This is a genomic window from Candidatus Flexifilum breve (assembly GCF_016713355.1).
In genome coordinates, this window is sequence record NZ_JADJPI010000023.1 from 1 (window position 1) to 115,343 (window position 115,343).

Sequence of the window (115,343 nt, forward strand, 5' to 3'; positions counted from 1 at the left end):
CTGAACGGCAAGAAGCGCCCTGCTGTGCTGGTAGTCCCCGGTGGGGCGTACCTATGACTGCTCGGATCGTGAGCTGAACCCGTCGCGCTGCGCTTCGCCGCGATAGGCTACCACGCCTTCGTGCTGCGCTATTCCACGTATTTGAGGGTTTTGGGACGTTCCGCCTCCTAAGGGTTATGCCCATCAACCCGAACAGCCTGTATCCCGCGCCCATGCGTGACATCGACAAAGCGTTCTTGACGATCACGCGCGCACGCCGATAGATAGTTGGTGGACGTGGACAAGATCGCTATTGCGGATTTTCGGCGGGTGGTCACAACTGCGCCATGTATTCGGTCTACTGGCACGACCCGATCATCTACGAGCACTTCGGCGCTGCGCCGGAACTGTTCAAGCCTGCCGCCGCGATCTTGGGCTAGCCATTTTGTGACTGATCCATCAGCGTTCCTAGACATCCCAGACCCGTTTGCGCGGGAATTAGGCGACGCGGCGGCATCGCCTACTTCGGCACTAAGACGCCCGCACCAGAGCAGTTGGATGTCACCCAGCCCTGTGCCGCATGTGAAAGCTAAGAACACACCGCCGACGTTCTTGTGGGCGACGGCGGCGGACGCACTCGTACCCGCCGAGAACTCGACGCGCATGGCGACGGCGCTGGCGGCGGCAGGTGTCCAGGCGAAATCCATGTGTTTGAGGGCGGCGGGCACGGCTTGAGGCCTCGCGAATCAAGCGGACAGCAGGATCGCACATGGACATGGATGCGGACGCCGAGGTGATTGATTCTAGCAGAGTCATGGGTTAAAACGGCTCGCGCTGCAAGTTCCGCAAAACCCGCGTGGCTGGAAGCGCTCAAAGCGGCGCAGCAAGGGCATAGCTCTCGATCTGATCCAAAGCCAAACCCTTTTACCTGTCCGATGAGGACTGCGCGTGGGTCGAAACCACCCTCGCTGGCATGACCGAAGACGAGAAGATCGGGAGTTGTTCTGCCTGATCGCCTGTGTCAGCGACGAAGGCTATCCCAAGAATATCGCTGAATGTCAAACCCGGCGGCTTGATGTGCCGGGTCATGCCGTGCGTGAAGTCGTGGATACGGTGCGCGTGCTGCAAGAAAAACGCGAAAAAATCCTGCTGATCGCCGCTAATTTCCAGAAAGGCGGCGACGGATCGCCGTAGAAGGCACGTCGCTCCGGTTCGCCGATGCAGATCGCCGCGACCGATGATGACGAACTGGCGTAATCCCGGCTCCGGCGTGGTGTGCGGGCGCGAAGGCGCCTTGGCGTTAAACGGAAACTGGGCATTGCCGATCATCGACATCGGGACTTCAACTTTCGCAACCCGATCACCAACACGCGCACGTCCGGCTCTAATCCTGATCGCGTGTGCCGCAGGGTGTAGCAGTACGTGCGGCGTGCAGGAAAACGGACTCGCCGCCTCGATGGCTGTTTCCCCGTGATGGCGTCGATGAGCGCGATCAGCATCTCGTCACCAGCTTCTCAGCCTATCGTGCGAAGAGGGATTCGACCTTTGGCGCGGTCTATCAAGCCTGCATCGACGCGGCGCGCGTTCACGGTCATGGCGGGACACATCGTGCAGCCCGCATACCGCGCAAGCTCAAACCGGGGATCGCAGACAGGATATTTTGCCCGCATACCGCTCTGGAACTGATCGGGCTGCTGCGGGAACAACTTGGCTTCAACGGGCTATGATCACCGATGCGACGGCGATGGCGGGCAGGGGATCGCCATGCCGCGCGCGCAAGCGGTGCCGCAAACCATCGCGGCGGGCTGCGATATGTTCCTGTTCACGCGCAACCTCGAAGAAGACTTTGCCTATGAAGCAGGGTGTTGCCAACGTGATCACGCCGGAACGCCGGAACGACGCGCTGACGCGCATCCCCGTTCTGAAGGCGGCGCTCAAACTGTACTGAAGCCCGCTCTCGTCCCGACGCTCGACGACGCGATCACGGTCATCGGCAGTCATCAGGCGTGGGCGGCAGAATGCGCGACAAAGGGATCGCGCTGGTGAAAGACGGCGAATTTGCTCCCATTTCGCTGGAGAAGCACAGCGTGTGCTGCGCTACGAATTGCAGAATGGCGAGTTACTTTGATGGCGGAAAACGCCCGCGTTTGAAGTCTTTACGCGCCTGCTCACGGCGGAAGGCTTCGAGGTCGAACGCTTCGATCCGAGGTCGCGGGATGGAAGGACTGATGCAGCCCTCGACTGCCGTCACCGCGAAGTACGATTGATCATCTATCTGGCAAAGCTGGCACAATAATCAGACGGCGTCCGCATTGAGTGGTCGATGCCGATGGGCGCGGATATGTGCCGATCTGGCGGTGACCGCCGTTCCGACCCTGTTTATCCTCGCTCGAGAATCCATATCACCTGATCGATGATGTTCCGCATGTGCCAGCATACATCAATACCTACAGCTCCAGCGAGACAACGCTCGCGGTGCTGGTGGATAAGCTGGTTGGGCGCTCCTTTCACGGGGATCAGTCCGGTTGACGCCTTTGCGGATTATGGGATGCGCGGTTGCTTAATCATAGGAGAACAGCATGACTGATTTTCCAGTTTCCGAAGATTTCATGTGGGGGCGGCGACCGCTGCTCACCAGGTCGAGGAAATAACATTAATCCCGAAGCTGGGTACTGAAACACCTGCCCGAAACATCCACGCTGAACCTTCCGGCTTACGTGCGTCATTATCACCGCCCATCTGATATTGCACTGCTGGCACAACTCGGCTATGCGTTGTCGCTTCTCGGTGGAGTGGGCGCGGATCGAACCGGAAGAAGGCGAATTCTCTTACGCCGCACTGGAACATTACCGCCGGATGCTGGCAGCCTGCCACGAGCATGGCATTCGCCCGATGCTGACGTTTCATCATTTCGCCGTCACGCGCTGGCTGCATCATTACGGCGGTGGCTGGACGACAAGACCGGAACGCTTCGCGCTTACTGGCGAGCGCGTAACGCAACACTTGGGCGATCTGATCGGCGCCGGGTGTACGCTCAATAGGCCGAATATTTCCAGTAGTGCTGGCGCAGATTCCGGGATCAATCCGCGCAACGATCCGTGGTGGGAAACTGCCGCGCAGCGGTTGCGAACCACGACGGATCGGTTAGGATTGTTCCAGTTTAACGCGACGCCACAGGCGCGGGACATCATCCTGAAAGCGCACCGTCGCGGCTATGAGGCGATCAAATCCGTGCGCGGTGACTTCCCTCTCGGCCTGACCATCGCCCTGCACGATTTTTCCAAGCGCGTGAAGGCAGTGAGCAACGCATGGCGAAATCCGCCGCACATTGGCGGACAATTATCGAAACCACTGCGTGGGGATGATTTCGTCGGCGTGCAAAACTACGCACGGATGGTGATCGGCGCGGATGGACTGATTCCTCCTGCTGAGGATGTGGAACGTAACCAGATGGGCGAAGAAGTGTATCCAGAGGCGCTCGGCGGCGCGGTTCGCTACGCGGCACAGGTTACCGGCATTCCGGTTTACGTCACCGAAAACGGCTTGGCAACGACCGCCGACTTTCGCGTCGCGTTGAATACCTTAAGCGTGCTTTGATCAGCCTTGCAGAATGTATGCAGAGCGGGATACGATGTGCGCGGATATTTCTGCTGGTCGGCTCTGGATAACTTCAGATCGGTGGGCGGGTATCGCCCGAAGTTCGGCATCATTGAGGTGGATCGATAGACACAAGCACGCCTACCCAAACCGAGCGCTCATTGGCTTGGTGATGTTGCGCGCGCGAATCGACTGCGGCTTTAGCAGCTCGTTAAGCGACGAGCATTTCACAGGTGCAATCCGCATCAATCACAACTGAGACTCGGGTTCATCTACGGAAGCGCATCGGCGGGGGCAGTTTCTCGGAGCTGCTGTACATCCCGTATGGGTGGGACACCAAAGACGCTTTTGTACTCCCCGGTTGAAGTGCGATGCATCGTTGTAACCCACGCGGTAGGCTGCACCGGTCGCATCAAGTTTTTCGCTCAACATCAGCCGCCGCGCCACTCCTGCAACCGGAGCTGCTTCTGGGATCGCAGCGGACTCATCCCCGTGACCGACTTAAAGTGGTAGTGAAAACCGGAGATGCTCATGCCCAGTTCGCTGACAAGCTGCTCAATGCGAAGGGTTTGATCGAGTTCTGACGAATGCGCTGAACCGCTTTGGCAATGACGGAAGACGTGCCGCCCAAGAGCGCAAGGTGACGCAGATGCGCTCCCTGATCGCTTATCAGCAGGCGGTAGATGATTTCGCGCGTAATCATCGCGTAGCCCCAAAAAACTCCGGTTACGAGAGAAACGGAGCTACGCGGCGTCGTAATAGTAATCTTTGATGATGCCCAAGACAGTGCGATAGTGAATTGCTCCGGCTTGCTTTCGTTCTGGTTGTGGCACTGGGGTTTGCTGCCCGATGCCCTGATGAGGGCGAGCGTTGTTATAGTAATCGATATAGTCTCGCATGACACGCCGCAGATGAGCTTCATTCAGAATGAGCAGTTTGTCTAAACACTCTTCACGGACGCTTCGTACCCAACGCTCAGCGTAAGCGTTGGCATTGGGAGCCCGAACCGGCGTGCGAATGATCTTGATGTGTTCCGATGCGAAAACTGCATCAAATGAACTGCAGAACTTGGTATCGCGGTCGTGAATGAGGAAGCGCAGCGGTGGCTTGTGTTCATCGATTGCCCAGACGAACTGCCGGGCTTGCTGCGTCACCCACGCGCTCGTGGGATGAGCGGTACAACCGGCGAAGTGGACGCGGCGCGTGCCAAGCTCGAGGAAAAAGAACACGTACAGCGTTTGCAGAAACAGGGTCTCGACGGTGAAGAAGTCACAGGCGATGAGCTGCTGTTTGTAATGGGTCATGAGCTGTCGCCAACTCAGTGAGGGGCGACGTTGGGGCAGGGGTGGTATGCCGTAACATTTGAGGATATTGGCGACGGTTTGATCGCTGATCTCCAATCCCAGTTTGCGCAATTCGCCCTCGATTTTGCCGTTCCCCCAATCGTTGGCACGGGCAAGTCGAAGCACCAAGCGTTCCACGTCGACGTCGGTTCTTGGACGTCCACAGCGCGCTCGATGCCTATGCGTCCATTTTCGGCGAACCAATTCACGATGCCATTGGAGGACAGTTTCGGGCTGGAAGATGCGGAGCACGTCGCGCAATTCCTTGGCGCTTTGCCCCGTGATGCGTTTCAACTGAACGGTGAGAAGCGCGAGGGAGAACTTCTCGGCGTGGGAAACGCGCAACGGCTTGTCCAACTTACGCTGGACGATCTCGAGTTGCCGGCGCAGCAGGAGGATCTGTAGGTCTTTGGCTTGGTCAGATTGGCGACGAAGCAGAACAAACTGGAGCAGCAGCGAGAAACAATGAGCAATGATGAACCAGCGCACAGCACACTCCCAAGGGCAACAAGGCAAGCAGCAATCTTATCAGCGAGATGTTCGTCCATCGCGGGTCAATTCACAGCAATATGGAGTTGTTTGGGGGTACGGGTTCTTGAGCATAGTGCAGCGGGATTATCTGTATCACCATTGGGAGCTAACCCAAACAACTACACATGCCCAGGTAATACGCAAATCGATGAACACAAACAAATTTGGTGTCACTGTCCTGTTGCCGCCCGGCATTCTCTTTGATAACTATCCCACGTTAACGTAGAGCTCTTTATAATGGTGCAAACCGAACCTATTGAAATAGGGATGTCCCGTGACCAACCCAACCGATCAATCCCCTGATCCTTCCCTTTCCCTGTTTGACCGTATTCGTCAGGTCGATAAGGATGACTTGGAATTCTGGTCAGCCCGTGATCTGATGGAAGTATTGGAATACACAAACTGGCGTAATTTCAAAGGGGTGCTACTCAAAGCACAAATTGCCTGCGAGAACAGTGGGCATGATCCGACAGACCATTTCGTCGGAGCCATCAAAATGGTCGCCATTGGCTCAGATGCGAAACGCGAAGTTGAGGATATGCACCTCTCGCGTTACGCCTGTTACCTCGTCGTGCAAAACGCCGATCCGGCGAAAGAAGTGGTTGCGCTCGGTCAAACCTACTTTGCGGTGCAGACACGCCGCCAAGAAGTTTCAGATGCAGCAGCGATGGCGGAGTTAACTGAGGATCAGCGGCGTCTGCTTCTGCGCCAGCGCATTAAGTTGCAGAACACTGACCTCGCCTCAGCAGCAAAAACGGCGGGCGTGATTACCGGACAAGACTTCGCCGTGTTCCAGAATCACGGTTATCGCGGGCTGTACAACGGATTAACCGCAGAAGCCATCCACAAGCGCAAGAAACTGAAGAAAAGTCAGCACATCCTTGATCACATGGGAACGACTGAACTCGCTGCGAACCTGTTTCGCAGCACACAGGCGGAAGAGAAGCTGCGCCGCGACCAGGTGCAGGGCAAGGATGCGGCGAATGCCGTGCATTACGAAGCGGGCGTTGTCGTTCGGCGGGCGATTGCTGAACTCGGCGGGACGATGCCGGAAGACCTGCCGACAGCAGAGAGCATCAAGAAACTGCAGCACGCCGAGAAGAAACGTCTTGCCGCTCCAAAGTCAAAGCCCAAGAAAGATGAAGATGAATAATCACACCATGTGGGCTGCGCTTCGACCACAGCCCACACGAGTACATACATTCCTCTACGCGGGTATCGCCTCCTTCAGCCGCGTGATCTCTTCGACCAGCAGCGCCCGTTCTTCAAGATAGGTCTCGATCTCCGCCCGATGCGCACGGCGCAGCGTTTCAATCTGACTGCGCAGGCGATGCACTTCTTGTTCAAGCAAATCGCCGTTGCGGACGATGCGTAAGTCCGTAGCTGGCGCGACCTTCAGAAACTCGTATGCCTGCTTCGTCAGCGTGTTCGAGCGGGAACGGCGTGATGTGTGCCTCAGATAGCCGAACTCGACCAGCTTGCCGAGGTTGTACGCGACCACTGAGGTCGAAGCGGTGCCGGTCTCCTGGCAGATTTCACGGATCGTCGGGAAAAAGCCGTTGATTTGGCTGTAGTCATAGAGAAAACGCAAGATGACTTGCTGTCGTTTGCTTAACAATTTACCTCTCACCTGATGGACTCCTCATAGTCATCCCATTATTGCGAAATCGAAAATTCGCACAAGCGTTCTGGGGCATGCGTATGACACCTCAAACCAAGTTCGTATCCCCTCCATACCATTCCCATGAACGGTATGTAGGGTATGAACGGTTTTTCAGCGAGTCTCATTCACTGTTGCGACGTCGTAGCGGCGCATCATGTCGATCACATCGAACGAGCGAACAGCGTAGGCGATGCCATCCATGCCACGCTTGCGCCCCGCCTCGTCGATCAGGTGCAGTCGCTTGAGGATGTGCCCGATCCACTGGGCATCCCCCATCTTCTCGACCGGCTGACCGATCAGCCGCGCGACTTTCTCACGCAGCGCGACGGCCTTGATCCAGACCGTACCTTCATCGCCGCGTGTCATCAGTTCCAGTGCTTGCAGCACCGCTTCTTCGCGTTCGCTCAATGCCTTGCCTTCACTGATCTGCTCATCGGTTTCGGCAGCGGTCGCAATCGCTTCGAGCAGTCCGCTGATGCCGCCTTGTTCCTCAAAGAAAGCTGCCAGCGCGACCAGCGGCGACCACAGTTCACCGGAGCGGTTGTGCAGGGTGTGCAATGTGGGACGCTCGGAATAGTTGATATGGACGGTTTGGAAGTGGGTCAGCGCCAGTGTATAGAGCAAATGGCGGAGCGCTGCGCCGTCGAAGTCAGGCGGGAATGAGGGCATGTTCTTGTCGGTGCGGCGCATGGGGATGGCGATACAGCGCGAGGCGAGAATGTCCTCCAGTCCCATAATTGCCGCCAGAATCTTAGGTGAATACACGTCGAACGCCTGCGGTTTCATATCCCCCCCGATCAAGCGAATCGCGGGCATCCCGTGCTTGTAGCCGCTGTTGAGCAGTTGGCGAATTTGCTGCATACCGGGGTCTTTGGGATTGTGATAGCGCTCGGCTTCGTCGATGCCGACTGTGCAGCTTGCGTAGTGGATCAGCCGAAACATCGACGGACCGGTCGGATCAGACGTGCTGACCATGTTGAAGGCGAGCGGCTGCATCACGCGCATCACGGTCGATTTACCGCTGTTCTTCGGTCCGTTCAGTGCGAGATAAGGGTATGCCGGGAACATGGTGTAAAAGTATGTCCCAATCGTCCACAGAGTCAGGATCGCACTCTCCACGGGCGAACGAAAATCGACGTACTGCGTAAACAGATCATGCACGGCGGTGAAGACTTGACCAGGTTCGACCATTTCGCCTTTCAGAAAGCGCTGGATGTCGGCGAAGCGCCAGCGCATCAGGAATTCCGAGCCTTCCGGCATCACCCGCAGCGCGACCTCGCGTCCATCGAGCTTGATGATCTGCTCCTCACTGAGGCGGATCAATTCGCGTGAGGAGGTCACGAGGTACGGCTGCGTGTTCAGCTTCTTGTCCTTCGTTCGTTCCACCACCGAAACGGTGACAATGGCGACATCGCGCTGAAACCCCAGCGCGGGCGAGAGCAGCGGAATATCGTCGCCGAGAATCTGCGGCATGTCGTCGTCTTCCTCCTTCTCTTGCTTCTTCCGAGCGGCGCGGAGCAGGTCGTTGAACGCGCGTCCTTTCACGCCCTGCTTTGCCAGCGCTGCGCGAAACTCGCTCAATTCCATTTCATCCAGATCGACGGCGTAAGTGAACAGCGCCCGGATCGTATCCTTCTTTTCGAGTCCATCCAGAAACGCTGCGCGTTCAATCTCAGTTTGCAGCCACGTCTTTGCCTTGTTGAATGCCGACTGAACATCCTCAACACTGCCACCTTGTGTGAGCCAATCGTTGGCATCTTTCACGCCGTCGGGCAGGCGCGGAATCAGGGCACAGGAACCGAGTGACCGTGCAATGTCTCGATTCTTCTGCATCGCATCCGGCGTGTTGTCGAGCGCGACGAACACGCGGCGGTGTTTCCGCAGCGAAGTCAGCAATTCATCCGAGACATGCATTCCGGCGACTGCCAGCGCCGGAAAGCCCCACTCGCCAAACGTGATCGCGTCCGCTTGTCCCTCGACCAGCACCACCTGGTCAGCATCCGCCGTGTAGAGGTGATTGGCATAGGGACGACGCTCACCGAGCAGGTCACGCGGTGGGTTGTAATGCTGCTTACCTTCAATCGAGCGTCCGCTCAGATACCCCAAACGCCCCCGTTCCAGATGAACGTACACCATCATCCCGGCGGGGAATTTGGCGATCACGCCGCGCCACTTGTCGGGCAGATTCAGGTCAGCCAGCAGTTTCCGTTTATCCTGTGGCATGAAACAAAGCCGTGCATTACGGACGGTTGCCATCTGCCATCCGCGTGTCTTGGTTACGTAGTCCAGCGCAGCGGGAGTGTTCAGCAGTACCTCGTGCAGGCGCTGCACCAGTTGGCGTTCCGCCCACATATACGACTTCTGAAAGTCCGCGTTACTTTCGATGGAAATACCTGCGCGTTCCGCCAGATAGCGCATGGCTTCCCAGAACATCGCCGCGTCGCGGTTGTTCCAGCGGTTATCGTAGCCAAGTTGATGACGACCGGCGAAGTCGAAGACATCACCATGCTCACCACGTGAGTTCCAAAAATAGAGTCCGGTCTGGGATGTCACCACCAGACTGTCATGTTCGACGCCGACGTAGCGTGTGCCCTGACGCTTAAGCGCAAAGCGTTCGCCGACGAGTTGTTCAATCGGGTTCGCGGAGCGAATTTGCTCCAGATCAATGCTCATCAGTCCCTCTGTCTCTATGCAAAGCCGAAGAGAACACGTGTCAAAAAACACGGTTGGAAATGGATCTTCAGTTGCACATGGGGACAGGCTGTGATACATTGTGGGTGTCCAGTCCAAACGTATCACAGCGCGCCGCCCACGCGCCGTCCAGCAGTGGGCATTTCGTTTTCTAGGGCGGTGATCTGGTTTTGGTCGTCATAGGCCTTCTCCAAAATGTAAACGCGTTTACAATTTCTAGTCCTCAGTCAGATAACGTTCTGCTTCAGTCAGCAACTTCCGTAACGCTTGTAGTCTTGCGCGTGCGATGGCAGCATCTCCTTCCTGACGCATGAGTGCTCGTGCGATATCCTGTGGTGTTGTTGAATTACTGGCTTGCACAGCACGCGCCATCTTCATTGCGGCGGGCGGTAGTTTGTCTAGTGGTTCTTCCGTGTCAGTTTCTAACCCATCACCGTCGCAGAGTTCACGCACTTGCTTCGCAGTGAGGTTGAAATCGATGATCTGGCGGACGATTTCCGAATGATACTCAGGTGCGACACTGACTATTGGGCGAAGCCGGTACTCCTCGATCTGGTGACGATCAGCCAGTTCCAAAGCTTCATCCGAAAGTTTCAGAAGAGCTTTATATTGGCTGAATTGCATTCGCCCCATACCTCCCATCGCGCTCAAAATCGCATCCGTGAATTCACGTTTTGAGCGCAGATGTAGATCAAGTGCTTGACGGTAGAAGTTCGTTCTCTGCGTAAGCAGAGATTTCGTAGCCATGTACCGTCAGCAGCAGCAAAGCAGCCTGACGTGCCATCGCAATAGCGGTCAGCCCGGATCGCGCCGTGTTCTCCTTCGCCTGACGGAACACGGACGAACGCTTCTCGGGGATGATGATGCAGGGGATTGTCCCATCACCGGTGTAGTTAGGGATGAAGTCGCGCAGCAGCCACGTTGCCCAGTAGCGGCGCTCGCCCGTCTCAATTCGGAACAACCGGGTTACGCCCTGCGACACATCGACGACAGTCAGGGGATTGACCTGACCATCGTCGCGGATGGTCACGGCAAGATTGACCAGATCGTGCAGCAGTTGTTCTTCTGGTGACAATGTGACGGCAGTTTCCTCTTCGCGCTCTTCGTCAGCATTCGGCAGGAGTTCGATAACACTGTTGAACGGTCGTCCCTGCTGACGTGCGGCGATTTGCACGATCTGCACCAGTTCACGCAGCGCCTGCGTCGGCGTGAACTGGTTGTTGTGAAACCGTAAGTGAATGCTCTCTGGCAGCACACGGCGCGGTTGCACCGGATCGGGACGCACCATCTCCAACAGCAGCCGCTCTACACGGATGCTATTGTCCTGTAGTGCACCTTGACCATCGCCCATCAAATCGGTCGTCACCGATGCCAATAACTCATCAATCCGGTTCGTGTTTCCCCTTTGCCATCACGCACCCACCTTCGTCATGTAGCGGACGAGCGAAGCGACCACCTGAATGTACGCCTTGCTCGCGGATGAGCGCGGATTGTAGGTGAAGAGGCTCTGATGATTGTGATGGGCATAGGACACGGCTTCGTTGACCGGGATCACGCCGAGCACGAGCTTGCCCAGTACTGGATGGGCGTTGATCTCGGAGAGCAAGTGGTTGTGGCCGCGGACGCGGGTATCCATCTTGGTGATGAGCAGTCCACTCACGCGCAGATTGGGATGCCGCCAACCCTCACGAATGTCGTTGATCTTCTGAATGACGCTGGTCAACCCGACCGTCTCCAGGTAGCGCGGTTCGACCGGCACAATCGCATCGGTGGCCGCGAGCAAGCCCATTTCTGTCATCAATGAGAAGGAAGGGCGGGTATCGATCACGACGGCGGCGTACTGTCCGGCAATCTTGCTGAGGGGATCAGCGAGTCGATAGGGCGCGCCTGCCACGCCCATCAATTCGCGCTCCGCGCCTTCAAGCATGGGGGAGGCGGGGAGGACATGCAGATCTTCGTCCCATTGGCTCTGCACAGTACAGTTCATAAGCGTCTGCGGCGCATTTTGCCGATCTGCCATCAACACTGTGTACAGACTATCATCCGCGCCGTAGTCTTTGCGTCCGGTCGTGACCAACGACGCATGTCCCTGCGAGTCCGTGTCGATCAGCAGCACGCGACAGTTGGACGCATGGGCGCGCTTCAGCACCTGAGTAATGCCGAGCGCAATGTTGGTGGCTGACGTGCTTTTACCTACGCCACCCTTATGGTTGGTGAAAACGAATACGCGAGTCATTGCCTTTTCCCTTTAGTAACCCAACAACTGGTCGAATTCGCTGTCGTTGGCAAGGACTGCGCGGAGGTGTGGTACAGTGACATCCGGGAGTCTTGCTGGTACGGGCAGCGAGCTTCAAGATGAGTGGGGGAGGGCGCACCTCTCCCGCTCACCGCAAAAGCCGAATTCAGTTAGAGTCCAGCAGGAAAGCGACTGCGCACGTTGAGGATAAGCAATAGAATGAAGGAATTGAGGGAGAACTTCCTCTGCAAAAGGTTCGGATTGGCAACAAGCTGTGGAGCTAGTGAATTTGGACCCGAACTTTTTCGGGGTAAACGCCGGGAGAAACATCCCCGGCGTTTTTTGTTGTGTACCGCGTGGACTTCATTGTTTTCGAATGTGCGATTTCTCACGGGTGCGGACTTACAGAAACACCAGGCTACATGTCTTTATAGCCGCCCAGACCGGCTTCACGCGCACGAATGGCGGCTTGCGCTCGGTCGGCAACCTGAAGCTTGCTGAAGATATTGGAGACATGGTTGCGGACTGTCTTCAGGCTGACGACCAGTCTTTCGGCGATTTCGGCGTTGGTTTGTCCATCGGCAATGAAGGACAAAATTTCTCGTTCGCGCTCGGTCAGTTCGGGGAACAGTTCCGGGCGCGCGGCTGGTTCTAGATGGGCAAAGAACTGCATTAACCGAGCGGCGATTTCCGGGCTGAACAACGACTCGCCGCTGGCGACCGCGCGCACGGCCCGCAGCAGCACGCCCTGATCCGCACCCTTAAGAACGTAGCCGCGCGCGCCGGCGCGCATCACGGCGAACACGGAGTCGTCATCTTGAAACATCGTCAGGACGACGATCCCGATATGCGGGCTGGTGCGTAAAATCTGACGCGTCGCGTCGATCCCGTTGAGATCGGGCATCTGAATGTCCATGAGAATCACGTCGGGTTGATGCTCGACAGCCAGCCGCAGCGCCTCCTTGCCATTGGCAGCCTCCCCCACGACCTCCAGATCCGGGATTGAAGCCAGCAGCGCCCGCAGTCCATCTCGAAACAACGTGTGATCATCGGCAAGGAGAACGCGGATCGTCTCCATCGCTACAAGCCAACCCCTGAAGGATGGACGAAGGCTAAAGGCAGACGTGCCATAATGCCTGTGCCTCCCTGAGGTAACGCTTCAGCCGTACACCTGCCACCCAACTCCTCGGCGCGTTCGCGCATGGAGATCAACCCGACACCGGCTCGAACTTCCCTAGGGAGTCCTCGTCCATCATCCAGAATTTCCAGGCATAGATCATCTGGCAATGACAAGCGGACACGGCAGTGATGCGCCTCCGCATGGCGGCTCACGTTGTTCAGCGCTTCGAGCGCAATCCGGTAGGCAGCGACTTCGACGGCAGCGGGCAAAGGCGGTGGATTTTCGGGGGCTTCCAGGGTAATTTGCAGTCCTTGGACTTGATTATGGGATGTAATATGCGCTTTCAGTGCGCCAACCAGCCCCAGCTCATCTAAGGCGGGCGGACGCAGATCATAGGCGATCCGCCGGATGTCCGCCAGCGCGTCCTGCATCTGCAGCTTGAGTTCTGCCGCCAAGCGCTGAACCGCACCCGCATCGCGATTCGCCAGATTGTGGATCGCATCCAGCTTGAAGGACATGGCCGCAAGGACAGGGCCAAGCCCGTCATGAAGATCACGCCGAAGCCGCCGCCGCTCTTCTTCACGGGTTGTTACCAGCCGCTCACGGGAACGCTGCAAGTCCTGCGTGAGCCGGACGTTATAAGCGGCAACCCCTGCCTGCCGGGCAATGGTTTCTAGCAGCTTCTGATCGGTAGCGGAAAAGGCTTCACCGGGGGAACGGGGCGCGAGGATCAACTGCCCGATGGTTTCCATCTGATAAATCAGCGGCAGAGATTCCGCCTTACCGATGTTTCTCGGCGTAACTACTGGCGCGCGAAGGTACTCGGCTGCGATCCTGATCTGCTCTCCATCCTGCAAAGCAATCGCGGCATAGGGCAGTTTGAGCGCCTCTGCCACTGTCTCCACGATGGTTGGCAGTACCGACTGCGAAGCGACCACGACTTCAAGCCGTTCTGACAGGCGACCTAATACGGCATATGGGTTGTCGCGTTCACCGTACATCAGTCGATTGACACTGCGCTGTAAGCGGTCGCGCAGCGATTGGAAGGAGATCGCAATGATCCCCGTTCCCAGCAATGAGATAGGTAGACTGCTGCCCGCCTGTAGGAGGTTCCCTAATGTGCCGACGATCACGACATACAGCGCCACAACCAGCGCGGTCAGCGAGCTATAGACCAGCGCACGGTTAACGAGGATGTGAATATCCCACAACCGGTAGCGCAAGATGGCAATTCCGGTAGCAATGACAATGCTGACAAGCGTAATATCAGTGGCAATGATGCTCAGCTCTTGGGACAATGCATTGTCGGGCATGATGAGCCAAAGAAGCCCACCTAGAATATTCCCCACAATGACAATGACTCCCGCGACTGCCAATCCTTTCAACTGCGCCCGTTCGATTCCAGCAGCGCGTCGAAAGCGGACGACGATGGAGGCAATTGAGCCGAAAATGCCCACAAGAAGAAAAGGGGCCGCAAAGGTTATCAGCGCCTTCATCACGCCTTCGCTGCCCTGAATTCCATACGGATTGGATGCAGGGATGCCCAGCGGTTCAAGCGATCCGGGGTAGAAAGCCATGCTGAACGTGTAAGCCGCAATGCCGAATCCCGCTGCCCACGCCATCGGATACCAGCGCCGCGAAATTAGTCTACCGTCAGGGAACATGAGCAGGGTAAATGTGACGGGGAGCAGCGTGTTCGGAATCCATATCCAAATACTAAACCAGCGCGCCAACGCCTCGCCGGGCATGGGACTAACCAGCTCGCTGTACAAAGCATAGCCTGCCGACAGCATGTTTAGCGCACTCAGAAACCCGATGGTGCAGAATATCCAGCCGATCAAGTTTCGCGGGTGACGCGAAGCGATCAGCGCGCCGACGACGCAGTAGGTGATGGTTAGTGGGGGTGTGAAGAACTGATGGCTAAAGGTCACGCCCCGGTCACTGAAGATCAGCGCGAGGAGACTGATGCCTAGACCAGCCAACACCACGAGAACGGAAAGCCCGGCAATAGACCAGGACAGTCGTCGCGCAGTTCGCTCATTCATAAGTAGTTTCATTCTGACTCTACTGGCACTGATGCGTATGCAATATCGTATCACGTAGACTATCAACGCGCTGTGTGACAGCGGTGCTTACTGTTGGATCAGCAGCGCGATGCCGATGAGGAGCGGCGCGACATGGTGCAGCACCGGATAGTAGATGTCGCGTGGACGAACAATCAGCATGACCAGCAGCCACCCTAAGTTCCAAAGGATGGTCGCCCAGCCTGCCCATCCCGCCACCAAGCCGGTTTGCAGCAGGGATGCTCCGAAAGCCGCTTGAGCCAGAAACGCCAGCACGACATAGAGCACGATCTGCGGATACATCCAATCACGCTTGCTGAGATGAGCAGTTTCAGCAACCACGACAACCACTGCACCCAACAGATAAGCTATCATGCCCAACCGTGACAGAAGCGGTTCACCGGCTGCACGCAGCAGATCCTCAAGCAGCGCTAGACCGAAAACGGTCGTCAGAACTGCTGCGATGACTAGACTCCGTTCCCACGTTAAGTGAGAAGAGGTTTCGGCAATCTGCCATTTCAAGAACGCTCGGCCCGTGAAGAGCATACCGCCGACCGTGAACACGACAAAACACAGGATCAGTAGGCTGGCGGTGACGGTGCGCATCGATAAACCCTGCGCGACGATCGCATTCAGGAGCACCAAGCCAGCGCCTATAGCAATGAGGATGGTGAATGCGAGTATTCCATTCCGCGAGGCGATCCGGCTTTTCACGGAGTTTCTCCTCACGGGTATGTTCCGCTATAGCCGAGGAATCGTCCGAACGGTGCAAGCGACATCAGCAACCGCTGCACCAGACGGGGTGGCTTTGTCACGCGGATGACCTGATCGTACTCGTGCAACAAAACGGCTAGATGGAATACATTGGCAGGTATACCCTGCTCGGTAAGTTTGCCTGCTCGGGCGAGCGCGAAATAGGTAGCGAAGAAGTCTTCGATGTTGAGTGCCGGGCGGAACTCCTGAATGGCGTGTGCCTCTTCATCACTCTCATTCCAGAAATAATGTGGTACATTGCGCGGGATCTCTAGGATCTCGCCCGCGCTGACAATTCGCTCGGTGTCCGCGATTCGAAAGTGCAGCCGACCAGAGAGAACTGCGCAATGACTCGTCTGGAATGGGTGGACATGCTCCGGTTCGGCGGGTTGTCCTGGTGGATGAAAGCTCTCCATGCGGAGGTAAGTACCCCCGGTATCGGCGGCAGTTTGGAGAAAAATGGTCCGCTGCCCGGTACGTGAGTTCACGATTTCGCTGCCGGATGTCGCCATAAACTTCGCTCTCCTGTAACTAGTTTATCTCTGCAAGTCATGGGATGGAGAGGCAGAAGCCAGCGCTTGAACTACTGCGTCTGACCTGTTTTCTCCGCGGACTATCTGCCGTGCGCGTAGCGCAAGGAACCCGACAGCGCCGAAGAGCAGAACTGCCAAAACCGGATGCAGTGCGGCGATAATCGGTGCTGACCCCCGTAGGAAGATGACAACATCTGCTAGCAGAACGTAGACGATAAGCGCGAACCATGTGCAGGGCTTCATGGGGTGCGGCAAACGACCGGTGTAAGCCAGCACAACCATGAGCAGAGGCGCGACCGCCAACCCATGCCCCAACCCGACGTGACTTTGCAGGGTGGGGCGTCCACCCAAGTAGGTCAAACCGATGAGATACACTTGCGTCAGAATACCCGCCACAAAGAGCCACGCGGTTACCGCATAGGCATAGCGGGATAACCTTTCTCTCGACGTCATCTTGTCCCCCCAATAGTCAGAGCATAATCATTGCAGTAAAGATGCTCCCTAGGTTGACCGGAAGCTGCTGCCAGTGGTCGCCGTAATCGGCTGTGTGCCACACATCGCCGCTGCTCAATCCGGCATACAGATGTCCCGGCCTTGCCCGGTCGGTGAGAAGCGCGTAGGGCATGTAGCTCAACGGCTGTGGCAGTCCACCGCTCAGTTTTTTCCACGGGCCGCCGCCCATTGAGCGGAAGATATAAGCTTGGGCGTCATCCCTACTGTGGGCTTTCATTGGCCCCGGTGATACTGAGGCGTACATCACGTCTGGACAGGCCGGGTCGGCGGCGGCTGCCCAACCGTAATGGCGATCAAGCCCCTGCCTCATCTGCGTCCATGTATTTCCAGCATCGCGGCTGAACGCAGCACCTGCGCCCGTTCCGCCGCCCTCGTAGACCCAATCGCCGTTGGTGGCGTGGAACTGGATGGAATGACAGTCGCGCAAAGCGCCCTTGCGGTGATCCTGCCAAGTTGTGCCTCTGTCCGTGCTCCGAACCACGGCTCCCGCTTCGATTCCGGCAACAATTACGCTGGGATCGGTTGGCGAAAGCGCAATGCCTTGGACGTAGCCTATGAAAGGCGGCTCGGCTGGAGAGAACCAGAAGCGCCGCGAAAAGATGCGACGGAATGCGCTGACTTCTTCCCAATGCGCGCCCTTATCACGCGAGACGAAGAGTAGTGCAGGTCGCGTCCCGGCATAAATGGTGTCCGGTTGGCCGGGGCTGACGGCAAGCGACTTGACGACATGACCGGCAAGCCCGGCAGATTTCCATGTCCTGCCGCCATCCGCTGAGCGTAAGACACCACTGCCCTGTGTCCCGGCATACACAACGTTGCGGTTGTGAGGGTCAACGGATAGGCAGCTTACCATCGCACCTTCGAGCAGAAACTCGACCGACCATTGTCCGTCCGCGTTACATTCTGCCCGTGCGAGTCTGCTGCCATTGGTTGAAAGCAATATCCGATTCATGTTTACCGCCCGCCTCTCGTAACTCGACCAGAGCCTATAGGTGGACGCACCCTCAGCAGATGCGTCCACACTCTAACCGCGTGTTGAACGGCGATTACTCTGCCAGCTTGAGGACGCCGCCAGTCATGTAATCTGTTCGCGCTCTTCATCGCGGATAGGTATAGTGCCCTTGATACCCAAGCAAACGTCCAACCGGCGCAAGTAAACCGAAAAGGACTCTTTGCGCGGCTGCTGGCGGTTGCGCCAGATAGAGCTCCTTCTCGAATTCTCGCATCACGAGGGCTAGGACGAGCAAATTGGGCAACCCTGTTTTCTTGCTGACTTTGCCAGCTTGGGCAAGGCCAAAAAAGGTTTCAAAGAACTCGTCGAAACGGAGCGCAGGGCGAACATCGACCAGCACATGGGCCGCTTGATCGCCATCGTTCCACCACACATGCGGGGTACCTGGAGGGACAACGGCGATTTCGCCTGCGTGAACTTCTCGCTTGACCCCACGGATACGAAATTTGACACTCCCTGAAAGAACTTCGAAGCGTTCTTCTTGGATCGGATGGATGTGTTCGGCTGCGACGAACCCATGGGGTCTCATGATCACGTCCGCTTGCATGAGTTCACCGCTCGTGTCCTGAGCCGTTTTCCGAAAAATGATCTTCTCACCTGTCACCGGGTGTTCGAGGATGTCGCCTGACTTCGCCATCATGTCTCCCCTTGGTAACTTGCCAACGTCTGCGTAAGCCGAGGCAGCAATAGTCTATGTAGACTGCAATGGAGCGCGATTTGTTTATACCTGCGATGACATCGCGGGTAGCGAGGACCTTGAATTGCACAGCCCTCCGTATGAAACGCTGCCCATTTCTTCTTCTCCTTTGATGTAGCCTACAGGCGCACGTGTCCCTTTGTCATGAGCAGGGCTCACGTTTTGCGCGGGAAGAATGCCCGGATGGGTCGGGAATATATCCTGATTCAGGTCACTGTACTGCCAATTTCGTCTGCGGCTTTTGTTCCGGCACGTTCGAGGCGGTGTACTTTACGTATCTAAGCCAATGACCGTTTGTCAGCCAAAGGACAAGGCAGGCCGGTAAGGGCGGAGAATGCCGTGAAAACGAGTTACCTGTCGGTCTTGGGAGTTTGCGGACGCGATTTACCGCGTCCGCAAACTCCCCCAAAAGACATTATTCTACGTAGCGATCGGCCTGCCTTGGCCTGTTATGTCGTATTTCGGACCCTAGCTTAGTGCTTCATCCCGCAAAGTCAGGTAGGGGTAGCGGGGGGCCCCATTCGGGATTGTTTGAGACCTACTTTAGTGCTTCATCCCGCAAAAGATTCAAGTCGTCGGGCAGACCGATGTGTCTGCCCGCCTGAGGGCGCACACAGGTGCGCCCCTACGGAAAAACATCATCATTTTCGAAGACTTGTCGGACGGAGCACTTAGGAATTAGGAATAATGAAGCGAATTGAGACAGGTCGCACTGTGCCTGCTGGCATCTCGGATAGAACGCTGATTCAGACAAAGACGAATAATCACACCATGTGGGCTGTGTTTCGACACCAGCTCACACGAGTACACTCCTCTATGCGGTTACCGCTTGCTTCAGCCGCGTGATTTCGTTCACCAGCAGCGCCCCCGCGGCGGACAATCGCGCGACTGTTGGCCTCGACGGAAATATTCAGGTCGTTAACGCCATTTCTGTTCAGCTCGGGTCCAACGATCCCCTGCTGCAAACCGTGCAGCCCGGCAGTTTCGTCAGTGTGCAAGGTAATTTCCAGATCAGTAACGCCGGGATTGTCCTCGTCGTCGTTAATATTGCCATCGTTGACAAGGTCAGTGTCGAAAGTAACTGCTGGTATCACGTGGATGCTATGGGGATGGGACACTGGCATTGTGACGGGATGGATATGGGCATGGAGGGTAACCGAGAGTGCGAAAGTGTCTCGCATAACCCCAGAGCTGACGATTACTCACCAGCGAGGACAATAAAGCGGCTGTTTGTTTCCTGTTGGCTAACTACCGCGACACTGTCCGGGTCTCTTCCCTTCATAACCCGAGTGGTCTGGAATTTCGGGATCGGCCTCAGTCGCGCTCAAGCGACCATCTGCGTGTCAGTGTTCAACCGTGGGGCGAGCGTCAAGTCGGCGTGTCCCTTCCTCACCCCTATAATGGAAGCAGATGTGCTGATTCGCTGCGAGAGGACTCCCATGAGAAGCATCATTCCGCTGCTGGCCCTGTTCATCCTGCTGCTGGCGGTTGCCGGAAGCGCTGCCCTCCGCGCCCAGGAACCGCCCATCAATTCCATTTATGCGCTGGTGACGGTCGATCAGGCGGAGGTGCGCGCGGGTCCGGATTTCGCCTATCCTACAATCGGGCGCATCCCGCGCGATACATCGCTGGTGGTCGTCGGACGCGCGGGCGATTTTTTGACGCGCTGGGATGGCCGGCAGTGGCTGCAAGTCGAATACGGCGACGGCTTGGCGTGGATTTACGCCCGCCTGCTGCGCACCAGTGTCGCCTTCAACTCCATCCCGCCGACCGGACGACTGCTCCCGCGCGATGCCAACGGACGTGTGCCGGACAGCTTCGATCTCTCGGAAGATCTGTGTTCGCAGTGGCAGGGACAGTTCACCTTGACGGGGAATTTCATGGCGGGCGATACCGCATTGGCGGTGACGTTCCCCGCGCTGACGGGAGCGAACGTCTACAGCGTGATCGTCATTTCGCCGACGGGTGACCGCCGCGCCTTCGACAGCACCCAGCCCCAGTCACGCATCATCCTGAGCGATTTACCGTGGGAGATGGGCACGTACACGTGGCGCGTCGCGCCGTACTGGACAAATTCGAGCTACCGCTACAACTGGCAGCAGGTGTGTTTGTTGCAGACGGGCGGGACGTTTGAAAAACCCTATACGGGCATCTACACCCCGACCCCGATCCCGACCGCCACCTTCACGCCCACGCCGTCCCCGACCCCGTGGCGCGGCTAGACTCACACAATCATTCGGGCGATCCAACGGATCGCCCGAAGCTGTGTTGACGCCGCGCTACTCGTCAGCGGCGCACCTGCACGACCTCTTCTTCCAGAATTTGCAGCCGTTCGAGTGTCGCATCGAACACTACCCGCGCGTTGATCGCGGCGTTGCGCGCGGCAATCGTCACCTCCGGGCCGACGATGCCACAGTGCAGCAGCGGTTCGCGGGCGCGGTTCAGGTAAGTGACGGCTTGAGCGACCTCCGGTGCGTAACGCCCCAGTTCCGGCAGTTCGCGCACATCGGCTTCACCGTAGGGGTAGTCGACGATTTCTGGCGGCGCCGCACACGGCATAATCTCTCCGCGAAACACGCGCCACCAGAACGTCTCGAGCCCCGCCGCCAGCGCATAGCGCTCGTGGATGAACGCGCGCAGGCGGTCGATTTGCGCCTGCTGCAGCTCAACCGGGATGGTCACGACGGGCGGCGTTTCCAGCGGGGGCAGATTGGGCGGCATGGGGATGCGCAGCCAATTCGGGATCGGTCGCCCCGCAAATGCGATCATCCACCCCTGGTAGCCGAGGTAGTTGACGAACACCCACGAGCCATCCTGATTGCGCCCAAGCACTGGAATCGTGATCAGCGCCGGGAGTTCCATGATCATCCGGGCGCGGCGCAGTGGTTGTTCGCGCAGATACGCGCCTTCGTTGACGTAAATGGCGTCATCCGTGGACTGGGTCAGCGGGTAGGGGCCGACCACGCCCGTTGTGAAGTCGCCCAGCGGAAGCAGTTCGGGCTGGAAATCCCAGTCCATGATGCCTTCGAAGACCCAACCGAGCGTGTTGAAGCGCCCCGGTCGGCGCACCTCAAACCACGAGCCGTCAAGGTTGCGGCTGATGACTTCCAGCCGTTCGTCGTCAAACACCGACGCGAGTGGTTCGGCGTCAAAGGCGGGTAGGGCGCGCGCAAAGGCGCTTTCAACGCGCACCACGCCCACGAAATCGGTTTGCGCGTGGGCGGGAAGCGAGACCAGTGTGAGTAGCACAACCATGAGGCTGAAACGGAGCAGGTTGTTCACGGATGCACCCTCCACGTCGTCACATTCCACAGGGGATTATCGGGATAGGGCGCGAAATTCTCGATGCCCCGCGCGGCGTAGAACTCATGCTGTGCATACAGCCACACCGCGGGCTGATCGGCCTGCAAGAGCGCCGAGACTTCGCGGTACAGCGCCGCCCGCTGCTCGACATCACAACCGGCGAGCGTCCGCGCTTGTTCGAGCAGTGCATCGACGCGCGGATTGGAATACGACCCGGGATTGCCCGCTGAGTCCACCACATCCGCCGCCGTCGACCACAGCGCCGCCTGATCCGGATCGCGGTTGAGCGCGGTTTCTGCCCCAAACGTGAACCAGTAGGCGTCAAATTCCTGCAGGCTGGCGCTGGGCGCCTCCGAGATCTGAGCTGCAATCCCCACACGCCGCAGTTGGCGGCTGACCGACTCCGCGGCGGCATAGCTGCTCGCCTGGCTCAGCTGCGGGTCAAGGCCGATCATAAAATAGAAGTCCATGCCTTCAGTCCCGTAGAGGCAGTGGTAGCAGTTGCGAACGCCATCACCGTCTACATCGACCCACCCCGCCTCATCGAGCAGGCGCTCGGCCTCGGTGGGATCATAACCGAGCGGCGCAAGGTCAGGATCAGACGCCCACGAGGTCGGCGGGTAGTTGGCGGCCATCGGCGTGGCGTTCCCATGAAACGCACTCTCGATTACCTCGTCCACGTTGATCGCCAACTGCACCGCCCGCCGCACGCGCAGATCGCCGAACAGCGGGTGCTGTCCCTGATCGCGCCGCGCCCCATCTTCGTCAAAGGCGTCGCGGGGGCGCGTGGGGTCGGCGAGGTTGAACAGCAGCATATCCCACGAGCCACCGGGCATTTCGGCGATCTGAACGTCACGCGCGGCGCGTACGTCAGTGCGGCGGTCGTACGGTACGTCGAGCAGTAGATTGGTCTGCCCCGTGAGGAAGCGTTCGACCGGGGGTATGCCCACCGGAGCCGGCGAAAAGACGACGGCCAGATCGCCGGAAACTAACCGCAGCCCCTCATCAGACTGCGCCTCCACCAGTTGAAACGGTGTACCCGGTAGGGGCAGCGTGGGCGTAGACCGCGGGACACGGTCAGCGAAATAAGCGCGATACGCGGCGATCCATTCAGGAAGCGTCAGCAGTTCGTCGGGAGTGCCGACCGCGTCCACGAACGCGCGAAAGTCTGGCGCGCGTACGTGAGCCAGTGGCAGCGCTTGATTCACGCGGGCGGGCGCGGCGCACGTTTGATCGAGAAAATCCAGTTCGAGCGTGTACTCGTCGATCAACCGTGCGCCCGCGATGAAATCGTTGAAGACGTGCAGCCCGTCCGCATCGGCGTAGCTGGTGGTCGCGTCGATCACATATTTGTACAACACATCGTAGGCGGTGACGGGCATGCCATCCCCCCACATCAGATCGTCGCGCAGGTGCAGCACCGGCCCCGCTCCCGGGTTGAGCACGAGGCCGAAATTGCCCGCACCTGCTGCCGTGGGCAGTCCGGTCGCCGGGTCGAGCGCATACAGCGTCGGCAGCAGGAGCTGCGCGCTAAAGCGCCATCGTCACGGTAGCTGGTGTGCACCACGCCGCGCCCGTCATCCTGCGCGGAGACGCCCCCCACCAGCACACAGCAGAGCAGCAGCACTACAAGCGGTTTCATGGCGACCTCACTCCCCCGGTGTGACGAGCGTGAGCCAGAACGTGTAATTGCCATTGCGCAGGCTGTCGTCGATGGCGACCAGCACTTCGGGCGGTGTCCCGGCGGGCAAGCGCGCCACCGATCCGCTCACGGCGACAAAACGCTGATAGTTTTCCGCCGCCAATGCCGAATAGACCGCCGCCAGCGTCGCATACGGGTGCGCGACGTCCGGATCCAGCGCGATGGCTGCTTCCAGATCGACAATTGCCTCGGCGTAATTGCCCTCAATGGCGTGGACGATTGCGCGGTTGTTCAGCGCCGACACGCTGGTCGGGTCGAGCTGCGCCGCCAGCGTAAAATCGCCGATCGCCAGCCCGAAATTGCCCAACTGCACATACAGCGCGCCGCGGTTGATGTAGCCTTCCACCAGCGCTTCATCCAGTTCCAGCGCGCGGTTGTAGTCGTTCATGGCCGCGTCGCCGTCGCCCAGGTTAATCTGCGCGTAGCCCCGGCGCGCGTAAGCGGGCGCATAGCCCGGATCGAGCTGGAGCGCGCAGGTATAGTGCACGACAGCGGCGGCATAGGCTTGACGCGCCAACTGCGCATCCCCCAGGCCGACGTAATACGAATACGCCACGCTGATTCCGGCGGGCGGTGGGGCGCATTCCACCTCAGCCTGCGCCCCGACCGCGCCTAAGGGAATGAGCGCGCACAGCAGCACCAGCAGCAGACGTCCCATGATCGCCCTCACGACAGGAAATCGTCGAGGATCAGCCACGATCCATCGTCCAAGCGTAGATCAAACGTGAAGCGCGAGTCGAGCGCCCCGGCCACATCGGCAATGCGCTGATCCGGGAACTGCTGCGATTCGTTGTACAGGTAGAGGTAGGCGTTAAACTGATCGCGCGCCTGCGCCTCGCTGATGATGCCGAGCAGCGCGTACAAGCGCGCCGCCAGCGGGTCGAACGGGATCGGCGTGGCGTTGTCGGGGCGTTCCGGGTCGGCGTACTCCGCGATCACGCCGTCAATGCCCGAGGCGACCACCGCGTCTTCCAGCACTCTGAGCGCGCCGCTGTAATCGCCCTGCGCCGCGCGAATCATCGCCAGATTGCTGATGGCAACCAGATAATTGCCGTCCAGTTCGACGGCGCGCTGAAAATCCGCTTCGGCGCGGGCAAAATCGTACTGCGCCGCGAAGACCACGCCGCGATTGTTGAATGCTTCTTTCAAATTGGGGTCGTAATCCAGCGCGGTGTTGTAGTCGTACTGCGCGCGGACAAACTCGCGCAGATGGAAGTAGGTTTCGGCGCGCCCCATCCATCCGGCGATGTAGCTCGGCTCGATGACTTCGACCACGCAGGCGAACGCGATTTTGGCCTCGATCAACTGACTAGTCGCCAGATAAGCGCTCCCTTGCCCCATGTAGTAGCCGACACGGATGTCCGTTGGTTCGGCTTCGAACGTCGGGCAGTCGGGGATCGGTTCGGGCGGGAGCGGCGTCGGCGTGGCGTCCTGCGCGAAGGCCGGGACGACGAGCAGCAGCACAGTGACGATGATGAACAGCACAGACAGGCGTTTCATGGTTCAAGCGTCTCCTTCGAATGAGGTCGGTTAAGTCCCGCTGTCCAACAGCGGATTACGCGCGCGCAGCGGTTCGAGCAGTGATCCGGCGAGGATCAGGCTGCGCTGGGCGCTGGCGAGTTCGGCAAGCTGGGTATTGACGGTCTCCGGCGTAAGCGTGTAGCCCGGCGTAGTACAGGCGTCTTCGAAGACGCTGATCGTCCGGTTGATGGCGGTCACGGCGTTGTCGAGCGGGACGATGACGGGCGCGAACAGCGGTTCTTTCAGCACATCGCCGTCGGTGAGTGTGCGTTCGACATACGTCGGGAGTGGGTCACAGGCGACGCGGTCGCCGCGCTGTAAGCGCTGCCAGACGCTGAGAATGCGCGTGTAGCTGCTCAGCGAGAACGCGAGGTTTTCCTCAAGCGACTGCACGAGTCGGCCATAGGGGAACAGATAGGCCAGATCGAGCAGGCGGTGATAGTCGCCATCGATCAGCCGGATGTCCCACGAGCCCACCCAGTACAGTTGGCCCTCGTAGCGCACCTGAAAGCGGAAGTAGCCCGTTTCGCCGACGCGTCCGGTCAGTTCCAGCGCCACGCCTTCCGGAATCGTGCCGACCTGATACTGCGGCAGCATGTGCGTGAACGCGGGGTAGATGGGCGTTTCGCGCGTGGTCATGCCCAGCGCCGCGGCGCGGCGGATGAACGGTTCCGGGTCGACGCCGTCGACGGGTAGGTTGATCACATCGCCGCTCCACACGAGCAGAATCGAGGCGATCCACCCACGCTGTCCCTCATACTCGACTTGAATCCACTGCGTGTCGGACGAGCGCCCATAGGCCGGGAGCGTCACCTCCGGCGGCACAACTGTGATCCGCTCGAAGGCGCGTCCCGGTCCATGGCGCAGCGCGACGAAATCCTGCGTGGTCACATAGGCGAGCACGGTCTCCTGCGCTGAGGCGAACGGCACAACGCCCAGCAGGAGCACGACAATCAGCAGAGCTGTGAATTGCCGTCCGTGGTGAAAGCGCATCTGCATTCGCGTGATCATTCTCCGCCCTCCGTCCACAGCAGCAGATCGCTGATTCCGGTCTGCACGACGACCGCTTGCCCCGTCTGTGTATCCATGATGATGGTGCGGGGCGCGCTGAACTGGTACTGCTGCTCCAACGGGACGGGCGTGGCGGTGGGTGGCGGTTCACCCGGTGTGCCCGTCGGATTCGGCGCGTCGCCCTGCGGTGGCAGATATACGACGAAGGCCAAATAGCGGCCATCCGGCGACCACGTGAAATCCAGCGGCGCATTGCTGGACAAGCCGCTTTCCGGCACGCAGAAGCGTCGCATGACCCCAGTGTGACTATCCCAGATTTGGAACTGCGGCGGCAGATCACCCGCCGCGACCTGTGCCCGCACTTCATCGGTCGGCAGATAGGTGGCCTCGACGCGATAGCGACCGTCCGGCGACCACGTCCCACCCGGCAGCGCTTCCCCGAGGACAGCATGTTCCCCGGTACGCACGTCAAAGACATTCCACTGCGCGCCTGTTCCGCTCACATGGTAGTAGAGCGCGCCGCCATCGGGACGCCACTCATACCACAGCGAACTATCGTCGCTGCGGGCGAAATAGGCCGCCGTCCCGCTCACCGCGTCATACAGATAGTATTTCGCCCCGCCGATCCCGTAAGGTGTGCTGACCAGCGCCAGCGTGCCGCCGGGCTGCCACGCGAGTTCGGTCGTCGGCAGTCCGGCGATCTCCACAGGGGGATCGAGGCGATAGGGCGCGGAGACCAGCCCGGTCGTCGGGTCAAAGTCGCGCAGTACCATGACCGGATCGCGTTCATCCGGCTGCCATTCCCGGCGGCGCAGGATCAGCGTCGAACCTGCCCACGCATAGGCCTCCGGAAAGTAGTTCGCGGCTTCCAACGGGAACAGCGTGCGCGCCGCCGAGCCGTCCGGCTGCGCGACCAGCACGCCATCCGCCTGATACACCATCCACGCGCCATTCGGCGACAGATAGCATGACCCATCCAGGTGGCAGCGCGGGATGGTGTTATCGGGATGGAAGTCACCCGTGCTCGGGTTGAGCACCCACACCGCATCGAACGTTTCGGGTGGTGGCGCGGCAAAGATGCGTCCCGGCGGGGCGAAACCGGGCGGGAGCGCGTCTAGCGTGCTCAATGTCCGCGCCGGACACACATCCTCGACGGTGCCCACCTGCGACCCGACAGCGGTCGCGGATGGCAGTGGCGGCGGAGTCGGCGTGATAGTCGGCGTGAGCGTGGGGCGAATCTCCCCAATCGGATCGAAGGGCAGCGTCGCCGTCGGGAGGAGACCGATGGACGGGCCGCCGCCCGCGGCGCGCGTGGCCATGGCATTCAACTCATCTGCGATGAAGTCGTTGTACGAGCGCGTGAGGCGGTAGATTTGCACGAAGCCGTTCGGATCGCGTACCGCCAGCAGAGTCCCATCCGCGCTGACCGCGCGCTCGCCCAGATACGTACCGAATTGGTTGAGCCACAGTTCGCTGAGGAGGTCGCGGTCCAAACCGGGCGTGGAACTGCTGTGCGGTGGTAAATAATCACCGCGTGTGCGATTGCTGGTCAGAATGTCGATGGCGATCACGTCCGGGCGATACCGGTCAGCCCCTTCCACCGATTCGGGCGCAGCATCGACCGGAGTCGCCGTGGGGGGTACCAGCATATTCGGGTTGACGGTCGCTGTTGGCTCAATGCCGCTCAACGACGTGATCAGCCCTTCGCACAGCATCGTTTCCAGAGTGGCGATTGCTTCTGCCGTCAGATCGACGGTCATCTCGCGCCACAGCGCTGCGTAATCCACCGATTGGCCGGGGAAGGCGCGGGTCAGGCACGTCGGCACGCCGGGGATCACGTAAGCGGCGGGCGTCGCCAGCGACGCATAGGTTGCGCGCGGCGTCGGCGTCAGCGCGGCGATCACTTCACTCGCCGCGGCGGGCAGCGCCGCGCACATGCGCGCCGCCAGCCGATTCAAACTGTCCGCGCGCAGCGTCAGTGTGAGGTTTTCCCATACGGGCTGCCAGCGCATCCAATCATCAGGGAACGCCGCGACCAAGCAGGCGGGCAAGCCGGATGTATGGTACTCAATCCCGTGAATGCGCTCCGGCTGTGACCGATACTCTGTATTGAAGCTGCTGATATAGACGGTGCGCGCATCCAACCACCCGTAAGCGCGGTCTTCGGGCTGCGGCAGATCATCCCCCGCCGCATAGATCAGCTGACCGCGATCAAAGTTGTACACGGCAATCGCGTTGCCGGGGTAATGCTGGCTCGTCGGGTTCAGACCATAGACCACCAGCGCATTTTCCCAGTCGTCCGACGGGATGATCTGCTCGATGCTGCCGTCGGTCGGGTAGGGGATCGTGAGCGGGCGGCGCTGGTCAGCGCGAATGTCGACAATTTCCAGCGTGATCCCGTCCGCCGCATCGGCGCGCGTCAGGTAGCGGCTCTGATCCGGCGTGACCGCCAGCACCTCGCCGTGCAGCGCAATCGACTTGCGCTCGGCGATGCGGCCGGTTTCGATATCCCAGCGCAGCCATTCGCCGCCGCGCAGGGTGATCAGGCTGCGGTTGTCGGCGCTGAACACGTAGTAATCGAAGGGCGTGGTATAGGTCGGCACGCCCGCCAAGCGTTCGCCCGTCGCCGCGTCAAAGCGCTCGAAGTCGGCGAGGATGACATTGCCCGTCGCGTTATAGGCCAGCAAGCCGCCACCGGGATCGGGTTCGGTCGGATAGATGATCTGTTCCAGCGCGCACGAGTCGAGGCCATACACCTCGACGGGTTGGGTGCCGGACGCCCGCCGCACCAGCAGATGCGCGCGATCCGGGCTGAGCGCCAGTGCCGAAATATCCACTGGACGCAGCAGTTCGATCACGCCGCGTCCGCGCGTTTCGTTAAAGGTCGATACGAGCAGCGCGCCGCGATCTGCCTCCATGGTCATGGGCTGCAGCACGTCGAGCAGCGTCACCGTGAGCGGATCGCCACCCTGATATGACCCATAGTTATCCCCGAAAATCAGCCGCAGCAGCGACGTCTCGTGCTGTAACCCGATCCCGCACAGGGTACGCGCATTGTCGCTCAGGGTGAAGTCCGCTAAATCGGCGAGGTTGGCCTGACTCAGATCGCGTCCGAGCGGCACATTGAACACTGTTCCGGTGCGCGTGTTCACCTGCGCGAGCACGTTGTCGAGCACCGGATCGACATACATCAACTCATCCGTTGCGCTCTCCCACACCGTGATTGGGTCGCGTTCGAAGCGGGAGGACAGGATTTCGGCGGTGACCGGGAAGTCATTATCGCGCCCGTCTAACACCTGCAAGCGCCCCGGCAGCCCCGCGATCAGAAAGGAGTTCGCGCCAACGACCAGCCCATTGCGGAAGTTGAAAAATGGCTGCGCGATTTCGCCATTGGCCACGCGCGAAGGCGCGCGCTCCAGCGCCGCGTTGACATCCCACAGCCACGGGATGATGCTGGTGTCATTTTCGCTGCGCCGGGTTTCCGGCGGCGCGGGCACCACGGTGTCCAGCAGCAGCCACGAATCATCGCTCGTGAAGTGCAGGCGACCCTGCACCAGATTCGCTCCGCTCGGCTCAAAGACCGCCCGGCGTTCGCCGCCTGCCGTGTCCCACAGTTCGACGCGGCGGTCAATGGCCAGCGCCAGCAGCGTCCCGTCATGACTGAAGCGGTAGGCGTTAAACGCGCCCGATGCATACAGGACATGCTGCACGGTGTAAGTGGCGGCATCGACGAGCACCAATCGCCCATCGCGGTCGACCCACACGAACCGATCAAAGTGGGGATCATACTGCACACCGAAGGGTCGCAGCTCGCCGATCTGCCGGTAGGGGACAAACACCTCCGGCGGCGGGCCGGATTGGGCCCAGGTGATGCCAACAGCGGATAATAAGAGGAGGAACAGAACCAGCAGCCACTTTTGCTTCATGGGCTACTCCCGTGTGCGCCGACTACCCTCATTATGCGGGAAATCGATGCGGCGCTTACCATACGATTTCCGCCGCCGACCATGACGCTTGACCTACGCTGGGGAAATTTGCGGTAGTCTAGCAGTAGCTGCGGTCATCGGATCAAGGGGGATATGATGAAGCTAAACCCATTCCTGCTCAGTGTGCTAGTGCTCCTCCTGCTTGTATCCCCGGCTTTCGGACAAGACGTACCCACGTGCCCGCCCGCGGTGCTGATCGATTTGGCGCGGGCGTCCTCGACCTGTTACGGACTGCAAGGCGAAAGCGTGTGCGTCGGCAATGGCAGCGCGCAGGTGGGCACGTTCGCCGCGGAGATAGCCCCGGCACTCCCCGGCGACCGCGCGCCCGCCGACACGATCCACGAGCTGCGCGTCACTTCCACTGGGGATGAACTCGGCATCGCCCACTTGACCATCCGCGCCGATTTGCCCACGCTGCAGGAGCGCGCTGGGTGGCTGATGCTGTTCGGGAACGCCGAACTGACCAACCTGATTCCGCCGCTGGTCACGCTGAACGCGCTCTCGCTCGGTACGCTCAACCTTCGCCAAACGCCGGAAGCCTCCGGGGAGATTCTCGCCCGCCTGGGCGTTAACGAAGGGTGGTCGTCAGCGGGCGCACCGCTGAGGGCGCGTGGCTGCGCACACAAATTCCCAATACAGATGAATATGGCTGGATCGCAGCCGAACTGGTGACTGTGAGTGGCTCGGTCAGCGCACTGGCGGTCGCCGATGGCGCCTCGATCATTGAGCGGCCGTTCGCGCGGTTCACGCTCCACAGCGACGCGACGGCGTTTTGCGGCGGGGCGCTCACCTCCGGCCTACTCCTGCAAACGCCGAATGTCGAACAACCCGTCCGACTGCGTGTCAACGGCGTCAACCTAACCCTCGCCGGAACCTTCTTTCTCACGGCGGATGGGGCGCTTACCGTCTATGCGCTGAACGGGCTGGGGCTGGTCAGCGCAGGCGAGGTGGAGGGATTTTTGCCCGCCGGAACCTACAGCACCGCCATCGGGGAAACTATCAGCGCCGCTGCGCCGTATGCCCCAGCCATCGTGAATGGGTTGCCCGTCGCTAACCTGCCAACGCGCGTCACAGTCGCCGAGCCGCTCTCCACCGAGGGGATCGCCGCGGCCCGCGCAGCCTATATTCAGTCACAGGTGGAAGCGGTGGTCACGCCGGAAGTCCGCGCGACCGAGGACACGACCTGCCGCCGCACCGTGCAGCGCTTCGCGGATCTGTATGGCGGCCCCGGCGATTTCTACGAGGTGGTCGCCAGCCTCCAAACCGGGGAGCGGGTCGATCCGCTGCTGCAAACGACCGATCCCGATGGTTACGTGTGGTGGCAGTTACGCAGCGGCAGTTGGCTGCGTGCCGACCGGGTCGCGGTCAGCGGATTGTGCGCCGAACTCCCCTTCGTCGATAATGTGCGTCCGCCGGGAACCAATACGCTCTCGTTAGAGACGTGTGAACCGATCAACGGGCCGCTGCGGGCCGGGCAGCGGGTTACCATCCAATTCACACCCCCGGCCTTCGACAACTTTGGCGAAGCGCGCGACGCCGCCCAGATCGATCCGGGGCGCATTCGCATCGGCTCCCGCACGTACCGGGCACAAGCCAGCGAACCGCTTCGCCTCGGCACCACCGATGACCGCTACGTGCGGCGTTTCTACATCATCTGGGAGGCGGCTCCCGGGACGTATCGCATTGAAGGGGATCGCCTGCACTATTCGCCGGTGTGTACGGTCACCGTACCCGTCGGCTGAAAGGAAGCAAAGGTTGACGGCCCCAAGCGCGAACCAAAGACGGACACATAAAAATTATTCTACATACCGTTCATATCTCCTCTCTCAAATATGAACGCTATGTCCGGTTTTTCTAGCGTTCCTGATGAAGAATGGCGATGTCAGAGCGGCGCATCAAATCGGTCACGTCGAATGAGCGTACGGCATGCCACCTCCTTCGTTTGCGCGCAGCATCGTCCAGCAAACGCAGGCGTTTGCGGATATGCCCGATCCACTGTCCATCACCCAGTTTTTCGGTTGGTTGCCCTGATCCAGACAATGCTGTCATGGTCACGGGGCAGCAGTTCGAGGGCTTGTAAGACTGCCTACTCACCTTCGTTAAGCGCTTTGCCTGCACTGATCTGTTCGTCGGTTTCTGCCGCGGTGGCAATTGCTTCAAGTAAGCCGTTTACTCCGCCCTGCTCCTCGAAGAACGCCGCTCATCATGACCGGCGTTTTTTGCTGCCGGTTGCCGTGCTGACCGTTGTGTGAAGGCCGCTTCGATAGGTCATAGCGTTTGTTTACCACTTCATCAGGTTCTCCGATAGGTATTGACGCACGACACGGTTAGCGTGCCACCTGAATGCTTGCAGCGAGCTGTTTCGACATGATGCAGGGTCGTGGCCTAGTTTTCGCGCCTCTCCGGTACCGTAACATCACGATCGCCAACTTGCCCTTGTGATTATAAATGAGACATGGTATCAATATTATCCATAAATGAGATTTCGTATCATTTATGTGATTGGAATTTCGTCCGCAGTCGTTCAGCGGTTCAGTTACGCTGACGATTCTGTCAGACACGAGAAACGAAAGCAGCCAAATGGCAGGAAAACACAAAATCACCCAGACCAAACCCATGTTCGGCAATGATCGCTCGTTTTCGATGCGAGCGACCCGGCGCAAGTTCAACCCGAATCTGCAATCCAAAGCGATCTATGTAGAAGCGACAGGGCAGTTCGTCAAAGTGCGCGTGACGGCGCGCGAACTGCGCACGATTGACAAGATTGGGCTTCCGGCGTTCTTGCGGCGTCATGGCTTGAGTTTGAAGGCGTTGACCACATGACGACGAGACTCCCGGTCACGGTTCTATCTGGTTTTTTGGGCGCGGGCAAGACGACGCTGCTCAATCACATCCTGCACAACCGCGCAGGCCTGCGCGTCGCGGTGATCGTCAACGACATGAGCGAAGTCAACATCGATGCGCAGTTGGTGCGCGACGGCGGCGCGGCGCTCAGCCGCACTGATGAGAAGTTGGTGCAGATGAGCAATGGCTGCATCTGCTGCACCCTGCGCGACGATCTCCTTGTGGAAGTTGCCCGGTTGGCACGCGAAGGACGCTTCGACTACCTGCTGATCGAATCGTCTGGCATCTCTGAGCCGCTGCCCGTCGCCGAGACCTTCACCTTTCCCCTGAGCGAGACCGACGGTGGTTTGTCCGCGCTCACCCGGCTGGATACGATGGTCACGGTGGTGGATGCGCATAACATCCTGCGCGAATTCGCGTCGCTCGATACGATGGCGGAACGCGGCATCGGCGTGACCATTGACGACGAACGCACGATTGTCGATCTGCTGGTCGATCAAATTGAGTTCGCGGATGTGTTGATCCTCAACAAGATCGATCTGGTACAGCCGGAAGAGCGGCACCGCCTTGAGGCACTGCTGCGCAAGCTGAACCCGCAAGCGCAACTGATCTGTGCCGATCACGGACAGGTCGCGCTGACGGAGATTCTGAATACAGGGCGGTTCGACTTTGACCGCGCCGCAACTTTTTCCGAGTGGCTCTCTGGCGCGCCGCACACGCCGGAGACTGAAGAGTATGGAGTGAGCAGCTTTGTGTACCGGGCGCGCCGACCGTTTCATCCGCAGCGCTTGCTGGATGTGCTCGAAAGCGCGGCGCTCGACCGTGTGCTGCGCTCTAAAGGCTTCGTGTGGCTGGCGACCCGGCACAACCTGGTTGGCGTGTGGTCACAAGCGGGCGATGTCATCACGCTCGATTACGGCGGTGAGTGGTGGGCCAACACGCCCGACGATGAATACCCGGACGATCCGGCGCTCGTGGCCGAGATCAAGCGCTATTTTGAGGGCGAATATGGCGACCGCCGGCAGGAACTCGTCGTGATTGGGATCGAGATGGATCAGGCCGCGATCCGCGCTGCGCTCGATGCGTGCCTACTCACTGACGACGAAATGGCGCAGGGCGCAAAGCAGTGGCGGCGCTATCGCGATCCGTTTGTGGAATGGCTCGTGGATGCGGACACTCTCCCGTCTGAGTGACGCGCGTTTCCCAGCATGCCCCCGCTCAGCGGTGTGGCGGGGATTGAGATATCAGAACTATTCTGAACCCTAGACAAACTGATTGACCCTGTGCCATACTGAGAGCCTACCCAATTCCCAGTGATTTAGGACAGCGCTCATGATGTCGTCTTCGGTCGAAAAGCGGAAGATTTCGCCCATGCTGCCGGTCGTCGCCTTACTGACCGGAACGCGCACGATCACTGACACGGGCGTGCGCATGATCTACCCGCTGCTGCCCGTGTTCGCGCGCGGCGTGAACGTCGAAGTCGGCGCCATTGTGAGTGTGCTCACGCTGATGCAGCTCCTCGGGCTGGTTTCGCCGTTCATGGGGCGTGTCTCCGAACAGCGCGGGCGCAAATTCACCATGCTCCTCGGGCTGCTGCTGTACGTGGCGGGCATGGTCAGCGTGTTCATCCTGCCCGATTTCACCGGGCTGGCGCTGGCGCTGCTGTTCGGCGCCTTGGGACGAACGGCACTCGGCCCGGCGATGCAGGCGTACATCGGCGACAAAGTGCCGTATCAGCGGCGCGGCCTGTACCTGGGTATGGTCGAACTGGCGTGGTCCGGCGCGTTCCTGTTCGGCGTCCCGGCCATGACGTGGCTGCTCGCGACGTACAACTGGCAGACGCCGTTTCTGGCGCTGGCGCTGCTCGCCGGGCTGAGTTTTCTCCTGGTATGGTTCCGGGTTGAGCGCGATGCACCTGTTGCGCAGCATGGCGCGCTGCTGCCCGCGCTGCGCGCCGCCGTCAGCGGCCCGATGGCGCTGGCCGGGCTATGCCTCGGCTTCAGCATCAGCGCGGCGAATCAACTGGTGAGTGTGGTTTTCGGCACGTGGATTGAAGCATCGTTCGGCATTCAACTGGCCGCGCTGGCCGTGGCCGCCGCCGTCATCGGGTTGTCGGAACTGGGCGGCGAGGGCATCGTGACCTTTTTTGCCGACAAGTTTGGCAAGCGGCGCCTGGTGCTGCTTGGTGTGAGCGGCAATATTCTGGCGTGCCTCATCCTGCCGTTGACCGGGGTGAATCTGAATCTGGCGCTGGTCGGGCTGTTCTTCTTCTATCTGACGTTTGAACTGAGCGTCGTCGCCAGCATTCCGCTCGCCACCGAGCTGAGCCCGAATGCCCGCGCGATGTATATGACGGTGCTGATGACCGCGGTCACGCTGGGGCGCGCGCTGCTGACCCCCGTTGCTCCGCTGCTGTTCGCTTCCGGGCTGCTGGCGAATTGTCTGGTGGCGATTGGCTTGAATCTGGTCGCGATCTTTGTGGTTCGGCGCTATATCACGGTGAAGTGAGCGTCGTCACCCGTCGCCCTGACCAGACACGGGGGTGGGTAATCATTCAGGCGTGGCGGTGTGGAACAGCGCTAACTCATCCGGGGTATTCACGTTGACCAGCGAGCGTAAATCGGGATCCAGCAAGCACAGCTCGTCGGCGCTCACCCAGCGGGTGTTGACTTGCGGAAATACCCGGCGAATAGTCAGATCGCCGCTCAGAATCTGTTCCCGCATGACTGCGTGACACGTGCGGCGGTAGACCGCGTGCAGGGCATGGGCGGTTCCGTGGACGAACGGCACCACGGCATCGACACCAGTCGCTTGATCGAGCAGGTGGCGGAGGAGCGCCGGGTTGAGGAAGGGCATGTCACAGGCGACGCACAGCGTGTATTCGGCGTCCCCGTGCTGCACCGCCGTGTAGATCCCGCCTAACGATCCAGCGTTGGGAAGCACATCGGTGATCACCGGCAGGCCAAAATCAGCGTATTTCGCGGGGTCATTGGCGATCAACACGAGCGGCAGTTGCAAGGCTGAGACGCGCTCGATCACGTGTTGGAGCAGCGGCTTTTCGTTCAGCCGGACAAAGCTCTTGTCCGTGCCCATGCGCCGGGACTGCCCCCCCGCGAGTATCGCGATTTGCGCCGCCATCGGTTCAACCACCGATCTGGCTCAGGATCCGCTCGTCAGGGCTGATCACTGCGGGGTCGGCCAACCACGCTGAATCACACTTCACCTGAAAATAGGCTTCACCCGCGCAGTTACGACAGAGCGGCTGACCGCCGCTGATGACCTCGCGCTCGTTGATAATCTCTTCGCCACAGACTGCACAGGTCACGCGGATGCCCGGTCGGCTGACGAGATCGTGCACGGAGAGGTTCAAGATCACTTCCTGAGCCACGAACAAATCCATGTTCGCCAACACCTGATAGGCTTCCAACTGCGCGTGCCAGCGGCTCTTCGCGTCCGGCAGGGAAGAGGCCGCGAGTTGACGCGCTTCGGGCGCAGGGTGAATCCGAATCGCCAGCTCGGTCTTGGTATCTACAAACACCGCCGCCGATTTGCCGTGATCGATATGGCGCAAGGTGCGATGTCCGAGCGTGCAGCCAGTCGCGGCGGCGATGCCGTCCGCGAAGCAGCCATCCGTCTCGACAAAGGTCAGCACGCGCTTATCCGACTGGGGGAGATCCAGCCCAAGCAGTTCCGCCGCGTACAACCCCATGCGCACACCAAGGACCTGACGCGGACACAGATGTTTATGCTGTGCCTCGGTGATGGCCAAAATTTCGTGTAGGTCTGCCATTGGTTCTATCTACCTTTGCTTTAGGCTTCGGGCGCCGAAGCGCGGTTGGCGTTCACAGCCAGTAAGCGTTCACGGGTGGCGGCGGGCAATTGCGCCAGCACCGCCTCGGGCAGATGCACACCGCTGGGATGTTCACGGCGGAAAGTGCATGTTGGGCACAAGGTTTGCTCTGGTGAGCCAGCGAACCGCGTCTGGCAGCGCGTGCACTCCTTCATGTGCCCGGTATGCAGGAGCAGACGCGCCTCGTCCAGTACATGGCGCAGCGACGGCGCACCATACACCGTCAGGGCGCGCGGTTCGCAGTAGTCGACGCACAAGTGGCAATCCAGACAGCGCTGCGCTGCAAAGATGACCATAAACTGATCATCCGTTTTGGTCACATGCAGCGCAGCGGTCGGGCAGACGCGCTCACATAAACCGCAGGCGTTACAGGCATCGGAAACCACCAACTGCACGAAACCAGCGCCGTCTAGGCGCGCCGCTTCGGGCAGATCGGGCATCTGCTCCGTGAGCAGGCGCAAGACCTTGAGTAAGCGCCGCCGCTCACGGGAGAGTTGGTCAGAGCCATCGCCTTCATCGATGAGGTTGATGGCCTGCTGCTGTGCGGCGGCCTCGGGACTCACCAGTGACGCGAACAGGCCGCGCCGTGACAGGCGCGCGGGCGTGTTATGGTGTAACGGGCGTTCGACCCAATCGGCGTCGGCGGCATAGACGGGGACGACCGCATCCGCCCGGTCCAGCTCGGCGAGCAGCTGGCGGGTCGCGGCGATGCCCTGCTCAATGCTGGGGTATAAAACGCGCAGCGGACACTCCGCGCAGGCATCGAGGCGCACGCGCACCTGCTCAACCCCCACCGCGAGCAGCCCCACCCAGGCGGACACGCCGAGTTCGGCGAGACAATTCTTGGTTTGAACAACTCCAGCGACCGCAGACGCGGTGGTTTGGGGCGCGGGGTGACGCACACAGGCAATATCGACCACCTGATGCTCGCGTAGGCTGTGGGCATTAGAGAGCAGCCGTTGAAAACCGTCGGGACGTTCGAAGACGCCCAGCGGGCAGGTATGTAAACACACACCGCATTTGATGCATTGCTCGGGAGTCAGCTCGGGTAAATCACTGTCCAGCCGAATGGCTCCGGTCGGGCACAGGGCCGCGCACCGGTCACAGGCCGCGTGCACATTTTTCGTGCGCACGCACTGCACCGTCGTCTGTTGAATAACCAGGTTGCTGTTGGACGAAGGCCTCGGCGGCCAGCGCCAGCTCGATCAGGTTCATGTCGAAGCCACTGAGTCGCTCTCGATGTGCCAGGCTTCCAGCGTGTGCTGGATGCTTCCGGACGCCAGCCAGCTCAAGCCGCGATAATAGGGTGTCTGCGCCGCTTCCTTGACATCGGCGAGGAAGGCAGGCGCCCACTGGCCGATATGCTCGCTAAAGAAGCTGTCAAGCGCGGCGAGAGCGATGTCCGTGTGATACGGTTGGTCAGTGCGGATGCCCTCGAGCGCCACCTGACACAGATGCGCGACGAACAGCATTTCCAGCCCAAAGTGATCCTCCGGCTCATGGCGCACCGTTGGGACGACCATCCCAAACTGGCGAAACAGGAGCCGCACCTGCAGCGTCTGCTTGTCGAAGATCAGCCGTTCTTCATTGCGGTACACCGATTCCCACGGCGGGGTGGGTAAGTGACCGGGGCCGATGAACAAGCGGGCAAAGTCGCGCCGAACCGCGTCGAAGTCTTCGGCCTGCCAGCCGTGGAAAAAGGCCTGCAAGGTCTCCAGCCCGGTCTTCAAGGCGTCATTCGTGCCTTCCAGCGGCCAATCGGCAAAGAGATCATCCTGCTGCAATTGTTTGAGCAGGTCGACGGTGGGGGCTTCAAAAAACGCCGTGCCCAGAAAGCGATAGGCCAGGTAGGTCGCGATGAGCTTGTCTGAGAGTGCGACTGTGTCCTTATTTTCCATGATGGATTACTCCAATAGTTGATCGATAGAGATAAGCGTGAGTGGGGAGTAAAGCCGCTCGCGCTTATCTCTCTCTATTCACAGGTCAGGCTGCGCCTAGATTTACAGCCCGATGCGCACCATGCTCTGATAGAACAGGAAGCGCGCGACGATTTCGGAAACCAGCACGCAGATAAACGCGCTGTAGGCCAGATAAGCGGTCACCCGGGTTTTGGCCTGGTTGGACGCGCTGCGATACATGAAGATCGAGAAGATGCCCGCGCCGACAAACAGCAGGATCAAGCGCAGAGCCAGCAGAGCGCCGCCTTCGTTTAGGATTAACGAGATGCTGCTGATCGCCGCCGCCGATCCCTGTTGGGCAAGGCTGGCAAAATACAGCGGGATGACCACGAACTGAACCCCGAGCAGCACCAGCGAAATCAGGACGATCCAGCGGAAGGTGGTGGAGAGGATGTCGAACTGGATGTCGGTATCTGTCAGCTTGCCGCGACCGCGCAGATACTGATAGGTTATGACAAAGGCCGAACCGACCGCCAGTGACCCTAGCAACAAGGTGGTGATGAAGAACGTCACGACAGTCGCGGGCGAGTTCCATGCGGGGACGGTTGGCAGCAGATAGACCTGCGCCATCGACCAGACCAGCACCAGACCGACCGCCGCCAGCAGCAAGCCGAGCGCATTGCGCACCGCGGCGGAACCGATTTTGCGCCACTGCAGCAGCGCAAAGACCGCGCCACCGACCGCAAACACCAGCGCCAATGTGATTTCACGACTCAACCACGACGTGCCGAGATTGGTGACGGCGCGCGGCGCGTTGAGCGGGTTCCCCAGGTGGAGGAAGGTGACCAGCAAGGCCAGCACGACTACGGGGCCAATCGCCAGTAAGGCGCGGTCGCTCAGGGCGTCCGCCGCTTTGGTATCATAGCGCCGCGTCGCAAAAAAGTGGATGCCACCCAGAATGACGAATGAGCCAACGGCCATTTGCATGACCGTCGTGAAGATAATCAGTGACCATTCATTCCCTTGCATCGCTCTAGACCTCCTCGGGATTAATCAGTTTGCCAGCCGTGGAACCGACTGCGCGGGCATGGTGATGCGGTTGGATGACGAGATTCGGATTGGTGATGTCAGCCGGGGGCAGCGGAGCAATTTCCGCCAGCGTCCCGTGTTCGGCACGGAGCGTGTCGATCTCACCGAAGAACAGGGCGCGCGACGGACAGGCCGCCACACAGGCCGGCGACTTGCCTTCCGCGAGGTAGTCCTGACAGAAGTTGCACTTCGTCATGACGCCCGCTTCCTCGTTGAACTGCGGCGCGCCATACGGACACGCCCATTCGCAGTACCGGCAGCCGATGCATTTGCTCTCGTCGATCATGACGACGCCGTCTTCGCGCTTGAACATCGCCTGCGTGGGGCAGACTTCGGCGCAGATCGGGTTTTCGCAGTGGTTGCAGGCCATCGACGTGTAGTAGGCGAAGACGTTCTGCACAACCGAGCCATCGGGGTTGGTGACCCATTCGCCGCCCGTATATTCGGCGACGCGCCGCCAGTTGACGCCAATGGGCAAATCCGACTTATCTTTACAGGCAATCTGGCAGGCCTTGCAACCCGTGCACGCGCCGCCATTGAAGTAGAATCCCAATTTGTTAGCCATTTGAGTATTCCCCTTTACGCTTTCTCAACTTCAACCAGAACCGTGTGCATGGGGTCGCCTTTTGCCAGCGGGGAGGGGCGATAACGTGTCAACACATTGACACAACCTGCCTGATCGGTGCCATCCGCATCCGGGGTATACCACGCGCCCTCGGACAGATGGACCACACCGGGGATGATGCGCGGGGTGACGCGAGCCGGCACGTGCGTCTTACCACGACCGTTGTAAACGAAGACCCGATCCCCGTTGCGGATACCGCGGGCTTCGGCGTCGATGGGGTTAATCCACACTTCCTGCGGGGCGACTTCCTTCATCCACGGCACGTTCCCGTAGGTCGAGTGCGTGCGCTGCTTGAAGTGCGCGCTGATCAACTGCAGCGGGTAGGTTTCGCGCAGCGGGTCGGCGACGCCTTCCCACGTCGGCACATAGATGGGCAGGCCGGAAATCACATCGCCTTCCTGCAGTTCCCACGTCTGGCCGATCTCATGCAGGCGCGCCGAGAAAATCTCCAGCTTGCCCGAGGGGGTCAACAGTGGATTAGCGGCGGGGTCTTCGCGGAAACCCTGATAAGCGACGTACGGATCACCCTGATTGGTGACTTTGTAGATGCCCATCTCACGGAAGGTTTCAAAGTCCGGCCAATCCGGGTTGGTGGCGCGGGTTTCGTCGATGCAGAAGCGCAGCCAGTCTTCGACCGTGCGGCCTTCGGTGTACTGGTCTTCGACACCCAGGCGCTTGGCAATTTCCGCGCACATGTCGTAGACGTGCATCGTCTCGAACATCGGCTCAATCGCCTGTTCGCAGAAGATGGCGTAACCCATGCTGCTGGTATCGCCATTCAGGGCGATATCCATCTTTTCGTAGTTGGTGGTGTCGGGCAGCAGAATGTCTGACCAGCGGGCGCTGGGCGTCATGTGCACGTCCACGGTCACGATCATTTCGCACTTGGTGTCATCGCCCAAAACTTCGCGGGTGTGGTTGACATCGGCGTGCTGGTTGATCAGCGCGTTGCCCGCATAGCTCCAGATGAACTTAATCGGCACATCCAGCTTGTCTTTGCCGATCACGCCGTCTTTGGTCGCGGTCATTTCCGGGCCATGCAGAATGGCATCCGGCCAGTTGAACACGGAGATGTAGGTCTGAACCGGGTTTTGCAGGGTCGGGAAGCCCGCCATGCCAATGCCGTACCCCGATTCGCGCGCGCCGGTGCCGCCGCCATGGATACCGATGTTGCCGGTCAGGATGGCCAGCATGGGGATGGCGCGGCTGGTCTGCTCGCCGTTCGCTTGGCGCTGCGGACCCCAACCCTGCGTGATGAAGCATGGCTTGGTCAGCGCGATTTCGCGCGCCAGTTGGACGATCTTCTGCGCGGGAATGCCCGTAATCGCCGCGGCCCAGACCGGGGTCTTGGCGACGCCGTCTGCGCCCGTGCCGAGGATATAGTCGGAGTAGCTGTCCTGATCTTCGTAACCTTCGGGCATGTGCGCGCGGTCAAAGCCGACGCAGTAGGTGTCGAGGAACGCCTGATCGTGCAGATTTTCGGTGATCATGACGTAGGCCAGCGCACTGATCAGCGCGGCGTCGGTGCCGGGGCGAATGGGGATCCACTCGTCAGCCGCGGTGACCGCCGTATCGGTATAGCGCGGGTCGATGACGATCATCTTCGCGCCGCTGACCTGCTTGTAGTGCTGGAGGCTGTAGATCATCCCGCCGCCGCTCATGCGCGTTTCGCCGGGGTTGTTGCCAAAGTAGACGAGCAGTTTACTGTTGACGATGTCTTCGATGCTGTTGTTGGTCACCCATGTATCCGCCCACGTGTTGCCAAACGTATACGGCAGGCCGGACTCAATCTGGGCGGCGCTGTAATCGCCATAGTGATTCAGGTAGCCACCGAAGCAGTTCATCAGGCGGGCAATCGGGGTGGCGCTGGGCGGCCACGACTTCGCCACGGTCGCGCCGAGCGTGCCGGTGCCGTAGTTCAGATAAATCGATTCGTTGCCATAATTCTCAACCAGCTCTTTAATCTTGTTGGCGATCAGATCAAAGGCTTCTTCCCAGCTAATCTGCTCAAATTCGCCGGAGCCACGGGGGCCAACCCGCTTCATCGGGTACTTGAGGCGGTCGGGATTGTAAATGCGCTGGCGAACCGAGCGGCCACGCACGCAGGCGCGCACCTGATGATTGCCGAATTCGTCGTCGCCGAGGTTGTCGGTTTCGACGCGGACGACCACGCCATCTTTGACATGGAGGCGCAGCGGGCAGCGGCTGCCGCAGTTCACCACGCAGGACGTCCAGACCACGTTTTCTTCGGCCTGTTCCTGCGCCGCGACACTTCCGACCCCTTGTTGGCCGGGAAGGCTGGTCAAATTGCTCGCAACCGCCGCGGTGCCACCGAAGATGGCGCTCCATTTAAGGAAGCTGCGGCGGGACATGATACTACTTGTGATTAGGTCATTAATAAATTCTCTGGCAGCCATAGAATTCCTCCCATGCTGGAATCACTAAGGAGAGACGAGCCGTGTCAATGTTGATACACGATGGCTGATTATGCTTTTTTTCACAAGTGGGGACATCAACAGGGTGGAGCATTTTTGATCTCACCCGATTGGGTGATAAGCGCCGGTAATGGGTGGGGTCGAGGGTAGGGGATTCGTTGTAAGGACGAGGCCTGAGGCGATTTCAAAATCGGCACGTTGCCTAACCTCACCTCGTTTCGCTGCGCTCAACCGCCCCTCTCCAGAGGGCGAGGGGCAAGGGCACGGCAGGTGGTGTCCCTCTCCCCACGGAGAGGGACGGCTTGCGGAGCAAGCAGGGTGAGGTTGAGTATTTTCACCAAATCTGAAATGACTGCATGCCTCGTCCCTACAATCAACGTCAGTCAGGGATAAGCCTCATTCGTGCGGTCCCCCCACCCCCAACCCCTCTCCCACGCAAGCGGGGAGAGGGGAGACGAACCCAGTTTTTGCTGTCGCCCGTCCCTGAATTCGGTTGAGGACAGGACACTTTTTACAATTAAGCCATTGTAGGGACGCGCTTCTGCGCGTCCGTGGTCAGCGGACGGCGACCACGCAAAGCGCCTTTGCTTTCGCGCGGCACAAGCCTTTTTTCCCACCCGAGAAAAACAGGAAGGCCGTCCCTACACGGTGTCGTTTACGAGAGACAGTCTCGGAATGTTAAAACTGCCCTGCCGTGAACTGAATTCGGGGAGGGGCTGGGGGTGGGGTCGGACTGATGCGGCTTGTGCCGCAGGTTGTAGAGGAGAGGCTGACCGTCCGCTAATCGGGCGAGGATTTGATCCCGTGCTCGACGGCATAGGCGGCGACCTGCGCGCGGTTATCGAGCTGCAGCTTCTTGAGAATATTGCTGAGGTGCGTCTTGACCGTATTGGTCGAGATGGAGAGTTTCTCGGCGATCTGCGGGTTGCTTTCGCCCTGCGCGACCAGATGGAGCACCATGATCTCGCGTTCGGTCAGCGTTTCGATCTCGTCGGGGCCGCCGATTTGCTGACGGGCGATCCCCTTCAGCACCTTGGAGGCCATCGCGCGCGTCATCGCCGCTTCGCCCTTCGCCACACCTTCCAGCATATTGAAGAGTTCGTCGGCATCCAGATTTTTCAGCAGATAGCCCGCCGCATCGGCGCGCACAGCCTCGAATAAATGGCTGTCCTTCTCGGAAGACGTGAGGATCACCACGGCGATCTCCGGATACAGTTTTTTGATAGCGCGCGTGGCTTCCAGCCCATCGACTTCGGGCATGTAGATATCCATCAGGACGACATCAGGCCGGAGCTGCCCCGCCAGTTTGATGGCTTCGGCGGCGGTGGCCGCTTCACCCACCACCTCGACGATGTCATCGCGGGTACTCATCAAGCTGCGCAGACCCTGCCGGAAGAGCTTATGATCGTCGACAATCAGCACTTTAATGGTCATGGTAGACTCTTTCGTCGCACTAGATACCCGTCCGCACATGGACTGCATAGAAGAGAAACCGTCCCAAGACTTCGCTGATCAAAACCATCAGGAACGTCAGATAGATCGATGCCAGAAAGCGCACGACCGGTTTGGATCGTCTTTGCTGCCAGAGTGTAACCAGTGACAGGGCAAGCACGCCAGCGATCAGCAGTGCGACGCGGATGACAAACAGAGCGCGATACAAGCCGAGCAGCAGATACAGGCTGGCGTGAGCGGTTGACCCCTGGTTGTACAAATCCACAATCTGGAAGCCATAATTTGCCAGCTCAATCAGCGCCACGAGGATCGCCACCCCGCAGGCGAGGGTTAACACGCGACGGGTCACAGCCCGAATGAGCACCAGATCGCTATCTTTGTTCAAGGTGAAGAGATACAGATTGATCAACAGGACGACCGCCATGCCGATGACGCCCAACAGCACCATCGCACAGAAAAACGCGATCGGCGTGGCGACCGAATTCCACGCGATCTGAGTGGGCAGCAAATACACCCGTGACATCGCATAGACCGTGACCACGCCCATCGTCACCGCGCCCCAACCGAGCGCCAGTTGGCCTTTGACCGCGTTCGGTCGGTACAACAGCACGAGCAGCAATAAGCCCGCCAAGCCCGCAAAGACCACCGTAAAGCCGACTTCTCGGCTCAGCCACGACGACTGAAAATTGAGCACCGCGAACAGCGAGAAGGCGGGGCGGCTGAGATGATAATGCGAGCCAATCATCGCCGTTATCACCGTCACGACGATGACGATGAGCGGGTTCTTGGTGAGTTTAGTGGCGATCTCCGGCCCATAGCGGCGCAAAGCCACCGTATACAGTACCCACAAAGCCAGCATGCTGCCCGCTGACATCTGCATCATGATGGTGTAGACGGGCAGCGCCCATTCGCGTAAGTTAACCATGCGCAGTCATCCTCGTTCCGGCAGCGCCGCGGGCGACAAATGCATGAGATTCGCCTGATCGACTTCGGGCAGCTCACAGATCACCGTGGTGCCCTGACCCACCCGTGAGGAGATTGAGAGTTTACCGCCGACTTGCTGCGCGCGTTCCCGCATGGTGTGCAGGCCAAACCGCTGACTATCCGCCTGTTCGACGAAGCCGACGCCGTTATCCGTGATTTCCAGATGCGCGCACCCAACCCGCCGCGTCAGTTTGACCGAGACTTCGGTGGCGCGGGCATGCTTGCGGACGTTCGCCAGCGCTTCCTGCAAGACACACACCAACTGGACTTCCGCGAGAGGCGACAAGCCCAGGTAACCGTCGAGCTGGTTCTCGAGCTTGATGTCGATGCCGGTTTGTAAGCTGAAGCCGTCGAGATATTCGAGCATGGCCGACGCGACCCCGGCCTCGGTCGACAGGGTGGTTCGCAGGCTCAGGATGTTTTCGCGGACGTCGGCATGCGCGGTCTGGATGGCTTCGCGCATCCGTTTAATCTCCGCGAACAGAGCATCGTGCTTGTTCTGCTTGAGGAGCGCTTCGAGCGTCTGCGCCTGCAAATTCATATAGCCCAAAATCTGCGCCAGACTGTCATGCATTTCGCGGGCGATGCGGGCGCGCTCCCCGACGACCGCCAGCGATTGAATCTGCGCGGCCATCAGGCTGTGCTGAATGGCGATCACCGACTGGTTGGCGAGACGTTCCAACCCGAGCAGATCATCTGCCGTATACGGATCGGACTTGGTGCGCGCGCTCCATAGGACACCCACAGCCACATTGTTGAGGAGCAGGGGAACAAATGCCGCTTCGCTGACCGTCGCCTCGACACACAGGCAGACATCCGCTTGCCAGCCAGCCGCTTCTGTCCCTACGGTGCGATAGGCTTGCGCCGCTTGCAGCACTTCAAGAATCAAGCCGGATTTGACCTGCACACTGGTGCCGACCCGGGGAGCGGCCTGCACCGAGTCGCTGATCGCAAAACAGCGCAGCATGAGCCGCTGCTTTTCATCCAGCAGGGCGATGGCCGCAAAATCGGAGTTCAGCAGCTGACGGGCACAGCACACAATCTCAAACAGGATGTCATCGAGTTCGTTGAGTTCCGCGATCTGGCGGTTGATCTTCATCAGGGCTTCCGCCCAACTTTCGGCCAGATAGCGCGCGTTGGACTGGGCGAGATCGCGTTCCTCCTGCAAGCGTTGAATGCGGCGGCGCTCAATCGCATCGAACACGTCGAGGCTGCGCACGACGAACACCAGGAGCGCGAGCGCCGAGAGCATGCGCCAGAATTGGATCGGGAGGCCGGTGGCTTGCAGCACATGCGCGTAGTCGAGCCAATCGACGATGGTGAAGGGGTCGGTCGGCGCGTCCAGATCCGCCACAATCGAGTCGAAATGCACGCGATCATAGTCGTAATACGATACGGGACCATAGGGCGCCGCCGGGACGATCAACCCGACGACCAGCGCCTCGGTCAGAAAGGCGATCCCCGCGCCCATCATCAGGTAGCTGGCATCGGGGAAGCCGCGCTGTTTGTGCTGGTTGCTCTGGCGGATGAAGCCGATTCCGGCCATGATGCTGCCCGGCAGATACAGCAGGTAGCGCGACCAGATGTCAATTGGGATGTGGATCGGTGAAGGCGTCACAAAGGTGGTGGCCGCGTAGGTGATCACGAAGGCCAGCGGGACGGTCAGGATGCTCGGAATGATGCGCGTCCACGAGGGCAGTGGTGTCATCTGCGTGAGCATACCCCAGCCAAAGCGCAGCAGCAGCAGCCCGGAGATCGGCTGTAAGACCATGCGCAGGAAATGCAGAACCCCCTGAATTTCCGGCTGTGTCCCGCTGATGAGAAACATATCGGTCCAGCCGACGCCCGCATAGGCTAAGCCAAATGCGGCCAACGAGGGGAGTTGGCGGTGCAGCGGCAGAACGCCGCCCCGGCGGTACTGAAGCAGGGCGGCCAGTCCCAGTCCGCTGAAGGACAATCCGTAGAGGAAGTACATCATCAACATGAGTCGTTCTCGATCATCCGGAACGAGGCAGAGGGCTTCATCCGGAGTCGTAGTGAGTATACTGCATTCGAACTCGTTGGTTGATAAAGTGGTCTACAGGATCGTGTTCGGATGAGGTCAAATGCGACCTCACTTCCAGCCCCTCTCGGAAATCAGGTGGAGGCGGATGTGGCGGACGCCCAACGGGGCGTCCCTACAATTCGCTCGATTGTTAAAAGCTGCTGTCCTCCACAGCCGCAAAAAGCAGAGCGGTCAGCCCGTGCCCCCGTCCGTGGTGATGAAATCCGCGAGGAAGCGCAGCCCTTCGTCGAGACCGCGCCCCCACACGCCCCAGTCGTGCCCGCCATCATACACGCGGAACTCGGAGCGGATGTTGGCCACCCGCGCCACCTGATTGAAGAACAGGTGCGCTTCCATGTCGAGGTCGTGCAGATAGTCTTCCGGATTGGGGTTCTTCCACTCGTCGTCGCCCACGGCGATGAACAAGGACAGCGACAGGCCGCTCGCCGCGACGGAATCCAGCAGGGCGGGATAGTTCAGACTCTGATAGATTGCCTCATCGAACAGCGCGTCGCCATTCCCGAACGCGCCAAATTCGCGCGTGCTCGAATCGGCGGGCGGGAGCGGAATATACACCGCCGGGCTGAGCACGATCGCGCCGCCGAACACTTCCGGGTAGGCCAGCGAGTAGCGGATCGCACCGTAGCCGCCCATCGAATAACCGCCGACGAGCCGCGCCTCGCGGTTGGGCGCCGTGCGGTAGGTGGCGTCGATGTGCGGGATGAGATCGTGCATGAAGGCCGTTTCGACCGCTTCACCGCGGTAGAGCGACCCGGTGTACTGCGAATCGATGTAGTAGCCCGCCCGGTCGCTGGACGGCATATCCGGCAGCACGGCGATCAGCGGCGGGATGTCGCCATTCGCGATCAACTGGTCGAGCACATCGCGCGCTTCCAGCCACGAGTCCATCACGTCGCCGCGCCCGTGCAGCAGGTAGATTACCGGATAGCGGGCGTCGCTCTCGTCGTAGCCTGCGGGCAGGATGGCAGTGTACTGATACGTCCGCCCGAGCGTCACCGACTGGAAATCTTCGCGGATGAGCACGCTGCCCTCACTTTGCGCCACGGCGCGCCCCCCGAACAACCATAGACACAGAACGGCGATCCACAGAAATTTTGCCAGCATGGTCACTGTCCATCGTACTCATGATCGGTCGGGTGAATGCGGCGCATGGGGCGCTCGCGTGTCTGCTCTTCGTAAACGTGCGCGACTAAGCCCGGTACGCGCGCCATCATGAAGAAGGTGTTGCCCAGTTCAATGGGGATGCGTAAATCCAGCAGCACCGCCGCCATCGCGCCGTCCACATTGATCGGCAGCGGCTTGCCGGACTGCCGCGCCCACGCATCGCGCAGCGCGGCGACCATCGTCACGGCCTCCCCGGCGACGCCCGCTTCGGCGGCAAGATCGAGCAGGCGAGCGGTGCGCGGATCAGCGGTGTGGATGCGATGACCGAAACCGGGCAGGCGAACTTTCGCCGCGCGCTTGGCTTCGACCAGTTTATCCGCGGCAGCTTCCGGCGTCAGATTGTCCGCGCGGGCGAGATCGAGCGCGGACTGAATCAGGCGCATGCAGTCTTCGACCGCGCCGCCGTGGTGCTTGTTGATGCTCAACAGCCCGACTGCGACCGCCGCATTGATCGGCGCGCCCGTGCTGGCCGACGTCCGCGCCGCCAGCGCCGACGGCGGACTCGCGCCGTGATCCAGCGAGGAGACGAGCAGCGCATCGAGCAGCCGCCCGACCGGTTCGGACGGGAGATCGCCTGTCAGCGCGAGATAGATCGCCTGACTGAAGGAGACGCGCCCCATCAGCTCGTCGATACGCTGCCCGCGCAGGCGAATCTCATTGGGCTTGATGTCGGTGATCGCCGTCTTCCAGTGCAGACTCGCCTCATCGGGTTCCGGTTTGCTCACGGGGACGACCTTTCTCGGCTTAACGATGCTTGCCGTCACCCGCGGAATATCCGCGAACGACTCGACGATGTGCGCGCCGACCTCGCGCAGGCGCGCGACTTTGCTGGCGTGCGTGCCGCGGTCGCCTTCGATGATCGCGCCCGCATGGCTGAAGCGCGTCCCATTTTTCGCCGCCTTCCCGCCGATATAAGCGATCAGCGGCTTGGTGAACGCCCCCGACTCGATCAGCGCGGCGGCGGCTTCTTCCTGCGACGTGCCGATCTCACCGAACATGACGACCGCTTCGGTTTGCGGATCGGCCTGAAACAGCTTGAGGACTTCGGCGTGCGGCAGGCCGACGATGGCATCGCCGCCGACGTGCACGAGCGTCGATGCGCCGATGCCCGCTTGGGCGAGATAGTAGGCGGTGCTGGTCGTCATGCCGCCGCTGCGGCTGGTCACACCGACCGGTCCGGGGAAGAACCAGTCTTTCGCGCTGGCCGCTTGCCCGCCCATCATGCCGAGCACGCCTTTGTCCGGGCTGAGCACGCCGAGCGTGTTCGGGCCGATAAACTGCGCGCCCGCCGCCCGCGCCGCGCTGTCGATTTCCAGCACATCGTAGATGGGCACGCGATCCGGCACGATCACGAGGAGCTTGACGCCCGCGTCGATGGCTTCGAGCGCCGCATTTTTGACGAGCGCCGCGGGCACAAACAGCACGCTGATGTCGATGCTGCCGACCGCTTCCCACGCGCCGCGCACTGAGTCGAACACGGGGACGCCTTCGGCATCTGCGCCGCCTTTGCCGGGGGTCACGCCCGCGACCACCTGCGTATGGTAGCCGCGCATCAGCCGCGCGCGGGTTAGACCTTCGCGCCCCGTGATGCCCTGAATGAGGACGCGCTTGTCGGGATCAATCAGAATGGACATCGTTGCCCCCTACATCCGGCAGTCCGGCGATGGGCAGGAAAATGCGCCCGCCCCGGTTGCCCAGGAAATGGCATTCAACCTCACACGCCAGACATTCGGTGCAGCCGCCTTTTTTCGCTTGTTCCGGCGCAATGTTGAGCACGGGAACATCGTTGACGAGCGAGAGGATGTGCGGGACGCAGGTTGTCACGCAGGCTTTGCTGACACAGGTGCGGCACACGGCATGATCATAGGTCACCGTGCCGCCCGTGACGGTCGCGAAGCTGTACGGCTCCTGCGGCGCGAAGGGCGGGCGCGGCGGCGGATTTTCGGCAGGGGTATAGCTGTCTACTAGGGTTTGCAGTCGCTCCACGCAAAAATCGGGCGAGTCGTCGCGGCCATACGCCTCGATGGGTGCGGGGAAGGCCCCGTTCGCACGCAGCAGAATGGCTTTCGCCTGATCTTCGGCGTTGCCGCCCACGCGTAGCACCGCCGGGACGTTCAACTGCTCGTCCATGAACGCCTTGACCAGCCCGCGCGCCGAATGGAACTGTTCCTGACTGGCGACGCCGCTCCCGCCCGCGTAATAGCCGTCAATATCGCGCTGGCTGAGGATGATGCGCGCCGCGCGGTAGACTTTGCTGGCGGGCGGGTTGCCGCTGGTATCGACAAAGTTGGCGATCTTGAAGTCATGGGCGAGCAGCGCATCCATGTTCATCATGCTGCCGCCGCCGCCCGCGCCGTGAAAGCCGATCACGCGCTCGCCCTTGCGGAAGTCGGTCTGCATCTGAATGAAGTAGAACGTCCCGCGATAGTCGTGCTTCTCGACGTTCCACGCGATCTTTTCGAGATCGGTCGGCGGGCGGTCGAACTCACGGGCGATCTCAATGCCGAGATCCGGGTGGCGGTAGACGGCGTAATCGTCAATCGTGAAGCGGGCATCCAGCGCGACCAGTTCGCCGCTCGCGGTGAGCGCCAGCGGGTTGATCTCCGCGGTGCGCGCTTCGTACGTCCGCGCCGCCGTGTAGAACTTTGGCAGGAACGCGGCAAGCTGGGTCTGCAAATCGCCGTCAATGCCCGTGCGCCGCACGAGATCGCGCGCCTCAAATTCGCGCAGGCCGAGGCGAATATCGACCACCTGCCGCGCGACCTGGTCGGGGTGCTCCGCCGCGATCACTTCGATGCCTGTGCCGCCTCGACTGCTGAAGATCACGACCGGGGCGCGCGCCGCATCGTCGACGATCACGCCGACGTAGAATTCGCGCGTCAGCTTCAGCCGCTCCTCGACCAGAATCCGGTCGACGCGGAAGTTGCCCACCTGTCGCCCCAGAAGATCGGCAGCGATGGCGGCGGTTTCGTCGGGCGAGTCGGCGAAGTGAATCAGGTTTTGCCCGGCGCGCCCGGTCACCCACGCCTGCGCCTTGATGACGACCGGGCCGCCGATGCCAATCGCCAGCAGGCGCGCCTCATTCGGCGTGGCGACCGCCGCGCCTTTGGGCACAGGAATGCCGAACTGCCGCAGAATTTCTTTGCCTTGGTATTCGTGTAAACGTGTCATGTTGGTGTCAACCGAACTGATTCGAAGCGGGTGTGGCCGCCGTGCCACGTCGATAAGCCGATTTGCCCGTGCTGGTAATCGCGCAGATCATCCGCCCACGTGAGCGTCTGCGCGGCGCCATCCGGCGCAGTGACCGTCGCCGTCAGCGTGTTGTTTTTCACAGTCAAACGCAAGGTATAGCGGGTGTTGGACTGCCATGCGAACGGCGCAGTCGCGACTGGCTGATAGGTTTTGTCCTTCTTGTACAAGGCGACGCAGCCATTCGGCGCAAGCCCGAAGGCATAGCTCCGCAGCGCGCCCTGCACGCGCACATGGATGTTATGATGGTCACCGATTAGCGGCACGAGCGCCACTTCGAGCGCGTAATTTGACCACTCGATATCCCCAGAATACGACTCGCATTCCCCGACGCCGCTGCCGTGATACGCGCCGTCTTCCAGCCGCCAGTAACCGCGCAGGCGCGTCCATTGGCTGATGCCGCCGGATTCAGGACGTTCCTTGGCGAACGTGGTGGTGTAGCTCGGCGGGCCACCCCAATCGAGCCAGCGGAGCTGAACCGATCCGGTCTCCCACACTTCGCCTAAGTTGTGCAGCACGATGCCCACTTCTGAGAAGCACGCATCGCTCAGCGTCGGAGTCGAGAAGTTCAGCGACTGCCATTCTCCCGGCGTAAGCGGAACGGCCTGTGCCTGATGATTCGCGCCTGAATGGTCGTCGTGGACATAGATCGCTGCATGGATTGTATCGGGTGCCTTTTTATTGATCCGCACCCGGGCTTCGATCACTTGACCGGGCGCGATCAGCGGCGTGAAACAGGCTTCGTAGAAGTTGCCGCTCAACTCGGAGGGGCGGTAATACGTGCACGTGAAGACGCGAATCTCGCCTTTTTTGTTGAGCTTGCGGATGCTTGTGCGCAGCGCGCCCGCGTGATTCCGCCAGATGGATCGCGCGTCCGCGTTCGCCGCGCGCTGAGAAATTGTTGGTCGAGCCGGGGTAGCGGAAGTGGTAGCGGGGCGCCGCCCCTGGGAGAACCTTTCGCCGTCTGCGTCTTTCGCTAAACTGACGAACAAGTCGACGCACTGGGGAATCGTCAGCAGGTTGCGCGTGCCGATTAGGCTCGACGCGATCAGCAGGTCGTTGATCGGGATGCGCCACGACTCGTCGATGCCCTCGACGCCGAGCGCCGTCCCCATGATCGCGCCGACGTTGCCGACATTGCAGTCGGTATCCCACCCGCACATGTTGGTGATTTGCAGCGTGCGCGAAAAATCGCCGCCGCCGTAGAGCAAGCCGAGCGCGATCACGCCGGCGTTCGGGATGATGTGCACCACGCCACCGTAACGGTCATAGCCGAAATGCGCTTTGAGGTGGGCAAAGGCCGCGCGCCAATCATCCGGGTGCTCACGGTGCCAAGCGATCATGGCGTGGATGACGCGGGCATAGTCGCTGTCCGCCGGAATGAGCGACAAACCCGTTTGCAGCAGCTTGAGCGGGTCGCGTTCGGTGAAGGCGGCGCTCACCAGCCCGGCGATGAAGCGCCCGCCGTAAATGCCGTTCCCGTCGTGGGTGACGCTCGCCGCTTTGGCCGCCAGATCCGCCGCGCGAGCGGGATTGTTCGGCGCGACCCAGCCCCAGCTGTCGCTGAAAATCTGCCCGCCGATCTGCTCGGCGACCGTCGCGCCGTTCTGCGCGATGGAACCGGAGCGTGGCGCGGGGATGCTATTGGCGAGGTTCAGGTAGGCGGTGTGCTCGGTCGAGACGCCGTAGCCGCCCCACCAGAAGGTGCCGTGCTGGTCCCCGAGGTAGTTGAGCAGCGTGTCGCCGAACTGCTGCGGTGTGGGGTCGGGACCGTAATCCTGCAGCGCGCGGATCAGCACCATCGGCACGGCGGTATCATCGTCCGGCTTGAAGATTTTGCCCTGATCCTCGCGGACGTAGGTGGTCAATTCGCCGAGGTTGTCGCGGATGTCCTCATACGTCCAGTTCTCGATGGGCGCACCGAAGCGCACGCCGATGCACTTGCCGAGCCAGCCAGCATACACGCGATTTTCGTAATCCGGGGGAAGGGTCATAGGGTCACATTCATACAGAAAACACCATTATTGGTGGCGTTGAAGGGGGAGAACATCTCTTCGTTCCCTCACCCCAAACCCCTCTCCCTAGGGAGAGGGGAGCAAGTCCCTCGCCTTTAGGAGAGGGATATAGGGTGAGGTTTGTATCTAGACTTACGAGCCTTCAGGCAGCGCCGAATAGCTGTCGTCGAGGCAGGCTTGCGCCGTCGCGGTTGCTTCGGTCATCATGGCTTCGAGATCACGTTCGCCGCCTTCAATCCAGCGGGTGCGCACGTCGCCGAGCGCCGGGTACACGCAGTCAAAGAAGAACTGGCTGCGCAGGTAGTTGGGCGTGAGCGTCGAGTTGACGAGTTGATCATAGGACACGCTCTTGATCGGGTCGGTGTTCCAGCCGAGTTCTTCCCAGATCGCTGGGCCATTGGGCGTCCACACGCCAGCTTCCGCCGCCATACGCTGGGCTTCGGGGCCGGTCAGGTATTCGATCAGCTTCCACGCGGCGTCCTTGTTGTCGCTGCCGCTCCACATGTAGTACATGTAGGAATCTGCCCACGGGACGACCGCGCTGTCGGCGGTGAAGCTCGGCGGCGCGACCACGCCAAAGTTGATGCCCGATTCCAGCAGCGCGGGGATTTCCCAGTCGGAGACCGTCTGCAGCGCCACGTCGCCCGACATGAACGTCTGCTCGCCGAACTGCTCGCCCATTGAGGCGGGAGTCGCCACCTGATCTTCGGTCACGAGACCGAGGCACCAGCCCATTGCCGCGATGGCTTCCGGCGTGTCCATGTAACCCGTGACCGTGCGGCCATCTTCGCTGGTGAGTTCCGCGCCGAGATTGAACGAGAACGGCGACCACATCAGGCAGCCTTCGCCGCCTTCAATGCCACCCACGCCATAGATGCCGTTGTCGACATCGGTCAGCGCGATGGCGGTCTGCCGGAAGTCCTCGACCGTCCAGCCCGCCTCGGGGTAGGCCATGCCCGCCGCGTCAAAGATGTCCTTGTTGTAGGCGATGAACCCGGCGACGGCATCGCGCGGCGCGCCGTACGTGCGACCCTGATACACACCGCGGCGAGCGGCGCTCTCAAACCAGCCCGCGTCCACATCCGATGCTTCGAGGTAGGGGGTCAGGTCTTCGAGGAAACCCTGCGCGGCGATATCCGGCGCGTAGTAGTGATACCAAACGTCCGGGCCTTCGCCCGCTGCAATCGCGGTCAGCACGCGCGTGGCAAAGCCACGGCTCGGATACAGTGAAATGGCGACCTGCGTGCCGGGGTTGGCGGCTTCAAAGGCGCGCGCCATCTGGAAATGCAGTTCGCGTGTGGCGGCGGTATCACGGCCACGTTCCGTCGCCCACCAGTTGATGATGGTGACGGGCTGGTCCTGCGCAGTAATGCCCAGAGCCGGAATGAGGAGCACCAATAGCAGTACGAACACAAAAGTCTTCTTCATCTTGTTTCCTCCAGAATAGCCTTTCTTGAGTGACGAAAAATTGCCCATTAGCCTTTCAACCCTTCAATAGCGATGCCTCCAATCAACTGGCGTTGCGCGAAAAAGAACAGGAGCAGCGGCGGGATCGAGGCCATCAGTGAGCCCGCCATGAGCAAGTTCCAGTTGGTGTCGCGCACATCCTGGAAAAAGCTCAGCCCCAGCGAGATGGTGAAGAGATTCGGGTCGTTCAGGTAGATCAGCGGCTGGAGGAAGTCGTTCCACACGCCGACGAACGTGAAGACCACCACCAGCACGAGCGCCGGACGCGAGAGCGGCAGAATCACGTGCCAGAAGACCTGCAGGCGGCTCGCGCCGTCGATGTAGGCGGCTTCGTCGAGGTCGAACGGGATGCTCATCATGTACTGCCGCACCATGAAGATCAGGAACGAACTGCCCGTGAACGCCGGAACGAACAGCGGCAGGTAGGTGTTCACCCAGCCGAGCCGCGAGAACAGGATGAAGCGCGGCACGAGTGTGACATGATACGGGATCATGAGCGTGGAGAGCATGAGCAGGAACAGGATGCTGCGCCCGGGAAAGCGCAGCCGCGCGAAGCCATAGGCGACCAGCGTCACGGCGAAGAGTTCGCCGACGATGTTGAGCGCGACGAGGATCACCGTGTTGAGGATGAAGCGCCCGAACGGCACTTCCTCGAACACGCGGACGAAGTTATCCCACGCCATCGGGTTGGGCACCCATTCCGGCGGCAGCGCGAAGGTTTGCTCCGGCGTTTTGAGCGCGGTCGCCAGCATCCAGTAGAGCGGCAGCACCAGCAGGCAGGCGACGGCGATCAGCGTGGCGTAGCCGAGCACTTTTTCGATGGTCTCGACCTGCTTCGGCGTCAGGCGCATGGGCTGGGCGGGCGCGCGCCCGCGGTCGTACGATTGAGTTGCAGCCATAGTCATGTCACCTGTTCGTACTGCGGTCGGTTTCGTAGTGCACCCAGTAGCGGGAACTGCGCAGAACCGCTACGGTCACCACGAGGATGAAGATCGTCAGAATCCACGCCAGCGCCGAGGCGTAACCCATGCGCAGCGTGACGAAACCCCGGTTGTAGACGTAGAGCATGTAGAACAAGCCGGATTGCAGCGGCCCACCGTTCGCGCCCGCCGCGATGAACGCGGGCGTGAAGGTCTGGAACACGCCGATCAAGCCGAGCACGAGCTGAAAGAAGATCGTCGGCGAGAGCAGGGGCAGGGTGATGCGGAAGAAGCTCTGCCAGCGGTTCGCGCCGTCGACGGTTGCGGCCTCGTACATGACTTCAGGGATGTTTTGCAGCCCCGCGAGATAAATGATCGAGGTGCCGCCCACGCCCCACAGCGCGATCATGATCAGACTCGGCAGGATGGTGGCCGGGTTTTCCAGCCAGTTGGGGCCTTGCGCGCCAAACCAGTTGAGCACCGTATTGATCACGCCGTAGCGCCCGTTGAGCATCCACACCCACACGAGCGACGCCGCCACCGAGGGTACGACGTAGGGCATGTAGTAGAGCGTGCGAAACACGCCGATGCCGCGCAGCTTCTGATTCATGAGCAGCGCCAGCCCGATCCCGCAGATCACTTCCAGCGGCAGGTAAAACAGCGCATACGTCAGCGTGACCTGCACCGCTTTCAGAAAGCGCGCATCGCTGGTGAAGATGTCGACGTAGTTGTCCAGCCCGACCCACGTCGGCGCGCCGACGATGTTCCACTGCGTGAAGCTGAGGATGAACGAGGCGATGATCGGCCCGACGAAGAAGACGATGAAGCCGATCAGCCACGGTGAGATGAACAGATAGCCGGAGATCGCCTCTTTGCGGCGTTCGCGGCCCAGGCTCGCCCACGCGGCGAACAGCGGAATCCGGCTAACCATGCGGCACCCGTCCCATCTGCGCCGCGAGTTCGGCTTGCCGCCGCTGCGCGCGCTGATATTCCGCGGCGTATTCGCGGATGAACAATTCGTAGAGGGCATGGGCGTTGGCGTCGAAGTCGATGCGGTTGCGCAGCGCGATCTCGCGCGCCCAGTAGTCGGGCAGTGCCCGTTTGCCGCGCAGCGCGCCGATGATCGCGCCGACCATCCCAGCAATGCTGTCTGAGTCCCGCCCATAGTTGACCGCGCCCAAGACCGCTGTGCGGAAATCGCCCCGCGCCACCACGAGGAAGGCCAGCGCGATCGGCACTTCTTCAATCGCGTGGTATTGGCTCGGATACCCGCCCACACGGTCGATCTCGTCGACGCCGCCGCGGACAGTGTCGAACGGCTCCATGGCCGAGCGCAGGGTGTGCTGAATGAGCAGGTCGTCAGTGGTGTCGAGGGTGCGGGCGGCGGCGATCACCGCCTCAAGCGCGCTCCGGGTGCCGTCTTTGGCGAGCCGCAGCGCCGTCGCGACGATGCTGTCCACCGAGGCGGGCGGGCGCACGGCTTCGGCGACGCACGCCGCCATGATCGCCGCCGCTTCCAGCCCATACGAGTACTGGTGCGCGCTGAAGATGTTGAGCGCCCGCTGATAGGCGAGGTCAGGATCACACGCGTTCATGAGGCCGACGGGCGCAGCATACATCGCCGCCCCGCAGTTGACCATGTTGCCCATGCCCCCTTCGCGCGGGTTCACCCCGGCGAGACGCAGGCGCAGCAGCAGGTATTTTTCCGGGTAAAACAGCCGCTCGATGAGGAGCATGTCGCGCTGATATTCGGGCACCCAGATCGGCTTATCGAAGATTTCCGGCACCAGATAGGTCGCCATGTCGTGCGCGTCGAGGTGGCCTCCTTTCGCCAGATAGGCGCGACAGAGCGCCTGCACCATGAGCGAATCGTCGGAGACGCGTCCGTCGCCCTTGTGCCGCCCGTCGGGCTTGGGCGCGAAGGGCGGCGCAAAATCTTCGACGCGCCCGCCGAAGCGTTCACGGATGGCGGCGGGCGTGCGCCATTCGGTCGACGTACCTAAGCCATCGCCAATCGCCCCGCCGACGAGACAGCCCGCAAACTTATCCTCCAAGTCAGAAATGAGACCGATTTCATTTTGTTGCATGCAAGAATACCTTCCCGAACAACTGCGTTTAATTGGGTGGTGCGGTGGAGCTGCGCAGCACCAGCGTACAGGGCAGCAGGGTGTGGCGCGGCGCTGAGATCGGCGTGCCGTTCATGCGTTCTAATAAATACTGCGCCGCGACCAAGCCGATGTCATATTTGGGCTTGGCGATGGTCGTCAGCGGTGGAAAGGCGGTCGCGGCGGCGAAGATGTCGTCCATGCCGATAATCGAGAGCTGCTCCGGCACGGCGAGCTGCGCGGCCTGCGCGGCTTGCAGCGCCCCGAGGGCCAGAATGTCGTTGACGGCAAAGACGGCGGTCGGCGGCTGCGGCTGGGCGAGAATTTGTTTGAGCGCCTGATACCCGCTCTCCTGCGAGAAATCCGTCTCGATCATCAGCTGCGGGTCGACGGTCAGGCCGTGCGCTTCCATGAGCCGCGTGTAGGTGTTGAGGTGCGTGTGCGACTTGCGGCGGCGCAGCTGCCCGGCGATGATGCCGATGCGGCGGTGGCCGAGTTCCAGCAGGTGTTCCAGCGCTCGGCGTCCCGCCGCCGCCGAATCGCTGCTCACAGTGTCGAAGTCGGGGAACGAATCGCCCGCGGCCAGCGCTACGACCGGCAGGCGCAGCTTGATCAGGTCGGAGTTCAGCGTCCCCGTCGGGTTGATGATCAAGCCGTCGAACTGCTTCTGACCCATGCGCCGCAGGTGCGTTTGTTCGCGTTCGACATTCCAGTCGTTGTTCAACAGCACGACCGTGTAACCCGCTTCTTCCAGCTTGTCCTGAATCCCCCGCGCCACTTCTGGCCAGAAGGGGTTGGTGATATCCGGTATCGACAGCGCGATCATGTAGGTGCGCGCCGACCGCAGACTGCCGGCAATCGCGTGTCGCTCATAGCCCAACCGCTCGACGGCCTCGTAGACGCGCTGGCGGGTCTCTTCACGAATCGGATCACTGCTGCCACTGACCACGCGCGCAGCCGTCGCCTTGGAAACTCCGGCAAGCTGGGCGACTTCGCGTAGGGTGGGGCGTTTCTTCATCGTCAGCCTAATGAGACCGATATCATTACAATCAAAGTAATCCAGCAGTTCGTTCCTGTCAAGTCATCTCTAGTGGTTTTGCACAAATTTCGCCCCGTGAGTCGTCGCACCGACAGGTTGAGCTGTCGATTCGGAGACCCGCGCCGCCGCGCGTGCCACTCACTGGACAGCACGCCGCGCCTGCCCTATACTGACTGTGTCCGAACGAATTGACGAAGGGTGCCTGTGTTCTCTGTGTTGGTGAATTAGAACAACCTCAGGCGATGTCACTGCCTGATGCCCCTGCATGAGCGCCACGCTGATGCAGATTGTTTGGTTTACGCAATTACAGGAAAGGAACACGCCATGTTTACGGCGCTTTTCACCAGTCAACGCCTGCGTTTGGCCGCTCCCCAACCCGAAGATCAAGCCACGTTTGCCGCGTGGACGCAGGATGACGAGTATATGCGTCTGCTCGACGACGACCCGGTGCGCCCGCAGTCGGCGGCGACTTTCAGCTCGTTTGGCGATGCGACCCGCTCCGACGACTACTATTTTCATCTGCGCACGCTCGATGGCGATCACTTGATCGGCTTTGTCGTGCTGTTCAACCTCAAGTGGCGCAACCAGACAGCGCAGCTCGCCATCGGGATTGGCGACCGCGAGTACCGCGGGCAAGGTTACGGGCAGGAAGCCCTCCATCTCATTTTGCAGTATGCCTTTGTCGAACTGGGGCTGCGGCGGGTGAGCCTGACTGTCTTGGATTACAACACCCGCGCCATCCACGCTTATGAGCGCGTTGGCTTTCAGCGCGAAGGGATAGAACGGCGCGCGATCTGGCGGAACGGACGCACGTTTGATCTGCTGCACTACGGCATTCTCCGCGAGGAATGGCACCCCCCAACTGAGTAGTAGACTGGGGCTGGCAGCGGTTGATCCGTCTGCCAGCCCCGGCAAGTTACGATCAGATCCACCACTCTAGAGCACTGATGTGTGCAGTGTGCCTAAGCTATGAGTCGTTTGTGCAACTTGTTATATTTAATCGCGCGTGGTCTCGCGTAAGTGGGCACGTGGATCACATCTGACTTTTTGCAAAGTGCCTAAGCAAGTCCTTCGTGCATTTCACCAAACGCCAGCCTGCAAACGTTGTCACATCCATCTATATGTTCGCGGGATCGCTCAACGGTAGCATAAGCGTCGAGACCTGCAACTGCATCCACCAAGGACAAGATCATATGCGCACCAAAAACGGCTTGTTGAGCGCAAAGCCGCTCATCTGGGTATTTGTCTTGGCAATTCTCGCCTTTGGCATCGCGCCAATCAGCGCGCAAGATACGATCAAAGTGGGCATTCTGCACTCGTTGAGCGGCACGATGTCGATCAGCGAAACGACCGTGCGCGATTCGACGCTGATGGCGATTGAAGAGATCAACGCGGCGGGTGGCGTGCTCGGGCGGATGATCGAACCGATTGTCGAAGATGGCGCGAGCGATTGGCCGACCTTCGCCGAAAAAGCGGGCAAGCTGCTGCTCGAAGATCAGGTGGCGGTGATTTTCGGCTGTTGGACGAGCGCCAGTCGCAAGGCCGTGCTCCCGGTGGTGGAAGCCAACAATGGCCTGCTCTTCTACCCGGTGCAGTATGAAGGGTTGGAAATGTCGCCGAATATCGTCTACACGGGCGCGACGACCAACCAGCAGATCGTCCCGGCGGTGGAATGGCTGCTGAGCCAGGGCAAGACGCGCTTCTTCCTGCTCGGTTCCGACTACGTGTTCCCACGCACCTCGAACACCATCATCCGCGCGCAGTTGGCGGCGGCGGGCGCGGAAGTCGTCGGCGAAGAATACGTCCCGCTCGGCGGCACGGAATTCAGCTCGATCCTGCTGCGCATTCAGGAAGCCGCGCCGGATGTCATCTTCAACACGCTCAACGGTGACAGCAACGTGGCCTTCTTCAACCAGTATGCGGACGCGGGGTACACCGCCGAAACGCTGCCCACTATGTCGGTGAGCATCGCGGAAGAAGAAGTCACAGGCATCGGCGTGGAGAACGTCCTCGGTCACTACGTGTCATGGAACTACTACCAGACGGTCGACAGCGAAGTCAACGCGGCGTTTGTGGCCGCCTTCCAGGCGCGCTATGGCGAAAATCGCGTCACCAGTGACCCGATGGAAGCCGGGTACTTCGGCGTGTACCTGTGGGCAGCGGCGGTCGAAGCCGCGGGCAGCACGGATGTCGACGCGGTGCGCGCCGCCATCAACGCGGGCGGCATCGGCACGGAAGCGCCAGAAGGCTTCGTCGAACTCGACGGCCTGACACAGCACACCGTCAAACCCGTGCGCATCGGCATCATCCGCGAAGACGGTCTGATCGACACCGTGTTCGAGACCGAACCCGTCGTCCCCGATCCGTACCTGTGCGGCTACGAGTGGGCGACCGTGCTCAGCCGTCCGGAAGGCATCTGCGCTGACTGGGTGGTGCCGGAAGCGACTCCGTCCAGCTAACCCAGCAGGTTCTGGCGACTATGCAGCGTGCTTCTGCCTCATTGTGGGCAGAAGCACATTTTGGTTTCTACAGGGGATGCAGATGAATATCCTGATTTCGCAGTTGTTTACCGGATTGAGCATCGGCTCGATCCTGCTGCTGACCGCGCTCGGGTTGGCGTTCTCGTTCGGGTTGATGAAGGTCATCAACATGGCGCACGGCGAATTCATCATGGTCGGCGCGTATGTGACCTATTTCTTCCAGCAGTTTCTCGCCGTGCCGCTGCGCGGCGCAGATGGTCAGCGCGAAGGGCTGGTGTTTGTGGTCTCGATTGTGGCGGCGTTCCTGATCACGGCGGCGTTGGGCTACCTGCTCGAAGTCACCGTGATTCGGCGTTTATATGGGCGTCCGCTCGATACCTTGCTGGCAACTTGGGGCATCGGGCTGATCTTGCAGCAGGTCGCGCGCAGCTATGACCCGCGCAACGTGCCGGTCACCTCGCCCGCGTGGCTGGATGGTCGGCTGGTGGTCGCGCAGGGGATCGGCTTTCCGTACGCGCGCCTGTTCATCATTTTGCTGGCGGTGATCTGCGTGATCGGCGTGTACTTCTACCTGTACCGCACCTCCAACGGGCGGCGCACGCGCGCGGTCATGCAGAACCGCGAGATCGCGGCCTCGCTCGGCGTAGCGACGCGGCGCGTCGATGCGTACACGTTCGCGCTCGGCACGGGGCTGGCGGGCGTCGCCGGGTCGGCGCTCACGCTCATCGGGCAGATCGGGCCGCAGTTGGGTACAGGCTACATCGTGGATGCGTTCATGGTCGTGGTGCTCGGCGGTGTCGGTAGCCTGCCGGGGACGATCCTCGCTGCCATCGTGATCGGGACGCTCAACCCGATCTTCGAGATGTACATCTCGTCGGCGGGCTTCGACTCGGCGGCGTCACTCGGCAAGGTGCTGGTCTTCGTCGTCATCATCGCCTTCCTGCAGTTCCGTCCGAACGGGCTGCTGGCACTGCGCTCACGTACGTGATGAGGGAGACACGATGTTGAAGCATCTCAATCTCCACACCCTGGGCGTGATCGTCGTCGCGCTCATCATGATTTTCGTGCTGCCCGCCGCGATCTCGCCGTTTCAGATCAATCTGCTGGGGCGCTTTTTGACCTATGCGATTGTCGCCGTGGGGCTGGACCTGATCTGGGGCTACACGGGCATGTTGAGCCTCGGTCAGGGCTTGTTCTTCGGGTTGGGCGCGTACTGCTTCGCCATGTACCTGAATCTCGAAGCGGCGGGCACGCGCATGCCGGAATTCATGGGCTTGTACGGCGTGACCACGCTCCCGGCGTTGTGGCAGCCGTTTTATTCGCCCGTCGTCGCGATTCTGCTCGCGGCGGTCTTCCCGATGATCATCGCCGGGCTGCTCGGTTACATGATCTTCCGCAGCCGCATTCAGGGCGTGTACTTCTCGATCATCACGCAGGCGCTGACGGCCATCGTCGCGCTCCTGCTCATCGGGCAGCAGCGCTTGATCAACGGGACGAACGGCATCACCGAAATGCGCACCATTTTTGGCGCGCCGCTCGCCACGCCGGACACGAAAGTCGCGCTGTATATCGCTTCGGTGATCGTACTGGCGGTCGTGTACCTCGGCGCGCGGCTGCTGATCAAGTCGCGCTTCGGACGGCTGCTGGTCGCCATCCGCGATGACGAAAACCGCGTGCGCTTTATGGGCTACAACCCGGTGCTGATTAAGACGCTGGTGTTCATGCTCTCGGCGGGGATCGCGGGAATCGCGGGGGTGCTGTTTGTGCCGCAGGTCGGCATCATTTCCCCAAGCAGTTGGACATCACCGCCTCCATCGAGATCGTGATCTGGGTGGCGGTCGGCGGGCGGGCTCACTGATCGGCGCGATCCTCGGGGCGCTGCTGGTCAATACGGGCAAAAGCGCGATCAGTACGGCGCGCCCGGATATCTGGCAGTTGATCATGGGCGCGCTGTTCGTCGGCGTGGTGCTGCTGTTCCCGAAAGGACTGGTCGGCTCCATCAGCGACGGGATCGCGCGGCTGCGGTCGAAGCCGGGGGATGCGCCCGTCGCGCTGGAAGCGGTCGAAACGCCGACGGTGGTGTAAGACGACCCCACCCCCGGCCCCTCCCCGAATTCGGGGAGGGGAGACAGCAGGTTCCTGAATTTGTTGGGGAAGGAAACCAGATGCACCAGCGACGCGCTGCGGTGTGCTCACGGGACGGCCAGAGGCCGTCTAAGGTGGCGCAGAAGGAGACAGTCCGAAATGATAAGACTGTCCTAGCGTGAACTGAATTCGGGGGTCGGACGCGCTTCTGCGCGTCCCTACAAGTGAATTTTGAGCGGGTCGGATAGGATGATGAGGAGGAGCACGCAATGACCGATTACATCATGGATATGCAGAACGTGACGGTGAGCTTTGACGGCTTCAAAGTGCTGGACAGCCTGAGCTTCAATATTCGCTATGGCGAACTGCGCTTCCTGATCGGCCCGAACGGCGCGGGCAAATCGACGCTGCTGGACATCATGACGGGCAAAACCCGCCCCGATCAGGGCAAGGTGATCTTTGATCAGAAGCTGGATGTCACCCGCGTCACCGAACACCAGTTGGTCAAGCATGGCATTGGGCGCAAGTTCCAGACGCCGAGCGTGTTCAACAGCCTGACCGTGTATGAGAACCTCGAAGCGGCGCTCGGCTTCAAAACGCCTGTCATCGGCCTGAGCCGTAAGCTGACGCCGGATCAGCACGACGTGATCGAAGAGACGCTCGTCAACACCAACCTCATGACGCAGCGCAACGTCGCGGCGGGTATACTCTCGCATGGGCAGAAGCAGTGGCTAGAAATTGGCATGCTGCTGGTACAGTCGCCCAAGCTGCTGCTGCTCGACGAGCCCGTCGCCGGGATGACGCGGCGCGAACGCGATCACACTGGGGAACTGCTGCACCGCATCGCGGAAGGCCGCTCGATCCTCGTGGTGGAACATGACATGGTGTTCGTTCGCCAGTTCGCGACCACGGTCACTGTGCTGCACATGGGCAAACTGCTGTGCGAAGGGTTGGTCGACGAAGTGCAGGCGAATGAGCGCGTGGTCGAGGTGTATCTCGGACACCGGCACGCGGCCTAGGGGGGAGTATGCTGGCTGTCAACGGGCTGCACGTGTATTACGGGCAAAGCCGCATCATCGACAATGTGGATCTGGAAGTTGCGCCCGGCGAAGTCGTGTGCCTGATGGGGCGCAACGGCGTGGGCAAAACGACCATGCTCAAGGCGATCATGGGCATTCTGAAGGCCAAGCAGGGCACGATCCGCTATGAGGGGCAGGAGATCACGCAGCTGCCGCCGCACAAACGCGCCGCGGCGGGTCTCGGCTACGTGCCGCAGGGGCGGGGCATCTTCCCGCATCTGACCGTGTACGAAAACCTTGCTGATGGGCTTTGAGGCACTGAGCGGCAAGGCGCGCAATGGATCGCCGGAGGCGCTGGAGGAAATCTACGCGATCTTCCCCGTGCTCAAGCAGATGGGCGGGCGCGTCGCGGGGACGTTGAGCGGTGGGCAGCAGCAGCAGTTGGCCATCGGTCGCGTGCTGGTGCGCAAGCCGCGCTTGCTCCTGCTCGACGAACCGACGGAAGGCATTCAGCCCAACATCGTGGAGGAGATCGAAGACCTGATCCGCTCACTGCGCGATCAGGGGCAGATCGCCATTCTCCTGATCGAGCAGTTTCTCGATTTCGCGCTAGGCATTGCGGATACGTGTTACGTGATGCAGAAGGGCGTGATCGTCTCGCACGGGAAGGCGAACGAACTGTCACCGGATATTATCCGCGAACATCTGTCGGTCTAGACGATGTCGCTGCACAGTATTGGTCGTGAAGGCGAACTGCGCCTGAGCTTCGCCCGCCGGGGCGAACGAACGATCCTCGCCGAGCAGTATTCGCGCCCACCGTTACAGGTGATGCGCGCGATACCAGACGCGGCGGGGATTTTGTGCGTCTATCTGCTGAGTCCGACCGGGGGCGTGGTGCAGGGCGACCGCTACCGGATTGATCTGGAGATCGGCGACGAGGCACGCGCGCTGTTCACCACGCAGTCGGCGACGAAGATCTACCGCATGCCGGAGGGCTGTGCCGAACAGGTGACGACCATCACCGCGCGGCGCGGCGCGTTCTTCGAGTATGTGCCAGATGCGGCGATCCTCTTTGCCGATGCGGATTACCATCAGCGCACCGAGGTCACGCTCGAAGCGGGGGCGTTGGCGCTGCTCTACGACATCGTCATGCCGGGGCGCCTGGCACGCGGTGAACGCTTGCAGTTTCGGCGCTTCGCCAACCGCACGCGGGTGAGCGATGCGCGCGGGCTGCTGGTGTACGACGCCGCTGATATTCAGCCCGCGCAGCTCGATTTGGACGCGCTCGGTCGGCTGGAAGGCTACCCGTGTTGGGGGAGCGCGACGCTGGTCGGGGATCTCGCAGCGTGGGGACTCGACGCGGCGGCGCTGGCGACTGAGACGGCCGCCGCGCTCAGCCAACTACCCAAGCGCGACGGCATCGGCGGGGCGTCACTGCTGGCGCGGAACGGCCTCAGCGTGCGCGTGCTCAGTCAGCGGTTGGAGACGATCTACGAGGCATTTTCGGCGCTGCGCCTGCGCGTGCGCGACTTGTGTCTGCACTCGACTGCGCCGCTGCGGAAATAGTGGGATTCCCCTCACCCCCGACCCCTCTCCCACGCAAGCGGGGAGAGGGGAGGTACGGCGAGCGCTGTTGTCTCCCCTCCCTGAATTCGGGGAGGGGCCGGGGGTGGGGTCAGCAACGGACGCGCAGAAGCGCGTCCCTACGAAGCAAGTCTTTTTGGGGATGATGCATGCCCCGTCCTGAATTCTGGAGAAGGATAGGGCAGAGGACAAGGCACGCCTTCGTCCCTACACGGCACTGGCTGCGGGCAGAGGATTCGGGAACAAGGCTCATTTATAGAAAGGCAGGCTATGAACTTATCACCGAGAGAAAAAGACAAGCTGATGATCTACGTGGCCGCGATGGTGGCGCGGGATCGCCGCGCGCGGGGGCTCAAGCTGAATCACCCGGAGGCGGTGGCGCTGATTACAGCGGAAGTTTTGGAGGGCATTCGTGACGGGCGCACCGTCGCGGACTTGATGCAGTACGGCAAGACCATCCTCAAGCGTGAGGATGTGATGGAAGGCGTGCCGGAGATGATCCCGGAAATTCAGGTGGAAGGCACGTTCCCCGATGGCACGAAACTCGTCACGATTCATGAACCGATCCCGTGAGGCGCTATGATTCCCGGTGAATACTTTCTGGCTGACGACGACATCCTCGCCAATGCGGATCGCCCTGTGATCACGCTGCTGGTGGCGAACACGGGCGACCGACCGATTCAGGTGGGGTCGCATTTTCATTTCTACGAAGTCAATTCCGCGCTGACCTTTGACCGGGACGCGGCCTATGGCATGCGCCTGAACATCGCTTCCGGGCTGACCGTGCGCTTTGAACCCGGTGATACCAAAACGGTCGAACTGACGACCATCGGCGGCACGCGCACGATCTACGGCTTGAACAACCGCGTGAACGGTCCACTGGACAAGGAGAGCTAACTATGCCGCTGCGCATTCCACGACACGTTTACGCTGATCTCTACGGCCCGACGACGGGCGACCGCGTGCGCCTCGCCGATACCGACCTGATCATCGAAGTTGAGGCGGATTACACGCATTACGGCGACGAAGCCAAGTTCGGCGGTGGCAAAACACTGCGCGACGGCATGGGGCAGTCGGCCGATGTCACGCGGGCGGGCGGCGCGCTCGATCTCGTCATCACCAATGCGCTGATCATCGATCACTGGGGCATTGTCAAAGCGGATGTCGGCATCCGCGATGGCAAGATCGCCGCGATTGGCAAGGCGGGCAACCCCGGCGTGATGGATGGGGTGACGCCCGGCATGATCGTCGGCGCGGCGACCGAAGTGATCGCTGGCGAAGGCATGATCCTCACGGCGGGCGGCATCGATTCGCACATCCATTTCATCGCCCCGCAGCAAAGCGAAGAGGCGCTGTCGTCTGGCATCACGACGATGCTCGGCGGTGGCACCGGCCCGGCGACCGGGACGAATGCGACCACCTGCACCCCCGGCGCGTGGAATCTGTACCGCATGCTCGAAGCCGCGGACTCGTTCCCGATGAACCTCGGCTTCATGGGCAAGGGCAACGCGTCGCTGCCCGACCCGCTGCGCGAGCAGATCGAAGCGGGCGCGATTGGCCTCAAGCTGCACGAGGATTGGGGCACGACGCCCAACGCGATCGACAACTGCCTGTCGGTCGCGGAGGAATATGATGTGCAGGTGGCGATCCACACGGATACGCTCAACGAGTCGGGCTACGTCGACGACTCGATTGCCGCGTTCAAAGGCCGCACAATCCATACTTTCCACACGGAAGGCGCGGGCGGCGGACATGCGCCGGACATCATCAAGGTGTGCGGCGAGCTTAACGTGTTGCCGTCGTCCACCAATCCGACGCGCCCATTCACGGTCAACACGATTGACGAACACCTCGATATGCTCATGGTGTGCCATCACCTCAGCCCGTCGATCCCTGAGGATTTGGCCTTCGCTGAGTCGCGCATCCGCCCGGAAACCATCGCCGCGGAAGACATTCTGCACGATATGGGCGCGCTCAGCATGATGTCCTCGGATTCGCAGGCGATGGGGCGTGTGGGCGAAGTCATCATGCGCACGTGGCAGACCGCGCACAAGATGAAAGCGCAGCGCGGCAAGCTCCCGCTCGACACCGATAAGCACGACAATTTTCGCGTCAAACGCTATGTCGCCAAGTACACCATCAACCCGGCGATTTCGCATGGGCTGGCGGCGTATGTCGGTTCCGTCGAAGTCGGCAAGCTGGCCGATCTCGTGCTGTGGCGTCCGGCGTTCTTCGGCGTCAAGCCGGAGCTGATCCTCAAGGGCGGGTTCATCGCCTACGCGCAGATGGGCGACCCGAACGCCTCGATCCCCACGCCGCAGCCCGTGCACGGTCGCCCCATGTTCGGCGGTTATGGCCGCGCGATTCACAGCACGTCGGTGACGTTCATGAGTCAGGCGGCGGTCGAGCGCGGCGTGCCGGAAGCGCTCAAGCTGGGGAAGATCATCGCGCCCGTGTCCAACTGCCGCGGCCTGACCAAAGCGCACATGATTCACAACGACTTCCTGCCCAACATCAGCGTGGACCCGGAAACGTACGAAGTCCGCGTGGACGGGCAGATCATCACGTGCGAACCGGCGGCGTCGCTGCCGCTCGCGCAGCGGTATGTTCTGTTTTAGACGTCGACCCCACTTCGACCCCTCCCCGGGAGGGGAGCGCAGCATGGCGCCCCTCTCTCCGCTTGCGTGGGAGAGGGGGTGGGGTGAGGGGTGTCACACTATGAGAGGGATACACCATGCAGTTTGCGGCGCCCCAACTGCTCATGCTGCTCCAGTGGATGGACTCCGCCTTTCCGACGGGGGCATTCGCGCATTCGGGCGGGCTGGAGACGTACGCGCAAGCGGATGTCGTGCGCACCGCGCGGGATCTCGCCGCGCTGATCGCGGTGAAGCTGGAGAATGCCGCGCACACTGATCTGATCGTCGTGCACAGCGCCATGTCCGCGTATGCGAAGGCGGATTTCGCGCAGATCGCCTATTTGGACAGCCTGTGCGCCGCCTCGAAGCCCGCCAAAGAGACGCGCGAGGCCAGCGAGAAGATCGGGCGGCGCATGCTGGCGAGCGTGCTCAATGTGCAGCCCGACGCCCGCCTGAGCGAGTACCGCGCGCGGATTGAACGGGGCGAATGCAGTGGTCATCACGCGGTAGCGCATGGATTGGCGTGCGCCGCGCTTGGTCTGGACGCGCGGTCGGCGCTGCTGGCATTCGGTTACGGGCTGGCGGCGAATCAGACGGCAGCGTCGCTCAGTTGATATCCATTGGGCAGACACAGGCGCAAGCGGTGCTCGGCGCGTGCGGATCGGCGATTGCCGAGGTGGCTGAGGCGGCGCTCGGGCGCACGCTAGACGATTTCGGCGGGTTCGCGCCGGGGCTGGACATCCGCGCCATGCAGCACGAACAGCTTTTCCAACGGTTATTCATCAGTTGAATGAGGTCAAACGAGATGTGCAAAGTCGAGTATAACGAGCAGTCCTTCGTCCGCACCGTGAAAGACATCCGCCCGCTGATCATTGGCGTAGGCGGCCCGGTCGGGTCGGGCAAGACGACGCTCATCGAAAAGCTGTGCAAGGCCATGTCGGCGACGCACCCCATCGCGGTCATCACCAATGACATCTACACCAAAGAGGACGCCGCCATCCTCACCCAGTTGAGCGCGCTCGAACCGGAGCGGATCTACGGCGTGGAGACGGGGGGCTGCCCGCACACCGCCATCCGTGATGACATTTCGGCCAATCAGGATGCGCTTGACCTGATGATGGAGCGCTTCGGTGGAGCGTTGGACATCATCTTCCTCGAAAGCGGCGGCGACAACCTCGCGGCGAGCTTCAGCCCGGAATTGGTCGAGGTCGAATTTTACGTGATCTATGTGGGAGGCGGCGCGAAGATTCCGCGGAAATGCGACCCCGGCATTCTGCGCTCGGATCTGCTGATCATCAACAAGACCGACCTCGCCCCGTATGTCGGGGCGAGCCCGAAGTCATGCAGCGCGATACGGAACGCCAGCGCGGGGAACGTCCGTATCGCTTCACCGATTTGAAGAGCGGCGCGGGTCTGCCGGAAGTGATCGCGTGGATTGAGCACCGGTTAGCGCATCGCGGTGAGGCATATCAGGAGCACACGCATGATCACGACCACCATGATCACGGGCACGCCCATCCGCATCACCACGCCTAAGTCGACTGTGCCCCTCCCGTTCAGGGGCGACCACATAGTGTCGCCCCTACAGCCAATCTCCGCGATCATTCGTTGAGTGGCATGATTGCGTCCCTACATCAAGAGGGTGTTTCTCAAAGGGACGAGGCATACCTTGTCCCAATTTCTAGAGAAGGATACAGAGGACAAGGTATGCCTTGTAACGACAAAAACTTCTCAATCAAGCTGACTGTGTGCTTTCTAAGCCAGTGTCCGAAATTCGACAAAAACAGGACAAGGTAGGCCAATCGCTACGTAGAATAATGTCTTTCTGGGGACAGCGGACGCAATGAATTGCGTCCTACGAGAAAAAGCGTGTGGGTGTAGGGACGCGATTGATCGCGTCCGCAAACCCCAAGACCGACAGGCAACCCGTTTCACGGCATTCGACGCACTTATCGGCCTGCACCTTGTCCTTTTGCTGACAAACGGTCATTGGCTTAAAGTAGGTTCTCGAAACAAATCCACGAACGGATGTAGGGCGCACCTGTGTGTGCGCCTCATTCGGGCAGACACAGAGGTCTGCCCCTACACGATGATTCTCGAGAAGGTGCTTTAGACACCTCTTGATCGCATCCGCAACGCTCGAGAACGGACCATGAAGTCCCGTGTTCACGCTATTCCAGGCTTTACGGCGTAAGCCGGGCCAACGCGAACGATTGCACCACCGTCCAGACCATGATCCCACAGAGGGACGGCAAAGGGGACAGGGAAATCTCCCACGTTGTTGAGCAATATCCCGCGTCGCCCTCAGTGATGTCCTGCGCTGCGCCGCCATCCGTCATGATGGCGCTGCCGCCGCCGTACACAGCGCGACTGAAATCCTGCGCGGGGTAGCGAGTTCGCATCCGTCGCGCTGGCGACCATAAGCGGTTCCGGGTCATAGCGAACGTGGCGGCGTCATTCGACCCGGTGGACAGCGCATAGACCCCGGTAAAAGGTGCCATCGTCCGCCAGCGAGAACACATAACCCGTCGTATCCACTGCACCGCCGATGGCGGCGGGCACACCCGTGATCCGCCAGTCGCCGAGATAACAGGTGCCGGCGGCGGTGGGTTCCGCAGTCGGCTGCGCCTGAAACATGGGTCGCGCTCGGGCGCTGCCCCCCATGTGAGCGTGAAACCTGTCCCGTTCCCGCGGCGGCGCGTCCTCGGCTGATGATCACCACATCCCGGTCGCCGACGGGCAAAATTCCAGCGGCGTGTCGGCGGCAAGGCGCTGCAGTCCGCTGCTGGTTTCAATGCTCACCGCGTAATTGCGCGTGGCGCTGCCATTCGCTTGCACGAAAGCGATGCTTGCCCGGCTCGAACCTCAAAGCCCCATCACAGATTGACGGAAGTCCCCGGAGAACCGCGGCAGGCTGGATATCCGCACTGCCCTATTGGGCGGCCAGCGTATCAGAATCCGGTCAAATCTTTACCACGGGAGTGAATGGGCAAGCTGCGCTGATGCAGCGCCAACAGCCAGTGTGGAAGAGTTCGGTTGGTTCAACCGGGAGGCCGGAGGAACAAACCGTCATCCGAGCGGCGGGCCGCAAGCTTGACGCGGAGCTCGTTGTGCACATAGTCGCGCCGCCCATCCCGGAGGCCGTCGCGGTAAACTCCCAGAAATAGAGCGCCTCATAGTTGGTCGCCGTGATATCTTGCCGTTACATCAAACCGATGGATCCTGCGCGCGCTGAGGTATTGGCCGGGGAAGACTTGCGCCTGCGCCGCCCACCTGCTGAACCGTTGACCCACCACCCCCTGTGCGGGATCCGGATAGGTCCATCAGCGGGAGATCCGACGCGAGCTCGGCCTGAACGCAGTGAAAAACCCTGCGCGCGATGACCGATCCGAGGTCGCGCGTTCTCCCAACCGCTGTGATGCTCAGATGACAGATGGTCGGGTCAAACAGGATGGTGGGTTCAATGCGGGTGACATAACCGGCGCTGGGCGGTAGCGTAAGCCTGAGAGCGACATCCCCGTGGGGAGGCCGATCCCAAACACGATGATGATCTGCCGAACCCACGGAATCCCTCCCGCGCAGCGTGTGACAGATGGGCAGCGTTGTTTCCAGGATGTCGATTGATGGGGATAGTCGCCGGCGTTATCCGCGCAGATAGTAAACAAAGTTTGTGCCGCGTCCCTCGCAGCGCGAAACCTGACCGTCGGGCGGCGTGCGTCGATCTTGAGCGAGGAGCGGCTGACAGAGCAGCAGCAGCCAGCAGTGCAACCGATGACGCGCAATCGATGGGAACATAGATTGGCCTTGGTGGAGTGAAGTCAGGTGGAGGGTTTCCGCTGATATAGTGGAAGCTCAGTAACAGTTGTCTGCGCGCAGACGCGAGAGCAGCCGGAAATCGTCGACAGGTTCCTAGACGGGCAGGCGTTACGACCGACGAGCGGCCTTCGATCTCATTGGTGGCACCAGCACCGCCCGCCGAATCCCCCACCCGATCTGTGAATTTCCGATGAATCCGATTAGTGTAGCGTACAGATGCCCTTCTGTCTACCGCGAGGCTCGGCACTGATGACAGGTACATCGCTCACGGGTTTTACGGGCGGCGAATCAGTAATTACAGGTTATAAAGGGTAACTTAACCGGTCATGTGGATCTGCAGTTTACGGGTCAATCGACCCAAAATTGCCCAAGCACCTTTGACACAGGGCTGCTAGCGCATGGCTTGGGATTCATCTATAGTGAGACATACGCTTCGCCTTACATTACGTCTATTGTCATTCGTGTCTCCCTGGAGCAAGCGGTTACTGACTGCATCGTTATCATTCAAAGGGAATTGTAGATGCTCCACAGATATCCTCGTTTCACCGTTATCCTGTTTATTTCGCTGGCGCTCACGGTATTGGGAGCGATCGCTTGCTCAGGCTTTAGTGCGAAGAATGCGAATCAGCCGCGTATATCGCCGATTGCTCGCTGATCTCGAATCGACCATCCCTGACCCGCCGAAAGAAGAATTTCCGGTTCCCTGTAAGGCATTCTCGCTGATTTTGGCAAACCGCTCAACGCGCCGTCCCACGATCTACACGGCCATGATGGTTACACATTCATTACGGAACAGGCCGTGACGGTGAGCTGGGGACGCTGTTCAGCGTGTCCTCTGCGTTGACCCAGTTCTTCGAAGACGAAGATGTGAGCATTCTCGCCAGATCGATCCGCGACAGCTTTGGTCGCATCTAATTGTGTGGTTGAGCATCGGCGGCGAAGGCGATGCGATGCCCGTGCCGAACAGCGTCGTCCTCGCCTGCCAGCAGAAGACGTGCGACTACCCGCACGCGAAGGCGATGCAGGGGACGGTGCTCGGCTCACCGCTCACGTACTACGAAGCGAACCTGAATGCGGAGTCGATCCGGCGGTCGTGCTTGCGCCCCGATCAGACGTGGTGGATTGTCGATGCGCGGCGCGCGACGGTCTTGCATCTGGTGTTCACTACCCGCGGTGCGCCGCTTGTGTGTAATGACTGGAGTCATCGGCCGGAACTTCGACGATGTGTGGCGCGGGCGTCCGCTGCCCGATGCCGGCACCCGTCCGGAGTAAGCCAGACGGCGTTTCAACTCGACAATTTGCAGGGGTTCAACTCACGAGGCGACCATCACGATCGCCTTCTCTTTCACGAGAGCGGCTGCGTGACAAGCTGAACCGGAAGGTTGAGCCGACGTCCGGTTCGCTCGACAGTGATGGCGCCGTGATACGCTTCGGCGATGAGCTTGACGAGCGTCAAGCCGAGCCCCAACCCCGCCTGCGAGGTCGTGCGCGCATCATCAATTTTGTAGAACGGCTCAAAATGTGCGGCAGATGCTCTGCGGCGATGCCGATGCCGTCGTCCCGGACGGTCACAGTGATCGTCTCATCCGTGTGGGCAAAAGTGACGGTGACGCCCTGCCGGTGGTGTGTAGGCGACAGCGTTCTGGATCAACTGCTGCAGCGCTACTTCGATGTGGGCGTGGTTGCACTTAGCGTACACGCGCTCAGCCTGCGGGACAATCGTCAGCGTGACGTGCCGCTCCTGCGCCACCCGCTGCATGCGGCGGGCAATCCCGTCGACGGTGAGCTGCAAATCGACCTTGGTCTGGGTGGTGTTCTCCAGCCCGATGACCAGCCCCATGTTTTCCATCTGGTAGGTCATTTTGCTGGACGGCGGTGTGCGTTTATCGATGTGTTCGGCGACCGTGTCCAGTCTGTCGCCGCGTTCCAGCTTGCGGCGCAGCAGATGCTGATTCACCTCGACCGTCGAGAGGCGGTTGCGAAAATCGTGAGTGACTGCGGTGACGAACTTGCTCAACACCCGCTGCTGTTCCTGCTGGACGAGCAGTTCGGTACGTTTGCGTTCGCTGATCTCGAGCTGCGTGCGCTTTTCGCGTTCGCGGGTGTTCCAGAACGAGGTCACAGTGAGGATGATCGCCGCGCCGAAGACGTTGAAGGCGAGCGGGCCGCGAATTGTGTCGCTCCACTCCAGAGCCGGATTGAACAGTTGAAAGACGGCAATGATCACTACGACCGCTGCTACCCATAGGAACGTGTAGAAGCGTCGGAGAACGCCGAGATGAAGAGCGTCACCATGATGTAATAGTAGGTGATATCGCGCCCAGTCGAACCTCCCACCGCGTAGATCGCGCTCGAGATGAGCACGCTCGCGATCACCGCTAAAGCATTGATAGCACCCTGAACCTTTCCACGACGGCTCAAATGGTAAGGATAGACGAACAGCGCAGTGCCCACGCACGCGGGAAGGACAGCCACTTTTTGCGTGTCAGTGTAGCGTGACACGGTGACCAAAATCCCCCCAATGGCGACAAAGATCAACGCCAAAGAGAGACCCGCGATGACGCGCGCTTCTCGATGATGCTGTGTGTCGGTGATCGCCGCCGTTGGTTCGACGAGCCGATGCCAGAGCCTCATAATGCTCAAGCGCAGGCGCTTCAGTGAGTGTTTAATAAAATTCTCCCCGGCGTCGTGTCGTAAAGGCAGAATATGGGGGCTGAGTGTTTGGACGATTTCTGAGTTTCATTATAAACGAAGTATACGGAGATGGACGTAAGGCGGCGGTGATCACAACGTTTTATATAGTTTGATCAACCAAGCGGTGACCATCTAAAGAACGTAAAGATGGTCTAGTATACCCGAATAACAGGGGCATGAACATGGTTGCGCATGGCCTACCAAGCGGATGAGCCAAGCGGTATCAGGGCACAGTCAAATGCGCCCTGACGGGGACGAACGCGGTTAGTGCTAGCTCTGATTCAATTCGTAGATGATGCGCAGCCCTTCGAGCGTGAGTTCCGGCGCGATGAAGTCGAGCGCGTCGGTCTGCTCTTTGAAGTGCGGCGCGAGTCCCCCCGTGCCGATCACCTTGACGTTCTCCTCGTTCATGGCCGCTTTGATGCGCTTGACCATACCTTCGATCATACTGACGTAGCCCATGAACAGGCCGGACTGCATCGCATGGATGGTGTTCGTGCCGATCACCGAAGGCGGCGCGACCAGATCGACTTTGTGCAGGCGGGCGGTCATACTGACGAGCGCGTCCATCGACACGTTGATGCCCGGCGCAATCGCCCCGCCGCGATACGCTCCGCTGGCCGAGACGACATCGAACGTGGTCGCCGTGCCGAAGTCGCACACGATGGCGGGCGGGCCGTAGAGCGCGACGACCGCCGCCGCGTTGATGATGCGATCCGCCCCCGCCTGCTCCGGCTGATCGATTTCGACTTTGACGCCCGTTTTGGTTTTGTGGGTGATGACGAGCGGGTCCATCTTCAGATAGTTCTGCACGAGTTCGGTGAAGGTCAGCGTGAGGCGCGGGACGACGCTGCCAATCGCCACGCCGGTGATGGCGCGGTAGGTCAGGTCTTCCCCGGCGAGGAAATTGCGCAGCAGGACGGCATATTCGTCGGGCATCTTCTGCGCGACGGTGCGCATGCGCCACGAGACGAGCCATTGGCCATGATGATGTAAACCGAGGTGAATATTGGTGTTGCCGATATCGACAGCGAGCAGCATAACCGATCCATCCATTGAAAGAACCGTCAAAGGAGGAGATCTCTCCGGATTGAGGCGGCATTATAACGCGGCATTTGATCCGGAGGCGATGCGGGACTATGATCGAGGTGAGTTAGCACTTTCGAGCGAGGATGCATGGCGATCCGTTTGGCGAGCTTAGATGATACCGGGGCGATCAGCGCGTTGTTTCGCGGGCGCATCGGGGTGTGGCAGCGGTTGAACGCGCAGGGACGCGTCGAAGATATGCCGTACGAGGCGCTGACGCTGGTCGAGCGCTGGCTGCACGGTGGGGCGTGGATGAGCATTGAGACCGGCGCGATTTTCCTGAATCATCTGCTGTCCGGCGCGGGGATTCCGCTGGTGGCCACCGATGACGACGGCTATGTGACCGGGTATGCCGAGGCGTATCACGGCGTAGAGGCCGAACCCTACGGGAGTTCGCTGCACCTCGAACACCTGCTGACGAATACCGCCTATGACGCGGTCGATTTGCTGGATGCGCTGCTGGCGCGGGCGAAAGCGCTCAAGGCGAGCAAGCTCACGATCAACCGCGTGGGACAAGACTTCACGCTGCCGGAAGGGTATACGTGTACGTCATTGAGCCACCTGCGGCGCTATACGGTCGGAGCGCGGCAGGGGCAGGTATTTTACCGCTCGGTCGAACACAGCGATGCGAACCCGGCGCAGATCACCGGGTGGATGATGCCGGTTGGGCGGCTGACAAGCGCGCGCCATCAATGGGAGACGCATATGCCGCGCCTGTGGGAGGCGCTCCCCCGCGGGCGCAAGCTGCACCGCCAGAAACTGGCCGCCGCCGGGCAGGATTCGTATGTGGTGGTCGAGCAGGATATGTATGATCCGCGCAGCGCCGCCGTGTATCTGTGGGCGGCGAAACCCGTCACCGCGCAGACGATCATGGCGATCCGCGACTGGTCGCACCGCGAAGGCTACCGCACGCTCAAGCTGGCGATGACCGACGACGCGGCCAAAGTCCTCGGCGCGGACGCGGAAGTTGATGCTTTCGCGCAGGAGACGTGCGCCGTCGTGCGCGAGTAGGATCGGCGTGAGTCAGAGAGCGCCAACCTCACCCCCAGCCCCTCTCCGAAAAGAGGAAGGGGAGCCAACATCACCCGCCAAGCCAATGGGTGTCGTGGGACGCTTTAGACCCTAAATCGCGTCCGCCAGCCTGTACAGCCGATTGTTCCCAACATCCGGCTAATCCGGGGCGGCGGACACGGGACGGGCGGCGACCCACCCGACGCGCAGCGCAAACAGCATCAGCAGCCCGACCATCACATAATTTGATCCCTGCAGGTTGATCGTCGGCCACGCGCCGATCACTTCGCCCAGTACACTCGCGATCCCCGTGCCGATGATGGCGAACAGCGCCATCACCGTTTGGATCGCGCCGAATACGCGTCCCCGGTAGGCGTCAACGGTGCGCAGTTGAATGAGCGTGTCATAGCCCGTCCCGAGCGCCACGGTGGGAATGCCCACGATCACGAACAGCAGGAGCGCCAGCCCCGGCGCGGACGCGGTGAAGTTGAAAATTATCAGGTCGATGGTGCCGAAGATCAGCGCGCCCGCGATGAACAGGCGCAGCGGCGTGCTGCGCGGGCCGATCCAGCCGATCACCGCCCCGCCGATCAAGCCGCCGACGGCTTGCGCGGACATCAGCCAACCGAGGAAGGTCGCCTCACCGCGCAGTACATCGGTGACGAACGGGACAAACAGCACGCCGACCGCGCCTTCGCCGAGCGCCATAATCGCCGCGCACGCGAAGAGGAGCTTGAGCAGCGGATCGGTCTGGATGACGCGCAGACCCGCCCGCCAGTCACGGGCGAGTTTGCTGACGCTGCCGGGGTCGGCAGTGGGGATGGGGGTGGGGCGAGACGTGACACTAATCAGCAGGATGAGCACCGCGGCGATCCAGTAGGTCGCCGAGTCGACCAGCACAACCGCGCTTAAACCCGCCGCGCTGAGCAGAATGCCGCCAATCGCCGGGCCGATCAAACGGGCGAGATTGTTGTTGAGCGAATTCAGCGCATTGGCCGAGACGAGATGCCGTTCATCGACCAGCAGCGGGAGCATGGCGTTTTCGGCGGGCGCGAAGAACTGCACCAGTGTTGCCTGCACGAAGGTGACGACATAGAACAGCCAGAGCTGATCGGCGGAGCGTACGAACGTCAGCGGGATGAGCGACAACCCGAGCAGTAGGTTGACGATCACCATCGTGCGCTTGCGTTCCCAGCGGTCAACGAATACGCCCGCGAACGAGCTGAGCAGGATGCTCGGCAGGGTGCTGGCGAGGACAATGCCGCCCGTCGCGATGGTCGATCCCGTCATCTGGTAGACGATGATCGGGCGGGCGACGCCCAGCATCCAGTTGCCTGTGTACGAGATCAACCCGGCAAACCACAGCAAGAAAAAGTTGCGCTGGCGCAGCGTCGCGATCATCCTCTGCCCCCCACGATAGATGCTTGAACCTGTATGGAGCTATTCGTCCGTCGGCTGAAATGGTTCAATGTTGGTATAATGGGCTGATTAGAGAAGGACGCCGCCATGCCCGTGTATCAGCCGCGCAGCCTCGAACACCCGATCAACAGCGGACGTATTTCGGTCGCGCTGGAAGATGGGCGGCAGTTGCCCGCTTATTGGTCGCACCCGGACAGCAGCGGCAAGTTCCCCGCTGTCGCCATTATCCACGACTGGTGGGGGATTACGACTGTTGAACGGCGCGTCGCGCATCTGTTTGCGCAGATGGGCTACTACGTCATCATCCCTGATCTCTACAACGGCCGCGTCGCCACCACGCCGCAGGAAGCGATTCAACTGGTCGAAGAGACCGCGAAGCACAACTATCAATTTGTCGATACCTCGCTGCGCGCGCTGGAGACGCACGTGCGCGTCAACGGGAAAGTCGCGGCGGTCGGCTTGGGTATGGGCGGCACGCTGGCGTTTGAGGCGGCGCTCACGCGCGATGACCTCGAAGCCGCGGTGGCGCTGTACGGCTTCCCGCAGAAGTATCTCGGCAAGTTCCACGCGGCTTACGCGCCGATTCTGGCGATCTTTGGCGCCACCGATCCCTATGTCGGCGCGGGCGTGATCGCGCAGATGCGGCGCGAACTGCTGCAATCTGAGCGCCCGCACGAGCTGGTCACGTTGGAGGGTGCGGGGCACGGCTTCTTCAACATGGATGACAACGGTGGCAGCAGCCCGAGCGCGCAGGCGTGGGCGAAGATCAGCGCATTCCTCGAACGGCATGTGAAATCAGCGGGCGAGGTGTAGTACCACCCTCCCCTCTCCTAGGAGGAGAGGGGAGCGGCGCGTGTTAAGTCCCCTCGCCCTTGGGAGAGGGGATTTAGGGGTGAGGTTAGACAAAAACCAGACTCTGAATCTCTTCTTGGCTGTCTTCACGTCAGTTGTGAATTTACAGGTAGTCCCCATGATCATTCAAAGATTAGGTGTAGTCCCCTACGAGGAGGCGCTCGCGCTGCAAAATCGCCTCGCGGACGAGGTCGGCGCAGGCGGCGATGATCACGTGCTGCTGCTGGAACATCCGCACACGTACACGCTCGGCACGTCGGCTAAAGCAGAACATCTGCTGATGGCGCCCGACGAGCGCGAACGGCGCGGTGTGAGCGTCTATCACGTGGATCGCGGCGGCGACATTACGTATCATGGCTTCGGCCAGCTCGTCGGCTATCCGATCCTCAAGCTGGGGCGCGGGGGTGACGGTCTGCGCGCGGATGTGGTGCGTTACGTGCGCGATCTGGAACGCGTGATCATCAACACGCTGGCGGAGTACGACGTGATCGCCTACCCGATCTCCGGGCTGACGGGCGTGTGGGTCAATACAGCGCAGGGCGAACAGAAGATCGCGGCGATTGGCGTGCGCATCAATGTGCGCGGCGTGACCAAGCACGGGTTCGCGCTCAACGTCAACACGGATCTGCGCTACTTTGACGGCATCATCCCGTGCGGCATCCGCGACAAGGGCGTGACCAGCCTCGCGGTGCGGCTCGGCGCACGAGGTCGCGATGGAAGAAGTGATCGCGCGGATCAGCGGGCAGTTCGGCGCGGTGTTTGAAAATCGGCTGTAGCTCAAGTCTTAAGCTTATTTTTAGTCCTCTGGCATTAATGTGTAAACACGCATTTGCTTACATCACAGAGGATTGAAACATGCTGTTTACCCGCCGCCTCATGCTGGTATTTGTACTGCTGCTCGCCAGTTTGGCGATCACCACCGCTCTTGCCGCACAGGAGAGCGAACCGCCGCACTGGACCTACGAAGGCGAGGAAGGGGCCGGACCACTGGGGCGAACTCGATGCTGCGTACGAGATGTGCGCGTTGGGGTTGGAACAATCGCCTATCGATTTGACCGACGCGGAAGCTTTCGATTTGGTTGGGGTGCAGACGAATTATCAGCCGTCGGCGCTGACGATTTTCAATAACGGCCATACGGTGCAGGCGAATTACGACGCGGGCAGTACACTGGTCGTCAACGGTGTGACCTATGAACTGGCGCAGTTCCACTTCCACACGCCGAGCGAACACACGATTGACGGTGTGGCTTTCCCTATGGAAGTGCATTTCGTGCATCGCAGCGCCGATGGCGACCTGGCGGTGATCGGCGTGATGCTGGTCGAGGGGAAGCCGACAATGAAGCGTTCGCGCCGGTATTCGCAGCACTGCCCAGCGAGGCGGGCGATCCGAGCACCATCGCGGGAGTCACAATCGACGCCAGCGCGATGCTGCCCGCCGAGCAAATGTTCTACACGTATCGCGGTTCGCTGACCACACCGCCGTGCTACGAAGGCGTGCGCTGGATCGTCATGACCACACCGATTGAACTGTCGGCGGCGCAGATCGAAGCGTTCCATGCGCTTTTCGAACTGAACGCGCGTCCGGTGCAGTCGATCAACGAACGCGGCCTGCTGGTGGACGACGTACCGGGGAACTGATCGGGGCAACAGGCCAAAGCGTATTCCGCTAGCAAGCAGCCAAAAACGGCGACCCGAATGGGTCGCCGTTTTTCATGCGCGCCTCATGTGATGCAGGTAAGGTGAAATGTCCATCCCAGTTTGCCCCCCGGGGGTTTCCGTCAATTAAATGTGTAATCACAGGAGAGATCCAAGATGGTGTTTCCCGAAGATTTCGACTACGAGCGGCGGCAGGCGCGCGAACAGCGCAAGGAATGGCTTGATATTTCCGAAGAGGAACAGATCGCGGAAGGCGATATCAGCGTGTCGGAGACGGTGACCGGGCATGACCCGCGTCCGGAGGTCTTCGACCATGACTTCGAAGACGAATTGGACGACGAAGGGATGCACGTGCTGGATGAGGCCGAACTGGAAACGCTTGAAGACCCGTTCGACGCGGACGGCTACCTCGCCGATGAAGAAGACGACGAGGATGACTTTGATGCTGAGGATGACGATTTCGACGGGGCAGAAGATTGGGATGACGAGGGACTGGAAGACGCGGAAGATACGTATTAAGGACTGAGGTTCGAGGACTGAGGACTGAGTAAACTCTACTCAGTCCTTTAGTTCTCAGTCCTCAGTCCTAGCGTTTTTACGCCTCCGGCAGCGTGGGCGGCTGATCGCCGTTGCCATTAGTGACGGTGATGGGCGCGGGCGGTGTCACGCCGTTGGGCGCTTTGGCCTGCGTCTGGTTGGCGAGGATGATGCCGAGCAGCGCTTCGACTAAGCTGCCGCCGCCCCCCTGCGCGCCGCCCCCGTTGACCAGAATCTCGGGGATGATCTGCACGCCGCGTTCGCCGACGATCTGCATAAGCTGCACGGCGGTGTAGCCCTGCGCGCCCATCGCTTCGGCACCAGCGCGGTACGCCGACGCCTGCGCTTCACCGATGGCGCGGATACCTTCGGCTTCACCGATGGCGTTCAAGCGGGTCGATTCAGCTTGACCGCTGGCCTCTTTGATCTTGGACTGCGCCTGCAGTTCGGCAATACTCACGCCTTGCTCGGCCTTGACCACCTGCTGCTGAATGTCGGCCAGTTCGGTTTGGCGCACCAACTGCTGACGCTGCTTTTGCGCTTCTTCCTGCATCTGGTAGGTCTTCTGCTGTTCTTCCGCGATCTTGCGTTCCGTCAGGGTGTGCATGAGCGCATCTGGCGGACGAATTTCACCGATCAGCGTATCAATCGCTTCGACATCATAGGTGCGCAGCGCCTTCTGGAATGTGCTGCGCGGCTTCGATCTGCCGCTCGCTGCGGGCGGTCAGGAAATCGAGCACGGTGTAGGCCTGCGCCGAGTTGCGGAAGTAGTTGCCGACAATCGGCTGCAAGACGTGATCGACCAGATTCTGCATCGCCCCGACCCGCGAAATCACCTTGGGCGCATCGAGCGCGCCGACGTGAATGATCTGCGAGACTTCGAGATCGAAGGCGAAACCATCACGCGAACGCACGTTGATCGAAGACAGCCGCGCGTCATACGCATGCTGTTCAACACGCGCCGCCCAGTTGAGAACGATGTTCGTCGTCGGCACGAGTTCCGTCTTCATCACGCGGATGTTGAGCGGGTGCTTGCCGGGATAGAGCGGGGTCGCCCAGACGCCCTTGTGCCCCACATTGACGAGATCGCCATGCTTGAACTCGGTGCCTGAAATGTCGATGTGCGCCTTGCCGATGTACGAGATCACCACGCCGACATGGCCGATCGGAATTTCGGTCATGGGCACCTGTTCGACGCGCACAAACCACGGATTGAGATTCCACGAACCGGAGAGCAGCACTTGTTCCTGCAGACCACGCTGACCACCCGCGTTGATGAACGCCTGCGCATTCTGGAAATTGTCGTGCCCCGGCAGATACAAGCCAGCGATCTCACCCTCCGGAGATCGGCGCGCCGTCGAGCGTCGTCACAATACCGACCATGTCCGGTTGGATGCTGTAGACCAGTAGGCTCTCAGAATCCATATCGTGCATTTCGGCGTTTGAGCGCATGATCACGGTGAACAGCGCCGTGTTGATGCGGTAAACACCCGCCGTCAGGATCGCCAACTGACGCCCTTTTTCGCCGCCGTTGGTCAGGAACTTGCGTGCGTCCTGAAAATTGTCACAGTCAACGGTTTTGCCGAGGATGCGTTCTGGTGGCACAGACGAGCCATCGGCGGCCACGACCAAGCCGATTTCGCCTTACTGAATGACGGTGACCGGGACGCGCTGAATGCTGTACATCCACGACCAATAGCCAAAGTGCCACCCCGGCGCGAGCGTATCCGCCTGATAACCGGGTTCGCCGCTCAGGGCGACCAATTGACCGGGAGGAAGTTTCTTCCCGTCGCGGGAGAACCGCTTGATCACGACGCCGACCTGTCGCTCGCCGATTACCACTAAGCCGAGGGTGACACTGGGCAGAACGAACAGTAACACACCGATCGCCGCAATGACGAGGATGGGGATAATCAAATCTTCCATGAGAGGAGCTGTCCTTTACGGAGCTGCATCCGTGAAATCCTGCAGACATGCGCCATCATACACCCGGTCACGGCGAACGGGTGGGTTTGGGCGCTCGGATTTGACGAATCCTTGACGTGGGACAGTCGCACCGTGTCGGAACCCAGAAACGAGTGTCCCGACACGGAGTGCTAAAGCGGGATTAGCTGAGGAGTTCGCTAATTTTGGCCGGGGCTTCGGCGCGGTTGACCGTGACTTCCTCCCCGTCGGCAAGGCGCTTGAGCTTGACCGTGCCGTCGGCGATCTCCTGCGAGCCGAGCACGGCGACCAGCGGGATACGCTTCTTGTCGGCATAGGTCATCTGCTTGCCGATTTGCTTATCGAGCATGTACAGCTCGGTGCGCACACCCGCGGCACGCAGGTCGGCGGCGAACGCGGTCGAGGCGGCACGGGTGTCATCGCCAAAGACCGTCACCATCACCTGCACGACTGTGCCGCCAATGTGCGGCGGGTACAGCTTGAGGATGTCCAGCAGGTCGATGATACGCTCGATGCCGAGCGACGTTCCAGTCGTCGGGAGCGACTCGCCGCGGAACAGGCCGACGAGATCGTCGTAGCGGCCCCCGCCCGTCACGCTGCCGAGGTTCGGCTCGGTGATGACCGTCTCGAAGATCGGACCGGTATAGTAGCCGAGGCCGCGCACCATCGTCAGATCAAACTCATAGAAGTTTGCCGGGACGTTAGCGGCATTCAGGTGGTCGGCGAGTTCACGCAGTTCGCGGATGGCGGCTTGCGCGGCAGGCAGGTTGCCCATCACCTCTTCGAGGAAATTGAGCTGTTCGAGGCCGGGGTGCCGCGCTGTGACCAGTTCCATGATGCGCGTGACGACATCCGCCTGCACGCCGCGCTTGACCAGTTCTTCGCGCACGCCGTCTGCGCCGACTTTGTCAAACTTGTCGATGCTGCGGTAGAGCTCGGCGAGCTGGTCGCCTTCCGCGCCCGCGTATTCGCCAATCGCGGTCAGCAGCTTGCGGTTGTTCACCTTGACGCTGAACTGCTGGAAGCCGAGGCGGGTGAGCGCGGTGGTGATCAGGCTGAGGATTTCGGCATCCGCGCCCATCCCCGTCACGCCGACGATGTCCGCGTCACACTGGTAGAACTCGCGGTAGCGCCCGCGCTGCGGGCGTTCGGCGCGCCACACGGGCGAGAGCTGATAGCGCTTGAACGGAATCGGGATCTCATTCTGGTACTGGGCGACCACGCGGGCGAGCGGCACGGTCAGGTCATAGCGCAGGGCAAGCTCTTCTTTGCCGCCGGGGTGCTGCGCGTTGAAGATCAGTTTTTCGGCGTCCTCGCCGTATTTGCCCATCAGGGTTTCGTGCAGTTCGAGCACGGGGGTTTGCAGCGGCTCGAAGCCGTACAGGTGAAAGACTTCGCGCACGATGTTAAAGACGTATTCCCGCTTGATCATCTCTTGCGGGAGGAAATCGCGCATCCCTTTGGGCAAACGCGGCTCGATTTTGGGTTTCGCCATGACTTCAGACTCCGGTAGTGGTGTGTTCGCCCATTCATTATAGCGAATGGGCCGCGGACCAATAGACTTGAGCAGACAACAAAAAGGACGAGGCCAGCCTCGTCCTTACGACACAAAGTTAAGCAAGTCGATGCTTGAATTACGCTTCGGGATGATGCTCCGGGAAAATGTCGGCGACGGGCAGCGTGAAACCGGGCAGCACGGCACCGCCATCCAGCGTATCTTTTTCAGTGAGGCGCACAGCTTTTTGACCGGGTACAAACACGTCGACGGTCTTGCTTTCGTAATCGACGACCCATACAGTCGCCCCGTCGTTCATGTAGTTGACGACCTTCAAGCGCATCTCGCTCTCGGTATTACCGGGGGAGAGCACTTCAACCGCGAGGTCGGGCGGATCAGGGTTATAGCCCTGTTTCGAGAGCGTCTTGCCTGTGCGCAGGAAGGCGACATCTGGTGCGTAGCGATCCCCATAGACGCGATAGCCGCCGCCTTCGCCGGTGACATAGCCCAGATTGTTAAGCTCAACAAACATCGCCAAACGCCACAAAATTCGAACTACGATGACGATGAGTATGCGTTTGATGGCACTTCGACGGCTTCTCCCCCAATGAATTCAAACAGCTTATCGGCGTTTTCGGGCAGATCCACAAACTGATCGAAGTCCTCAACGGTCATGCGCAGATTGCGTACCACAACAGCCATCGGGCGTCCTCGCCTTCTCTCTCCACCTCATCATTATAGGCCATTTATGTCTGCCTGTCAGGCAGAATCAAACAAGACGAGGCCAGCCTCGTCCTGTTTGCATGGTTTCGCGTTGGGGGAGTTTTAAGCTCCGGCGACGGCGATCTCGCGGGCTTGGCGGGCGGCTTCGCGCAGTTGATCGTAATGACCCATCTCATGCTTTAAGCCGAAGAGGAAGCGCGTCATGGCATTCATTTTGCCGAAGCGTTCCAGAAACTTCTCTGAGACATCCTGAAATACGTCGAGATGCGGCTCGTCCGGGAAGGTGTCGAGGAAGGCGTGGCGCATGCGCCGGCTCTCTTCGAGGCGCTGCATGACCTGCGCGCGCGTGGTGACCGGCTGCCAATCCGGCTCGTAGCGCAGGCGTGGCTCACGGGTGTAGGGGATGCCGCGGGCCAACACGGAAGCGACGGCTGCGCCTTCTTCAGCGCTGGCGGTCACATGCAAAACCAGATGCGCGAGACTCCAGCCAATATGCTGCAGCTCTGCCGGGGCATACGGATCGTGCGCGTCGGGATCATGCGGAATGTGCGCGACCTGCGCGTCATTCGCAGCTCCGATGATCGCCAGGATGGTATCCAGACTTTCGTTGGTCCAGGTGCGGAGGTCCGCGACGGTCGGCCTGAGGATCTGCGTCAGTTCGTAGAGCGTGAGTTCACCATTGTCCACACGGGAAAAATCGAAGGGCACGTCGAAAGTCTCCTTGATCGGCATCGTATACGCAATAGAAGCGGTCTAGCGGGCGGTTCTTTCGTTCTGAAGTTTTCAAATTCAAGGTGTTACGGGATACTATAGACAATTCAATCTCAGTTCTGCGAAAAGATACCCGATGAATATTGATATTCGGCTCACTGGTTATACCAGCGTTGTCTTCGTCATGAACTTGCGCCCGCTCGTCCGGCCAGATCTCGGATTCACGTTTGAAAAACTGCGCGGCAGCGCCGATTACAACCGCTTTTTGCGGACAACGCTGCCCGACCAGATGAAGACCAGCCCGTATTTTGAACCGCTGCTGGAAGACGGCGAACGCGAGCGACCGATGTCATCGGAAGAAGCGGGTTTCCTGACCGGAATTTTCCGCTATACCATGCTGGATACCTATTCCGCGCCGTGCTACCGGGTGCGGCAGGATGAACTCTACAGCAACCTCGACCCGCTGCTGGTGCGCAATCACCAGTTTCACAAAGCGTATGAAATCTTTCGCCGTTGGGACGTGTTCATGCGCCCCACGCCCATGGGCACGTTCGTCTTTCGCTTTCAGCGTCCGTACAGGCGACCGACCGCGCTGATTGACATCCTCGAAGATGTGCTCGATTTGCAGCGCCCGGTCGACATTCCCAGCGCGTACAGCAAGCGGCGTGAACTGCTGGAACAGTTAGGCGAAAAAGCGGCGGCGACGGACAAGGATGTCGCGTCGATCAACCGCCTGCTGGACTGGGCGCGGGTGGCGAATGATCAGCAGCAGCGCACGAATTACCCGCCGCTGCAATCGCTGTTCGCGCTGGAGATCGCGCTGCAGTTCGTGTCGACGGTGGGGCGCTGCTTCAAGACCGATGGGGGAGCGGAACTGTGGTTCAATCAGCACGATGCTGAGATCCGCCCGCCGATCCACGATTCGTATGTGATACACCACATCGACGAGATGAGCGCGCCGCGCAGCATCGTGCAGCAGCTGAATCAGGTGCAGCGCCGCGTCGAGACGGTGGAAGCAGGCTCGTCCGGGCAGACCACTGCGCGGCAGAGCAGCAGTCGCACCGCGCCGGATACGTATGTGTCGCTGCGCCGCCAGCACATCCGCGACTCGGTGCACATCCGCAGTTCGCTGCTGCGCCTCACCGAAGGGGCGCTGCTGCGGCGGCGCGTCGGCGAGAATGAGCTGAAATCCTACTTTCCCGACCATCAGAGCAGCTACATCGACCATATTCTGGCGCAGGACAAAGCGACGTGGGCGGAAGAACTGTGCCTGCTCACGGCGCGCGTGGCGATCATCATGCCGTCGTACAAGTCGCGGAAAGATGAACTGTTCATCTCCACGCTGCCCGGTTCCGACAGCACCAGCGGCGTCTCTTACCCGTCGTACTGGGAGGCGCTGGAACGCATGATCGAGTTTGTCGTCGAAGGGCGGCTGATGTCGCAGCTCGTCGAACGGTTGAGCACGGATTTGCTCGACGAGTTTGTCGAGTCGCTGGGCACAGCGCGGTCGGGCATGGCGGTCGGCGATATTCAGATCGATCACGCCAAGTTCGCGCGCCTCGCCGACGAAGCGGCGAATATTGGCCGACTGGTCGGCCTGAGCTATGGGATGACGAACCCGCACCTGTGGAGCCGCGCCGAATACGCCATCGAAAAGGCGAATCACCTGATCGCGCAGATGCAGATCGGCTCGCTGCTCAATCACGCGGAACTCAACGTGACGAACCTGACCAGCCTCGTGAATCATGTCGACGAACTCTATCTGGCGGATCTCTCGGAGAAGAACAACAAGCAGACCTTCTGGTTGTCGCTGCTGATCGCCTCGCTGTCCTTCAGCATCACGCTGTTTTCGCTGCCATCCTTCTGGGCGGATACCGTGCAGCTCAGCGAAGCGCTGCGCACCAATGTCGGCGCGGTCGATGTCCTGAACGTAATTCTCGTGCTCGGCAACTACGTCCTGGGACCAGTGCTGATTCTGGGGATTCCAGCGTTCACCACGTATGTCTTCGTCCGCCAGTTTTTGCCGAACGCGCTGCGGTTGTCGCAGCGCCTGCAGCGGCGGCGAACAGCCGAGAAACGCCATCGTTGACCCGTGATCATTGGAGCCCTTGAGGAGTGTATTTCGTTCGTGCCGGAATGCTGGAAAGTGCGGTAAACTCCGGGCCAGAAATGAAAACTGACGTTAGGGAGCTCTTATGCTTTATCCCGTTGAACAAATGATCTTTATCCTTCTGGCGCTGTTCGCGGTGGGCGCAGCCTACTACGGCTTCCGGGAGATGGCGCTGATCATCAATCGCGGTCAGCGTGAGCTGTATCTGGACAATTTGCCCCGCCGTGTGCTCGAAGCGCTGCGCGTGTACTTCGCGCAGACCACCACGCTCAAAACGCGCCGCGTGACGAGCCTGTTTCACCTCGCCGTCGTGTGGGGGTTCACGTACTACTTCCTCGTCAATGCGCTCGACGCGCTGAACGGTTTCCTGCCCGAATTCAGCCTGTTTGAAGGCAATGATGTACTCAGCAGCGCGTATCGCCTGTTCGGCGATGTCTTCAGCGTGGGCGTGCTCGTCGGCGTGAGCTATTTCATCCTGCGCCGCTTCGTGCTGCCGAATAAACGCGAACTCCAATATCACCCGAATGTGCTGCTGCATCCCAAGGTGGCGGCGGGCGCGATCAACCGCGATTCGCTGATCGTGGCGCTGTTCATCCTGCTGCATGTTGGCTCCCGTTTCCTCGGCGAATCGGTCAAGATCGCCGTGCACGGCCCCGACCTGATGAGCCCGTTCGCGACGCTCGTCTCGCCGATCTGGAGCGGCTTGGGCGAAGACGGTCTGATCATCATGGAACACCTCTTCTGGTGGCTGGCGCTCGGCGGCATTCTGCTGTTCCTGCCGTACTTCCCCTACACCAAGCACCTGCATCTGGCGATGGCGCCGCTCAACTTCCTGACCCGCCCGCAGCGGCGTTCGCTCGGCGAAATGGCGAAGCTCGACTTTGAGGACGAAGAGATCGAGCAGTTTGGCGCGAATAAGCTGGAACACCTGAGCAAGACGCAGATTTTCGACGCCTTCGCCTGCATCATGTGCAATCGCTGTCAGGATGTGTGCCCGGCGTACACTACGGGCAAAGAACTGTCGCCGTCCGCGCTGGAAATCAACAAGCGCTTCATGATCAAGGATCAGATGAGCGGCTTGGCGGCGGGCGAAGAATCGATCAACCCGCTGATGGGCTTCGCGATCAGCGAGTCGGCGGTGTGGGCGTGTACGACGTGCGGCGCGTGTATCGACATCTGCCCGGTCGGCAATGAGCCGATGATGGACATCCTCGACATTCGCCGTGATGCCGTGCTCATGCAGGGCGATGTGTCGGCGGAACTGCAAACGGCCTTCAAGGGCATGGAACGACAGGGTAACCCGTGGAACAACCCGCGCGGCGACCGCTTCCGCTGGGCGAAAGACCTCGACGTGCCGACGGTCGAAGACAACCCCGATTTCGAAGTCCTGTACTGGGTCGGGTGCGCGCCCTCGTATGATCCGCGGGCGCAGTTGACGGCGCGGGCGTTCGTCAAGGTGATGCAGTCGGCGGGCATCAATTTCGCCGTGCTCGGTGAACTGGAAAATTGCACGGGCGACTCGGCGCGCCGCGCGGGTAAAGAAGACCTCGCGCAGGAACTGGCCATGACCAATGTCGAGACGATTAACGAGGTATTCGGCGATAACGCGGCACGGCGCATCGTGGCGACCTGCCCGCACTGCTTCCACAGCCTCGCCAAAGAGTATCCGCAGTTCGGCGGCAACTGGAATGTCGTGCATCACACTGAATTCATCGAGGAACTGATCGCGGCGGGCAAGCTGCCGGAATCGGCCAACCCGAAGAAGATGAGCAACGTCACCTTCCATGATCCGTGCTACCTCGGACGGCACAACGATATCATCGATGCACCACGCACGGCGTTGACCAAGGGCGTCGGCGTGGACATCATCGAAATGCCGCGCAACAAGCAGAATTCGTTCTGCTGCGGCGCGGGCGGCGCGCAGTTCTGGAAAGAAGAAGAACACGGCACGAAGGCCGTCAACGTGGCGCGCTATGAAGAAGCGAAGGCCACGGGCGCGGAAGTCGTCGCGGTGGGCTGCCCGTTCTGTATGCAGATGTTCGAGACGGCGAAATCGACGCTCGGCGAAGGGCCGGAAGTCAAGGACATTGTCGAGCTGATCGCGGATCGCCTGCCGGTCGGCAGTGGGGACTAAGAAAAGCACGAAAAAGAGAAGACTTAACGCAAAGGCGCGAAGTCGCAACGACGCAAAGTGCTGAATTCAAAGTAGATAGCAGACAGTTCACAGTTGAGAAGTGCTTTCACTGTGAACTGTTTACTGTAAACTGATCACTTCTTGATCATGGGGGCTGACACAATGACGCAGTTTTGCAGCGACTGTTCGGTGGAGGCGGGGGAGAAGTTCTTCGCGAGTGCGCCGCGCACCGAACACTGGATTTTGGTTGAATACACAGGGGCGTGGGGCGCGAAGGTGATTCCCGAAAGCGACCTCGCGCCGGAAATTAAAGCCAAGCTGAACGGCTGGGCGGATGCGATCCCGTTCACGAAGGTGCTGTTCATCAAGCAGGGGGCGATGGGCGCGACCGTGCGCGTGTTCGTCGCGCTGACGAACGAGTCGTCGCCCGTGCTGTACAAATTCGAATTAGCCAGCTACGAAGCGCTGCTGAGCTTCGATCTTGATGCGGTGCTGCGCCGCGATCCGCAGTTCGACGCGAATGTCCAGCGTGATCCGCTGGTGCTGGTATGCACCAATGGGCGGCGCGATGTCTCGTGCGCGAAGTACGGCCTCCCTGTGTATATCGCGTTCGCGGAGCAGACGCCGGGCTGGGCGTGGGAAGTGACGCACGTTGGCGGGCATCGCTTCGCCGGGACGCTGGTTACGCTGCCCGATGGCGTGATGTATGGTCGCATCAGCCCGGACGATGTCTCCGCGCTGGTCGCGGCGCAGCGCAACCGCGCGTTGGTGGTCGAGAAAACGCGTGGACGCGCTTTCTTTGATGCGCCTGTGCAAGCGGCGGAGTATTTTCTGCGCGGCAGCACCGGAATCGCGGCGCTCGGTGGAGTGTGCTTTGAGAGCATCCGCCAGCCCGAAGAAAACGTGTGGTCGGTGCGCTTCTCCGTCGCTCACGACAACGAACTGCACGAGGTGCACGTCCGCCGCGAAATGTCGCCGTGGACGGTATACGAGAGTACGACCGACGAAGGGGTGAACGACGACAGGCTCTCGCGCCGGTGCCGCAGTTCCGATTCGTCGAGCAGTTCCGAACCATCCAGGGCGGGGGGGGGCCGGGGGGGGGGCGGGGGGGGGCCGCGGGGGGGGGGGGGGGGGGGGGGGGGGGGGGCCGGGGGCGGGGGGGGGGGGGGGGGGGGGGGGGGGGGGGGGGGGGGGGGGGGGGGGGGGGGGGGGGGGGGGGGGTACTGGCGCAAGCGCCTCGCTGCGAGGGTGGAGATATGTCGCGCGCGGATACAGCATTCATTCGATAATCCGTCTACGATTCGAATTTCGCACAGACGGATAACGCCATGAACCTGTATCTGGAGCCGCCCGGTTTCCTCGGCACGGGCGCGAGCTTACTCGCTGATTTGACGCTGATTTTCTACATTTTGCTGATCGCGCCTGCCATGCTCATCGGGTTCTGGTTGGCGCGGCGCGGTCGGCATCGTCCCGCCCACCGCAACCTGATGATCGGCGTCACGGCGATCAACTGGGTGCTGATCATCTTCCTCATGCTGGTCGCCTATCGCTTTGATGTGGCGGGCAATTTCCCGAACCAACCCACCGCTCCGCGCTATCTGCTCCCGGTGCTGCATGCGCTCCTCGGTTTACCCGCGCAGCTCCTGGCCACCTATATCGTCGTTCGCATGTTGATCGAAGACGTGCGTGTCGCGCAGGGCAAACGCCGCGGGGAACCGGTCACGCAGCTCCGGCGCTACTGGTTCAAGCAGGCCAAGCCCGCGATGCAGATCACGCTGGGGTTATGGTTGGCGACCGCCGCGCTCGGTGTCATCACCTATCTGGTGCGCTACGAGGTGCTCCCCGGCAGCGCGAGCGGTGAGGCCGCTCCGCCCGTGGCGACGCCGGAAGTGCAGCCGCCGGTCGGGACGGCAGAGGTCGTACCGCCAGTTGAAACCCCGGAAGTTCAACCACCCGTGGCGACACCCGAACTCGACGAGGACGCTGCCGAGGATGCAACCCGGGCGGCGGAGAGAAGCGCCCGCGATGCGACGCGGACAGCCGAGGAAGCCGCCGAGGATGCAACCCGGGCAGCCGAAGACCACGATTGATCCTGTCTCCGGGGGCTGGGCCTCCGCGGTGAGCTCGACATCTGGACAGTGCCTGAGCGTGTTGGGACGAAGTGTCCGCGCGTTAGCTAACCCGATTCAAACGGGAAAAGCGGGTAAGCGGGGGTTTCTGCTCCGGCGAGATGGGCGTACGATGGAACATAATGCCACGTATGGGGGAACGCAAAACATGCGCAAGCTCATTCTCCTGGTGATGTTCGTGCTGCTGACCGCGACGACCATCCATGCCCAGCCTGCGGATCAAACCGCTCCGGCAGCACCGCTGGCGGTGCTGTACTCGTATTACACGGAGATCAACCTCGGCGATTACCTCGCCGCCTACAATCATTGGGTCAACCCGCCGATGACGTATGCGCGCTTTTCGAGCGGGTTCACGGCCACCACGCACATCGTGCCCTATTTCGCGCCGTTCACCGGGACGGCAGGCGCGGGCAGCGTGCGCTCGGTGCTGCTCGGCTACCGGGCGGATGGGCTGGTCGAAAGCTATGCAGGCTGCTTCAACCTGAGCTATGTCGGCGCGGGCTGGTATATCACCGGGGCGAACCTGACGCTGCTGGCGAATGGGTCGCCGCCGACGAACGCCGCGATCAGCACGGAACTAGCGCAGAGCTGCACGGCGAATCCCGCGCCCGCGCTCGGCACGTATGATGCCGCCGATCAACTGGTGGTCAACTACTTCGACCTGATCAACCGCCGCAGCTACGCGGGCGCTTACAGTCTGTGGCTATCGCCGCAGGCCGGCCCGCAGCCGAATGGCAGCCCGGCGACCGATTATCGCCGTCCGTTTGATCGCTTCGTCAGCGGCTATGCGGATACGCGCTATGGATATGTGTATTTCGGGGACTATCAGTTCATGGGCGCGGCGGCGGGCAAGCCGTATTTGCAGGGGATGCTGCCGATGGTGCTGGTCGGGGATCGGTGGGATGGTGGTTTCCGCGCGTTCTATGGCTGCTGGGTGATTGGGACGTTCACAAACGGCGCGCTCGGCATCGTCAACGGGCGTTTCTACCAGTTCATAAGCGACACGCCGTCGGGCGCGGACATTTTGAGCCGGGTTAACATCGATTGCACGACGCTGAATATTCCGAATTAGGTCGCAGCCCACTGCCTGGCGCGCCGAGAAGAACGGTTCTCGCAGCGGCGCCGGGGCGTCCGCTGCTCTCGCCTGTCTTGTCCACTGCGAACGGACAAGACAGGCGCTGTCCGCTGTGCTGCCCAGAGGCTTGCGCTAAACTGCGGTCGGGCGTATCCCCAATTGAACTTTCGCGCTGTTCAAGTGCGCTCTGATGTTTTAGCCATACTCACGCTGACAGCGCTTTTGCTCTTGCCTAAATTTGTGCATTTTTTCTTAGATTGCCCCGTAAGTCGTGATTACAGTTTCATCCCAAGCAGATATACTTAAGATGGCACCACATAAGGGCGAGATAACTTTAGACTCATATTTAGTCGACCCCTTCATCCCAATCTTCATCCACCCCTACTTCGCTGCTGGAGACACCATGCCGCACCTAAATACATCGCGAAAGCTTCTTTTCTTCTTGTTCTCCTCGTTCTTGATCATGGGGGTTGTGCAGTCTCAGGGCAGCTCCCCGCTGCTGAATGCAACGTTAGCCGATAGCCTTCTGCTGGATCGGGACGGCGATGGTCGGCTTGATGCCGGGGATGTCCTGCGGTATACGCTTGACATTGTGAACTGTGGGCCGGGCACGGCGGAAAATGTGCAGTTTACCGGTCAACGCGACCTAAATACGCAGTTTATGCCGAGTTCCGTGCAGGTCGACCAACCGATTCCGGCTCCGGAATGTGCGCCGCCAGCCGTGGTTGCGCCGCCAGCGGATAATCCGACTTCGGTGCCGCCTCCGGTGGATACGGTGACCCCGGCAGTGCTGTCCACGACCCCCGCTGACGGTGCGAGTGCCGTCGCCGTTAGTGCCAATATCACCTTGGAGTTCAACAAGAATGTGAACGTTGCCGGGGATTGGTTTGGGCTGGTCTGTACCCTGAGCGGTACGTTTAACATCAGTTCCAGCAATGTGACCGTCAGCGGTGGCCCGCTCAGCTTTGTGCTGGATCCGAATGTCGATTTACAGTCGGGCGAGATATGTACCTTGACGGTGGTGGCCGCGCTGGTGACGGATCAAGATACCGATGACCCGCCGGACACGTTGGCGGCGGATTACGTCTTCGGTTTTACCACCTATATCGACGCGGTGCCGACGGTGCAAGCGGTCACGCCCGCGAATGGCGCGGTGGCTGTCCCCGTGAACACCACGATTGGTATTACCTTTAGCGAATCGGTAGAGATTACGAGTGCGGTGGATTTTGGTCTGGAATGCGGGGGGGCGCCGATCGCTTATACCGTCACGACGCCGGGTAGTCTGCCAGCTTCCACGACGACTGTGGTGCTGACTCCGGCTGGAAACTTGCCCAGCGGTTCGCCCTGCACGGTGACTGTGCTCGGCAGCGTGAGCGATACGGATACCGATGACCCGCCGGATACGCTGGGGGCGGATTACGTCTTCAGCTTCACCACCTATATCGACGCGGCGCCGACGGTGCAAGCGGTCACGCCCGCCAATGGCGCGGTGGCTGTCCCCACGAACACCACGATCAACATCACCTTTAGCGAGCCGGTAAATATTGCCAGTGCGGGGGATTTTAGTGTGGAATGCGGGGGGATGCCGCAGGGCTATACTGTCACGACGCCGGCCACTCTGCCCGCTTCCACGACGACAGTGGTGATTACGCCAGCGGGAAACCTGCCCGAGGGTCAGACCTGCACGGTGACGGTGTTCTCCAGCGTAAACGATACGGATAGCGATGACCCGCCGGATCAAATGGTGCTGGATTACAGCTTCACGTTCGATACACTGGTGGAATTCGGGCCAACCGTTGACCAACCGGCGATTCTGCCCGCCTCAACCAGCACCGGGGCTAACTCGGCCAGCTTGGACGCGGCGGTTTCAACCACCCCGATCATCACCGTGCCGTTTAGTGAAGCTGTCGATTTGTCGACCGGGGCATTCAGCCTGACGTGCAATGCCGTGCCGATTGCGGTGACGACATCCCCGTCGCTGCCCGCCTTGAACCAAACGAGCATCGATATTTCATCGCTGACGCCACTGGCCGGAGGCACGAACTGCGTCCTGACCGTGGTGTCCACCGCGATCTCCGACGTGGATCCCTATGATCCACCCAACGGGATGGCGACGAACTTTGGCCTCAGCTTCTCGACGGATGCGGCTCCAACAGAAATCGGCACCGAAACCGAGGTTGGTGGTGTCTTTCAGGATGTCACCGGCGCCGGCGCCAGCAATGTTGACCTTGATAGCGATCTTGTCTTGACCTTCAGCGAAGCAGTCACCGTGACCTTCCCGACCAATGGACTGCAATGCCCGGTGGGCAACAATATCCCAGTCACCGTGACGACGAATGGAGCCGCCTCGATCGTCCTCAATCCGAATGTCAATCTTCCGCTCAATACCGCCTGTGGGCTGAGCATTCCGGCGGCGAACATCAGCGACGTCGATCCGGTGGATGCGCCGGATACGCCGGTGGCGGCGGTGACCCATGCTTTCCAGACCGTGGATGACGACGCCCCGACAGTGACCACAAACCCGACGGCCGGCGGCAGTAATGTCGCGGTCAACAGCAACATCACCGTCGTTTTCAACGAAGCAGTGACGCTCACCAGCGGCTGGTTCAGTCTCGATTGCAGTGTCAGTGGGAAGCGGGTGAGCACAGGTGAACTCACCGGAACCGGCATCACCATTATTGAAAATACCCCGGATCTGGTTTACACGATTGACCCGACGGTTGATCTAGCCGCTGGAGACATCTGTACCATCACGATTGCTTCGGCAGAGGTGGTGGACAACGATGGGATTGATGCGCCCAATGAACTAGACGGAGATGCCAGCGCGGACGTGGTCGATGGCGATAGTGACGATTATGTCGCCGTGTTCAGCAGCGCAGACATCCCGCCGACAATCTCCAGCAGCAGTCCGGCCGATACTGACACGGTCGGCACGGGGCAGGTGGTCACGCTGAATTTCAGCGAAGCGGTCAATGTGGCAGCGGGCGCGTTCAGCTTCGAATGCCCCTCAGGCGTGCCGCTGACCAGCAGTTTCACTACGTCCACCGCTTTACCGGCGACCAGCATCACCACGATTGACCTCATCCCGACCGATCCGCTGCCGTTGGGCGCAGCGTGCGTCGTTGTGGCCGATGCGAGCCTTGTCGTAGACAGCGATCTCGTGGATCCACCAAACTTTCTCGACGGCAATTCGAGCGGTGATCTAATCGACGATGCCGATGACTTCACTCTGAATTTCCAAGTAGGTGCCGTGCCCCTCGTGCTGTCCACGAATTCGCACCTCGCCTTCAGCGACGCGCTCACGCTCCCGAGCACCACCGAACGCAGCCTGCTGGCGTTGGTGTTCGACTTTGGCACTGAGATGGCGCAGGCGCAGGCGGGGTCAGACTTCAGCTTACCTTTGGGGCCGATCGTGATTGGCAGCATCCCCGCGCAAAGCCGGGTGAGGGTCACATTTGATGTGTCTGTAAATGTGGTAATCCCCGATGGGACGACCACCGTTGGCCTGCAAGGGATAGTCTCCGGCTCGAACTTCCCCAGCTTCCTGACCGATGATCCGGCGACCAGCGTGTCCCAGGACAGCACGTTGACTACGCTGGACTCGCTGCGTGCGGTGACGCAACTGCCGCAGACTGGCGAAACTGGCGTCTGGCAGATGGTTGCTGTCTGGACGATCCGTCTGCTGCTCGTCGGCGGTGTGCTGGCCGTCTGGCGCCTGATCCGCCGCCGTTTCGCGCTGCGGTAAGCCCATCAGCAAACAAAAACACGGTCAATCAAATTGACCGTGTTTTTACCGAAGAGTGCTCCACACGGGAGCGCTCTTTATTTCACCACCACCCTTACGTCAGTTAGGGATAAGCCTCATTCGTGCGTCCCCCTCACCCCCAACCCCTCTCCCACGCAAGCGGGGAGAGGGGAGACGAACCCTGTTTTGGCTGTCTCCCCTCCCTGAATTCGGGGAGGGGCCGGGGGTGGGTCAGAGAAGCGTTATCCATAACTTACGTTACCTTTAATTCAAATTCTCGAAAATGCCTGCCGCGCCCATGCCGCCGCCGATGCACATGGTCACCATGCCGTACTTGCTGTCGCGGCGCTTCATTTCGTTGATGAGTGACACGGTCAGCTTGGAGCCGGTGCAGCCCAGCGGGTGACCGAGCGCAATCGCGCCGCCGTTGACGTTGACCTTCTCCGCGTTCATCTCCAAGTGACGGATGACGGCCAGCGACTGCGCCGCGAACGCTTCGTTGAGCTCAAACAGGTCGATGTCTTCGAGCTTCATCCCCGTGCGGTTGAGCAGTTTGGGGATGGCCGCAATCGGGCCGACGCCCATGATCTCCGGGCGGACGCCCGCCACGCCGAAGCCGACGAAGCGCGCCAGCGGTTTGAGCCCCAACTGCGCGGCCTTGCCCGCTTCCATGATGATGACCGCCGCCGCGCCATCACTCAACGGGCTGCTGTTGCCCGCCGTGACGCGGCCGTTGTTGCGGAACACCGGCTTGAGCTTGCCCAAGCCTTCGACGGTGGTCTCGCGGCGCAGGTGCTCATCTTCGGTGAGCATCCGCTTGACCGTCACCAGTTCGCCGCTCTCGTCGACATACGACTCTTCGACTTCGAACGGCACAATTTCCGCGGCGAATTTGCCCGCGTCCATCGCCGCCGCCGCTTTCATGTGGCTCTGGTAGGCGAACTCATCCATGTCGGCGCGATTGACGTTGAATTCATCCGCGACATGTTCGGCGGTGTGCCCCATGCTCATATAGACTTCCGGCTCGTTCTGCGCCATGTACGGGTTCGGGCTGATCTTGAAGCCCGTCATGGGGACGAGCGACATGGTCTCTGCGCCGCCTGCGATGATCACATCCGCGCCGTTGGCGATGATGCGTTCGGCTGAGGTGGCGATGGTCTGCAAGCCGCTGGCGCAGAAGCGGTTGACGGTTTGCCCGGCGATGTCGACGGGGAGGCCAGCACGCAGCGCGATCACGCGGGCGAAGTTCAAACCCTGCGAGCCTTCCGGCATCGCGCAGCCGATCACCACATCGTCAATCTCCATCGGATCGAGCTTGCCGCCGGTCTGCGCCATGACGGCCTTGATGACTTCCGCCGCCATATCGTCGGAACGAGCGCTGCGGGTGACGCCTTTTTTCGCTTTGCCGACGGCGGTCCGCGCCGCCGCTACGATCACTGCTTCACGCATAATTTGAGTCCTCAGTTAACAGTTGACAGTTTACAGTTCAAGAACGGCGGACGAAACAGGTTTCGCCCCTGTAGTTAGCGATCCAAGCTGGTGCGATCCCACCCGGCGAGATCGGCGGCAGCATCATAGGTCGAGTCGAGAAAGTCCAGCAGCATGACATCCGGTTGGTCGGCGCGGCGTACCGCGTCATAGGGCAGCAGGAATTCACCGAACGGCTGGCTGTAGTAGGCCGCCGCGGGTTTGACCGCGCGTTCGGCTAGACCGGGGGGCTGCGGCGCAGCGTACACATAGAAGACGGCTTGGTCGAGGAACTGGCCGTTCCAACTGGTGCCACCGGGCCAGAAACCCGCGCTGATCACTTCGTGCGAATACGCTTCACGAGTGATGCGATCCATATTCGGGTTCTCCGGCGCACGCCGACCCGAAAAGCGCGTTACGGCGAGGTCGAAGCTGCCCCAGAAGAAATGTACCGGGCTGGATTTGCCGAGGAAGCGCCCGCGCCACTGCTTCAAAACGTGATCCGACCACAACATAATCCGCCACAGCCGTTCCGCGTACTCGCGGTCATAGCTGGCATGCTGGTGATCGCGCTCAAACGGAATCGGGTTGGCGACTTCGACCGGCGTCGTCCAGATGTGGATGTCGAGGCCGAGGCTGCGCAGTGTCGCCATGAGCTCGGCGTAGAAATCCGCGACCGAACGCGGTTCAAGCGCTAGGGTCATGATTGCGCCATCGCTCACCCGGATGATCAGTGTGTGCAGGATGAAGTCAAACTCGATCTCGAAGAAGCGATCCCCGCTCGGCAGCGGTGAGGTCGTCAATCCGCGGGCGGTCAGGTAGAACGGCACCTGCCACCAGTGGTTGCAGTAGGGGCTCTGCGCCAGCCGAATCTTGCCGACGATTTGCAGCCACATATGCAGGGTGGTGTAGGTGTCTTGCCAGGCGTTCAACGGAAGTTCGGGCAGTTTCATCCACTCATCCTCTAGACTAACCTCACCCATCACCTAGATGACGCCCCTCTCCCAAGGGAGAGGGGTTGGGGTGAGGCACGTATTTAGTTCCGCAGCGGCTTATTGGTCGAGAGCATGTGCGCCATGCGTTCAAGCGTCTTTTCGGTCTGCACGAGCTCGAGGAACACCTTGCGTTCCAGATCAAGGAAGACCTGCTCGTCGATCCAGCCCGGTTCGCTGACCGCGCCGCCCGTCAGCACATAGGCGAGCTTGCGGGCGATCAAGGCGTCGTGTTCGCTGGCGAGCCCCTGTTCCTTGAAGCCTTCGATGCCGATCAACAGCGCCGAATACACGTCGCGCCCCGCGGCGTAGACCTTGCCGGGGCGCTGCGGTTGATAGCCATCGGCCATATGCAGCACTTCGCGCTTGGCTTCGCCGAGCAGGTGATCGCGGTTGAGGATAATGCGATCACACGGAGCGAGAATGCCGAGGTCGCGCGCCTGCTTGGCGCTTTCGCTGACTTTCGCCAGCATAATTGCTTCGAAGATTTTCTGCACGTGCGGGATCGGATCAGCGTTCGGATGCGACGCCATCACCGGATTGAGGACGCGGCGTACCAATTCTTTACAGCCGCCGCTGCCGGGGATGAGGCCGACGCCGACTTCGACGAGGCCCGCGTATAGTTCCATGTGGGCGACCACGCGCGACCCCGCCATGACGAATTCCGCGCCGCCGCCGAGCGCCATGTTGTGCGGCGCGACCACGACCGGCTTGGAGGCGTTGCGCAGCGCCTGCATCACATCCTGCGAGCCTTTGACGGTCGCTTCAAGCTGATCAAGCTGGCCAGCCTGCACCGCCATCGCCACCATGAACAGGTTCGCGCCCACGCAGAAGCGTTCGGCGTCGTTGCCGACGACGAGACCTTCATACGCGCCCGTTTCCAGCAGATCGACAGCTTTCCACGACATTTCGACCACATCGGCGTCGATGGCGTTGGCCGGGCTGTGGAATTCCAGCAGCGCGACGCCGTCGCCCATGTCGAGGATACTGGCGCCGCTGTTGGCGGCAATCTCTTTGCCTGACGCGCGCAGGCGGCTGATCTTGATCTCGCGCTTATCCGGCACGAGCGACACATACGCGGCGGTCTGCGGGCTGTAGTAGCCGATCACCACGCCGTTCGCGTCGCGCTGGTAGAAGGTCGCGTTGCCCTGCGCCAGCATGGTCTTGACCCAGTCGGCGACCGGGTAGCCCGCCGCTTCGAATTTGGGCACGGTGTCGGCGACGCCAATCGCGTCCCAGATCTCGAACGGCCCCATCTCGTGGCTAAAGCCCCACTTCTGCGCGTTGTCGATGTTGACAATCGTGTCGGTGATCTCCGGCACGCGGTGCGAGGCATACGCCAGATAGAAGGCGTGGTGATGCCACAGGAACTGCGCGGCGCGGTCTTCCTCGTTGATGAGCAGGCGAATGCGCTCACCCGTCGGTTCGACTTTGCGGTGTTTGCCCACGCTGTCAAAGCGAATCTTTTGCGGTGCTTCGTACTCGAAGGTTTGCAGGTTGAGCGACCAGAATTCTTTTTCGCCGCTCGCGCCCTTGACCATCTTGTAGAAGCCCTGACCCGACTTGTTGCCCAGCCAGCCATTCGCCATGATCTTGTCGAACAGGGCGGTCGTGCCCACATGTTCGAGGATGGTGCGGGCGGGGTCGTTGGGGATGCTCGGGTACAGGTTGCGCGCGACGTGCGTGGCGATGTCGATGCCGACGAGGTCGTTGAGGCGGAACGTCGCCGTCTTCGGACGCCCGATCAGCGGGCCGGTGATGGTGTCGATCTCCTCGACCGTGAAGCCGCCATCCAGCGCCGCGTTGACCGTCTGCATGCCGACCATCGTCATGAAGCGGTTGCCGATGAAGTTCGGCTCATCCTTGCAGATCACCACGCCTTTGCCGAGCATTTCCGTGCCGAACTTGGTCAGGAAGGCGACAATTTCGGGATCGGTGTCCGGGTGCGGGATGACTTCGAGCAGGTGCAGGTAGCGCGGCGGGTTGAAGAAGTGCGTGCCCAGGAAGCGCCGGGTGAAGTCGTGGCCCATACCGTCGGCGATGGCGTGAATCGGCAGACCGGAGGTGTTGGTCGAGATGATGGTGTGTGGCGCGACGACTTCCGCCAGTTTGGCCATCAGATTGCGCTTGATGTCGAGGCGTTCGACCACAACTTCGATCACCCAGTCGGCGTCCGCCAACTGACCGAGATCGTCGTCAATGTTGCCGATCTTGATCAGGTCGAGGTCAGGCGCGTTGAAAACCTGCGCGGGGCGCAGACTTTGCAGGCGCTTGAGGCCTTCGGCGACCACGGCATTGCGTTTGGCGGGCGGGTCACCGGGGTTGGTGCCTTTGGCGGGAATATCGAGCAGCAAGGTCTCGACGCCGACGCCGGAGAGCAGCGCGGCAATGCCGCCGCCCATCGTGCCGGAGCCGATCACCGCTGCTTTGCGAATTTTATAGGGCATGAAAATAGAAGCCTTTCTCTAAAGATTCAATTCAGCTTTAATGAGAGCTGCTGCATCGTCAACCGTCGCCGCAGTGTGATACTGTTGTTGTCTGCCGCGTCCAAGGCGGCGCAGCGTTTCGAGTACTGCGCGAGCAAGGGCGTTTGCGCCGACCAGCACAATAAACGAGTTTTCAGGCATTGTGGCAGTCACGCGATGCGCATTGGAAAAGATGTCTTTGGGTAGAAACTGTCCACGCGTTAAGTCCTGAATACTTGGCAATGGCGCATCCCAACTCCCACGCATTTCAGCAGCGGTTGTACGGGCTTTAAATAGTTCGTCCCACGTCCACGCCCCGATGTATTCCAGCACGATGATTGTCTTGGTGTCGTCCAACCACCGAACATTTATTGGCATGTGTGTATCCTCTCGTTGGATAGCTGCAAGGTAAACCTATTTATTTACCTAATTGTAGCCAGAGGATCACCTCATGATTCGATAGATTTTGCTCCCCGTCCATAATTCGCCTGATGCGCGAGATATGAATTTCAGGACGGGGCAAGGCACGCCTTGCCCCGACATTTACGGTGGCGTGTTGGCTTACGCCAGTTCTTTGCTCGTGTAGCCGAGAATGCGCCGGGCGACGATCAGCGTGTTGATCTGTCCCGTGCCTTCGAATAGGTCGTTGATCTTCGCGTCGCGCATCCACTTTTCCAGCAGCCATTCGCGGCTGTAACCCATCGTGCCGAGCAGTTCGACGGCCTTGTAGGTCAACTGCGTGACGACCTTGCCTGCCTTCGCCTTCGCCATCGAGGATTCGAGGTTGTTCGGCTCTTTAGCGTCGAGCATGGAGATCGACCGCAGTGTGAGCAGATGCGCGGCTTTCAACTGCATTTCCATGTCGAGCACGTCGCGCTGGACGGCAGTCAGCTTGTGATAAGGCTGACCGTAGGGGATCTCGACGCCGTTTTCGGCGAGCTTCTCTTTGGTGAATTCGAGCGCGGCGCGGCCAATGCCGAGCGCGCTGGCGGCGACGAGCGGACGAGTGGCGTCAAAGGTCGCCATCGCGCCCTTGAAGCCCTGTCCACCCTGCGTCTGCACTTCCGGGCTGCCGAGAATCGCATCTTTGGGGACGCGCGCGTTTTCCAGCACAATCGCCGCCGTATCGCTGGCGCGGATGCCGAGCTTGATCTCCTGCTTGGTCACCTTGACGCCGGGCGTACCCGCCGCCACGATGAATGTGCGCATCCCTGCGCGCCCCGCCGAGCGATCCAGCGTTGCCCAGACGACGACCAAGCCATTGGATTCGTTGAGCGCGAGTGAGCCGTTGGTGCAGAAGATCTTCTCGCCGTTGAGCACCCATTCCTGCGTGGCTTCGTCAAACACGGCAGTCGTCTGAATGGAGGAGGTATCAGAGCCCGCGCCGGGTTCGGTCATGGCCATCGCGCCCCACGCCGGGACATCGCCTTCGGCGAAGCGCTGGAGGAATTTGGCTTTCTGTTCCGGCGTGCCGACCGCTTCAATCGCCGCGCCGCCGAGCGCGCCGCCGGGCAGGCACAGGTAAATGCCCGCGTCGCCCCACGAGAGCATTTCGATCATCAGCATGAGGCGCAGATACTGTGTGCTGGGGCCTTCGCGGCGCTTGCCTTCGCCGCCGTTGAGCATGCGTTCGAGGTTCTTCTTCTGCATGTCGCGCATGAAGGGCCACATCTGCTCGGCGAAGGCGGTGGGACGCTGGTGTTCATGCTCGTCGAGTTCGCGCGACATGGGGCGCATGATGTGTTCGGCGACCATTTTGACCATGTCGGTCTGCTGTTTGATGTGCTCAGGAATTTCGAAAGAGATAGTCATTTATCATCAGTCTCCATCTAAGCGGTTAGCCATTAGCGGTTAGCCGTTAGCAAGAGCAGCCTCACCCCTGACCCCTCTCCCACGGGAGAGGGGAACGCTGTTCTCTTGCGTCCCAGCTAATTGCTAAAAGCTAACAGCTAATCGCTAGACAATCGCCAAACCGGTGAACGAGGCGAACCCGCGCGCATTGCGCAGATACCGCTCGACGGGATATTCGCGGATGAAGCCGTAGCCGCCCAGCGTTTGTACTGCGCCATCGCACACGGTCATGGCGGCTTTGCTGGCGTATTCCTTGGCGAGATAGGCTTCCTGCGTGGCGTCGACGCCTTCGTCGAGCTTCCACGCGGCTTCCCACACCATCAGGCGGGCGGCATCCACTTCGATGGCCATTTCGGCGAGCATGAAGGCGATGGCCTGCTTGGTGGCAATGGGCGCGCCGAACTGCACGCGCTGCTTGGCGTATTCGCGGGCATAGTCGAAGGCGGCTTTCGCCACGCCGACCGCCAGCGCGCCGAGCGCGACGCGGCTGCGGTTGAGCAGCGCCTCATAGTCGATGCCGACCGCGCCGCCGACGCGGCAGCTCGCGTTGACCACGACATCATGCAGCGTGAGGTGATGCGTCGGCAGGGCGCGCACGCCCATCAGACCTTCGCGCTTGCCGACGGTCACACCTTTGGTCTCGCAGTTCACAATGTAGGCTTCGGGTTTGCCCGTTTCCGTGTTTTTGGCATAGACGAGGAAATGATCGGCGGTGGCGGCCAGCGGCACATAGACTTTGCTGCCGTTGAGCGTGACTGTTTCGCCGTTGGGCGTGGCGGTCGTCTTGAGATCGTGCGGGTCGAAGAACACGCCGGGTTCGAGGAGCGCGGCGCTGGCGTGCGCGGGACGTTCCTCAAGGAACATGGGCAGGTAGGTTTCGCGCTGCTCCGCCGTGCCGTAGAGCACAATCGGGTAGGCGAACAGGGCGGGCGCCAGCAGCTGCAGGGCGGACGAGAGATCGCCGTAGGCGAGTTCTTCATAGGCGAGGACGTTGGTCACCGCGCTCAGTTCGCCGAAACCGCCGAGGTCTTCGGGAATCGACGCGGGGATCAAGCCCATGTCCCAGCCCGTTTTGATGACGCTGGCGGGCACACGCTCGTTTTCGTCCGCTTCGTGGGCGACAGGCTGCACGTCATTGGCCGCAAAGCGCCGGATAGTATCGATCAACTGCTGCTGTTCTTCAGATGGCGTAAACGAGATCATCAAGACTGCCTTTCAACTAAGTTTTACAAGAAGGACTGAGTGCTGAGGACTGAGGACTAAGGCACAAGAGGAGTCGCGCGCCACTATGCGTTTCTGGCTCAGTCCTCAGTCCTTTTTTGACTCAGTCCTCGTATTTGCCTACCAGCCGCCCGCGACTTCGAGGACTTGCCCCGAGACGTAATTGCTCAAGTCGCTGGCGAAGAACAGGAGCGCGCCCGCCGCTTCGTCGACCGTGCCGGGGCGCTTCATCGGGATTTGCGCGAAGATGCTGTCGCGCACTTTGTCGGGCATGCCGAGCTTGACGCGCTGCCCGTCGCGTTCGGTCGCGTCGCCGACGGAATCGGACTGGGTGAGGCGGGTTTCAATGAAGCCGAAGGCGACGGCGTTCACCTGAATGTTGAACGCGCCCCATTCTTTGGCGAGCGTCTTGGTCATGCCGATGACGCCCGCTTTACCCGCCGAATAATTGACCTGACCGATGTTGCCGCGCGTGCCGGTCGTGCTGCTCACGTTGACGATTTTGCGCGCTTTGGTCGCGCCGTTGGCGTCGATTTCTTTCTTGGCGACATCGCGCATGTAGGGGATGGCGGCGCGGATGAGTTTGAATGGGGTGGTGAGGTGGATCGCCAGCATGGCATCCCACTGATCGTCGGTCATCTTGTGGATCATGCCGTCCCACGTGTATCCGGCGTTGTTGACGAGGATGTCGATGCCGCCGAACTTATCGACGGTCTGCCCGATCAACTCTTCGATCAGGCCGTCGGTGGTCACGTCGCCGCACACGCTGATCGCCGTGCCGCCGAGCGCCTCGATCTGCTTGACGACTTCTTCGGCGGGCCGGGGGTCAAGGTCGTTGATGACGACCTTCGCGCCGTGCGCCGCGAACAATTTCGCCGCCGCCGCGCCGATGCCGCGTCCACTCCCGGTAATGATGGCTACTTTGTTTTGAAGCAACAAGATTTTATTCCTTTGCCGGGACGAGCGCGCTCATCCCTCGATTGAAACTCGAACAATGCTGCGATCTTCACCCGTTTGCCCGGACTCACCACCACTCATGCGGGTAGTTTTGTCCAGTTGGCTTAGGCGGTGACGCGGCACCGACTGCCTCACGCGACGATGACGCCGTTGAGCATCGTATCGACAATTAGATCGGCGATCTGCTCGCCGTTCAGACGACCATTCGGGCGGTACCACACGCCCACCCAGTTCTGCGCGCCGAGCAGCGTCTTGACGAAGATCGCCACATCGACGGGGCGGAACGAGCCATTCTCGACGCCTTCGCGCACGACGACGCGAAACAGGTTCTCGAAGTCGTCGCGGCGCTTGAAGAACTCGTCGCGCCGTTCGATGAACTGTTCAAACGCTTCTTTGTCGTCCTCGCGGGCGTTGCGATAGGGGGCTTTGACGTTCATGAGCGCGCGAATTTCGAAGACCATCGCCGCGCCGACCGCGGTGTTCTGCGTCAGGCCGACGATGTGTTCGTGGATCATGTGGCGGAGTTTGTCGGTGGTCGGCAGATCAGAATGCGCGACGGGTTCGATCTGGCGGAGGACGTGATCCAGGCCGACTTCAAGCACAGCCAGCAGCAGCGCGTCTTTGTTCTTGAAGTGGTGATAGAGACTGGCCGCCGTGAGGTTGACCGCGGCGGCGATATCTTTCATCGTCGCAGCTTCGTAACCGTTCTTCTGCAGCACTTCTGCCGCTGCGAAGATAATCGCTTCTCGATTGACCGACTGGTCCGCAGGTTTCCGAGCCACGAGCGCCACCCTTACATAAGTTTGTTCGCAAATTAATCAAATCTCCATTTGATTATAGACAAGGCTTTTCCCGCCTGTCAACTCACCTCCATGAGTAAGCGCTAAAAAACGCCGAGGGCGGGGGCCCGCGCGCGGGGCCGCCCGGGGGGGGGGGGGGGGGGGGGGCGGGGGGGGGCGCCCGGCCGGGGCCGGGGGGGCCGGGGGCGGGGGGGGGGCGGGGGGGGGGCGGGGGGGGGGGGGGGGGGGGGGGGGGGGGGGCCGGGGCGGGGGGGGGGGGGGCGGGGGGGGGGGCGGGGGGGGGGGGGGGGGGGGGGGGGGCGGGGGGGGGGGGGGGCGGGGGGGGGGGGGGCGGGCGGGGGGGGGGGGGGGGGGGGGGGGGGGGCGGGGGGGCGCGGGGGGGGGGGGGGGGGCGGGGGGGGGGGGGGGGGGGGGGGGGGGGGGGGGGGGGGGGGGGCGGGGGGGGGGGGGGGGGGGGGGGGGGGTCAGGTCGGGGATATCGGCAATTTGCCATAGCGGCTCGTTGCTAGGTCTGCATAGAATGCACAGGTTCCAAAAGACCGGGATCGGGGTTAAAATCCATAGGTTCGTGTGCATAGGGACGCTTATGGATCGCTGGACGAGCTTTGACCTCATCTTCTTCGACTGCGACAGTACGCTTTCGAGCATAGAAGGCATCGATGAACTGGCCCGTTTTAAGGGTAAAGAATGGCGAGTGGGCGTTCTCACGCAAAAAGCGATGGACGGGGAACTCGATCTGTCAGAGGTGTATGGCAAGCGGTTGGAGGCGATTCGCCCGACCCGCGGGCAGTTGAAAGCCATTGAGGAACGCTACTGGCAAACGCTCGTGCCGGATGCCCAAGCGGTGGTTGACGCGCTGCACTTCCTCAAGAAGCAGGTGTTCATCATCAGCGGTGGGCTGGCTGGCCCCGTGCGCGGTTTTGGGCAGCGGTTGGGCGTGCCGCCGGAAAACATCCGCGCGGTGGAACTGGAATACAACGAATTGTCCGGCGACTGGTGGCGCTATTACGAGCCGGGGACCGTGCACAACCAGACGTATCTCGACTATGACGACAGCCCGCTCACGGTGTCGAGCGGCAAGCCGCAGATCGTGCGGGAGCTGGCCGCGGGCAAGGCGGGGCGCAAGCTGATGGTGGGCGATGGCGCGTCGGACTTGGCGACGCGCGGCGAGGTTGATCTGTTCGTCGGCTTCGGCGGCGTGGTGTCACGCGCAAAGGTCAAGGCGGGATCGGATGTGTTCGTCGAAGTGAACTCGCTCGCGCCGATTCTGCCGTTGGCGGCGGGACCGGCGGCCTATATCAAGACAATCGGCACGCCGCATCAGGCGACCTTTGAGCGCGGGCTGGAACTGGCGGCGCAGGGTGGGTTGATCATTCAACCGGAAGAGCTGCGGCGAGCGTATACCGCGTCGTTTGACAAGAAGGAATGAGTTAAAAGTTGAAAGGGAATAGTTAAAAGTGAGTACAAGTAACGTACTTTCAACTTTTGACTATTCCCACTAAATGCCATATCCGGTAAATGATGCAAGTGGTAGGGGCAGACCTGTGTGTCTGCCCGTCTGAGGGCGCACACACGAGGGTGTTTAAAAAGCTTTCGTAAAGCCGTTTCACTCGCCAGCGGACGCAATGAATTGCGTCCCTACGAAAACCAATTCGGTTTGGCTGGTGATGTTGGCTCCCCTCCCTGAATTCGGGGAGGGGTCGGGGGTGGGGTCGGAATCTGACCTTTTTCATCACGCTCCAGGTGCGCCCCTACAAGTCCATAGTTGACGATTTACTGGAGACAGCACTAAAGGAGATCGTGTGAACTCGTTGAACTTTTGCCCACAGGCGATCATCTTCGATATGGATGGGTTGCTCGTGGACTCCGAGCCCGTGTGGGCGATGGCGGAAGGTGCGCTGCTGCAGGAACGCGGCAAGCAGTGGGATATCGAAATTCAGCGCCCCTTGATCGGTATGCGCATGCGCGACTTTCTGGTCGGGATTCGCAGCGGCTACGGGCTGAGCGATACGGTCGACGAGCTGGTGGCAGAACTCATCGGTCGCATGACCAAACTCGTGCCGACGCAGGTTGTGCCGCGCCCCGGCGCGCCGGAACTGCTGGAGTATTTGCTGGCGCGCGGCATCCCGTGCGCGATTGCCTCCAGCTCGCCGATGCCGATCATCGATGCGGTGGTCACATCGCAGGGATGGGATCGCTATTTCCAGACCCATGTATGCGGCGATGATGTGCAGCATGGCAAGCCTGCGCCGGACATCTACCTCGAAGCGGCGCGCCGGATCGGCGTCAGCCCGGAAGCCTGCCTCGCGCTGGAAGACAGCCCGAATGGGTCACGCGCAGCGGTGGCGGCGGGCATGGTGACGATTGCCGTCCCCGATCTCTCTCACACCTCACACGCGGCCTTCGAGGCGATCACGCCGCACGTATTTGACAGCTTACATGAAGTGCAGGCCGCTCTGGAGTTGTGCCTTGGCTGAGTTTCAGATCGTCGTCGCGACCGACTTAACCGAAGAAAGCCTGAACATTCTCCGCGATATGGATGGCTTTAAGCTGACAGCCGTCAGCCCGACCAACCTCACCGCGCTGCGCGAGGCCCTGAAGACCGCCCATGCCTTGATTGCCCGGGATGATGTGCTGGTCGATGCCGCGCTGCTGAACACCGCTCCGAACCTCAAGGTGATCGGGCGGGTGGGCGCGAACCTCGGCGGCATTGCGATTGATTCGGCGACCGAACGCGGCATCATCGTCATGAATACCCCCGGCGTCAACGCGATTGCGGCGGGCGAACACGCGCTCACGCTGATGCTGGCGCTCAGCCGCAAGCTGATCTCCGCGCACAACAGCTTGAAAGAGGGGTATTGGCTGCTGGATCGCAAACGGCAGGCAGGGACACAGCTCCACGGCAAGACGCTCGGCATTGTTGGCTTGGGGCGCGTCGGCCAAATCGTCGCGACGCGCTGCCTGTCGTTTGGCATGAATGTGCTGGCCTATGACCCGTATATCACCGAAGACGACATCGCCGACAAGCGGATCGCGCTGGTCAGCTTACGCGAACTCGTCACCCGCGCGGATTTCGTCAGCATCCATGTGAGCGCGACCAACGAAACGCGCGGCTTGTTCAATGAGGCGCTCATCAAGCAGATGAAGGCGGGCGCGCGGCTGATCAATACGTCGCATGGCAGCGTGGTCGACGAGGCGGCGCTGGCGGCGGCGCTCAAAGAAGGGCGGCTGGCGGGCGCGGCGCTCGACGTTTATCAGGAAGAGCCGCCGTATAACAGCCCGCTGATCGGGCTGGACAGCGTGATTCACACGCCGCACATCGGCGACAATACGGTTGAAGCGGCGCAAGACCTGTCGATCCAGATTGTCACGCAGGTGATCGACGCGCTGAATGGCGACGATTACCGCAACGTGGTCAACATGCCGTTCATGCCGGGGCTGGATTTTGACGCGGTGCGCCCGTACCTGCGCCTCGCGGAATATATCGGCACGTTTCTGCATACGCTCTCGCGCTACCCGGTGCGGCGCGTGGCGGTGGAGTACCGCGGCGAAGAGACGGCGGGCCTGGTCAAGCCGCTGACGGTGGCGCTGCTCAAGGGCCTGCTCACGCCCGTTCACGGCGACAACGTCAACTATATCAATGCGCCGGTGCTGGCGAATGAGCGCGGCGTTCAGGTCACACAGGCGAAGGGCTTGAAAGCGAGCGAATACGCGGCGCTGGTGGCGAGCATGGTCACGCTGGAAGACGGCGAACAGATCTATGTCGCCGGGACGCTGCTGGATCGGCGTGAACCGCACATCGTGCAGATCAACGACTACCGCATGAACTTCGTCCCTGAAGGCCATTTGCTGATCATGGGCAGCTTCGACCAGCCCGGCGTGATCGGCAAGGTCGGGACGCTGATGGCGACCAACGGCATCAACATTGCGAGCTGGCATACGGGGCGCGCGACGCCCGGCGGGCACACGCTGACTGTGTTGACGCTCGACGAGCCGCTGCCGGAAGACATCTACGCGGCGTTGTGCGCGCAGGAGTTCGTGCGACACGCGCATCAGGTGAAGATTGGGTAAGGGTAGCCAAAGTTTGTGTAGGGACAAGGCATGCCTTGTCCTCTCTTCTCATTAAGACGAGGCATGAGGGTATTGAACAAGGTCTTATTCCGACCCCACCCCCGGCCCCTCCCCGAATTCGGGGAGGGGACCCAGCAGACGTGCCGTACCTCTCCCTCTCCGAGCGGAGAGGGGAATGAAAACCCCAAAGTTAAAGCTATGAATCAACGAATGTGGATGCTTCTGGATGTAGTCTACGCGGTGGCGCTGGCGTTCTATGTGCTGGCGGGCGTGCCGCTGACCCCGTTTCACGGCGACGAGTCGATGCAGATCTACATGAGCACCGACTACACCACCGCCATCGTCAATGGCCGCTGGAACGACCTGCTCACACAGCCACCCTACGACATCGATTCGGACGGGCATTTGCGGCTGATCAACGGCACGGTGAACCGCTACACCATCGGCGCGGTGCTGCAGGTGGGCGGCTACCCGATGACCCTGCCGCGTCCCGGTTGGGACTGGGGGCTGGATTATGCGCGCAACGTCGAGACCGGGCATCGCCTGAGCGCCAGCGCGCTCGAAGCGGCGCGGCTGCCCTCGACCTTGTTCACGGCGCTGAGCGTGGGCGTGATGTTCGTGATCGGGCGGCACATCGGCGGGCGTCCCGCGGCCTACATCGCGACGGCGATCTACGCGCTCAACCCCGCGCTGCTGCTCAACGGTCGGCGGGCGACGCAGGAAGGTTCCATGTTCTTCTTCGGCCTGCTGACGGTGCTGATCGCCGTGTGGCTGAGCCGGCGTGAGCAGCGTCCGCTGTGGGGGTGGGCACTGCTCACGCTGGCGGGCGCGCTGACGCTGGCCAGCAAGCACAGCGGGGTTGTATTTATCGCCGCGGCGCTGGGGTGGATTGGATTAGAGGCATTGATTCGCCTGCTCAAGCCTCACCCCCCAACCCCCTCTCCTCTAGGAGAGGGGAACGGCTTCTCTCAAGCGGCGGACGCGCAGAAGCGCGTCCCTACCAGAGAGGGGAGACGATTTGCAGGGACGGTCGCGGCGCTGGTGGTCAGCGGGGTGCTGATGGCGGCGTTGTTCGTGGCGCTGTCGCCCGCGCTGTGGAATGACCCGGCAGCTAGAGGCGTCAATCTGCTGGAAGAACGCGCGCGGCTGCTCGAGATTCAGGTGTCGATTGCGGGCGGCGCGTTAAGTTTTACCGACCGAATTGAAGCGATCCTCTTACAACCCACGGTGCGGCCTGTGATGTATTATGAACTTGCATCGTGGTCGGAGATCGAGCCGATTCAAGCAGAAGTGATTCGTTACGAGACGAGCTTCTGGCGCGGCTATCCGAACGGCACTCTGGGAGTGCTGATCCTGGTGCTGGTAGGCGTCGGCGTTGTGGTGGCGCTGGCGCGTGCAGGACGGTCGGCAGGACTGTTGTGGTGGTTCGGTTTGACTCTAGTCACGCTGCTCGTGAATCCGCTCGCGTGGCAGCGCTACTATTTACCGCTCATTCCGGTGCTGGCGGCGTTGGCCGGTCTCGGCGGCGCGACACTGATCCGTGCCCACCCGCGGTCGAACAACTAATAAGGCGTGTCAGGGTGAGCTGTGGCTCCCCTTGTTGAGGAAGTGCAAGCGATTATGCGTAGTTCATCCACGATTCTGCTCATTCTGGTGCTGATATTAGCGGCTTGCGGCGGGAGTCCCACCCCCACCCCGACGGTGAGCGTGCCCACGGCGACCGCGGGGCTGCCCACGCAGCCATCGGCGGCGGGCGAAACCCTGCCGACCAGTCAGTTCAACGAGTTACAAGTGACGGTCGCCGTGGCGCAGCCCGGCACGCCGATTCCGGCGTCAGGCGCGACGATTGAGCCGGTGAGTAATCAACCGTTCCAGTTTGACCGCGTGGTGTTCACGCAGACGGGCGGTCTCTCGGCGCTCAACTTGCAGATCGAAGTGTTCGCCGATGGCCGCGTCGTGCGCGATGGGGCGCAGACGCAGACCAGCGCCGATGCGGTTGCGAATATCGCGTCGTTGATCGATACGTTTGATTTCTTCCGGGTGAGCGGCCAGTTTATCGGCGCAGGTGCCTCCGCGGATACCTACACCTACTCGCTGACCGTGGATGCGGGTGGCAGCAGTCGCACCATCATCTCGCAGGACGGGTTCACACCGCCTGCGTTGTTCGCCATCTACGATGCGGTGCGCGCGTTGGGGCAGTAGTCGAGAAACCTCACCCCTAACCCCTCTCCTCTAGGAGGGGCCCCCCCCGCCGGGGGGGGGGGGGGGGGGGGGGGCGCCCCCCGGGGGGGGGGGGGGGGGGGGGGGGGGGGGGGGGGGGGGGGGGGGGGGGGGAATTCGGGGGGTGGGGGGGGGGTGGGTGGGGTGGGGGGGGGGGCGCCCGCGGCGGGGGGGGAGGGGGGGGGGGGAAGGGGCGCGCGGGCACGGGGGGGGCGGGGGGCCGCGCGGCGGGCCGATTGTTAAAGAGGTCCCTGTCCTCAACCGAATTCAGGGAGGGGGGCCAGCATATCTGCCAAGCCGAAACGGTTTTCGTAGGGACGCAATTTATTGCGTCCGCAATTGGTTGTAATCCTTAGGGGCGGTGAGCGGGGTAGCGTCTGACTAACGCGCTGAGATCGGTGATGAGGGCGTCCGCGACCACCCGGCGATCATGGCAGCGTTCCGGTCGGCACATGAAGATCGCCTCCATGCCTGCCGCTTTCGCGCCTTCGATGGGTTCGGGGCGGTCGTCGATCACGGCGCACTGCACCGGGTCGACGTGGAGCAGGGCGGCGGCGCGGCGGTAATAGTCCGCGTCTTTGAGGAAACGCCCCATCGTATCCGTTCCGATGATTTTCCCCGTGAAGTACTGGATCAAACTACTGCCGTCCAGCGTCGAGCGCACTTGTGGTTCGAGCGCGTGACTCGTCACGCTGAGCGTCAGCCCCTGCTGCGCCAGAGTGTCGATGACGGCGCGCGCTTCCGGGTAGGCGGTGTCGCAGCGGCGCGGGATGATGTGCAGCACCTCGCGCGACAGCTTGATGAGTTCGTCGTGGGGCGGTTCGGGGGTGCGCGTCAGGCGGAAATGCGCGCGCGTGGTGCGGAACTCGCCTTCCCACATTTGCTTGGCGCAGTCGTCCCCGC

At 60.9% G+C, this 115,343-nt stretch carries 104 protein-coding genes and 5 pseudogenes (1 of these 109 running past the window's edge); 45 read left to right on the forward strand and 64 right to left on the reverse strand.

From position 1 onward, the window contains the following. Positions 1-537 precede the first annotated feature (537 nt). The 6 genes from IPK17_RS19750 (at position 538) to IPK17_RS19775 (ending at position 3,705) form a co-directional block, all read left to right on the forward strand. Complete coding sequence (locus IPK17_RS19750) at positions 538-714, forward strand: hypothetical protein (protein WP_343419418.1); 177 nt, start codon at positions 538-540, stop codon at positions 712-714. Positions 715-927: 213 nt separating this feature from the next. Next, complete coding sequence (locus tag IPK17_RS19755) at positions 928-1,173, forward strand: hypothetical protein (protein WP_343419419.1); 246 nt, start codon at positions 928-930, stop codon at positions 1,171-1,173. 206 nt (positions 1,174-1,379) lie between these two features. After that, a complete protein-coding gene (locus tag IPK17_RS19760; protein WP_343419420.1) occupies positions 1,380-1,706 on the forward strand; it encodes a hypothetical protein in 327 nt (108 codons plus the stop codon). Next, positions 1,687-2,025, forward strand: a complete 339-nt coding sequence (locus IPK17_RS19765) for a hypothetical protein (protein ID WP_343419421.1) — start codon at positions 1,687-1,689, stop codon at positions 2,023-2,025. Before IPK17_RS19760 ends, IPK17_RS19765 begins: the two co-directional genes overlap by 20 nt. Positions 2,026-2,748: 723 nt before the next feature. Continuing rightward, positions 2,749-3,576, forward strand: coding sequence for a family 1 glycosylhydrolase (locus IPK17_RS19770; protein ID WP_343419422.1), 828 nt, complete (start codon positions 2,749-2,751; stop codon positions 3,574-3,576). A gap of 36 nt (positions 3,577-3,612) precedes the next feature. Further along, positions 3,613-3,705 carry a family 1 glycosylhydrolase gene (locus tag IPK17_RS19775; RefSeq protein ID WP_502748956.1) on the forward strand — a complete coding sequence of 31 codons (93 nt, stop codon included), beginning with the start codon at positions 3,613-3,615 and terminating at the stop codon, positions 3,703-3,705. Positions 3,706-3,848: 143 nt separating this feature from the next. Here the strand turns inward: IPK17_RS19775 and IPK17_RS19780 are convergent. Both IPK17_RS19780 and IPK17_RS19785 read right to left on the reverse strand, forming a co-directional pair. Further along, positions 3,849-4,279 (reverse strand): annotated as a pseudogene (locus tag IPK17_RS19780) (helix-turn-helix domain-containing protein); the annotation flags it as partial. Positions 4,280-4,319: 40 nt separating this feature from the next. Continuing rightward, complete coding sequence (locus IPK17_RS19785; RefSeq protein ID WP_343419424.1) at positions 4,320-5,408, reverse strand: integrase core domain-containing protein; 1,089 nt, start codon at positions 5,406-5,408, stop codon at positions 4,320-4,322. Positions 5,409-5,724: 316 nt separating this feature from the next. Here IPK17_RS19785 and dinD point away from each other — a divergent pair, with 316 nt between their 5' ends. Beyond that, positions 5,725-6,603 (forward strand): DNA damage-inducible protein D, encoded by an 879-nt coding sequence (gene dinD, locus IPK17_RS19790; protein ID WP_343419425.1) that lies wholly within the window; start codon positions 5,725-5,727, stop codon positions 6,601-6,603. Between the two features lie 54 nt (positions 6,604-6,657). Here dinD and IPK17_RS19795 read toward each other — a convergent pair whose 3' ends face one another. The 13 genes from IPK17_RS19795 to IPK17_RS19850 form a co-directional block, all read right to left on the reverse strand. Beyond that, positions 6,658-7,080 carry a LexA family protein gene (locus tag IPK17_RS19795; RefSeq protein ID WP_343419426.1) on the reverse strand — a complete coding sequence of 141 codons (423 nt, stop codon included), beginning with the start codon at positions 7,078-7,080 and terminating at the stop codon, positions 6,658-6,660. A gap of 144 nt (positions 7,081-7,224) precedes the next feature. Continuing rightward, complete coding sequence (locus tag IPK17_RS19800) at positions 7,225-9,786, reverse strand: hypothetical protein (protein WP_343419427.1); 2,562 nt, start codon at positions 9,784-9,786, stop codon at positions 7,225-7,227. Between the two features lie 234 nt (positions 9,787-10,020). Continuing rightward, positions 10,021-10,551 carry a ParB-like helix-turn-helix domain-containing protein gene (locus IPK17_RS19805; protein ID WP_502748957.1) on the reverse strand — a complete coding sequence of 177 codons (531 nt, stop codon included), beginning with the start codon at positions 10,549-10,551 and terminating at the stop codon, positions 10,021-10,023. Further along, complete coding sequence (locus IPK17_RS19810; RefSeq protein WP_343419429.1) at positions 10,496-11,170, reverse strand: ParB/RepB/Spo0J family partition protein; 675 nt, start codon at positions 11,168-11,170, stop codon at positions 10,496-10,498. Before IPK17_RS19810 ends, IPK17_RS19805 begins: the two co-directional genes overlap by 56 nt. 45 nt (positions 11,171-11,215) lie before the next feature. Beyond that, positions 11,216-12,040, reverse strand: coding sequence for a ParA family protein (locus IPK17_RS19815; protein WP_343419430.1), 825 nt, complete (start codon positions 12,038-12,040; stop codon positions 11,216-11,218). A 418-nt stretch (positions 12,041-12,458) separates the two neighbouring features. Continuing rightward, a complete protein-coding gene (locus IPK17_RS19820) occupies positions 12,459-13,118 on the reverse strand; it encodes a response regulator transcription factor (protein WP_343419431.1) in 660 nt (219 codons plus the stop codon). Between the two features lie 2 nt (positions 13,119-13,120). Continuing rightward, positions 13,121-15,205, reverse strand: coding sequence for a GAF domain-containing sensor histidine kinase (locus IPK17_RS19825; protein ID WP_343419432.1), 2,085 nt, complete (start codon positions 15,203-15,205; stop codon positions 13,121-13,123). Between the two features lie 87 nt (positions 15,206-15,292). Beyond that, positions 15,293-15,937 carry a hypothetical protein gene (locus IPK17_RS19830; RefSeq protein WP_343419433.1) on the reverse strand — a complete coding sequence of 215 codons (645 nt, stop codon included), beginning with the start codon at positions 15,935-15,937 and terminating at the stop codon, positions 15,293-15,295. A gap of 11 nt (positions 15,938-15,948) precedes the next feature. Next, a complete protein-coding gene (locus IPK17_RS19835; RefSeq protein ID WP_343419434.1) occupies positions 15,949-16,488 on the reverse strand; it encodes a cupin domain-containing protein in 540 nt (179 codons plus the stop codon). Positions 16,489-16,512: 24 nt separating this feature from the next. Further along, on the reverse strand, positions 16,513-16,962 hold the full coding sequence (locus tag IPK17_RS40635; RefSeq protein WP_350341643.1) for a DUF6220 domain-containing protein: 450 nt from the start codon (positions 16,960-16,962) through the stop codon (positions 16,513-16,515). A gap of 16 nt (positions 16,963-16,978) precedes the next feature. Continuing rightward, positions 16,979-17,974 carry a WD40/YVTN/BNR-like repeat-containing protein gene (locus IPK17_RS19840; protein WP_343419435.1) on the reverse strand — a complete coding sequence of 332 codons (996 nt, stop codon included), beginning with the start codon at positions 17,972-17,974 and terminating at the stop codon, positions 16,979-16,981. Positions 17,975-18,119: 145 nt separating this feature from the next. Further along, positions 18,120-18,674 carry a cupin domain-containing protein gene (locus IPK17_RS19845; RefSeq protein WP_343419436.1) on the reverse strand — a complete coding sequence of 185 codons (555 nt, stop codon included), beginning with the start codon at positions 18,672-18,674 and terminating at the stop codon, positions 18,120-18,122. An 821-nt stretch (positions 18,675-19,495) separates the two neighbouring features. Continuing rightward, the gene (locus tag IPK17_RS19850) at positions 19,496-19,825 is read right to left on the reverse strand and encodes a hypothetical protein (protein WP_343419437.1); all 330 of its coding nucleotides are present in this window, start codon (positions 19,823-19,825) and stop codon (positions 19,496-19,498) included. A gap of 345 nt (positions 19,826-20,170) precedes the next feature. Between IPK17_RS19850 and IPK17_RS19855 the strand changes: the two genes are divergently transcribed. Next, on the forward strand, positions 20,171-20,953 hold the full coding sequence (locus tag IPK17_RS19855; protein ID WP_343419438.1) for an SH3 domain-containing protein: 783 nt from the start codon (positions 20,171-20,173) through the stop codon (positions 20,951-20,953). A gap of 64 nt (positions 20,954-21,017) precedes the next feature. Here the strand turns inward: IPK17_RS19855 and IPK17_RS19860 are convergent, their stop codons facing one another. From IPK17_RS19860 to IPK17_RS19890, 7 genes are read right to left on the reverse strand one after another with little or no spacing between them, the layout of a single operon-like run. Beyond that, positions 21,018-22,013, reverse strand: coding sequence for a hypothetical protein (locus IPK17_RS19860; RefSeq protein ID WP_343419439.1), 996 nt, complete (start codon positions 22,011-22,013; stop codon positions 21,018-21,020). Next, positions 22,010-23,455 carry an ABC transporter substrate-binding protein gene (locus tag IPK17_RS19865; RefSeq protein WP_343419440.1) on the reverse strand — a complete coding sequence of 482 codons (1,446 nt, stop codon included), beginning with the start codon at positions 23,453-23,455 and terminating at the stop codon, positions 22,010-22,012. The genes IPK17_RS19860 and IPK17_RS19865 overlap by 4 nt, the downstream gene beginning before the upstream one ends. Beyond that, positions 23,431-23,676, reverse strand: a complete 246-nt coding sequence (locus IPK17_RS19870) for a hypothetical protein (RefSeq protein ID WP_343419441.1) — start codon at positions 23,674-23,676, stop codon at positions 23,431-23,433. Before IPK17_RS19870 ends, IPK17_RS19865 begins: the two co-directional genes overlap by 25 nt. Positions 23,677-23,683: 7 nt before the next feature. After that, a complete protein-coding gene (locus tag IPK17_RS19875) occupies positions 23,684-24,394 on the reverse strand; it encodes a tetratricopeptide repeat protein (RefSeq protein ID WP_343419442.1) in 711 nt (236 codons plus the stop codon). Positions 24,395-24,402: 8 nt separating this feature from the next. Beyond that, entirely contained in the window at positions 24,403-25,236 is an 834-nt protein-coding gene (locus IPK17_RS19880; RefSeq protein ID WP_343419443.1) for a tetratricopeptide repeat protein, read from the reverse strand. 30 nt (positions 25,237-25,266) lie between these two features. Beyond that, positions 25,267-26,268 carry an SH3 domain-containing protein gene (locus IPK17_RS19885; RefSeq protein WP_343419444.1) on the reverse strand — a complete coding sequence of 334 codons (1,002 nt, stop codon included), beginning with the start codon at positions 26,266-26,268 and terminating at the stop codon, positions 25,267-25,269. Continuing rightward, positions 26,265-30,194 carry a hypothetical protein gene (locus IPK17_RS19890; protein WP_343419445.1) on the reverse strand — a complete coding sequence of 1,310 codons (3,930 nt, stop codon included), beginning with the start codon at positions 30,192-30,194 and terminating at the stop codon, positions 26,265-26,267. The genes IPK17_RS19885 and IPK17_RS19890 overlap by 4 nt, the downstream gene beginning before the upstream one ends. A gap of 153 nt (positions 30,195-30,347) precedes the next feature. On the opposite strand from IPK17_RS19890, the gene IPK17_RS19895 reads away from it, so the two are divergent. The 5 genes from IPK17_RS19895 (at position 30,348) to IPK17_RS19915 (ending at position 35,606) form a co-directional block, all read left to right on the forward strand. Continuing rightward, positions 30,348-30,926: a hypothetical protein gene (locus tag IPK17_RS19895; RefSeq protein ID WP_343419446.1), complete on the forward strand. Its 579-nt coding sequence runs from the start codon at positions 30,348-30,350 to the stop codon at positions 30,924-30,926. Further along, the gene (locus tag IPK17_RS19900) at positions 30,833-31,996 is read left to right on the forward strand and encodes a hypothetical protein (protein ID WP_343419447.1); all 1,164 of its coding nucleotides are present in this window, start codon (positions 30,833-30,835) and stop codon (positions 31,994-31,996) included. Before IPK17_RS19895 ends, IPK17_RS19900 begins: the two co-directional genes overlap by 94 nt. An 838-nt stretch (positions 31,997-32,834) precedes the next feature. Further along, positions 32,835-33,077 (forward strand): 50S ribosomal protein L28, encoded by a 243-nt coding sequence (gene rpmB, locus IPK17_RS19905; RefSeq protein ID WP_343419448.1) that lies wholly within the window; start codon positions 32,835-32,837, stop codon positions 33,075-33,077. Further along, complete coding sequence (gene zigA, locus IPK17_RS19910; RefSeq protein ID WP_343419449.1) at positions 33,074-34,291, forward strand: zinc metallochaperone GTPase ZigA; 1,218 nt, start codon at positions 33,074-33,076, stop codon at positions 34,289-34,291. The genes rpmB and zigA overlap by 4 nt, the downstream gene beginning before the upstream one ends. Positions 34,292-34,430: 139 nt before the next feature. Then, entirely contained in the window at positions 34,431-35,606 is a 1,176-nt protein-coding gene (locus IPK17_RS19915) for an MFS transporter (protein ID WP_343419450.1), read from the forward strand. Positions 35,607-35,648: 42 nt separating this feature from the next. On the opposite strand, the gene mobA is transcribed toward IPK17_RS19915, so the two are convergent. The 19 genes from mobA to IPK17_RS20010 form a co-directional block, all read right to left on the reverse strand. Further along, complete coding sequence (mobA, locus tag IPK17_RS19920; protein ID WP_343419451.1) at positions 35,649-36,236, reverse strand: molybdenum cofactor guanylyltransferase; 588 nt, start codon at positions 36,234-36,236, stop codon at positions 35,649-35,651. Positions 36,237-36,240: 4 nt separating this feature from the next. Further along, the gene (locus IPK17_RS19925) at positions 36,241-36,888 is read right to left on the reverse strand and encodes an FmdE family protein (RefSeq protein ID WP_343419452.1); all 648 of its coding nucleotides are present in this window, start codon (positions 36,886-36,888) and stop codon (positions 36,241-36,243) included. Between the two features lie 20 nt (positions 36,889-36,908). Further along, positions 36,909-38,081, reverse strand: coding sequence for a 4Fe-4S binding protein (locus IPK17_RS19930; RefSeq protein WP_343419453.1), 1,173 nt, complete (start codon positions 38,079-38,081; stop codon positions 36,909-36,911). 78 nt (positions 38,082-38,159) lie between these two features. Further along, complete coding sequence (locus tag IPK17_RS19935; RefSeq protein WP_343419454.1) at positions 38,160-38,846, reverse strand: TorD/DmsD family molecular chaperone; 687 nt, start codon at positions 38,844-38,846, stop codon at positions 38,160-38,162. A gap of 102 nt (positions 38,847-38,948) precedes the next feature. Next, a complete protein-coding gene (locus tag IPK17_RS19940; RefSeq protein WP_343419455.1) occupies positions 38,949-39,875 on the reverse strand; it encodes a dimethyl sulfoxide reductase anchor subunit family protein in 927 nt (308 codons plus the stop codon). Between the two features lie 4 nt (positions 39,876-39,879). Beyond that, complete coding sequence (locus tag IPK17_RS19945; protein WP_343419456.1) at positions 39,880-40,500, reverse strand: DMSO/selenate family reductase complex B subunit; 621 nt, start codon at positions 40,498-40,500, stop codon at positions 39,880-39,882. Positions 40,501-40,514: 14 nt separating this feature from the next. Next, complete coding sequence (locus IPK17_RS19950; RefSeq protein WP_343419457.1) at positions 40,515-42,977, reverse strand: DMSO/selenate family reductase complex A subunit; 2,463 nt, start codon at positions 42,975-42,977, stop codon at positions 40,515-40,517. 798 nt (positions 42,978-43,775) lie between these two features. Further along, a complete protein-coding gene (locus tag IPK17_RS19955; RefSeq protein WP_343419458.1) occupies positions 43,776-44,429 on the reverse strand; it encodes a response regulator in 654 nt (217 codons plus the stop codon). A 19-nt stretch (positions 44,430-44,448) separates the two neighbouring features. After that, positions 44,449-45,372 carry a dimethyl sulfoxide reductase anchor subunit family protein gene (locus tag IPK17_RS19960; protein WP_343419459.1) on the reverse strand — a complete coding sequence of 308 codons (924 nt, stop codon included), beginning with the start codon at positions 45,370-45,372 and terminating at the stop codon, positions 44,449-44,451. 6 nt (positions 45,373-45,378) lie between these two features. Further along, entirely contained in the window at positions 45,379-47,409 is a 2,031-nt protein-coding gene (locus IPK17_RS19965) for a GAF domain-containing sensor histidine kinase (protein ID WP_343419460.1), read from the reverse strand. 258 nt (positions 47,410-47,667) lie between these two features. Next, positions 47,668-48,600: an alpha/beta hydrolase gene (locus IPK17_RS19970; protein ID WP_343419461.1), complete on the reverse strand. Its 933-nt coding sequence runs from the start codon at positions 48,598-48,600 to the stop codon at positions 47,668-47,670. A 2-nt stretch (positions 48,601-48,602) separates the two neighbouring features. Then, entirely contained in the window at positions 48,603-50,294 is a 1,692-nt protein-coding gene (locus IPK17_RS19975; RefSeq protein ID WP_343419462.1) for a citryl-CoA lyase, read from the reverse strand. After that, the gene (locus IPK17_RS19980; RefSeq protein ID WP_343419463.1) at positions 50,278-51,831 is read right to left on the reverse strand and encodes an ATP-grasp domain-containing protein; all 1,554 of its coding nucleotides are present in this window, start codon (positions 51,829-51,831) and stop codon (positions 50,278-50,280) included. The genes IPK17_RS19975 and IPK17_RS19980 overlap by 17 nt, the downstream gene beginning before the upstream one ends. Next, positions 51,828-53,903 carry an ADP-ribosylglycohydrolase family protein gene (locus tag IPK17_RS19985; RefSeq protein WP_343419464.1) on the reverse strand — a complete coding sequence of 692 codons (2,076 nt, stop codon included), beginning with the start codon at positions 53,901-53,903 and terminating at the stop codon, positions 51,828-51,830. The genes IPK17_RS19980 and IPK17_RS19985 overlap by 4 nt, the downstream gene beginning before the upstream one ends. A 153-nt stretch (positions 53,904-54,056) precedes the next feature. Further along, positions 54,057-55,352 carry an ABC transporter substrate-binding protein gene (locus IPK17_RS19990; protein WP_343419465.1) on the reverse strand — a complete coding sequence of 432 codons (1,296 nt, stop codon included), beginning with the start codon at positions 55,350-55,352 and terminating at the stop codon, positions 54,057-54,059. Positions 55,353-55,399: 47 nt separating this feature from the next. Then, positions 55,400-56,290 carry a carbohydrate ABC transporter permease gene (locus IPK17_RS19995; protein WP_343419466.1) on the reverse strand — a complete coding sequence of 297 codons (891 nt, stop codon included), beginning with the start codon at positions 56,288-56,290 and terminating at the stop codon, positions 55,400-55,402. Between the two features lie 7 nt (positions 56,291-56,297). Further along, positions 56,298-57,242: a carbohydrate ABC transporter permease gene (locus tag IPK17_RS20000; protein WP_343419467.1), complete on the reverse strand. Its 945-nt coding sequence runs from the start codon at positions 57,240-57,242 to the stop codon at positions 56,298-56,300. Beyond that, the gene (locus IPK17_RS20005; protein WP_343419468.1) at positions 57,235-58,398 is read right to left on the reverse strand and encodes an ADP-ribosylglycohydrolase family protein; all 1,164 of its coding nucleotides are present in this window, start codon (positions 58,396-58,398) and stop codon (positions 57,235-57,237) included. Before IPK17_RS20005 ends, IPK17_RS20000 begins: the two co-directional genes overlap by 8 nt. A gap of 28 nt (positions 58,399-58,426) precedes the next feature. Then, entirely contained in the window at positions 58,427-59,434 is a 1,008-nt protein-coding gene (locus IPK17_RS20010; protein WP_343419469.1) for a LacI family DNA-binding transcriptional regulator, read from the reverse strand. Between the two features lie 345 nt (positions 59,435-59,779). Between IPK17_RS20010 and IPK17_RS20015 the strand changes: the two genes are divergently transcribed. The 14 genes and pseudogenes from IPK17_RS20015 to ureG all read left to right on the forward strand — a co-directional run bounded on the left by IPK17_RS20015 (position 59,780) and on the right by ureG (position 70,795). Continuing rightward, entirely contained in the window at positions 59,780-60,325 is a 546-nt protein-coding gene (locus tag IPK17_RS20015) for a GNAT family N-acetyltransferase (protein WP_343419470.1), read from the forward strand. A 323-nt stretch (positions 60,326-60,648) separates the two neighbouring features. Beyond that, positions 60,649-61,914, forward strand: coding sequence for an urea ABC transporter substrate-binding protein (urtA, locus tag IPK17_RS20020; protein ID WP_343419471.1), 1,266 nt, complete (start codon positions 60,649-60,651; stop codon positions 61,912-61,914). 82 nt (positions 61,915-61,996) lie between these two features. Beyond that, a complete protein-coding gene (gene urtB / locus IPK17_RS20025) occupies positions 61,997-62,923 on the forward strand; it encodes an urea ABC transporter permease subunit UrtB (protein ID WP_343419472.1) in 927 nt (308 codons plus the stop codon). A gap of 13 nt (positions 62,924-62,936) precedes the next feature. Beyond that, positions 62,937-63,761, forward strand: a complete 825-nt coding sequence (urtC, locus tag IPK17_RS20030; protein WP_343419473.1) for an urea ABC transporter permease subunit UrtC — start codon at positions 62,937-62,939, stop codon at positions 63,759-63,761. After that, positions 63,697-64,020 carry a hypothetical protein gene (locus tag IPK17_RS20035; protein WP_343419474.1) on the forward strand — a complete coding sequence of 108 codons (324 nt, stop codon included), beginning with the start codon at positions 63,697-63,699 and terminating at the stop codon, positions 64,018-64,020. Before urtC ends, IPK17_RS20035 begins: the two co-directional genes overlap by 65 nt. Positions 64,021-64,289: 269 nt before the next feature. Next, on the forward strand, positions 64,290-65,039 hold the full coding sequence (urtD, locus tag IPK17_RS20040) for an urea ABC transporter ATP-binding protein UrtD (protein ID WP_343419475.1): 750 nt from the start codon (positions 64,290-64,292) through the stop codon (positions 65,037-65,039). Between the two features lie 8 nt (positions 65,040-65,047). Beyond that, positions 65,048-65,756, forward strand: a pseudogene (urtE, locus tag IPK17_RS20045) (urea ABC transporter ATP-binding subunit UrtE). Positions 65,757-65,759: 3 nt separating this feature from the next. Next, on the forward strand, positions 65,760-66,605 hold the full coding sequence (locus IPK17_RS20050; protein ID WP_343419476.1) for an urease accessory protein UreD: 846 nt from the start codon (positions 65,760-65,762) through the stop codon (positions 66,603-66,605). 288 nt (positions 66,606-66,893) lie between these two features. Continuing rightward, on the forward strand, positions 66,894-67,196 hold the full coding sequence (locus tag IPK17_RS20055; RefSeq protein ID WP_343419477.1) for an urease subunit gamma: 303 nt from the start codon (positions 66,894-66,896) through the stop codon (positions 67,194-67,196). A gap of 6 nt (positions 67,197-67,202) precedes the next feature. Further along, positions 67,203-67,520 (forward strand): urease subunit beta, encoded by a 318-nt coding sequence (locus IPK17_RS20060; RefSeq protein WP_343419478.1) that lies wholly within the window; start codon positions 67,203-67,205, stop codon positions 67,518-67,520. Between the two features lie 2 nt (positions 67,521-67,522). Further along, a complete protein-coding gene (gene ureC, locus IPK17_RS20065) occupies positions 67,523-69,241 on the forward strand; it encodes an urease subunit alpha (RefSeq protein ID WP_343419479.1) in 1,719 nt (572 codons plus the stop codon). 116 nt (positions 69,242-69,357) lie between these two features. Next, on the forward strand, positions 69,358-69,873 hold the full coding sequence (locus IPK17_RS20070) for an urease accessory protein UreF (protein ID WP_343419480.1): 516 nt from the start codon (positions 69,358-69,360) through the stop codon (positions 69,871-69,873). After that, positions 69,870-70,049, forward strand: a complete 180-nt coding sequence (locus tag IPK17_RS20075; protein ID WP_343419481.1) for an urease accessory UreF family protein — start codon at positions 69,870-69,872, stop codon at positions 70,047-70,049. Before IPK17_RS20070 ends, IPK17_RS20075 begins: the two co-directional genes overlap by 4 nt. 15 nt (positions 70,050-70,064) lie before the next feature. After that, positions 70,065-70,795, forward strand: a pseudogene (gene ureG / locus IPK17_RS20080) (urease accessory protein UreG). Between the two features lie 647 nt (positions 70,796-71,442). Here the strand turns inward: ureG and IPK17_RS20085 are convergent. From IPK17_RS20085 to IPK17_RS20100, 4 genes are all read right to left on the reverse strand, one after another. Then, the gene (locus IPK17_RS20085) at positions 71,443-71,760 is read right to left on the reverse strand and encodes a hypothetical protein (protein ID WP_343419482.1); all 318 of its coding nucleotides are present in this window, start codon (positions 71,758-71,760) and stop codon (positions 71,443-71,445) included. Further along, complete coding sequence (locus IPK17_RS20090; RefSeq protein ID WP_343419483.1) at positions 71,714-71,896, reverse strand: hypothetical protein; 183 nt, start codon at positions 71,894-71,896, stop codon at positions 71,714-71,716. Before IPK17_RS20090 ends, IPK17_RS20085 begins: the two co-directional genes overlap by 47 nt. Before the next feature lie 78 nt (positions 71,897-71,974). Beyond that, positions 71,975-72,097, reverse strand: coding sequence for a hypothetical protein (locus IPK17_RS20095; protein WP_343419484.1), 123 nt, complete (start codon positions 72,095-72,097; stop codon positions 71,975-71,977). Between the two features lie 804 nt (positions 72,098-72,901). Next, on the reverse strand, positions 72,902-73,054 hold the full coding sequence (locus tag IPK17_RS20100) for a hypothetical protein (protein WP_343419485.1): 153 nt from the start codon (positions 73,052-73,054) through the stop codon (positions 72,902-72,904). 938 nt (positions 73,055-73,992) lie between these two features. On the opposite strand from IPK17_RS20100, the gene IPK17_RS20105 reads away from it, so the two are divergent. Then, positions 73,993-74,448 carry a hypothetical protein gene (locus IPK17_RS20105; RefSeq protein ID WP_343419486.1) on the forward strand — a complete coding sequence of 152 codons (456 nt, stop codon included), beginning with the start codon at positions 73,993-73,995 and terminating at the stop codon, positions 74,446-74,448. On the opposite strand, the pseudogene IPK17_RS40640 reads toward IPK17_RS20105, so the two are convergent. The 4 genes and pseudogenes from IPK17_RS40640 to IPK17_RS20120 form a co-directional block, all read right to left on the reverse strand. Beyond that, a pseudogene (locus tag IPK17_RS40640) lies at positions 74,421-74,647 on the reverse strand (ATP-binding protein). The gene IPK17_RS20105 and the pseudogene IPK17_RS40640 sit on opposite strands and share 28 nt — an antisense overlap. A gap of 10 nt (positions 74,648-74,657) precedes the next feature. Next, the gene (locus IPK17_RS20110) at positions 74,658-75,302 is read right to left on the reverse strand and encodes a histidine kinase (protein ID WP_343419487.1); all 645 of its coding nucleotides are present in this window, start codon (positions 75,300-75,302) and stop codon (positions 74,658-74,660) included. Between the two features lie 11 nt (positions 75,303-75,313). Next, a complete protein-coding gene (locus IPK17_RS20115; protein ID WP_343419488.1) occupies positions 75,314-75,709 on the reverse strand; it encodes a hypothetical protein in 396 nt (131 codons plus the stop codon). A gap of 330 nt (positions 75,710-76,039) precedes the next feature. Continuing rightward, complete coding sequence (locus tag IPK17_RS20120; RefSeq protein WP_343419489.1) at positions 76,040-76,810, reverse strand: type III pantothenate kinase; 771 nt, start codon at positions 76,808-76,810, stop codon at positions 76,040-76,042. A gap of 135 nt (positions 76,811-76,945) precedes the next feature. On the opposite strand from IPK17_RS20120, the gene IPK17_RS20125 reads away from it, so the two are divergent. Continuing rightward, positions 76,946-77,866, forward strand: coding sequence for a hypothetical protein (locus IPK17_RS20125; protein WP_343419490.1), 921 nt, complete (start codon positions 76,946-76,948; stop codon positions 77,864-77,866). A 159-nt stretch (positions 77,867-78,025) separates the two neighbouring features. Here IPK17_RS20125 and IPK17_RS20130 read toward each other — a convergent pair whose 3' ends face one another. Next, positions 78,026-79,267 carry an MFS transporter gene (locus tag IPK17_RS20130; RefSeq protein WP_343419491.1) on the reverse strand — a complete coding sequence of 414 codons (1,242 nt, stop codon included), beginning with the start codon at positions 79,265-79,267 and terminating at the stop codon, positions 78,026-78,028. A 105-nt stretch (positions 79,268-79,372) separates the two neighbouring features. Here IPK17_RS20130 and IPK17_RS20135 point away from each other — a divergent pair, with 105 nt between their 5' ends. From IPK17_RS20135 to IPK17_RS20155, 5 genes are all read left to right on the forward strand, one after another. Further along, positions 79,373-80,098 (forward strand): dienelactone hydrolase family protein, encoded by a 726-nt coding sequence (locus IPK17_RS20135; protein ID WP_343419492.1) that lies wholly within the window; start codon positions 79,373-79,375, stop codon positions 80,096-80,098. 157 nt (positions 80,099-80,255) lie between these two features. After that, positions 80,256-80,900: a lipoyl(octanoyl) transferase LipB gene (lipB, locus tag IPK17_RS20140; RefSeq protein ID WP_343419493.1), complete on the forward strand. Its 645-nt coding sequence runs from the start codon at positions 80,256-80,258 to the stop codon at positions 80,898-80,900. A 267-nt stretch (positions 80,901-81,167) separates the two neighbouring features. Continuing rightward, a complete protein-coding gene (locus IPK17_RS20145; protein WP_343419494.1) occupies positions 81,168-81,608 on the forward strand; it encodes a carbonic anhydrase family protein in 441 nt (146 codons plus the stop codon). After that, positions 81,503-81,775, forward strand: coding sequence for a carbonic anhydrase family protein (locus IPK17_RS20150; RefSeq protein WP_343419574.1), 273 nt, complete (start codon positions 81,503-81,505; stop codon positions 81,773-81,775). The genes IPK17_RS20145 and IPK17_RS20150 overlap by 106 nt, the downstream gene beginning before the upstream one ends. Before the next feature lie 174 nt (positions 81,776-81,949). Next, positions 81,950-82,312: a hypothetical protein gene (locus IPK17_RS20155; RefSeq protein WP_343419495.1), complete on the forward strand. Its 363-nt coding sequence runs from the start codon at positions 81,950-81,952 to the stop codon at positions 82,310-82,312. Positions 82,313-82,388: 76 nt separating this feature from the next. On the opposite strand, the pseudogene IPK17_RS20160 reads toward IPK17_RS20155, so the two are convergent. The 5 genes and pseudogenes from IPK17_RS20160 to IPK17_RS20180 form a co-directional block, all read right to left on the reverse strand. Beyond that, a pseudogene (locus tag IPK17_RS20160) lies at positions 82,389-84,256 on the reverse strand (SPFH domain-containing protein). Between the two features lie 181 nt (positions 84,257-84,437). Continuing rightward, complete coding sequence (hisS, locus tag IPK17_RS20165; protein ID WP_343419496.1) at positions 84,438-85,769, reverse strand: histidine--tRNA ligase; 1,332 nt, start codon at positions 85,767-85,769, stop codon at positions 84,438-84,440. 139 nt (positions 85,770-85,908) lie between these two features. Further along, entirely contained in the window at positions 85,909-86,301 is a 393-nt protein-coding gene (locus IPK17_RS20170) for a Uma2 family endonuclease (protein ID WP_343419497.1), read from the reverse strand. Positions 86,302-86,324: 23 nt separating this feature from the next. Beyond that, a complete protein-coding gene (locus tag IPK17_RS20175) occupies positions 86,325-86,471 on the reverse strand; it encodes a hypothetical protein (RefSeq protein WP_343419498.1) in 147 nt (48 codons plus the stop codon). A 123-nt stretch (positions 86,472-86,594) separates the two neighbouring features. Continuing rightward, positions 86,595-87,200, reverse strand: a complete 606-nt coding sequence (locus tag IPK17_RS20180; protein ID WP_343419499.1) for a DinB family protein — start codon at positions 87,198-87,200, stop codon at positions 86,595-86,597. A gap of 139 nt (positions 87,201-87,339) precedes the next feature. Between IPK17_RS20180 and IPK17_RS20185 the strand changes: the two genes are divergently transcribed. The 6 genes from IPK17_RS20185 (at position 87,340) to IPK17_RS20210 (ending at position 98,396) form a co-directional block, all read left to right on the forward strand. Then, entirely contained in the window at positions 87,340-89,292 is a 1,953-nt protein-coding gene (locus IPK17_RS20185; RefSeq protein WP_343419500.1) for a hypothetical protein, read from the forward strand. A 106-nt stretch (positions 89,293-89,398) separates the two neighbouring features. Continuing rightward, the gene (locus IPK17_RS20190) at positions 89,399-91,447 is read left to right on the forward strand and encodes a (Fe-S)-binding protein (protein WP_343419501.1); all 2,049 of its coding nucleotides are present in this window, start codon (positions 89,399-89,401) and stop codon (positions 91,445-91,447) included. A gap of 162 nt (positions 91,448-91,609) precedes the next feature. After that, a complete protein-coding gene (locus tag IPK17_RS20195) occupies positions 91,610-92,779 on the forward strand; it encodes a sucrase ferredoxin (protein ID WP_343419502.1) in 1,170 nt (389 codons plus the stop codon). After that, the gene (locus IPK17_RS20200; RefSeq protein ID WP_343419503.1) at positions 92,776-93,537 is read left to right on the forward strand and encodes a hypothetical protein; all 762 of its coding nucleotides are present in this window, start codon (positions 92,776-92,778) and stop codon (positions 93,535-93,537) included. Before IPK17_RS20195 ends, IPK17_RS20200 begins: the two co-directional genes overlap by 4 nt. A gap of 187 nt (positions 93,538-93,724) precedes the next feature. Then, a complete protein-coding gene (locus IPK17_RS20205; RefSeq protein WP_343419504.1) occupies positions 93,725-94,648 on the forward strand; it encodes a hypothetical protein in 924 nt (307 codons plus the stop codon). Positions 94,649-95,123: 475 nt separating this feature from the next. Then, positions 95,124-98,396, forward strand: a complete 3,273-nt coding sequence (locus IPK17_RS20210) for an Ig-like domain-containing protein (RefSeq protein WP_343419505.1) — start codon at positions 95,124-95,126, stop codon at positions 98,394-98,396. A 264-nt stretch (positions 98,397-98,660) separates the two neighbouring features. On the opposite strand, the gene IPK17_RS20215 is transcribed toward IPK17_RS20210, so the two are convergent. From IPK17_RS20215 to IPK17_RS20250, 8 genes are all read right to left on the reverse strand, one after another. Next, a complete protein-coding gene (locus tag IPK17_RS20215) occupies positions 98,661-99,845 on the reverse strand; it encodes a thiolase family protein (protein ID WP_343419506.1) in 1,185 nt (394 codons plus the stop codon). A gap of 74 nt (positions 99,846-99,919) precedes the next feature. Beyond that, positions 99,920-100,816: a DUF5996 family protein gene (locus tag IPK17_RS20220; RefSeq protein ID WP_343419507.1), complete on the reverse strand. Its 897-nt coding sequence runs from the start codon at positions 100,814-100,816 to the stop codon at positions 99,920-99,922. 83 nt (positions 100,817-100,899) lie between these two features. Beyond that, positions 100,900-103,302 carry a 3-hydroxyacyl-CoA dehydrogenase/enoyl-CoA hydratase family protein gene (locus IPK17_RS20225; RefSeq protein WP_343419508.1) on the reverse strand — a complete coding sequence of 801 codons (2,403 nt, stop codon included), beginning with the start codon at positions 103,300-103,302 and terminating at the stop codon, positions 100,900-100,902. Positions 103,303-103,320: 18 nt separating this feature from the next. Continuing rightward, entirely contained in the window at positions 103,321-103,677 is a 357-nt protein-coding gene (locus tag IPK17_RS20230) for a hypothetical protein (RefSeq protein WP_343419509.1), read from the reverse strand. Between the two features lie 204 nt (positions 103,678-103,881). Further along, positions 103,882-105,132 carry an acyl-CoA dehydrogenase family protein gene (locus tag IPK17_RS20235; protein ID WP_343419510.1) on the reverse strand — a complete coding sequence of 417 codons (1,251 nt, stop codon included), beginning with the start codon at positions 105,130-105,132 and terminating at the stop codon, positions 103,882-103,884. A 144-nt stretch (positions 105,133-105,276) separates the two neighbouring features. Continuing rightward, positions 105,277-106,374 carry an acyl-CoA dehydrogenase family protein gene (locus IPK17_RS20240; protein ID WP_343419511.1) on the reverse strand — a complete coding sequence of 366 codons (1,098 nt, stop codon included), beginning with the start codon at positions 106,372-106,374 and terminating at the stop codon, positions 105,277-105,279. A 138-nt stretch (positions 106,375-106,512) separates the two neighbouring features. Further along, a complete protein-coding gene (locus IPK17_RS20245) occupies positions 106,513-107,331 on the reverse strand; it encodes an SDR family NAD(P)-dependent oxidoreductase (RefSeq protein ID WP_343419512.1) in 819 nt (272 codons plus the stop codon). Between the two features lie 149 nt (positions 107,332-107,480). Further along, complete coding sequence (locus IPK17_RS20250; RefSeq protein ID WP_343419513.1) at positions 107,481-108,131, reverse strand: TetR/AcrR family transcriptional regulator; 651 nt, start codon at positions 108,129-108,131, stop codon at positions 107,481-107,483. A 604-nt stretch (positions 108,132-108,735) separates the two neighbouring features. On the opposite strand from IPK17_RS20250, the gene IPK17_RS20255 reads away from it, so the two are divergent. The 5 genes from IPK17_RS20255 to IPK17_RS20275 all read left to right on the forward strand — a co-directional run bounded on the left by IPK17_RS20255 (position 108,736) and on the right by IPK17_RS20275 (position 114,422). Beyond that, a complete protein-coding gene (locus IPK17_RS20255) occupies positions 108,736-109,578 on the forward strand; it encodes an HAD-IB family phosphatase (RefSeq protein ID WP_343419514.1) in 843 nt (280 codons plus the stop codon). Between the two features lie 373 nt (positions 109,579-109,951). Then, positions 109,952-110,626 (forward strand): HAD family hydrolase, encoded by a 675-nt coding sequence (locus IPK17_RS20260; RefSeq protein ID WP_343419515.1) that lies wholly within the window; start codon positions 109,952-109,954, stop codon positions 110,624-110,626. Beyond that, positions 110,619-112,220, forward strand: a complete 1,602-nt coding sequence (serA, locus tag IPK17_RS20265) for a phosphoglycerate dehydrogenase (RefSeq protein ID WP_343419516.1) — start codon at positions 110,619-110,621, stop codon at positions 112,218-112,220. The genes IPK17_RS20260 and serA overlap by 8 nt, the downstream gene beginning before the upstream one ends. A 216-nt stretch (positions 112,221-112,436) precedes the next feature. Next, complete coding sequence (locus IPK17_RS20270; RefSeq protein ID WP_343419517.1) at positions 112,437-113,786, forward strand: glycosyltransferase family 39 protein; 1,350 nt, start codon at positions 112,437-112,439, stop codon at positions 113,784-113,786. A 54-nt stretch (positions 113,787-113,840) separates the two neighbouring features. Beyond that, positions 113,841-114,422: a hypothetical protein gene (locus tag IPK17_RS20275; protein ID WP_343419518.1), complete on the forward strand. Its 582-nt coding sequence runs from the start codon at positions 113,841-113,843 to the stop codon at positions 114,420-114,422. Between the two features lie 370 nt (positions 114,423-114,792). Here IPK17_RS20275 and IPK17_RS20280 read toward each other — a convergent pair whose 3' ends face one another. Continuing rightward, a protein-coding gene (locus IPK17_RS20280) for an HAD family hydrolase (protein WP_343419519.1) crosses the window boundary here: on the reverse strand, positions 114,793-115,343 show its 3' portion. It continues 190 nt past the right edge of the window; 551 of the gene's 741 nt are visible here — the last part of the coding sequence; its start codon lies beyond the right edge, outside the window — the gene reads right to left on this strand; its stop codon occupies positions 114,793-114,795.

What these genes read in the sequence shown, in the direction of transcription:
- IPK17_RS19750 (WP_343419418.1), top strand. Translation starts at nt 538, where the DNA reads ATGTCACCCAGCCCTGTGCCGCATGTGAAAGCTAAGAACACACCGCCG.
- IPK17_RS19770 (WP_343419422.1), top strand. Translation starts at nt 2,749, where the DNA reads ATGCGTTGTCGCTTCTCGGTGGAGTGGGCGCGGATCGAACCGGAAGAA.
- IPK17_RS19800 (WP_343419427.1), bottom strand. Translation starts at nt 9,786, where the DNA reads ATGAGCATTGATCTGGAGCAAATTCGCTCCGCGAACCCGATTGAACAA.
- IPK17_RS19805 (WP_502748957.1), bottom strand. Translation starts at nt 10,551, where the DNA reads ATGGCTACGAAATCTCTGCTTACGCAGAGAACGAACTTCTACCGTCAA.
- IPK17_RS19815 (WP_343419430.1), bottom strand. Translation starts at nt 12,040, where the DNA reads ATGACTCGCGTATTCGTTTTCACCAACCATAAGGGTGGCGTAGGTAAA.
- IPK17_RS19820 (WP_343419431.1), bottom strand. Translation starts at nt 13,118, where the DNA reads ATGGAGACGATCCGCGTTCTCCTTGCCGATGATCACACGTTGTTTCGA.
- IPK17_RS19825 (WP_343419432.1), bottom strand. Translation starts at nt 15,205, where the DNA reads ATGAATGAGCGAACTGCGCGACGACTGTCCTGGTCTATTGCCGGGCTT.
- IPK17_RS19835 (WP_343419434.1), bottom strand. Translation starts at nt 16,488, where the DNA reads ATGGCGACATCCGGCAGCGAAATCGTGAACTCACGTACCGGGCAGCGG.
- IPK17_RS40635 (WP_350341643.1), bottom strand. Translation starts at nt 16,962, where the DNA reads ATGACGTCGAGAGAAAGGTTATCCCGCTATGCCTATGCGGTAACCGCG.
- IPK17_RS19840 (WP_343419435.1), bottom strand. Translation starts at nt 17,974, where the DNA reads ATGAATCGGATATTGCTTTCAACCAATGGCAGCAGACTCGCACGGGCA.
- IPK17_RS19845 (WP_343419436.1), bottom strand. Translation starts at nt 18,674, where the DNA reads ATGATGGCGAAGTCAGGCGACATCCTCGAACACCCGGTGACAGGTGAG.
- IPK17_RS19855 (WP_343419438.1), top strand. Translation starts at nt 20,171, where the DNA reads ATGAGAAGCATCATTCCGCTGCTGGCCCTGTTCATCCTGCTGCTGGCG.
- IPK17_RS19870 (WP_343419441.1), bottom strand. Translation starts at nt 23,676, where the DNA reads ATGAAACCGCTTGTAGTGCTGCTGCTCTGCTGTGTGCTGGTGGGGGGC.
- IPK17_RS19875 (WP_343419442.1), bottom strand. Translation starts at nt 24,394, where the DNA reads ATGGGACGTCTGCTGCTGGTGCTGCTGTGCGCGCTCATTCCCTTAGGC.
- IPK17_RS19880 (WP_343419443.1), bottom strand. Translation starts at nt 25,236, where the DNA reads ATGAAACGCCTGTCTGTGCTGTTCATCATCGTCACTGTGCTGCTGCTC.
- IPK17_RS19885 (WP_343419444.1), bottom strand. Translation starts at nt 26,268, where the DNA reads ATGATCACGCGAATGCAGATGCGCTTTCACCACGGACGGCAATTCACA.
- IPK17_RS19890 (WP_343419445.1), bottom strand. Translation starts at nt 30,194, where the DNA reads ATGAAGCAAAAGTGGCTGCTGGTTCTGTTCCTCCTCTTATTATCCGCT.
- IPK17_RS19895 (WP_343419446.1), top strand. Translation starts at nt 30,348, where the DNA reads ATGATGAAGCTAAACCCATTCCTGCTCAGTGTGCTAGTGCTCCTCCTG.
- rpmB (WP_343419448.1), top strand. Translation starts at nt 32,835, where the DNA reads ATGGCAGGAAAACACAAAATCACCCAGACCAAACCCATGTTCGGCAAT.
- zigA (WP_343419449.1), top strand. Translation starts at nt 33,074, where the DNA reads ATGACGACGAGACTCCCGGTCACGGTTCTATCTGGTTTTTTGGGCGCG.
- IPK17_RS19915 (WP_343419450.1), top strand. Translation starts at nt 34,431, where the DNA reads ATGATGTCGTCTTCGGTCGAAAAGCGGAAGATTTCGCCCATGCTGCCG.
- mobA (WP_343419451.1), bottom strand. Translation starts at nt 36,236, where the DNA reads ATGGCGGCGCAAATCGCGATACTCGCGGGGGGGCAGTCCCGGCGCATG.
- IPK17_RS19925 (WP_343419452.1), bottom strand. Translation starts at nt 36,888, where the DNA reads ATGGCAGACCTACACGAAATTTTGGCCATCACCGAGGCACAGCATAAA.
- IPK17_RS19935 (WP_343419454.1), bottom strand. Translation starts at nt 38,846, where the DNA reads ATGGAAAATAAGGACACAGTCGCACTCTCAGACAAGCTCATCGCGACC.
- IPK17_RS19940 (WP_343419455.1), bottom strand. Translation starts at nt 39,875, where the DNA reads ATGCAAGGGAATGAATGGTCACTGATTATCTTCACGACGGTCATGCAA.
- IPK17_RS19945 (WP_343419456.1), bottom strand. Translation starts at nt 40,500, where the DNA reads ATGGCTAACAAATTGGGATTCTACTTCAATGGCGGCGCGTGCACGGGT.
- IPK17_RS19950 (WP_343419457.1), bottom strand. Translation starts at nt 42,977, where the DNA reads ATGGCTGCCAGAGAATTTATTAATGACCTAATCACAAGTAGTATCATG.
- IPK17_RS19955 (WP_343419458.1), bottom strand. Translation starts at nt 44,429, where the DNA reads ATGACCATTAAAGTGCTGATTGTCGACGATCATAAGCTCTTCCGGCAG.
- IPK17_RS19960 (WP_343419459.1), bottom strand. Translation starts at nt 45,372, where the DNA reads ATGGTTAACTTACGCGAATGGGCGCTGCCCGTCTACACCATCATGATG.
- IPK17_RS19965 (WP_343419460.1), bottom strand. Translation starts at nt 47,409, where the DNA reads ATGATGTACTTCCTCTACGGATTGTCCTTCAGCGGACTGGGACTGGCC.
- IPK17_RS19970 (WP_343419461.1), bottom strand. Translation starts at nt 48,600, where the DNA reads ATGCTGGCAAAATTTCTGTGGATCGCCGTTCTGTGTCTATGGTTGTTC.
- IPK17_RS19975 (WP_343419462.1), bottom strand. Translation starts at nt 50,294, where the DNA reads ATGTCCATTCTGATTGATCCCGACAAGCGCGTCCTCATTCAGGGCATC.
- IPK17_RS19980 (WP_343419463.1), bottom strand. Translation starts at nt 51,831, where the DNA reads ATGACACGTTTACACGAATACCAAGGCAAAGAAATTCTGCGGCAGTTC.
- IPK17_RS19985 (WP_343419464.1), bottom strand. Translation starts at nt 53,903, where the DNA reads ATGACCCTTCCCCCGGATTACGAAAATCGCGTGTATGCTGGCTGGCTC.
- IPK17_RS19990 (WP_343419465.1), bottom strand. Translation starts at nt 55,352, where the DNA reads ATGAAGAAGACTTTTGTGTTCGTACTGCTATTGGTGCTCCTCATTCCG.
- IPK17_RS19995 (WP_343419466.1), bottom strand. Translation starts at nt 56,290, where the DNA reads ATGGCTGCAACTCAATCGTACGACCGCGGGCGCGCGCCCGCCCAGCCC.
- IPK17_RS20000 (WP_343419467.1), bottom strand. Translation starts at nt 57,242, where the DNA reads ATGGTTAGCCGGATTCCGCTGTTCGCCGCGTGGGCGAGCCTGGGCCGC.
- IPK17_RS20005 (WP_343419468.1), bottom strand. Translation starts at nt 58,398, where the DNA reads ATGCAACAAAATGAAATCGGTCTCATTTCTGACTTGGAGGATAAGTTT.
- IPK17_RS20010 (WP_343419469.1), bottom strand. Translation starts at nt 59,434, where the DNA reads ATGAAGAAACGCCCCACCCTACGCGAAGTCGCCCAGCTTGCCGGAGTT.
- IPK17_RS20015 (WP_343419470.1), top strand. Translation starts at nt 59,780, where the DNA reads ATGTTTACGGCGCTTTTCACCAGTCAACGCCTGCGTTTGGCCGCTCCC.
- urtA (WP_343419471.1), top strand. Translation starts at nt 60,649, where the DNA reads ATGCGCACCAAAAACGGCTTGTTGAGCGCAAAGCCGCTCATCTGGGTA.
- urtB (WP_343419472.1), top strand. Translation starts at nt 61,997, where the DNA reads ATGAATATCCTGATTTCGCAGTTGTTTACCGGATTGAGCATCGGCTCG.
- urtC (WP_343419473.1), top strand. Translation starts at nt 62,937, where the DNA reads ATGTTGAAGCATCTCAATCTCCACACCCTGGGCGTGATCGTCGTCGCG.
- urtD (WP_343419475.1), top strand. Translation starts at nt 64,290, where the DNA reads ATGACCGATTACATCATGGATATGCAGAACGTGACGGTGAGCTTTGAC.
- IPK17_RS20050 (WP_343419476.1), top strand. Translation starts at nt 65,760, where the DNA reads ATGTCGCTGCACAGTATTGGTCGTGAAGGCGAACTGCGCCTGAGCTTC.
- IPK17_RS20055 (WP_343419477.1), top strand. Translation starts at nt 66,894, where the DNA reads ATGAACTTATCACCGAGAGAAAAAGACAAGCTGATGATCTACGTGGCC.
- IPK17_RS20060 (WP_343419478.1), top strand. Translation starts at nt 67,203, where the DNA reads ATGATTCCCGGTGAATACTTTCTGGCTGACGACGACATCCTCGCCAAT.
- ureC (WP_343419479.1), top strand. Translation starts at nt 67,523, where the DNA reads ATGCCGCTGCGCATTCCACGACACGTTTACGCTGATCTCTACGGCCCG.
- IPK17_RS20070 (WP_343419480.1), top strand. Translation starts at nt 69,358, where the DNA reads ATGCAGTTTGCGGCGCCCCAACTGCTCATGCTGCTCCAGTGGATGGAC.
- IPK17_RS20085 (WP_343419482.1), bottom strand. Translation starts at nt 71,760, where the DNA reads ATGGCACCTTTTACCGGGGTCTATGCGCTGTCCACCGGGTCGAATGAC.
- IPK17_RS20090 (WP_343419483.1), bottom strand. Translation starts at nt 71,896, where the DNA reads ATGTTTCAGGCGCAGCCGACTGCGGAACCCACCGCCGCCGGCACCTGT.
- IPK17_RS20100 (WP_343419485.1), bottom strand. Translation starts at nt 73,054, where the DNA reads ATGTTCCCATCGATTGCGCGTCATCGGTTGCACTGCTGGCTGCTGCTG.
- IPK17_RS20115 (WP_343419488.1), bottom strand. Translation starts at nt 75,709, where the DNA reads ATGAGGCTCTGGCATCGGCTCGTCGAACCAACGGCGGCGATCACCGAC.
- IPK17_RS20120 (WP_343419489.1), bottom strand. Translation starts at nt 76,810, where the DNA reads ATGCTGCTCGCTGTCGATATCGGCAACACCAATATTCACCTCGGTTTA.
- IPK17_RS20125 (WP_343419490.1), top strand. Translation starts at nt 76,946, where the DNA reads ATGGCGATCCGTTTGGCGAGCTTAGATGATACCGGGGCGATCAGCGCG.
- IPK17_RS20130 (WP_343419491.1), bottom strand. Translation starts at nt 79,267, where the DNA reads ATGATCGCGACGCTGCGCCAGCGCAACTTTTTCTTGCTGTGGTTTGCC.
- IPK17_RS20135 (WP_343419492.1), top strand. Translation starts at nt 79,373, where the DNA reads ATGCCCGTGTATCAGCCGCGCAGCCTCGAACACCCGATCAACAGCGGA.
- lipB (WP_343419493.1), top strand. Translation starts at nt 80,256, where the DNA reads ATGATCATTCAAAGATTAGGTGTAGTCCCCTACGAGGAGGCGCTCGCG.
- IPK17_RS20155 (WP_343419495.1), top strand. Translation starts at nt 81,950, where the DNA reads ATGGTGTTTCCCGAAGATTTCGACTACGAGCGGCGGCAGGCGCGCGAA.
- hisS (WP_343419496.1), bottom strand. Translation starts at nt 85,769, where the DNA reads ATGGCGAAACCCAAAATCGAGCCGCGTTTGCCCAAAGGGATGCGCGAT.
- IPK17_RS20170 (WP_343419497.1), bottom strand. Translation starts at nt 86,301, where the DNA reads ATGTTTGTTGAGCTTAACAATCTGGGCTATGTCACCGGCGAAGGCGGC.
- IPK17_RS20175 (WP_343419498.1), bottom strand. Translation starts at nt 86,471, where the DNA reads ATGGCTGTTGTGGTACGCAATCTGCGCATGACCGTTGAGGACTTCGAT.
- IPK17_RS20185 (WP_343419500.1), top strand. Translation starts at nt 87,340, where the DNA reads ATGAATATTGATATTCGGCTCACTGGTTATACCAGCGTTGTCTTCGTC.
- IPK17_RS20190 (WP_343419501.1), top strand. Translation starts at nt 89,399, where the DNA reads ATGCTTTATCCCGTTGAACAAATGATCTTTATCCTTCTGGCGCTGTTC.
- IPK17_RS20195 (WP_343419502.1), top strand. Translation starts at nt 91,610, where the DNA reads ATGACGCAGTTTTGCAGCGACTGTTCGGTGGAGGCGGGGGAGAAGTTC.
- IPK17_RS20200 (WP_343419503.1), top strand. Translation starts at nt 92,776, where the DNA reads ATGAACCTGTATCTGGAGCCGCCCGGTTTCCTCGGCACGGGCGCGAGC.
- IPK17_RS20205 (WP_343419504.1), top strand. Translation starts at nt 93,725, where the DNA reads ATGCGCAAGCTCATTCTCCTGGTGATGTTCGTGCTGCTGACCGCGACG.
- IPK17_RS20215 (WP_343419506.1), bottom strand. Translation starts at nt 99,845, where the DNA reads ATGCGTGAAGCAGTGATCGTAGCGGCGGCGCGGACCGCCGTCGGCAAA.
- IPK17_RS20220 (WP_343419507.1), bottom strand. Translation starts at nt 100,816, where the DNA reads ATGAAACTGCCCGAACTTCCGTTGAACGCCTGGCAAGACACCTACACC.
- IPK17_RS20225 (WP_343419508.1), bottom strand. Translation starts at nt 103,302, where the DNA reads ATGCCCTATAAAATTCGCAAAGCAGCGGTGATCGGCTCCGGCACGATG.
- IPK17_RS20235 (WP_343419510.1), bottom strand. Translation starts at nt 105,132, where the DNA reads ATGACTATCTCTTTCGAAATTCCTGAGCACATCAAACAGCAGACCGAC.
- IPK17_RS20240 (WP_343419511.1), bottom strand. Translation starts at nt 106,374, where the DNA reads ATGATCTCGTTTACGCCATCTGAAGAACAGCAGCAGTTGATCGATACT.
- IPK17_RS20255 (WP_343419514.1), top strand. Translation starts at nt 108,736, where the DNA reads ATGGATCGCTGGACGAGCTTTGACCTCATCTTCTTCGACTGCGACAGT.
- IPK17_RS20270 (WP_343419517.1), top strand. Translation starts at nt 112,437, where the DNA reads ATGCTTCTGGATGTAGTCTACGCGGTGGCGCTGGCGTTCTATGTGCTG.
- IPK17_RS20275 (WP_343419518.1), top strand. Translation starts at nt 113,841, where the DNA reads ATGCGTAGTTCATCCACGATTCTGCTCATTCTGGTGCTGATATTAGCG.